The organism is Micromonospora sp. NPDC023966, assembly GCF_040639095.1.
Classification (GTDB): Bacteria; Actinomycetota; Actinomycetes; order Mycobacteriales; family Micromonosporaceae; genus Micromonospora.
The window spans coordinates 112,027-222,115 of the sequence record NZ_JBEZZJ010000002.1 but is presented as its reverse complement, the minus strand read 5'-3'; the positions used below and the strand labels follow the sequence as shown (position 1 = coordinate 222,115).

Sequence of the window (110,089 nt, the reverse complement as noted above, 5' to 3'; positions counted from 1 at the left end):
TGGGGGTTCGGGATCGCGACCGCCGTCGCCTACGCGGCCTGCTGGCTGCTGTCGCTGCGGACGGTCGTCGGCGGCAGCGATGCGGGGAGGCGGGTTCGCGACGACGGGCCGTCCGTGCCGGCGCGGCAGGCGGAACCGGTGTGACCGGTCCGGCCGCCGCGCGGGATTCCGCATAACTCGGGGCATAGCGGGTCGTTGATCCGAACGTTGACAGAACGGACACCTGCCGGGGTGGCCGACGCTGCGACGCCTCCGCTCGCGCTGAGGCCCCGTCCCACGAGGAACGAGTCAACCGACATGCGACCCCGACTGCTGATCATCGCCTACGTCTTCCCGCCCTCGGAATCGGTGGGTGCCCGACGGCCGGGCGAACTGGCCAGGTTCGCCGCCGACCGGAAGTGGGACGTGCGGGTGCTGACCGCGACGCCGGCGGACCCGGGCGCACCGGATCCCGGTATTCCGGAGAGCCAGATCCTCCGGGCCGCCCCGGTGCCCCGGTCGGCCCAGCTCGTCTCGTCCGTACGCCGCGCGGAGGCCCGGTCCCGGGTGGGCCGGCGCCAACTGCTGACAGCGCTCGGCGCGATCGGGCGGGAGGTCCTGATCCCGGACGCCTGTGTCAACTGGGTGGTGCCGGCCGTCCGGCAGTTCCTGCGGAACCGGGACGGTTGGCGCCCCGATGTGATCATGGTGACCGGTCCGCCGGCGTCGGCATACCTGGTCGCCGCGAGAATCGCGCGCCGGTTGGACGTGCCCTGGGTCGCGGACTACCGGGACCTGTGGACGGTCGGCAACGACTACTGGCCGTACGGCCGCACCCGCATCCGTCAGGTCATCGACCGCCGGATGGAGCACCGGCTGCTCCGCTCGGCCGCGAACTGCGTCACGATCTCCGAGCCGCTGGCCGAGATCATGCGAACCACGTTCGGGATCGACACCGAGGTCGTCATGAACGGCATCGACCGGCAACCGCCGGCGTCCGACGAGGCCGAGCCCCCCGCCTGGCAGCCGGCTGCATCTGGACCCGCGACGCTGACCCTGGCGCACACCGGCCGGCTCAACCCGGGCAAGCGGGATCCCGCACCGTTGCTGGACGCGGTCGCGCTGCTCGGGCCCGAGGCCCGGCGCGTCAACGTGGTCTTCGCCGGTGAGGACAACGGAGTGGCCCAGGCGGCGACCGAACGCGCCGGAGTCGCCGACTCGGTGACCAATCTGGGCGAGGTGTCGGCCGAGAAGTCGTGGCGGGTCCAAGCGGAGGCCGACGTTCTGGTGCTGGTCATGTGGAACGACCCGCGCGACGCCGGGACGGTGCCCGGAAAGTTCTTCGACTACCTGCGGGCCCGTCGTCCGATCCTCATGATCGGGCACCCCGACGGGATCGTCGCGGACATCCTGCGGTCCCGCCACGCCGGCGTCGTCCTCAGCGATCCGGGGCAGATCGCCGACCAGTTGCGAATGTGGCTGGCCGAGAAGGACCGGACCGGCCGGGTCCCGGAGCTGGCGCCGTCCACGCTGGACGGCCTCTACCGGGAGGACCAGTTGGCGCGGTACCTCGAGATCCTCTCCGCCGCGGCCGACACGCACCGGCCGCGGCGCTGACCCGGCCGCTCCCCGTCGCCCGCCCGGCGGCCTCGCCCGGTTTCGGGGACGCCGTCGGGCCGGGGCGCCGGGGGACGCCCGCGGCCCGCGGACGGCTGGTCAGGACGGCGACGGGTCGCCGCCCGGCGCGGTGGGGGAGGCCAGACCCCAGCGTGTCCGGGCCGCGTGCAACTGGGCGATCATCTCCGGCCAGGAGGGCGGCCGGTAGCCGGTGACCGCGGCGAGCGCCTCGGCCGACAGGGACCGGTCGCAGACGAATCCGTCGTAGGGCACGATCTCCCCGGTCCAGCCGTACTCGGCGGCGACGAGACGGAGCAGGTCGTACTTGGGGATCGGCGCCGCCGCGACGTGGTACAGCCCGGCGACGTCGGTACGCGGCAGGATCACCGTGCGCAGCAATCGGGCGAACTCGAGGGTCGTCACCCCGCTGTAGATGGCCTTGGTGTAGCCGCTCACCACACCGGACCGGGTGAGGAACCAGTCGACGAGGGACCGGTTCGAGGCCAGCTCGTGACCGATGATCGACGTCCGCAGCGTCAGCGCGCCGCCCTCCGTCGCCTCGCCCAGCAGCTTCGACCGCCCGTACAGGTCCGGCGGGTCGGGCAGGTCGGTCTCCACGTAGGCGCCGCGGTCGCCGGAGAAGACGCAGTCGGTGCTGACGTGGATCAACCGGGCGCCCACGGCGGCGCACTCGCGGGAGAGCAGGTGGGGAAAGAGCGCGTTCAGCGACACCGTCCCGACGGCGTCCTGCACCTCCGGGCGCTGCTTGACGATTCCCACGCAGTTGACCACCGCGTCCGGCCGGACGTCGTGCAGCAGCCGCCGGATCCCGTCGACGTCGCGCGCGTCCACACCGGTCCTGACCCGGACGGCGAGATCGGCCGGCAGCAGGCCCGTCACCTCCCGCGCCCGGGCGGTGCCGTGCACCTCGACGTCCGGATCCCGGTCGAGCTCCCGCAGCAGGGTGTGGCCCAGCATTCCGGTTACGCCGAGGACGAGAACCCGGGTCATCGTGTCTTCCTCTCCCGGCGGGTGGCCGCGCCACCTCGCCGTGCGGCATCCGTCAGCAGGTCGGCGAGCACCTGCGCGTTGATGGCTTCGCTCATGTGCCCGAGGTAGTGCCGCCGGCCCGCGTCGCCCATGGCGCGCAACAGGTGCGCCGGCGTCGCACGCGCCTGCCGGATGACCTCCGCCAGACCGACCGGGTCGCCCGGCGGTGCGGCGAACCCTGCCCCGGCCCCGGTCACGATGCGGGCGGCATCGCCGGGTGCGCAGACGAGGGCGGGCCGGCCGCTGGCGAGGATCGCCTGGACCTTGCCCGGGAGGGTGATGCGGAACAGCGGCTCGTCGGCCAGCGACACCAGCTGGAGGTCCGCCGCCGCCATGGTGGCCGAGATCAGGTGCGGCTCGATCGGGTCGACGGAGTGCACCGTCGCCAACCGTCGGGCCGTCGCCCGCTGGCGCAGGGCCTCGCGTTCCACACCGTCGCCGACGAGCACCAGGTGCACGTCCGGCAGGTCACGCAGGTGCTCCATCGCCTCGACGGCCACGTCGAGCCGCTGGGCGGCGCCGACGTTACCGGCGTACATGACGACGAAGTCGCGCGGGCCGAGGCCGAGACGCGCCCGGAACTCCCGGTCCGGCTCGGTCGGTTGCATCACCTTCTCATCGGCCCAGTTGTAGACCACCGACACCTTCTCGGCCGGCACGCCGCGCGCCAGCACCGTCTCGCGCAGGCCGGGGGAGGGGACCGTGACGTGGTCGGCCCAGCGATAGACGCGGTCGGTGAACCGGCCGAGGGCGTTCTGGGCGAGGCGGCGACCCGGGCCGTCGGCCAGGAACCCGGTGGCGAAGACCGAGTCGGGCCACAGGTCCATCACCATGAGCACGTACGGGGTGCCCCACCGCAGCCGGGCGGCCATCGCGGCGCTGGCGGCGGTGATGGGCGAGCCGTAGACCAGCGACACGTCGGCGGAGCGCAGGAGGCGTCGACCGAAGAGGGTGGACGAGGCGGCCCAGCTCAGGTAGTTGGCGGCGCGGCGGACCGCCGAGCGGTCGTGGCTCGGGTACAGCGGGGACCGCAGCACGTGCAGGCCGTCACGGTCCTCCACGGTTCGGCGATGGGCCCGGTAGCCGGGATGTACGGTGCCGGTCGGATAGTTGGGCACCCCGGTCAGCACGTCCACGGCGAAGCCGTATCCCCGCAGCGCCCGGGCGATGCCCAGCGGGATCCCGGTCGGCTCCGGGGGGAACCACTGACTGACCAGCGCCACCCGGTCGGCACGCTCGTCGGCGGTGCGGCCCGGCCCGGTCGCGCCGGTCACGCGCGGGTGGCGACGGTCGGCAGGGCGATCGCGTCGAGCTGTGCGCGGATCTCCGGCAGGGTCGACAGCAGCGCCATGACCTCGGCGACGTCCAACCGGCGGGCGTTGTGCGAGTGGTAGTCCACCCGGTGGTCGCGGTCGGTGTCGCCCTCGTCGAAGTAGAGGCCGTAGTTGAGGTCCCGGCTGTCCACCGGTACGCGCAGGAAGTCGGCGAAGTCCTCGGCCCGAGCCAGGTCCTCGCGGCTGGCCAGCGTCTCGTAGAGCTTCTCGCCGTGCCGGATCCCCAGCACGTCGAACTTCGCCGGGACCCCGAACAGGTTGCACAGCGCCGTGGCGAGGTCCCCGATCGTGCAGGCGTCCGCCTTGCGGATGAACACGTCACCCGGCTGGCCGTGGTGGAAGGCGTGCTCGACCAGCTCGACCGACTGTTCCAGCGACATGAGGAACCGGGTCATGGCCGGCTCGGTCACGGTGAGCGGGACCCCGTTGCGGATCTGCTCGATGAACAGCGGAATGACGGAGCCGCGGGAGTACATGACGTTGCCGTAGCGGACGCAGCAGACCCGCGTACGGGCGCCGGGGTTGTTGCGGGCGTGGGCCTGGGCCACCTTCTCCATGAGTGCCTTGGTCATCCCCATCGCGTTGACCGGGTAGACCGCCTTGTCGGTGCTGAGCAGCACCAGAGCCTCGACCGCGTTGCGCTCGCAGGCGTCCACCACGTTGGCGCTGCCCAGGACGTTGGTCCGGAGCGCCTCGAGCGGGAAGAACTCGCAGGACGGCACCTGCTTGAGCGCGGCGGCGTGGAACACGTATTCGACGCCGCGGGTCGCCTTGACGGCGCTGTCCTGGTCTCGGACGTCTCCGACGTAGTAGCGGACCCGGTCGTCGCGGAGCCGGTGCCGCATGGCGTCCTGCTTGGACTCGTCGCGGCTGAGGACACGCACCTCTTCGGCCCCGGCGTCCAACAGGCGGGTGACCATCGTCTGGCCGAACGAGCCGGTCCCGCCGGTGATCAGGAAGCGTCGACCCGAGAGCGAGGAAGCCACATCTCCTCCAGTCCTCCCCCGTCCCGGTGACGGGAGTTCACATCGCGATTGAATAAGACACTACTGCCCAATAACGATTAGAACCCCCATAAGGGCACATAAGGGAGGAAGGTGATGTGGGCCGGAGGGCTGAGGCCGTGAGACGGCCGCGACCGTCGCCCGTCCGAGTTCGTTGGTCCAACGATTGGCAGCTGCCGGCAGACGCTGGGCCGGCTCGGCGAGAGGCACGACATGACGCGGGTGATGACGGTGGTGGGAACCCGGCCGGAGATAATCCGGCTCTCCCGGGTGATCGCCAGGCTCGACGACGCGGTGGACCACACGCTGGTGCACACCGGGCAGAACTGGGACAGCTCGTTGTCCGACGTCTTCTTCAAGGAGCTGCGGATCCGCGAGCCCGACCGGTTCCTCCGGGTCGACACGTCGTCGCTGGGACGCGTACTGGGCGGCGTGCTCGTCGGCCTGGAGTCGGCGATCGCCGAGCTGCGACCGGACGCCCTGCTCGTGCTCGGCGACACCAACAGCTGCATCGGGGCGCTGATGGCCCGGCGGATGAAGGTGCCCGTCTACCACATGGAGGCGGGCAACCGGTGCTTCGACCTCAACGTGCCGGAGGAGACGAATCGGCTCCTGGTCGATCACGTCTCCGACTTCAACCTGGTCTACACCGAGCACGCCCGGCGCAACCTGCTGGCCGAGGGACTGCACCCGCGTCGGATCCTGCACACCGGCTCGCCCATGCGCGAGGTGCTGGAGCACTATCGGACGGGCATCGCCGCTTCGACGCTCCTGCGCCAGCTGGAGCTCACGGCGGACCGGTACTTCCTGGTCAGCGCCCATCGCGAGGAGAACGTCGACCGTCCGGACCGGCTCGCCCGGCTGCTGGACTGCCTGCGCGCGGTACGCGACCACTGGGGCTTCCCGGTGCTCGTCTCCACGCACCCCCGGACCCGCAAGAGGCTGGAGGCGCTGGCGCCGGACGCGAGCGTGCTGGACGGAATCGCCTTCCACGAACCGTTCGGCCTGCTCGACTACGTGCACCTGCAGACGAAGGCGTACTGCACGCTGTCCGACAGCGGGACGATCAGCGAGGAGGCCGCCATCCTCGGCTTCCCCGCGGTCACGCTGCGCGAGTCGATCGAGCGACCGGAGGCGCTCGACGCCGGCGGCATCATCATGACCGGGCTGGACCCGGAGGGCGTGGTCGAGGCGGTGCGGGTGACCGTGGACCAGGTTGCCGCGCAGGGCGTTCCCTGTCCGGTCGACTACCAGGTCCCGGACACCTCCCGCCGGGTGGTCGACTTCATCCTCTCCACCGTCCGCCGTCACCATGACTGGGCGGGCATCCGCCGCTGACCGCGGCACACAGCGGGGCGGCACCTGGTCGGTGCCGCCCCGTTGCGTCTGTCGTGCGCCGCCCGGCTCCGTCCCGGATCAGCGCTCGGTGCTCAGCGACGACAACCGGACGTCCAGCGGCCCGTCCGCCGCGGGCGCGAACGGCTGGGCGGCGAGCAGCGCGAGCTGCTCGACGACCTCCGCCGGCTCGGCGTACGGGTCGAGCCCGCTGACCTCCATCGGGTCCAGCGGGGGCACGGCGACGTGCGACACCAGGGGGTGGAACGGGCGGGTGTCCATCTCGCCCGTGCCGAGCAGGTCCTCGTGCAGCTTCTCACCGGGGCGCAGGCCGGTGTAGACGATCGGCACCGAACTGGACGCCTGCTCGGCCATCTGGCGGGCCAGGTCGAGGATCCGCACCGGCTCGCCCATGTCGAGTACGAGGGCCTCCCCGTCGCGCCCGATCCCGGCCGCCTGGAGCACCAGGTGGACCGCCTCCTGGACGGTCATGAGGTAGCGGGTCACGTCAGGGTGGGTGACGGTGAGCGTCTTCCCGGCCTCGATCTGCCGCTGGAACGCCGTCACCACCGACCCGCGGCTGCTCAGCACGTTGCCGAACCGGACGCTGAGGAAGGTCCCGGGAAACCGGGAGGCGGCGTGCGCGGTCAGCCGTTCGGTGATCCGCTTCGAGTAGCCCAGCACGCTGATCGGGTCGGCCGCCTTGTCCGTGGAGATGTTCACGAACTTCGCGACGTCCTGGCAGGCGTCCAGCACGGACAGCGTGCCCCAGACGTTGGTCTTGACCGCCTCGCCGGGATGCCGCTCGAGCAGTGTGAGGTGCTTGAGCGCGGCGGCGTGGAAGATGATCTCCGGACGCCGTTCCCGGATGATCCGCCGGATGCCCTCGTCGTCGCGCAGGTCGGCGAGAATCAGCTCCGGCCCGTCCAGCATGGCGCGTCCGGAGAGCGACATCTGGAGGCTGTGCAGGGCGGACTCGTCCCGATCCAGCATCATCAGCTCGCCCGGATCGGCCTTCATCACCTGGCGGCACAGCTCGGAGCCGATCGAACCGCCGGCGCCGGTGACCAGGATGCGTCGGCCGGTCAGGCTGGTGGCGCTCATCGGCAGGTCGCCGACGACCTGGCGCCGGCCGAGCAGGTCGCTGATCTGCACGTCCCGGACAGCGGTGACGGTGATCCGGTGGTCGACCAGGTCCCGCACCGGCGGCAGTACCTTGAACGCCGCGCCGGTCTGGAGGGTCGCCTCGCGGATCTCGCGGATCAGCATGGCGTCGGCGTTCGCCACCGAGAAGATGACGGTGCTGGCGCCGGTACGTTCGACGGCCGTGGCGATGTCGCGGCGGCCGCCGAGCACGCGTACGCCGCCGACCCGCAGGTCACGCTTGTCCGGATCGTCGTCGAGCGCGCCGACCGGCAGGTACCGGCCACGCGGATCGCTCAGCATGGCCCGCAGCAGTCCCTGGCCGGCGTCGCCCATCCCGAACAGCAGCACGGGTGTCGAGGACCGGACGTCCGGACGCATGGCGAGATCGCGCCGGTGCCGGTAGGTGACCCGTGCGCCGAGCATGAACAGCAGGGCCAGGGCCCCGCCCACCAGCGGGGTGCTCGCCGGCACGGGGCGTTCGGCCGAGGGCAGCAGGCCCAGCAGCACGATCGCGGCCGTCGTGATGGTGGTCCCGGCCACCCCCTGCACCTCCTGCAGGCTGCCCAAGGGGTGGCGTCCGGAGTAGAGACGGCGCAGCGATGCCACCGCCACGTACATGACGGCGGCTCCGGCCCCGATGATCGCCGACCGGCTGAGCTGACCCGGGGGAAGCTGGAACTCGTACCTGCTCCAGACGGCCGCGATGAACCCTCCGACCCAGGCGATCGTGTCGGTAGCGAGGAAACCCGCGGTGCGGAGGCGGGCTCTCGCCCGGCGCGCCCGCTGCTGCGTGCGTTCGGTGCTCGCTGTGTCCTGCGGCATGTAGTGGCTCCCCTGTCGCGTCCTGACCGCTTCCGCCGCATGGCAGAAGGAGCGTTGCGCCCGTTGTCCTTGTTACAGGTATTTTGTTCCGTTTGGGGGGTTTTGCTGAGGCAGCAGGTGGCGTTTCGTCCGTCCGAACGGCTTCAGCGCGCCGGTACGCCCTTCACCACGACCCGGTCGGGCACATCGCGGACGACGCACGCGCCGGCCCCTACCGTGCTGTCCCGCCCGACCCGCAGGCCCTGCAGCACCGCGGCGGTGGTGCCGATCAGCACGCCCTCCGCGCAGTGGCAGTCACCGGACACGGCGGCGAGCGGGTTGACCGACACGAAGTCGGCGAGTGAGCTGTCGTGACCGACGGTGGCGTTCTGGTTCAGGTGCACGTGCCGGCCGATGGCGACGTTCATGGTGACCCGCGCTCCGGCGAAGGCGACGAACCCGGGCCCGTACCGGTTGTCCGGGCCGATGGTGGCGTCCGGGTGGACGAGGCTCGCGGCCGGCACACCGTACGCGTCGACCCGCGCGGCGACGGACCGCCGGACCCGCGGGTCCCCGATCCCGATGACGTGGTGGGTCTCCGGCGGAGCGTCGCGCAGCCAGGCGACGCCACCGAGATACGGCACGTCGAGGCGTTGGACCCGCTTCAGGTTCTCCTCCGACGGTCGGTCGTCGACGAACCCGGCCAGCTGCCAGCGTGGCCCGCCGGCGGCGACCACCGCCCGCGCGATGGTCAAAGTCTCGCGACCGTGACCGCCGCAACCCACGATCACCAGTGGCGTCACGCGGACGACCCTCCGGTCCGGACGGTCAGGAAGTCGTCGATCGCGCCCAGCACCGTGGCGATCTGCCGCTCGGTGAGCGCGCTGCCGCTGGGCAGCGTCAGCCCCTCGGCGAACAGGTCGTCGGCGGCCCCGGTGAGCAGGCTCTCCGAGTCGGCGTACGCGGGCTGCCGGTGCATCGGATTCCACACCGGCCGCGTCTCGATGTCCTGCTCACGGAGGTGCGCGGCGAGATCGGCGGCTCGCCAACCGGCGCGGTCCGGGCGTACCCGGATGACGGTCAGCCAGCAGTTCGACGCCCCGTCCTCCGCGCCGACCAGCTCGACGCCGGGCACCGGAGCGAAGAGCTTCGCGTACCGGTCGCGCAACTGCCGCCGCCGGCCGATCATCCCGTCCAACCGCACCAGCTGGGCCCGGCCGAGCGCGGCCAGCAGGTTGCTGAGCCGGTAGTTGTAGCCGGTCTCCCGATGCTCGTAGTGCAGCGTGGGCTCGCGCGCCTGGGTGGCCAGGTGCCGGGCTCGCGCCAGCAGCGGCAGGTCGTCGGAGACGAGCATGCCGCCCCCGGAGGTGGTCATGATCTTGTTGCCGTTGAAGGAGAGCAAACCGGCCCGGCCGAATGATCCCGCCGCCCGGCCGTGGTGCGTGGCGCCGAGCGCCTCCGCGGCGTCCTCGACCACCGGCACGTCCGCCTCCGCGCACAGCGGAAGCAGCGCGGTGTAGTCGGCGCAGCTGCCGAACATGTCGACGGGGACCACGGCGCCGACCCGTTCGCCGCGCTCGCGCAGCCGGCGCAGCAACTCGGCGACCAGCGGGACGTCGACGTTGCCGGTGCGCGGATCGCAATCGACGAAGGCCGGCCGGGCGCCGGTGTACCGGACCGCGTTCGCGGTCGCGACGAACGTCAGCGTGGGAACCAGCACCACGTCCCCGGGCCCGACACCGACCCCGAGCAGGGCCAGGTGCAGTGCAGCCGTACCCGAACTGACCGCCACCGCACCGCGGGTGCCGACCCGGCTCGCGATCTCGCGCTCGAACGCATCCAGGTCCGGACCGGCGGGCGCGACCCAGCCGGAGCGGAGGGCCGCGATCAGGTACGACTCCTCGAGCGGCCCGACGTCGGGCGCCGAGAGGTGAACCGTACGCGTCATCGCCGGTCGCCCGGCCGTACCGTCATGACCGGCGTGCGCCCCGTCGCGGTGGCGCGCGGAGACGAGACCGGTGAACCGAGGAACTCCGGTGCGGTGGCCATCCCGGCGGCCGAGATGCCCTCGCGGCGCAGCACGGTACGGACAGTCGCGGCGAGGATGGCGAGGTCGAGCCGGAGGCAGCGGCTGTCGACGTACTCCACGTCGAGGTCGAACTTCTCCTCCCAGCCCAGGCTGTTGCGACCGCGTACCTGGGCGAGGCCGGTGACGCCGGGCCGGACCTCGTGCCGACGGGCCTGGGCGGGCGTGTAGCGGGCCAGGTACACCGGCAGCAGCGGACGCGGGCCGACGAGGCTCATGTCACCCCGCAGCACGTTCCAGAGCGTGGGCAGCTCGTCGAGGCTGGTGGCGCGCAGCCAGCGACCCAGCGGCGTGAGCCGGTCGTCGTCGGAGATCAGACCGCGGCGCGGGTCCGGTGAGCGCATCGTCCGGAACTTGACCAGCTCGAACGGCTCGCCGTGGCGGCCGGCGCGGCACTGGCGGAACAGGACCGGGCGGCCGAGCCCCACGGCGACCACCAGCGCGACCATCGCCAGCACCGGCGCGAGCAGCACGAGCAGGACGGCGGCCACGACGACGTCGAGGGCCCGCTTCGGCCGGTCCGACCGCTTCGGCCGGTCCGGTGGCCGAAGCGGGCTCTCGAGTGTCAGCACACCAGGAACCGGCACGTTCCCACCTCCCGCTCGATCCGCCAAACCGCCCAGACTGGTTATAACAGTCACAGACGCGACATGTGGCTCAGACGGGAACAGTCAGTGCCGATCCCGTCAGATCAAACCGTCGAGGCCGGTGTGAGGACACGGGTGGCACGTCGGTTCGGTCCGGGCTACGGAGCCGGCTGCAGGCCGTCGGCGGCCGGCAGCCAGAACCCGGCGTACACGCCGGCAGTGACCTGGTAGCTGAGCTTTCCGTTGACCCAGGCGCTGGCGCCGAAGGGGGCCGAGGAGGCTTGGGAGAACGTGAACGTCCTGCTCGCGGTCACGGCCCAGCCCGGTCCGTACTGGTATCCGGTGTAGGTGCCGGTGCCGAAGCGCAACGTCCGCTGCGGCGTGTAGACGTGCCGGACCACGGCGCCCAGCAGTATCCGCTCACCGGGCGCCTCGGACACGAGGAAGCCGGCCAGTGCCCCGTTGTAGATGCGGTAGTGGATGCCCCGGCCCGGGATGCGGATGCGCTGGTCGGCGTTGGCATTGGACTGCCGGGAGAGGGTCAGCGACTTCTGCTCGAGGATCGTGCCCGCCGAGTTGAACCGGTAGCCGACGTGCGTACCGCCGGAGAACACGACGGTGCCGGAGACCGCCGGCGTCGGGTAGTCCTCACGGAACAGATCGGCCAGGCCCGCGAAGACCGGCGCCCGGGTCATCTCGTACGTCTTCAGCAGCTGCCCGATGTGCACCGGGTGGTAGCCCGCATACGAGTTGGGGCACCCGATGGAGTACCGACTGATCCACTGCGGCGCGCGGAAGTCCACCGGTACGTGGTGGCGCAGGGTCGTGGCGGCCCCGTCGAAGATCGCGGCGGCGCGCGGGTCAGCGGTCAACCGCCAGTAGTCGTAGACGCCGTAGAGGCTGAAGATGTGGCCGTTGAGGACGCGCTCACCGGTCACCCCGGGCGTGACCGGGTACTCCTCGAGCCACAGGTAACCGGCGTCGTCCACCCAGGTGGCCCAGGGCAGCCCGGACCCGGGCGGGAGGAGCAGGCTGGCGAAGGTGCGGTCCGCGGCCTCGCGCCACTTCTGGTCGCCGGTGACCTCGTGGAGGCGCACGAACAGGCTCAGTAGCTGCCCCTGTGACATGGCGCTGTACCAGGGCGCGTGGACGACGGGCATCTGCGCGCAGCGGGGGAAGTCGAACTCGTACGGGTACCACCAGGCGTCCCGCGACACCACCTTCCGGTCGAGGTTCCGTTGCGCCTGGGCGACCGCCCGGTCGAGGAACAACGGGTCCCGGTTGGCCAGGTAGGTGCGCAGGTTGCTCAGCCCCCACTGGGCCTGCGCGACGGGATGGTCGTAGGTCTGGCCGTTGTACTGGAACAACCGGACGCCCTGCTCGTCGTGGAGGTTGGGGTCCACGCGCGGTGCCAGCGGGCTGTCGTTGTACGCCAGGTCCGCCGCCGGCATGGGCTGGGGTCGGAAACCGTCCCGGGCATATCCCGTCACGTCAGCCGCGGCCCGCGCCGTCGCCGTGGCGGCCTCGGCCCGCTTCCCCGTAGCGCCCCCGGCGGCCGTGATGACCAGCGCGAAGACCAGAAGTGCACGCATCGTCGGATCGGACTTCCGCACAAAGGCCCGCATACGGGAACCGTAGGAAGGCGACTCTCGGTGACGGTCGGTGCGTCGGGATTCCGACAGCCGGATACGGTCGGCCGCAGGGCGTCGCCGTCCGCACGCGGTCGCGGTCCGCGTGACGAACGCGCAGTAGAGTGCTCGCGGCCGCACCGGCGGAGGATGGGGGAGACCGTGCTGCATCTGCGGGTGATCGCGCCCACCGACCGTTCGTCGGCGGTCGTCGACCTGCTGACGGCCGATCCCGGTGTCACCCACCTCGTGGTGCTGGCCGGGGCCGCCCGCCAGCCGGCCGGTGACTACATCACCTGCGACGTGGTGCGGGAGAGCGCCGACGGCGTGCTGCGCGGGCTCCAGGAACTGGGCGTCGAGGCGCACGGGGCGATCGCCGCGGACGACGTGGAGCTGACCCTGTCCGCGGCGGCGGACAAGGCCGCGGAGGACGCCCCCGGGCACGGTGAGGACGCTGTGGTCTGGGACGAGATCGCCGCGAAGACCGGCGAGCAGACCGTGCTCACCGGCACCTTCCTGGCGCTGATCACCGTGGCCACCATGATCGCCGGCGTCGGCGTGCTGCTCGACCAGCCCATCCTGATCGTCGGCGCCATGGTGGTCGGCCCGGAGTTCGGCCCGCTCGCCGCGCTCTGCGTGGCGCTGCTGCGCCGGCAGCCGCGCGTCATCGGTCGCTCGGTGCAGGCCCTGCTCGTCGGCTTCCTCGCCGCCATGCTGGTCACCGTGCTGAGCACCTGGGCGCTCACCGCCGCCGGGCTGGTCAGCCGGGACATGCTGCTGGCCGACCGGCCGCTCACCGACTTCATCTGGCGCCCGGATGCGCTCTCCTGGGTGGTCGGCGTGCTCGCCGGGGTCGCCGGCATGCTCTCGCTGACCTCGAAGAAGTCCGGCTCCCTGGTCGGCGTGCTGATCTCGGTGACCACCGTGCCGGCGGCGGCGAACGTGGCGGTCGCGGCGGCCTACGGGGTCTGGCCCGAGGCGGCCGGTTCCGCCCTCCAACTGGTGATCAACCTGGCCGCCATCGTGCTGGCCGGCCTGCTCACCCTGGTCGTGCAGCTCTGCTGGTGGCGGCGCGTGGAGCGGCGCTCGACGCGGGGAGTGCCCCGGCAGCGGGCCGACCACCGGCTGGCGCGGGTCAGCGCCAGTCGTCGCCCGCCTCGAGACGCAGGCTGAGCAGCGTCGCCAGGGGCACCGACTCGCCGTCCCGGCCGCCGCGCCCGACCACCAGCGGCGGCGGGGCGGGCTCCGGGTCCGCCCCGAAGAGGCGTGACCGCAGGCTCGGCGGCACGGTGAGCAGGTAGAAGCGACCCTCCGTGTCCACGGCCCGGCTGTGCGCCCGGTCCACGTACCAGCCGGTGATCCGGGTGCGGTAGCGACCCCGCCCGTCGTAGCCGGCCGCAGTCAGCCGGTCGGTGCGCAGCCCGCGCCGCAGCGCCTCGGCGGCGAACCGAGCCACCAGGTCCCCGGCCTCCGCCTGCTCCGCGGCCCGCTGCCGGGCGTCGGCCGCCGCATGCGCCCGCACCGCCCGGCGCTGCCGCTCCCGCCACTCCAGGCCGTCGTCCCCACCCACGCCCGCGAGGGTACGCGCCCCGCCCGCGCCGCAGAGGGGGTGGACGTGCGGGCCTTGCCGAGTGGACGTTCGGAGCTGACGGCCGAGTCGCCAAGGTCAAGACGAGCGAGCGGTCGCGGAGCCGGCGCTGCCGCGCCACCGACCGCCGCTTTGCGGATCTTGGACAGTTGTCGTTCGGAGCGAACGGCAACTGTCCAAGATCTCGAGCGTCGGCCCGTGCCGCCGGCACGCTGGACGTGGCGTCCGCGAGGCAAGGGCCGTGGCGGGGGTGGGGTCGCCCCTTCGCCCCCGTGAGGCCTCAGGCCAGGCCGGCGCGGCGCAGCGCGTCCGCCATGGCGCTGTTGGCCGGCGCCGCAGCCCCGCCGCCGCGCCCCTGCCGCTGCTGCGGACCGCCGCGGGAGCCGCCCCGGTCGTCGCCGCGCCGACCGCCCTGTCCGCCACTGCCCTGACCGCGCTGATCCCCGCCGCGCTGACCGCTGCCGCCCTGGCCGCCGCGCTGATCGCCGCCGCCCTGGCCGCGCTGATCGCCGCCGCGCTGACCGCTGCCGCCCTCGCCGCCGCGACGGCCGCTGCCGCCCCGGTCACCACCCTGGCCGCCGCGGTCGCGGCGCCCGTCGCCGCCCGGCGCGCGTCCGCCGCCGGCCGGGGCCTCGTCGTCCAGCCGCAGGGTCAGCGAGATCCGCTTGCGGGGCACGTCGACGTCGAGCACCCGGACCCGCACCACGTCGCCCGACTTCACCACGTCGCGCGGGTCCTTGACGAAGGTGTGCGACATGGCGGAGACGTGGACCAGGCCGTCCTGGTGCACGCCGACGTCGACGAACGCGCCGAACGCGGCCACGTTGGTGACCACGCCCTCCAGCACCATCCCCGGGGTCAGGTCGCTGATCTTCTCCACCCCCTCCACGAAGGTGGCCGTCCGGAACTCCGGGCGCGGGTCGCGGCCGGGCTTCTCCAGCTCGGCGAGGATATCGGTGACGGTGGGCAGGCCGAAGGTGTCGTCGACGAACTCGGTCGCCCGGAGCCCGCGCAGGATGGCCGACTTCCCGATCAGCGCGCGCAGGTCCTGCCCGGTGTGGGCGAGGATCCGCCGCACCACCGGGTACGCCTCGGGGTGCACGCTGGAGGAGTCGAGCGGATCGTCGCCGCCGGGGATGCGCAGGAAGCCGGCGCACTGCTCGAACGCCTTCGGCCCGAGCCGCGGCACCTTCTTCAGCTCGCCCCGGGTGCGGAACGGCCCGTTGGCGTCGCGGTGCAGCACGATGTTCTCGGCCAGCCCGGCGCCGATGCCGGAGACCCGGGTGAGCAGCGGGGCGGAGGCGGTGTTGACGTCGACGCCGACGGCGTTGACGCAGTCCTCGACCACCGCGTCGAGGGAGCGGGAGAGCTTCACCTCGGACAGGTCGTGCTGATACTGCCCGACGCCGATCGAGCGCGGGTCGATCTTCACCAGCTCGGCCAGGGGGTCCTGGAGGCGGCGGGCGATGGAGACCGCGCCGCGCAGCGAGACGTCCAGCCCGGGCAGCTCCTGCGAGGCGTACGCGGAGGCGGAGTAGACCGACGCGCCGGCCTCGGAGACCACCACCTTGGTCAGCTTCAGCTCGGGGTGCCGCTTGATCAGGTCACCGGCGAGCTTGTCGGTCTCCCGGCTGGCGGTGCCGTTGCCGATGGCGACCAGCTCGACGCCGTGCGCCGCGGCGAGCGTCGCCAGCGTGTGCACGGAGGCGTCCCACTGCCGGCGCGGTTCGTGCGGATAGATCGTGTCGGTGGCGACCACCTTGCCGGTGGCGTCGACCACGGCCACCTTCACGCCGGTGCGCAGGCCCGGGTCGAGGCCCATGGTGGGGCGGGCGCCGGCCGGCGCGGCCAGCAGCAGGTCGCGCAGGTTGGTGGCGAAGACCCGGACGGCCTCCTCCTCGGCCGCCTGCCACAGCCGCAGCCGCAGGTCGGCGCCGAGGTGGATGAGGATCCGGGTACGCCAGGCCCAGCGCACCGTGTCGGTGAGCCACCGGTCGGCGGGCCGCCCCTGGTCGCTGACCCCGAACCGGCCGGCGATGGCGGCCTCGTAGCGGGTGGGGCCGGTGACCACGGCGTCGGAGTCGCTTTCGGCCTCCGGGTCCATGGTCAGGTCGAGCACGCCCTCCTTCTCGCCCCGGAACATGGCGAGGATCCGGTGCGAGGGGAGCCTGGTGTACGGCTCGGCGAAGTCGAAGTAGTCGGCAAACTTGGCGCCGGCGGCCTCCTGGCCCTCGCGTACCCGGGAGACCAGGCGGCCCCGCGACCACATCTGCTCGCGCAGCGTGCCGATGAGGTCGGCGTCCTCGGCGAAACGCTCGATCAGGATGGCCCGGCCGCCGTCGAGCGCGGCGGCGGCGTCGGCCACCCCCTTGTCGGCGTCGGCGAAGCCGGCGGCCGCCTCCCGGGGGTCCCGCGTCGGGTCGGCCAGCAGCGTGTCCGCGAGGGGCTCCAGCCCGGCCTCGCGGGCGATCTGCGCCCGGGTGCGCCGCTTGGGCTTGTACGGCAGGTAGATGTCCTCGAGCCGGGACTTCGAGTCGGCCGCCATGATCTGCGCTTCCAGGGCCTCGTCGAGCTTGCCCTGGCCGCGGATGGACTCCAGCACCGCGGCCCGCCGCTCGTCGAGCTCGCGCAGGTAGCGCAGCCGCTCCTCCAGGGTGCGCAGTTGCGCGTCGTCGAGCAGGCCGGTGGCCTCCTTGCGGTAGCGGGCGATGAACGGCACCGTGGCGCCGCCGTCGAGCAGCTCCACGGCCGCCCGCACCTGCCGTTCGGCGACGCCGAGTTCCTCGGCGATCCGCTGGTGCACAGACTGGGTCACGATCTGATCCGCCTTCTCCGGTGGGTTCGGCAGCCATTGTGCCGGTCGCGCCACGGCCGGGCGCGCGGCACCCGCCGGCCCCATTCGGCGCAGCCGCCTCGACTGGCACACGGGCATCACGACCTGCGGCACCCTGCGCTAGCGTGGCGATCATGGAACAAGCTGCGGATCCGCGGGCCCGGCGGCTCTTCGGCGGGAGCGCCCGGGCGCTCGGTGACCTGGCGGCCAGCCCCTTCCGGGCGGACCGGGACCGGATCGTCGGGTCGCCGTTCTTCGCCCGGTTGAACGGGGTGACCCAGGTGATCAGCCCGGGCGGGTCGGGGCTGCTGGTGCACAACCGGCTCACCCACAGCCTGAAGGTGGCCCAGGTGGCCCGGGCGGTCGCCGAGCGGCTGACCGCCGACCCGGCGCACCGCGACCTGCTGGAGAAGCTGGGCGGCTGTGACCCGGACGTGGTGGAGGCCGCGGCGCTCGCCCACGACCTCGGCCACCCGCCGTTCGGGCACCTGGGGGAGCGGGTGCTGGACCGGCTGGCCCGGCAGCGGCTCGGGCTGGCCGACGGTTTCGAGGGCAACGCGCAGTCGTACCGGATCGTCACCAGCACCGAGATCCGCGGCGCGGCGACCACCGGCCTGGACCTGACCGCGGCGGTCCGGGCGGCGATGCTGAAGTACCCGTGGACCCGGCTGGACCACCCGGATCCGCATCCGCGGCACCTGGACCCGGCGCCGCGCGGCGCGGCCGCCCCGCCGGACGACCCGGAGAGTGGGTCGGCGAAGTTCGGCGCGTACCGGACCGAGATGGACGACCTGCGGCAGGCCCGGGAGCCGTTCGCCGGCCGGATTCCGGACTGGCAGCAGACCCCGGAGGCGTCGATCATGGACACCGCCGACGACATCGCGTACGCCATCCACGACGTGGAGGACTTCTACCGGGTCGGGGTGCTCCAGCAGGGCGCGGTGGCCGCCGAGCTGATGGCCTGGCAGCGCGAGTGCGGGCACTTCCGGGCGATCACCGCCTCGGCGCTGGCCGCGGCGGGCCGGCGGCCGGGCGCGGCGATCGAGCGGCTGCGCCGCCAGTTGCACCGCAAGGACGCCTGGGTGGCCGACGACGAGGCGTTCGCCGCCGCCGTCGAGCACGTCCGCGAGGAGTTGGTGGAGGGGCTGCTGGCGCTGCCCTTCGACGGCTCGATCGAGGCCGAGCAGTACGTGGCCCGGTTCTCCGCCCGCTGGTCCACCCGGTTCGTGGATGCCATCACGGTGACCCCGGAGCCGGACGTGCGCTCGGGGTACGTGCAGCTGGCCAAGCCGCAGTGGCACGAGGTGCAGGTGCTCAAGTTCGTCCACCACCGGTTCGTGCTGGCCCGGCCGGACCTGGCCCTGCACCAGCGGGGCCAGGCGCGGTTGCTCGGCACCCTGGTGGAGGCGCTCTGGGAGTGGCTGCTCGACCCGGAGGAGGAGTCCCGGCTGCCCCGCCGGCTGCACGACCTGGTCGAGCTGGCCGAGGCGGAGCTGCACCCGCGTACCGCGGACCGGATCGGGCGGGCCCGGGGGCGGGCCATCGTCGACTTCGTCGCGCAGCTCACCGACGGGCAGGCGGTGGCGATGCTGGACGCGCTCTCCGGCCGCTCCGGCGCCCTCTGGACGGACGCCTTCGTGCTCTGACGGGCGGGGTCAGGCGACGGCCTGCCACCAGCCGTCCACCGCCGGCGGGTCGTCCACCACCACCCGCTCGCCGGGGCGTGGCACGGCCAGCCGGACGTCCCGGGCCTTCGCCTCGGCCCAGAGCCGGTCCACCGGCTCCGACCAGTCGTGCAGGGCCAGGTTGAAGGTGGCCCAGTGCACCGGGACGAACAGCCCGCCGCGCAGGTCGAGGTGGGCGGCGACCGCCTCCTCGGGAAACATGTGGATGCTCGGCCAGGCCCGGTCGTACGCGCCGATCTGCATGAGCGTGACGTCGAACGGGCCGTGGTCGGCGCCGATCCCCGTGTAGCCGTCGAAGTAACCGGAGTCGCCGGTGTAGAAGACCTTCCGCTGCGCGCCGGCCACCACCCAGGAGCTCCAGAGCGTGCCGTCGCGGCGCAGCCCGCGCCCGGAGAAGTGCTGGGCGGCGGTGGCGGTGACGGTCAGCCCGCCGACCCGGTGGCTCTCCGACCAGTCCAGCTCGACGATCCGGTCCTCCGGCACGCCCCACCGGTCCAGGTGGGCGCCGACGCCGAGCGGCACCAGGAACGGCGCGGACTGGTGTTCGAGCAGCGCGCGTACGGTCGCCATGTCCAGGTGGTCGTAGTGGTCGTGCGAGATCAGGATGGCGTCGAGCCGGGGCAGCTCCTCGAGGCGGACCGGCGGCTCGTGGATGCGGCGCGGGCCGACCAGCGCGGACGGGGAGCAGCGGTCGCTCCACACCGGGTCCAGCAGCACCCGGTGCCCCTCGATCTCGACGAGCGTGGAGGCATGGCCGTACCAGACGACGTTCAGCTCCCGGGCCGGGTCGGCCGGCGCCGGGTCGGCCGGGCGCAGCAGCGGCACGGCGCTGCCCGGCCGACGCTTCTGCTTGCCGAAGATCAGCTCCTTGACCAGGTTGCGGCCCGGGTCGGCGACCATGGTGCTGCGGCTGCCCGACGGGTTGCGGAACGTCCCGTCCCGGAAGCGCGGCGAGCGGGCGGCCCGCTCCGCGCGGGCGCCGGTGAGCCGGCCGCCGAGCTGGGCGGGCACGTCGCGCGCCGCCCAGGCCAGCCCGGCCACCGCGGCCAGCCCCGCCATCCGCCACAGCCGCCCGCCGACTGCCCGGTCCAGTTGCCGGTCGTCCGGTTCCCGCATGTCCCGTCCCTCCGCCGTGTCCCGCAGTACACGGTAGCCATCCACCCGCCGCCCCGCCCGGGCGACCACACCAGCCGGCGCCGCTCAGCGCAGCCGGCGCAGCAGCGCCGAGCCGGCCGCTGCGGTCACCCCGCCCACCGACCGGACCGCCCGCGGCACGTCCGTCCGGCTCACGGTTCGAGCACGACCTTGACGCAGCCGTCCTGCTTCTTCTGGAAGATCTCGTACGCCTGCGGCGCCTGCGCCAGCGGCAGCCGGTGGGTCCGCAGGTCCTCGACGCCGAGCGGGTCGTCGTCACCGGCGAGCAGCGGCATGATCTCGTCGACCCAGCGCTTCACGTGGCACTGCCCCATGCGCAGCTGGACGCCCCGGTCGAACATCTCCATCAGCGGCATCGGGTCCTGCTCGCCGCCGTACACGCCGGAGACCGACACGGTGCCGCCGCGGCGGACCGCCTTCAGCGCGGCGTGCAGCACCACGAGCCGGTCCACGCCGGCCTTGTCGGTCATGGTCTGCGCCAGCCTGTCGGGGAGCAGCCCGGCAGCGGTCTGGGCGAGCTTGCCCAGCGGCGCGCCGTGTGCCTCCATGCCGACCGCGTCGATCACCGCGTCCGGGCCGCGCCCGTCGACCAGGTCGATGAGCGCGCGGGGGACGTCGTCCAGCTGGCTGACGTCGAGCACCTCGACGCCGTGCCGGCGGGCCATCTCCAGCCGTTCCGGCACCAGGTCCAGGCCGATGACCCGGCCGGCGCCGAGGTGCCGGCCGATCCGGGCGCAGAACTGCCCGACCGGGCCGAGACCGAACACGGCCAGGGTGCCGCCGGGCGGGGTGTCCGCGTACTTCACCGCCTGCCAGGCGGTGGGCAGGATGTCGGAGAGGTAGAGCCAGCGCTCGTCCGGCCCGGTCTCCGGGATCTTGATGGGGCCGAACTGGGCCTGCGGCACCCGCAGGTACTCGGCCTGCCCGCCGGGGACGGAGCCGTAGAGCGAGGTGTAGCCGAACAGCGCGGCGCCCTTGCCCTGGCTGGTCACCTGGGTGGTCTCGCACTGGGCGTAGAGCTGGCGGTCGCACATCCAGCACGAGCCGCAGGAGATGTTGAACGGGACGACCACCCGGTCGCCGGGTTTGAGCCGGGTCACCCCGGGGCCGACCTCCTGGACGATGCCCATCGGTTCGTGCCCGAGGACGTCGCCGGGCTTCAGGTATGGCCCGAGCACCTCGTACAGGTGCAGGTCGGAGCCGCAGATCGCGGTCGAGGTGACCCGGATGATGGCGTCGGTCGGCTCCTCGATCCGGGGGTCCGGTACGTCCTCGACGCGGACGTCACGCTTGCCGTGCCAGGTCAGTGCCTTCATGCCTGAATGTCCCCTCCTGGGTGCCGTCCATCGGACTGCTACCCGCGGGGGAGGGCTTGAACCGGCGCCCGGCGCCTCGCGTACCCGGGGAAAAGGCCGACCGCCGCGCCCCGGTGCGGGGCGCGGCGGTCGGGTTGGCGCGTTGGCGAGGGCTCAGGAGCCCGGGGTGCCGGCGCGCTTGGCGGTCGCCTTGAGGTAGTCCCGGTTGAGCCGGCCGATGGTGTTCAGCGGGATGCCCTTCGGGCAGGCCGTCGCGCACTCGCCGACGTTGGTGCAGCCGCCGAAGCCGGCCTCGTCGTGCGCGTCCACCATGCCGATCACCCGGGTGTACCGCTCGGGCTGGCCCTGCGGCAGCAGCGAGAGCTGGGTGACCTTGGCGGCGGTGAACAGCATGCCGGAGCCGTTCGGGCAGGCCGCCACGCAGGCGCCGCAGCCGATGCAGGCGGCCGAGGAGAAGGCGGCGTCCGCGTCGGCCTTGGCCACCGGGGTGGAGTGCGCCTCCGGGGCGCTGCCGGTCGGCGCGGTGATGTACCCGCCGGCGGCGATGATCTTGTCGAAGGCGTTCCGGTTGACCACCAGGTCCTTGACGACCGGGAAGGCCCGGGCCCGCCACGGCTCGATGTCGATCGTGTCGCCGTCGGAGAACTGCCGCATGTGCAGCTGGCAGGCGGTGGTGCCGCGCTGCGGGCCGTGTGCCTCACCGTTGATCATGAGGCTGCACATGCCGCAGATGCCCTCGCGGCAGTCGTGGTCGAACGCGACCGGCTCCTCGCCCTCGAGGATCAGCCGCTCGTTGAGCACGTCGAGCATCTCCAGGAAGGACATGTCCGGGGACACGTCCTGCACCTGGTAGGTCACCATCTGACCCTTGTCCTCAGGGCCCTGCTGGCGCCAGATGCGCAGGGTCAGGTTCACTTGTAGCTCCGCTGCGTGGGGTGGACGTATTCGAAGGTCAGGTCTTCCTTGTGCAGCACGGGCTGACCGGTGCCGGCGTATTCCCAGGCCGCCACGTAGGAGAACCGCTCGTCGTCGCGCTGCGCCTCGCCGTCGGGGGTCTGGTGCTCGGCCCGGAAGTGGCCGCCGCAGGACTCCTCCCGGTGCAGGGCGTCGATGCACATGAGCTCGGCCAGCTCGAAGAAGTCGGCCACCCGGCCGGCCTTCTCCAGCGACTGGTTGAGCCCCTCGCCGTCGCCCGGCACGCGGACCCGCTGCCAGAACTCGTCGCGCAGCGTGCGGATCTCGTCGATCGCCTTGCGCAGGCCGGCCTCGGAGCGCTCCATGCCGCAGTGCTCCCACATGATCTGGCCCAGCTCCCGGTGGAACGAGTCCACGGTCCGGTCGCCGTTGATCGCCAGCAGCTTCTGGAGCCGCTCCTCGACCTCGGTCCGCGCCGCCACCGCCTCCGGGTGACTGGCGTCGACCTTCTCCAGCGCGCCGGAGGCCAGGTAGTTCGCGATGGTGTTCGGCAGCACGAAGTAGCCGTCGGCCAGACCCTGCATCAGCGCCGAGGCGCCGAGCCGGTTCGCGCCGTGGTCGGAGAAGTTCGCCTCGCCGATCACGAACAGGCCCGGGATGGTCGACTGGAGGTCGTAGTCGACCCAGAGGCCGCCCATCGTGTAGTGCACGGCGGGGTAGATCCGCATCGGGACCTCGTACGGGTCCTCGCCGGTGATCCGCTCGTACATCTCGAAGAGGTTGCCGTACTTCGCCTCGATGGCCTTGCGGCCGAGCCGGTTGATCGCGTCGGCGAAGTCGAGGTAGACGCCGAGCCCGCCCGGGCCGACGCCGCGACCCTCGTCGCAGACGTTCTTGGCGGCCCGGGAGGCGATGTCCCGGGGGACCAGGTTGCCGAAGGAGGGGTAGATCCGCTCCAGGTAGTAGTCCCGCTCGTCCTCGGGGATGTCCCGCGGGCTGCGCTGGTCGCCCTTGGCCTTGGGCACCCACACCCGGCCGTCGTTGCGCAGCGACTCGCTCATCAGGGTCAGCTTCGACTGGTGGTCGCCGGAGACCGGGATGCAGGTCGGGTGGATCTGGGTGTAGCAGGGGTTGGCGAAGTACGCGCCCTTGCGGTGCGCCCGCCAGGAGGCGGTGACGTTGCAGCCCTTGGCGTTGGTGGAGAGGTAGAAGACGTTGCCGTAGCCGCCGGAGGCGAGCACGACCGCGTCGGCCATCTCGGTGCTGATCTCGCCGGTGACCAGGTCGCGGACCACGATGCCGCGGGCCCGGCCGTCGACGATCACCAGCTCGAGCATCTCGTGCCGGGTGTTCATCTCCACGTTGCCCAGGCCGATCTGCCGCTCCAGCGCCTGGTACGCGCCGAGCAGCAGCTGCTGGCCCGTCTGGCCCCGGGCGTAGAAGGTGCGCTGCACCTGCGCGCCGCCGAACGAGCGGGTGTCGAGCAGGCCGCCGTACTCGCGGGCGAACGGGACGCCCTGGGCGACGCACTGGTCGATGATGTTGACCGAGACCTCGGCCAGCCGGTGCACGTTCGACTCCCGGGAGCGGAAGTCGCCGCCCTTCACGGTGTCGTAGAAGAGCCGGTACACCGAGTCGCCGTCGTTGCGGTAGTTCTTGGCCGCGTTGATGCCGCCCTGGGCGGCGATCGAGTGGGCCCGGCGCGGGCTGTCCTGGTAGCAGTAGGACTTCACGTGGTAGCCCTGCTCGGCCAGGGTCGCGGCGGCGGAGCCGCCGGCCAGGCCGGTGCCGACCACGATCACGGTCAGCTTCCGCCGGTTGGCCGGGTTGACCAGCTTCATCTGGAACCGGTGGCGCTCCCAGCGGGTCTCGATGGGGCCGTCCGGAGCCTTGGTGTCGGCGATCGGGTCGCCGTTGGTGTAGAGATCCATGTCAGGCCACCAATCCGGTGAGTACGGCGAACGGGACCACCAGGTAGCCGACGCAGAGACCGACGGCGAGGACCAGGGCCGCGGCGCGCGCCCGGCGCTCGCCCTTGGGGGTCTGCTGGCCGAGGCTGCGGAACGCGCTGAAGGCGCCGTGCCGCAGGTGGAAGCCGAGGGTGACGATCGCCAGGGTGTAGAAGAGCGTGACGTACCAGCGGTCCGGGGCGAAGTCCTGGACCACGTTGCCGTACGGGTTGGCGGCGTCACCCTGCGGGTTCAGGTGACCGGTGGTCAGGTCCAGGAGGTGGTAGATCACGAAGAGCAGGATGATCACACCACCCCAGCGCATCGTCCGGGCCGCGTAGTTGACGTGGATCTTCCTGCGGTGCGCGTACTGCACCGGGCGGGCGGCCCGGGAGCGCCTCGCCAGCACGGTGGCCGAGACGATGTGCGCCAGCACGGCCACGGTGAGCACCCCGCGCTGGATCCACAGGTACCAGGTCCTCGGCAGCAGCGGCGTCCCGATCTCGCGCAGCCAGTGCGCGTAGTGGTCGAACGACGTCTCGCCCGTGAAGATCTTCAGGTTGCCGAGCATGTGCGCGATCAGGAACAGCACGAGGATGATGCCCGTCACCGCCATGACGGCCTTGAGGCCGACGTTCGAGCGGATGGGCGACCGAGTTTTCGTGATTACCACACGCCCGACGCTAGGAGCAGTTTGATCAGTCGTCCAATGCATCGACCTCGCAGTCTTGATAGCCATAGGCTATACGGATGCAGCTACATCAGCTCCGGTACTTCGTGGCGGTCGCAGAAGTACGACATTTCACCCAAGCTGCCGATCTGGTGGGCATCACCCAACCCTCACTGAGTAAGCAAATTCACGCCCTGGAGACCGACCTCGGGGCCCCGCTCTTCGAACGGGTAAGGGGCAACATCGCCCTCACCGCGGCGGGCGAGGTGCTGCTGCCGCTGGCCAAGCGGATCCTCGCCGACGTGGAGACCGCCACCCGCGAGGTGCAGGAGCTGGTCGGGCTGCGCCGGGGCCGGGTCCGGCTCGGAGCCACGCCCAGCCTGGCCACCTCGCTGGCACCCCCGGTGCTGCGCCGGTTCCGCGACGCCCACCCCACCGTCGACCTGCGCGTCGAGGAGAACGGCTCGCAGGACCTCGTCCGTGACCTGCTCCGCGGCGACCTCGACCTGGCGCTGATCATCATGCCCTCGACCGGCACCGATCCCGGGCTGCGGGCCGACCCGATCCTGCGGGAGAGCCTGGTGGTGGCCTCGGTCGACCCGCTGCCGGCCGTCACCGAGCGGGGCGAGGTGCGCATCACCGACCTGCGCGACGTGCCCCTGGTGATGTTCCGGGAGGGCTACGACCTCCGCGACGCCACCCTCCAGGCGTGCCGCGCGGCCGGCTTCGAGCCGACCCTCTCGGTGGACGGCGGCGAGATGGACGCGGTGCTCAGCTTCGTCGAGGCCGGGCTCGGCGTGGCCCTGGTCCCCGGCATCGTGGTGGCCCGCCGGGCGGGCATCCGGGTCACCCGGCTCGTCCCGCCCGGCGTCCGCCGGACCATCGCGGTGGCCCGCCGCCGCGACGTGGTGCCCACCCACGCCGGCCGCGAGCTGCGTCGCATCCTGCTGGACTACGTCCACGACGCCACCGCCGCCGACCAGCTTCCCGCCGGCGTGGAACCGCTCTAGCGGCCCTCGGCCTCGTCCATGGCGCGGTAGATGCGCTGCTCGGAGACCGGGTACGGGGTGCCGAGCGCCTGGGCGAACACGTTCACCCGCAGCTCCTCGATCATCCAGCGGATCTGCCGGACCGCCGCGGACTGCCGCCGGCCCGGCGGCAGCGCGGCCAGCAGGTCCTGGTATTCCTTCTCGACCACGGCGATCCGGTCCTGCTGCTGCTTGTCCCGCTGCGGGTTGCCGGGCAGCCGGTCCAGCCGCCGCTCGATCGCGGTCAGATAGCGCAGCAGGTCGGGCAGGCGGGCGTAGCCGGCCTCGGTGATGAAGCCCTTGTGCACCAGGCCGCCGAGCTGGTTGCGGATGTCGGCCAGCGCGGCCACCACGGCCAGGTTCCGGGTGGCGCCGAGCCGCTGCTCCACCGCGTACGCGGCGGCCAGCACCTGCCGCACCCGGCCCATCACCTCGACCACGGTGTCGACCAGATCGGCGCGGACCCGGTCCCGCAGGGCGGCGAAGCCCTCGGCGTCCCAGGCCGGGCCGCCCGCGTCCGCCATCAGCTTGTCGATCGCCGCGCCCGCCGCGTCCTCGATCAGTGCCGGCACCCCGCCGTGCGGGTTGCGGGACAGCGCCAGCTTGGCTTCGTTGCTCAGCCGCCCCTGGAGGAACTTCGCCGGGGACGGCACGGTCAGCCGGAGCAGCCGCCGGGTGCCGGCCCAGTGCGCGGCCTCCTGCTCGGCGGGGGAGTCGAACACCTTCACCCCGACGCTCGTGCCCTCGTCGACCAGGGCCGGGTACGCGGTCACCGCGTATCCCGCGCGGACCTGCTCGATGGTGCGAGGCAGGGTGCCGATGCTCCACTCGGTGAGCCCGGTCCGGGCCACGTCCGGCGCGGCGGCGGCGACGACCTGGCGTACCTCCTGGCGCAGCTCGCGTTGCAGGGCCGGCAGGTCCTTGCCCTCGGCGACCGGTTTGTCGTCCTCGCCGAGCACCCGGAAGGTGACCCGCAGGTGCGGCGGCAGCTTGCCCAGGTCCCAGGCGTCCGGCGGCACGGTCACCCCGGTCATCCGGCGCAGCTGCCGAGTGAGCGCGTCGAGCAGCGGCTCCTCGCCGGGCGTGATCGCCGCGAGGGCCGCCCGGGCGTAGTCCGGCACCGGCACGAAGTTGCGCCGGATCGGCTTCGGCAGCGACCGGATCAGCGCGACGACCAGTTCCTCGCGCAGGCCGGGCACCTGCCAGTCGAAGCTCTCCGCCGGCACCTGGTTGAGCAGCGGCAGCGGGATGTCCACGGTCACCCCGTCGGTCGGCGTGCCCGGGTCGAAGGTGTAGGTCAGCGGGAGGGCGACCCCGTCGGCCCGCCACTCGTCCGGGTACTCGGACTCGTCCACCCCGCCGCGACCGGAGTTGATCAGCAGCTCGCGGGTGAAGGTGAGCAGCTCCGGCTGCTCGCGCCGGGTCTTCTTCCACCAGGTGTCGAAGTGCCGGCCGGAGACCACGTCGGCGGGGATCCGCTGGTCGTAGAAGTGGAAGATCGTCTCGTCGTCGACCAGGATGTCCCGCCGCCGGGCCCGGTTCTCCAGCTCCTCGACGTCGGCCAGCAGCCGCTGGTTGTCCCGCCAGAACTGGTGGTGGGTCTGCCAGTCGCCCTCTACGAGGGCGTGCCGGATGAACAGCTCGCGGCTCAGCGCCGGGTCGATCCGGCCGAAATTGACCTTGCGGGAGGTGACCAGCGGGACGCCGTACAGGGTGACCTTCTCGTAGGCCATCACGGCGGCCTGCTTCTTCTCCCAGTGCGGCTCGCTGTAGCTGCGCTTCACCAGGTGCTGGGCGAGCGGCTCGACCCACTCCGGCTCGACCCGGCCGGCCACCCGGCCCCAGAGCCGGGAGGTCTCGACCAGCTCGGCGGCCATTACCCAGCGGGGCGGCTTCCGGAACAGCGCCGAGCCCGGGAAGATCGCGAACTTCGCCCCGCGCGCCCCCAGGTACTCGTGCTTCTGCGCGTCCTTGAGGCCGAGGTGGGAGAGCAGGCCGGGCAGCAGGGACTGGTGCACCTTCGGGGTGTCGATCTCCTCGGGCAGGTCCGCGCCGCCGCCGCGCCGGCCGTCACCCTTGTCCGCGGTACGCAGCACCTGGCGCAGCTGGCTGACGATGTCCTGCCACTCGCGTACCCGCAGGTAGTTCAGGTACTCGGCCTTGCACATCCGCCGGAACGCGCTGGAGGACAGGTCCCGCTGCTGCTCCCGCAGGTAGCGCCACAGGTTGAGGTACGCGACGAAGTCCGACTCCTTGTCGGCGAACCGGGCGTGCGCCTGGTCGGCCTGGGCCTGCTTGTCGGCGGGCCGCTCGCGCGGGTCCTGGATCGAGAGCGCGGCCGCGATCACGACCACCTCGGTGGCGCAGCCGTTGCGCTCGCCCTCCAGGACCATCCGGGCCAGCCGCGGGTCGACCGGGAGCTGGGCCAGCCGCCGGCCGAGCGGGGTGAGCCGCTTCGCCGGGTCGGTCTCGGTCGGGTCCAGCGCGCCCAGCTCGTGCAGCAGGTTCACGCCGTCGGTGACGTTGCGCCGGTCCGGCGGGTCGATGAACGGGAAGGCGCCGATGTCGCCCAGCCCGATCGAGGTCATCTGGAGGATGACCGAGGCCAGGTTGGTGCGCAGGATCTCCGGGTCGGTGAACTCGGGCCGGGAGGCGAAGTCCTGCTCGTCGTAGAGGCGGATGCAGATGCCGTCCGAGGTCCGGCCGCAGCGCCCCTTGCGCTGGTTGGCCGAGGCCTGGGAGACCGGTTCGATCGGCAGCCGCTGCACCTTGAGCCGGCTGGAGTAGCGGGAGATCCGGGCCGTGCCCGGGTCCACCACGTACTTGATCCCGGGGACGGTCAGCGAGGTCTCCGCGACGTTGGTGGCGAGCACCACCCGACGCCCGGCGTGCGGGGCGAAGACCCGATGCTGCTCGGCCGTGGAGAGCCGGGCGTAGAGCGGGAGGATCTCGGTGCCGAGCAGGGAACGCTTCTTCTGCACCAGCTTGCCGAGCGCGTCGGCGGTGTCCCGGATCTCCCGCTCGCCGCTGAGGAAGACCAGGATGTCGCCCGGACCTTCGGCGGCCAGTTCCTCGACGGCGTCGCCGATGGCCTGGATCTGGTCCCGGACGTTCTCCTCGTCGGCCTCGTCCTCCTCCTCAGCCTCCGCGACCTCGACCAGCGGCCGGTAGCGCACCTCCACCGGGTAGGTCCGGCCGGACACCTCGACGACCGGCGCCGGGTTGCCCTCGGCGTCGGCGAAGTGCTTGGCGAACCGGTCGGTCTCGATGGTCGCCGAGGTGATGACCACCTTGAGGTCGGGGCGGCGGGGGAGGAGCTGCCGGAGGTAGCCGAGGATGAAGTCGATGTTGAGGCTGCGCTCGTGCGCCTCGTCGATGATCAGCGTGTCGTACTGGCGCAGCATCCGGTCGGTCTGCAACTCGGCCAGAAGGATGCCGTCGGTCATCAGCTTGACCAGGCTGTTGTCGCCGACCTGATCGGTGAAGCGCACCTTGTAGCCGACCACGTCGCCCAACTCGGTGCCGAGCTCCTCGGCGATCCGGTCCGCCACCGTCCGGGCGGCGAGCCGGCGGGGCTGGGTGTGGCCGATCAGGCCGGTGATGCCGCGGCCCAACTCCAGGCAGATCTTGGGCAGCTGGGTGGTCTTGCCGGAGCCGGTCTCGCCGGCCACGATCACCACCTGGTGGTCGCGGATGGCGGCGGCGATGTCGTCCTTGCGCTCGCTGACCGGCAGCTGCGCCGGGTAGGTGATCGTCGGCAGCGCATCGGGCCGAGCCACCAGCCGCGCCTCGGCGCGGGCCACCTCGGCCGCGATCTCGGCGAGCGCCGACTCCCGCCGCTGCGGGTCGCGCAGCTTCCGGACGCCGTCCAGCCGGCGCTGGAGCCGGCGCTGGTCACGGAACATCAGGGGTGCGAGGCGGCGGTGCAGGTCGCGAACGGTCTCGGGTACGGCGGGTGCGGCTGGATTCTGCATGTCGTCGCCAAGGATAGGCAGGCGCGCGCCGCACCGCCCCCGGGTTACCGGCGGCGGGCCGGTTCGCGCCGGCAGCGCTCCCCGGGCGCCGCGCGCCGCGGCGACCTGCGGTGGAAGCCCGTCCGCCCTGCGTGCCGTCCCGGGTCGCGCCATCCCGCCCGGCTAGAGTTTTCGCCGAGCGAGGCCGACGACGGGACGGGATGGATCATGCGCGACACCGACCGGGCACTGGTGCAGGCCGCGATGGCCGTCGCCAAGCTGCGTTGCCGCAGCGACAACCACACGGTCGCCGCCGCCGTGCGGACCACCGACGGCCGCGTCTTCAGCGGTGTGAACGTCTATCACTTCACCGGCGGCCCGTGTGCCGAGGTGGTGGCCATCGGCACCGCCGCCACCCAGGGCGGCGGGGATCTGGAGACCATCGTCGCGGTGGGGGACCGGGGGCGGGGCGTCATCCCGCCCTGCGGCCGGTGCCGGCAGGTGCTCCTCGACTACTTTCCGTCGATCCGGGTGATCGTCGGCCCGCCGGAGGCGCTGCGCGCGGTCCCGGTGGCCGACCTGCTGCCGGAGACGTACGTCTGGTCGGACCATCAGGTGGAGGTCCCGGTCGGGCCGCCGCGGACCGGGGTGTGGCCGATGCCGGTGGTGCCCGGCAGCCGCCAGGCCGCCGAGGACTGATCGCCCGCGCAGGAGCCCGCGCCGGTAGGTCTTGCGAGCCCTCTACAACGTTGTAATACTCGGGTCGTCCGCCGACGAGGAGGCCCGATGACATCCCACGCGCTCGACGACGAGACCCCGGTCGAGGCCCTCGGCGACCTTTACCGCGACGGCATCACCGCCTGCCGCGGCGCCTTCCCGGTGGACTGGGTCGAGCAGGTCGGCGAGGACGTCGACGCGGCGTTCCGGGAGGCCCGGTCCCGGCCCGACGGCGCGGTGGGGCGCGGCCCCGAACGGTGGTACGTCGAGATCCACCCCGAGCAGTTGCGCGGTTTCGTCGACCTGGTCACCCACCCGTGGGTGGTGTCGGTGTGCCGGGCCGTGCTCGGCCCCGACTACGAGATCGTCGAACTGGGCTTCGACATCCCGTTCCCCGGCGCGATGACGCAGCCGTGGCATCGGGACTTCCCGATGCCCGAGGAGACCCGGCTACGGCGCCGGCTCACCTCGCTGGCCTTCAACCTCACCACCGTGGACACGGTGGAGGAGATGGGTCCGTTCGAGATCGCCCCGGGCACCCAGTGGGACGACGGCCGCGACTTCGACCACGAGATGTTCCCGCCGAAGGACCGCTACCCCCGCTACGAGGCCCGCGCCGTGCGCAAGTATCCGCAGCGCGGCGACATCTCGGCCCGCTCCGCGCTCACCATCCACCGGGGCACGCCGAACGTCAGCGACCTGGCCCGGCCCGTGCTGGTGCTCGGCGTCGACGCCCCCGGCGCGGGCAACGCCGCCCACCACGACATGGCGGTCACCCGGGACTACTGGGCGCGCCTGCCGGACCTCGTCCGCGCCCACCTGCGCTGCCCGCTGGTCGACACCCTCGAACCCATCCGGCAGAAGCACACCATCGAGGGCCTGGTGATGGGCGCTGACTGAGGCGGCCCGGTCAGTCGCCCGCGGCGGCCTCGAGCATCGAGCGGGGCACCGGCACCTGCTCGAAGCGCACGTTGCCCTCCGGCACCATCCAGCTCAGCACCTGCGCGACCAGCCGCCCGGCGCGTACCGCGGGGTCGTTGGCGTAGAGCTCGCGGGCCATCTGCGGGTCCACCGAGAGCACGGCGATGCCGCGGATCCGCTCGTCGTCGCCGCCGAGGAACGGGCCGGCGGCGAGGACGGCGCCCTGATCCACCAGCCCGGCCTGGTGGGCCAGGTGCGCGTCCTGGAGCCGGTCGAGGGCGTCCTGGGGCAGGTCGGGCGCGTCGTCCGGGCGGACCAGGAGCACCACGGTGTGCTGGTCGAATCGCATGCCCCCAGGGTAGGGGCTAGCCGGTGGCCCGGGCCCGCAGCGCGCGGATCGACCAGTCGAGCACCGGCGTCAGGCTCTCCACCGGCGGCCAGCCGTTGACCACCGAGAGCAGGCGCAGGTACCGCTCCCGGCGCGGGTCGTTGGCGGACTCAAGCCGGTCCAGCAGCCGCCGGCGCAGGTCGGCGTCATCCGGGTGGCCGCAGAGTCGCGCGTACCGTCCGGTGGCCGCGGCGACGACCGGGTCGGCCCGGGGCGAGGTGGGGTCGACTCCGGCGGCCAGCGCCGGGCCGACCTCCTCCCGGACCACGGCGACGGCGTCCCGGCGGACGCCCGGCGCGCCGGCCCGGTCGGCCGCGTGCTGCTCCGCGAGCCGGCGCAGGCCGGCCCGGAAGTCCGGGTCCAGTGCCAGCTCGGCCAGCTCCACCCACGCCTCGACCTGCTCGTCGGCGGGGTCGTCGGGCAGCTCCGGCGTGAGCGAGCGGCGGATCCCGGCGAATCCGGCCTCGGTCAGGCCGGCGAAGGCGCCGTCGAGCAGCTCGTCGACCAGCCGCCGTCGCTCCGCCTCGGCGAGCCCGGCCAGCCGGTGCAGGAGTTCGGCCTCGGCGCCGTCGGACCCGCGCCGGGCGATCACGGTCAGCACCGCGCGGCGCAGCCGCAGCACCCGGATCTGGGTGGCCAGGGCGTCGGCGTGCGCCGCGGCCACCTCGGGCAGGCCGACCTCCCGCTCCACCACCCGGCGCACCGTGGACAGGTCGACGCCCAGCTCGCGCAGCGTCCGCACCAGCTCCAGGCGGGCCAGGGCGTCGGGGCCGTAGCGGCGGTGGCCCGTGGGGCCGCGGTCGGTCGGCGGCACGATGCCGCGGTCGGACCAGAAGCGGATGGTCTTCACCGGCAGCCCGGCCCGCCGGGCCAGGTCACCGATCGAGTAGCGCGTCGCACCGTCCATGCCGCCCACCCTGCCGCCTCCCCCTGGTGGAGGCGCAACCCCCGCATCGACGAAGCCGAGTTAGGCCTGCCTAACCAGCTCGGTTAAGGTAAGGCGTACCTAATCCGAGAGGCGAACACCCCCAGTGACCACCGTCGCCGTCCGGTCCGCCAGGACCGACGCCCCCATCCGCCGCGGCGTGCCCCGCCGCCTCGCGGTCACCCTGGCGGCGGCGCTCCTGCTAATCGTCGCGCTGCTGGCCAGCCTGGCGCTCGGCAGCCGCCACCTCCCCGTCGACCAGGTGTGGCACGCCCTCGTCGCCCCGGACGGCGGCGACGCCACCACCGTGGTCCGCGAGCTGCGGCTGCCGCGCACCGCGCTGGGGCTGGTCGTCGGGATCGCCCTGGCCCTGGCCGGGGTGCTCTTCCAGGCCGTCACCCGCAACCCGCTCGCCGAGCCGCGCATCCTCGGGGTCAGCGCCGGCGCGTCCTTCGGGGTGGTGCTGGCCATCGCCGTCTTCGGCGTGAGCACGCTCACCGGATACGTCTGGTTCGGCATCGCCGGGGCGCTCCTCGCCGGCCTGCTGGTCTTCGCCGTCGCCAACCGCACCCGCGAGGGCGCCAGCCCGGTCACCCTCGCGCTGGTCGGCGCGGCCCTCGACGCCGGTCTCGGCGCCGTCGTGTACGCGTTGCTGAGCATCGACGCCCGCACCTTCGAGGAGTACCGGTTCTGGGTGGTCGGCGGCCTCACCGGCCGGGACGTCGGCGTCGCCGGCCAGGTGCTCCCATTCGTCGTTGCCGGCACGCTCCTCGCGGCGCTGGCCGCCCGGGGCCTGGACGCGCTCGCCCTCGGCGACGACGTCGCCCGGGGCCTCGGCCACCGGATCGCCCTGGTCCGCCTCGCGGCCGGCGCCGGCGGGGTGCTGCTCACCGGCGCCGCCGTGGCCGCCGCCGGGCCGATCGCCTTCGTCGGGCTGGCCGTGCCGCACCTGGCCCGGGCCCTGGTCGGCGCCGACCACCGGTGGACCCTGCTGGTCGCCGCGCTGCTCGGGCCGGCCCTGGTGCTCGGCGCCGACGTGGTCGGCCGGCTGGTCGCCCCGCCCGGCGAGGTCCCGGCCGGCATCATCACGGCCCTGGTCGGCGCCCCGCTGCTCGCCTTCCTGGTCCGCCGCGCCAAGGTCGTGACGGCATGAGCACCTCGACCACCGCCCTGCCGGGGCGGGTGTTGGTGCGGGTCGGGCCGCTGGCCGTGCCGGTGCGGCGGCGGCCGGTGCTGGTCGCGGTCACGTTGTTCGTGCTGCTCGCCGGCGCCATGGTGCTCAGCCTCTCGCTCGGCACCCCGTACGTGGCCCCGGCCGACGTGCTGCGCGCGCTCTCCGGCGCCGGCACCCCGTACGACCTCGTGGTGCTCGACCTGCGACTGCCCCGCGCGGTGCTCGCGGCGCTGGCCGGAGCGGCCTTCGGCGTGGCCGGCACCCTGATCCAGAGCGTGGCCCGCAATCCCCTCGCCAGCCCCGACGTCATCGGCGTCACCCAGGGCGCCGGCCTGGCCGCCACGGTGGCCCTGACCAGCGGCGCCGCCGCGGTCCTGGTGGCCCCGGCGGCACTGCTCGGCGGCCTGGCGGCGGCCGTCCTGGTCTTCGCCCTCGGGGCGCGGCACGGCCTGGCCGCGCAGCGTTTCGTGCTGGCCGGCGTGGCGGTGGCGTTCGCGCTCCGGGCGCTGACCGAGGTGGTCATGCTCGCCGCCGACCCGATCGACGGGCTGCGCGCCCAGCTCTGGCTGATCGGCACCCTGGCCGGCAAGGGCTGGTCCGAGGCGGCCTGGATCGCCGGCACCCTCGCCGTGCTGCTGCCCGTGCTGCTCTGGGCCGGCTGGGCGCTGCGCAGCACCGCACTGGACGACGACACCGCCCGGGGGATCGGCCTGCGCCCGGTGGCCCGACGGGTCGGCCTGGCCGCCACCGGAGTGCTGGCCGCCGCCGCCGTCACCGCGCAGGTCGGCGCGGTGGACTTCGTGGCGCTGGTCGCCCCGCAGGTGGCCCGGCGGCTGGTCCGGTCGGAGCGGCCGCCGCTGCTCTGCGCTGCCCTGCTCGGGGCGTTGCTGCTGGTGCTGGCCGACCTGGCCGGGCGCCGGCTGTTCGCCCCCACCCAGCTCCCAGCCGGCGTGCTCACCGCGGCGATCGGCGGCCCGTACCTGATCTTCCTGCTGCTGCGGACCCGAGGGAGGCGGTCGTGACCGCCATGCTGTCCACCCGCGACCTGGTCGTCGGCTACGAGACCCGGACCGTCCTGGACGGGCTGGACCTCGACCTGCCCGCCGACGCGTTCACGGTGATCGTCGGGCCGAACGCCTGCGGCAAGTCCACTTTGCTGCGCACCATGGCCCGGCTGCTCACCCCGCGCCGCGGCGCGGTGCTGCTGGACGGCACGGCGATCCGCGACCTGCCCACCCGCGAGGTGGCCCGGCGGCTCGGCGTGCTGCCGCAGAGCCCACTGGTGCCCGAGGGGATCACCGTGGCCGACCTGGTCGGCCGGGGCCGCCAGCCCTACCAGCGCTGGTGGCAGCAGTGGTCCGCGGAGGACGGCCGGGCCGTCGAGGCGGCCATGGCCATGGCCGACGTGGCCGAGCTCGCCGACCGGCCGGTGGACACCCTCTCCGGCGGGCAGCGGCAGCGGGTCTGGATCGCCATGACCCTGGCCCAGGACACCGAGGCGCTGCTGCTGGACGAGCCGACCACCTTCCTCGACCTGGCCCACCAGGTGGAGGTGCTGGACCTGCTGCACCGGCTGCGCGCCGAGCGCGGCCGGACCGTGGTGGCCGTGCTGCACGACCTCAACCAGGCCGCCCGCTACGCCGACCACCTGGTCGCCATGCGCGCCGGCGCGGTGGTCGCCGCCGGCCCGCCGCGCGAGATCCTCACCGCCGACCTGGTGCGCGACGTCTTCGGGCTCGACTGCGTGGTCGTGCCCTGCCCGGTGACCGGCGCCCCGCTGGTCGTGCCCGCCCTCACCCAGACCTCGGCCGTTCCGGCCTCCACGCCGGCCCCGGCCGGCACCTCCGTCGGCGACGCCTGACCGCGCGCCGACCCCGTACCTGTCAAGGAAAGGACCTTTGATGCGTCGTCTCGCCGCCGCTCTCACCGCGGCCCTCGCCCTCGGCGTGGGCCTCACCGCCTGCGGGAAGAGCGATCCCGGCTCCGGCACCAGCGCCGGGGAGACCCGGGAGATCACCCACGCGATGGGCACCAGCAAGGTGCCCGCCGAGCCGAAGCGCGTGGTGGTGCTCGACACCGACAAGATCGACACCGCCCTGTCGCTGGGCGTGACCCCGGTCGGCGCGGCCACCGCCGGCGAGGCGAAGAGCTGGCCCACCTACTTCGGCGCGGACAAGCTCGCCGGCATCAAGGAGGTCGGGGTGCTCACCGAGCCCGACCTGGAGGCGATCAACGCGCTCAAGCCGGACCTGATCCTCGGCAGCAAGTTCCGCCAGGAGAAGTTCTACGACGAGCTGTCCGCCATCGCCCCGACCGTCTTCACCGACAAGGTGGGCATCACCTGGAAGGAGAACTTCCTCCTCGACGGCAAGGCCCTCGGCAAGGAGCAGCAGGCCAAGGACCTGCTGGCCACCTACGAGAAGCGGGCGAAGGACTTCGGCGCGAAGCTCGGCGACGCGTCGTCGCGGAAGGTCTCCATCGTGCGCTTCATCCCGGGCAACATCCGGGTCTACGGCCCGGACTCGTTCTCCGGCATCGTGGTCGGTGACACCGGCCTGGGCCGCCCGCAGCGGCAGCTGCTGGAGGGCAAGGAGGACAAGCGCTTCGACCTGGTCAGCCCCGAGCGGGTCAACGAGGTCGACGGCGACGTGGTCTTCGTGACCGCGTACGGCGAGAAGGCCGCCGCCGAGCAGGCGAAGGTCACCGCCGGCAGCCTCTGGCAGGGCCTGTCCGCGGTGAAGGCGGGCAAGGCGCATGTCGTCTCCGACGAGGTGTGGATGACCGGCATCGGCGTCGGCGCCGCCAACAAGATCCTGGATGACCTGGAGAAGTACCTGGCCGCCTGAGCCACCGCAGCGTCCGCGCCCGCCCGGCCCCGTGCCGGGCGGGCGCTGTCGTCGTCAGGCCGGGACCGGGTGGTCGGCCTCGAACCGTTCGCGGGTGAGGAAGGCGAGCTGGGCCCGGTTGTCCGGCATGTCGATCTCGGCGTCGAAGGTGAAGCCCTCGCGCTCCAGCCGGCGCAGCGCGCGCTCGTTGCGCACGTCCGGCTCGACGACGATGCGCCGCCGGGTGGGATCGGTGAAGAGGAATCGGGCCAGGGCGGGCCCGACCGCCGAGGTGAGGCCGGGCAGCTGCCGGCCCGGCGCGAGCAGCAGGTGCATGCCGACGTCGCCGGGGCGGACCGGGTAGCGCTCGCCGACCGGGTCGGCCTCGGGCTGGTAGGTCTGGAACAGGCCGACCGGCGTCCCGTCCAGGGTGATCAGGTAGGCGTGGTGCGTGGGCAGGCCGTCGAGGAACGCGTAGACCTCCCGCACGTCGGCCTCGGTGTGGTCGCCCATCCCCCAGAACCGGGCCCACGGCTGGGTCACCCAGCCGTGCAGCAGCGCCGCGTCCGCCGCCGGGTCGACCGGGACGAGCCGCAGCTCGCCGATGTCGGGCAGCTTCTCCTGGTACGTCATGACGGGTCTCCTTCTCCGATGAGGTCGGTGTCGGGCACCGGGATCAGCTCTCCGGCCGCCCAGCGCGGCAGTTGGTCGTCGAAGTGCGGGTCGCCCGGCCGGCCGGAGGCGCCGAACGGCACCACCCAGCGGCTGCGCGAGCGGTCGGTGAGGTCCCAGACGTAGCGGGCCACCGGGCCGCGCCGGCAGGCGTCGGAGACCCCGGGCGCGCTGGAGGTGGCGAGCACGCAGTCGGTGTCCGGGGGCCACCCGGTCGCGCATCGCGGCCACGGCGGCGTCGACGTCGGGCGCCACGCCGAGGTGCACGGGGTGCAGCCGGTGCCGGGCGCCCCACGCCGGGGCCGGACCGGCCGCGGCCACCTCGGCCAGCGCCGCCGCGGCGACCGCGTCGACGTCGACACCGAGCCGGTCCGCCCCGGCGATCAGGCCGTCGAGGGCGTGCCCGAGCCGGGCGAGGGGGTCGGTCCACGGCGCGAACAGCTCGTCGTCGCGGGCCGGGGCGCGTAGCGGGCGTAGTCGGGGATGGTCGTGCAGCCGACGGACCATGGCGCTCCGCCAGGCCGCCCAGGCGCCGGCGTCGGTGCTGTCGGCGGCCATCCGGCCGTCCCAGGCGCGTAGCCGCCGCCGCAGCGCCCGGGTGGCCGGGTCGAGCGTCGCCGGGTCGAGCCGGTCGAGCAGCGCCCGCAGCGGGCCGGCCGCCAGCCGGGTGTCGACGTGTACGGCGTCGGACGGGACGTCGGCGGCGAGCAGGTCCCGGATCCGCACGGCGCGGTGCGGGGGCGCGAAGTCGACGCCGAGGTCGGCCACGTCGTCGCGGCGGTCGTTGGCGCAGACCGCCAACCCGGCCACCTGGACCGGCTTGGCCTCCGTGCTGTCCTCGTTCGGGCTGGTCTGCTCGTTCGTGGCCGCCTCGACCGGCCTGGCCGCGGCAGACCGGCTGGGCTACCCGGCGGTCGCCCTCGCCTGCGTCGTGCTGGTCGGTCTCGCCGTCGTGGCCGGCGTGGTCCACCAGCGACGATTCCCCGCCGGGCCACGGCCGGCGGCCACCGACCGGACCGATCCCGGCGTGGCGGCACCCGACCTCTTGACCCTTGCAAGTTAGGTTAGGGTAACCTAACTTCCGATCGACTCCGGACCGCCCGTGCCGTCGCACCGTCGCCGTCGTGTCCGCTTCCGACCACTGAGGACTGCCCATGAGCCTGCCCGGAGCAACCGTTCCGGCCCCCTCGGCCGGCGCCGGCCCGGCCGCCCCCCGGGACCACCTGTTCACCGCCCGCTCGCTGGACCGCTACCGCAGCGTGCTGGCCGAGGGGGTCGAGCGGGTGGCCCGCCGGGTGGCCGCCGCCGACCGGCCGTTCACCGGGGTCGGCCCGGACGACCTCGCCCCGCGCGTCGCGGCGGTCGACCTCGACCGCCCGCTCGCCGACCCCGGCGCGGCCCTCGACGAACTGCACGACGTCTACCTGCGCGACGCCGTCTACTTCCACCACCCCCGCCACCTGGCCCACCTGAACTGCCCGGTGGTGATCCCCGCGCTGCTCGGCGAGGCGGTGCTGACCGCGGTCAACTCCTCGCTGGACACCTGGGACCAGAGCGCCGGCGGCACGCTCATCGAGCGCCGGCTGATCGACTGGGCGGCCGAGCGGATCGGGCTCGGACCCGCCGCCGACGGGGTGTTCACCAGCGGCGGCACGCACTCCAACCTCCAGGCGCTGCTGCTCGCCCGGGAGGAGGCCCGGGCGCGGGCCGGCCTGCGCCCGGGGCCCGAGGCGCTCTCCCGGCTGCGGGTGCTCACCTCCGCCGCCGGCCACTTCAGCGTGCAGAAGGCCGCCCGGCTGCTCGGCCTCGGCCCCGACGCGGTGCGCACGGTCGACACCGACGCCCAGCGGCGGATGCGCCCCGACGCGCTCGCCCGGGAGATCGCCCGCTGCCGGGCGGACGGGCTGCTCGTGATGGCCGTGGTCGCCACCGCCGGCACCACCGACTTCGGCAGCATCGACCCGCTGCCGCAGGTCGCCGACATCTGCGCGGCGGCCGGCGTGTGGCTGCACGTCGACGCCGCGTACGGCTGCGGGCTGCTGGTCTCGCCGACCCGCCGGCACCTGCTCGACGGCATCGAGCGGGCCGACTCGGTGACCGTCGACTACCACAAGTCCTTCTTCCAGCCGGTCAGTTCCAGCGCCGTGCTGGTCCGCGACCGCCGAACGCTGCGGCATGCCACCTGGCACGCCGACTACCTCAACCCGGTGCGGGCCGTCGAGCAGCGCATCCCCAACCAGGTCGACAAGAGCCTGCAGACCACCCGGCGCTTCGACGCGCTCAAGCTCTGGCTCACCCTGCGGATCATGGGGGCGGACGCGGTCGGCGCGCTCTTCGACGAGGTGGTCGACCGGGCCGACGAGGCCTGGCACCTGCTCGCCGCCGATCCCCGCTTCGAGGTGGTGACCCGGCCGACGCTGAGCACCCTGGTGTTCCGCTGGCGCCCCGCCGGCCTGGCCGCCGGGCTCGTCGACGACGCCAACCTGTACGCCCGCGAGGCGCTCGCCGCCTCCGGCGCCGCGCTCGTCGCGGGCACCCGGGTCGACGGCGAGCACTACCTGAAGTTCACCCTGCTCAACCCGGAGACCACCGGGGACGACGTCGCCGCGGTCCTCGACCTGATCGCCGAACACGCCGGCTGGTACGCCCGCACCCGCACCGCCGACGAGCTGTCCTGCCCGGTCGGCTGACCGGCCGCCCGCCCTGGAGAACCCCATGTCGACCCACGACTTCATCGCCGTCGGGCTGGGCCCGTACAACCTCGGCCTGGCCTGCCTGACCGCCCCGATCGACGACCTCGACGGCCTGTTCCTGGAGGCCCGCGACGACGTCGAGTGGCATCCCGGCATGCTGCTGGAGAGCGCCCACCTGCAGACCCCGTTCCTCGCCGACCTGGTCACGCTCGCCGACCCGACCTCGCCGTACTCCTTCCTCAGCTATCTCAAGGAGATCGGGCGGCTCTACCCGTTCTACATCCGGGAGAACTTCTTCCCGCTGCGCAGCGAGTTCGACGCCTACTGCCGGTGGGCCGCCGCGAAGCTGCCCACCGTCCGGTTCGGACACGAGGTCACCGCGATCGAGCACGACCCGACCGACGACCGGTACGTGGTGCACGCCCGGGTGGGCGGCCGGCAGGTCACCCACCGGGCCCGCCGGCTGGTGCTCGGCACCGGCAGCCCGCCGCACGTGCCGCCGGCCTGCGCGGGGCTGGGCGGCGACGTGATCCACAACTCCCGGTACCGGGAGCACCGGGCGGCGCTGCGGGGCAAGCGGAGCATCACCGTGCTCGGCAGCGGGCAGAGCGCCGCCGAGATCTACCACGACCTGCTGGCCGACATCGACACCCACGGCTACCAGCTGAACTGGGTCACCCGCTCGCCACGCTTCTTCCCGCTCGAATACACCAAGCTCACCCTGGAGATGACCTCCCCGGACTACGTGGACTACTTCCACGCCCTGCCCGAGCCGACCCGCTACCGCCTCGAAGCGGAGCAGAAGGGGCTGTTCAAGGGGATCGACGCCGAGCTGATCAACGCGATCTTCGACCTGCTCTACGTGAAGAGCGTCGGCGGCCCGGTGCCCACCCGGCTGCTCACCAACACCGAGCTGGCCGACGCCGTGTACGACCCGGCGCGCCGGACGTACGCGCTGGGGCTGCACCACGTCGAGCAGGGCCGGGACTTCACCCTGGAGACCGAGGGGCTGGTGCTGGCCACCGGCTACCGCTACCGGGTGCCCGCCTTCCTCGACCCGATCCGGGACCGCCTCCGCTTCGACGGCCACGGCCGCTTCGACGTGGCCCGCAACTACAGCGTCGACCACACCGGACGAGGCGTCTTCCTCCAGAACGCCGGCACCCACACGCACAGCGTCACCTCGCCCGACCTGGGCATGGGCGCCTACCGCAACTCCTGGATCATCCGCGAGCTGACCGGCCGCGAGCACTACCCGATCGAGAAGAGCATCACCTTCCAGGAGTTCGGCGCGCCCGCCGGGATGCCCTCGTGACCCCCCAGTCGCGGACGGAAGGTGACCCGGTGAGCGCGCCCGCCCACCGCCGGCACGACCCGCGCCTCGGCGAGTTCAGCCTTCGCCCGCTCGACCCGGACGCCGACGCCGCGCTGCTGCACGGCTGGATCACCCACCCCAAGGCGGTGTTCTGGATGATGCAGGACGCCGACGTCGACCGGGTGGCCGAGGAGTACCGGCGGATCGCCGGGCACCCGCACCACGACGCGTACCTCGGGTGCTGGCAGGGCCGCCCGGCGTTCCTCGCCGAGCGCTACGACCCGGCCCGGGTCGAGCTGGCCGGCCTCTACGACCCGGCCGAGGGCGACGTCGGGATGCACTTCCTCTGCGCGCCCGCCGAGAAGCCGGTCCACGGCTTCACCCTCGCCGTGATCACCACGGTGCTGGACTGGCTCTTCGCCGACCCGGCCACCCGCCGGGTGGTGGTCGAGCCCGACGTGCGCAACACCGCCGTGCACGCGCTGAACGCGGCCGTTGGCTTCACGGTCGTCGGCCCGATCACCAAGCCCGAGAAGACCGCCCTGCTCAGCGTCTGCACCCGCGAGCAGTTCCTGGCCGCCACCCGCTGAGAGGTAACCCCGTGACCACCCCCTCCGCCGCCGTCGACCACCTCACCCCCGAGCTCTGGGCCGCCGCCAACCGCCAACTGGTCCGCAAGGCGCTGGCCGAGTTCGCCCACGAACGGCTGATCACCCCCGAGCCGCAGGGCCCCGGCCACTACCGGGTACGCAGCGACGACGGCACCGCCGAGTACCGCTTCGCGGCCCGGCAGCTGACCTTGAACCACTGGTGGATCGACCCCGCCGGCCTGACCCGGCACGTCAACGGGCGGGAGGTGCCGCTGGACGCGGTCGACCTCTGCCTGGAGCTGCGCCGCGCGCTCGGCCTCACCGACGCCGTCCTGCCCGTCTACCTGGAGGAGATCACCTCCACCCTGGCCGCGCTCGCCTACAAGCTGGCCCGGCCCGAGCTGGGCGCGGCCGAACTGGTCAGGGCGGACTTCCAGCAGATCGAGACGGCGATGACCGAGGGCCACCCGTGCTTCGTGGCCAACAGCGGCCGGATCGGCTTCGGTGTGCACGACCACCACCGGTACGCCCCGGAGGCCGGCCAGCCGGTCCGGCTGCTCTGGCTCGCCGCACACAAAGACCACACCACCTTCACCTGCGCCGCCGACCTGGACTACGACACCCACCTGCGGGCCGAACTGGGCGAGGAGACCCTGGCCGGCTTCGCGCGTACCCTCACCGGGCTCGGCCTCGGCCCGGCCGACTACCTGCTGCTGCCGGTGCACCCCTGGCAGTGGTGGAACAAGCTGGCCGTCACCTTCGCCGGCGAGGTGGCCCGGCGGCACCTGGTGCCGCTGGGGGAGGGGCCGGACGAGCACCTGGCCCAGCAGTCGGTGCGCACCTTCTTCAACGTCACCGACCCGACCCGGCACTACGTGAAGACCGCGCTCTCGGTGCTCAACATGGGCTTCATGCGCGGGCTGTCCGCCGCGTACATGGAGCACACCCCGGCCATCAACGACTGGCTGGCCGACCTGATCGCGGCCGACCCGGTGTTCCGGCGGACCGGGCTGTCGATCATCCGGGAGCGGGCGGCGATCGGCTACCGGCACCGGCAGTTCGAGGCGGCGACCGACCGCTACTCGCCGTACCGGAAGATGCTCGCCGCGCTCTGGCGGGAGAGCCCGGTGCCCGGGCTGGAGCCGGGACGGCGGCTGGCCACCATGGCGTCGCTGCTGCACGTCGACCGGGCCGGGCGCTCGTTCGCCGGTGCGCTGATCGCCGGGTCCGGGCTGGCCCCGGCGGAGTGGCTGCGCCGCTACCTGGACGCCTACCTGGTGCCGCTGCTGCACGCGCTTTACGCCTACGACCTGGCGTTCATGCCGCACGGTGAGAACGTCATCCTGGTGCTCCGCGACGACGTGGTGGAGCGGGTGGTCTTCAAGGACATCGCCGAGGAGATCGTGGTGATGGACCCGGAGGCCGACCTGCCCGAGGCGGTCCGCCGGATCCGCGCCGCCGTGCCCGAGGACGAGAAGGTGCTCTGCGTCTTCACCGACGTGTTCGACTCGTTCCTGCGCCACCTCAACGCGATCCTGGTCATCGAGGGCGTCCTCGACGAGGAGACCTTCTGGCGGACCTTGGCCGACTGCGTCAGGGCCTACACGGAGTCGGTGCCGCACCTGGCGGATCGACACGACCTGTTCGCCCCGGAGTTCGCGCTCTCCTGCCTGAACCGGCTGCAACTGCGCAACAACCAGCAGATGATCGACCTGGCGGACCCGTCGGGGGCGCTCCAGTTCGTCGGGACGCTGGCCAACCCGCTCGCCCCGTACGCCCCGCAACCGTGAGCGCCCTCGCGGCGCCGGTCGCCCCGGCCGGGCCGGCGGTCCTACGGCACCGCTGGTGGATCCTGACGGTGCTCTGCCTGGCCCAGGTCACCGTGGTGCTGGACAACACCGTGCTCACCGTGGCGGTGCCGGTGCTCACCACCGAGCTCGGCGCCAGCACCAGCGACGTGCAGTGGATCATCAACGCGTACGCCCTGGTCCTGTCCGGCCTGCTGATCAGCGCCGGCAGCGCGGCCGACCGGTACGGCCGGCGGCGGATGCTGCTCGTCGGCTGGTCCTGTTCGGGGCCGGCTCGCTGGCGGCCGGGCTGGCGTGGCCGTGCTCGGCGCGGTGCTCAACGCGCGGTTCGCCGCCCTCCTGCCGGCCGCGCTGGCCGCCGCCGGCTCGGACGGCGAGCGCGGGCTGGTCCGGGACGCCTTCCGGGTGGCGCTGGAGACCGGGCAGACGGCGGGGGCGGCGGCCGTGCTGGCCGGCGGCCTGGTCACCGCGTACCTGCTGCACCGCGCCCGGCACCGGTGACGGCGCCGGGCGCGGCCCGGAGCTCAGGCGACCAGTTGCCAGAGCAGGAAGAGGTTGAGCGCCACCACCAGACCGGTGATCACCACGGCTGCGGCGGTGGTGGCCGGGCGGTTGACCAGGCCGCCCATCAGGTCCCGGCGACGGGTGAAGGCCACCACCGGGATGAGCGCGAACGGGATGCCGAAGCTCAGCACCACCTGCGACAGCACCAGGGCCCGGGTCGGGTCGACGCCGACGGCCAGCACCAGCAGCGCGGGCAGCAGGGTGACCAGCCGGCGCACCACCAGCGGGACCCGGCGGCGCAGGAAGCCCTGCATGATGACCTCGCCGGCGTAGGTGCCGACGCTGGTCGAGGCAAGGCCGGAGAAGAGCAGGGCGACGGCGAAGCCGAGCGCCGCCACCGCGCCGAGCGTGCCGGCCAGGCCGGCGTGGACGCCTTCGAGGGTGTCGGTGCCGGGGATGCCGCTGCCGTGGAAGGTGGACGCCGCGACGAGCAGCATGGCGAGGTTGACCGCGCCGGCGGTGCTGAGGGCGAGAAGCACGTCGGTCCGCAGGCCCTTGGCCACGATCCGCTGCTCGGTCTCGTCGGCCACCGGGATGCGGTTCGGGGTCAGCGCCGAGTGCACGTAGATGACGTGCGGCATCACCGTCGCGCCGAGGATGCCGGCGGCCAGCAGCATGCTGTCGGTGTTGTGCATCCGGGGCAGCAGTCCGCCCGCCGCGGCGGAGACGTCGGGCTGCGCGGTGAGCAGGTTGACCGCGAAGGCCAGGACGATCACCCCGAGCAGGACCGCGATGGCGATCTCGAAGGCCCGGAAGCCGCGCGAGCGCAGCGCCAGGACGGCGAACGCGGCCGCGCCGATGATGAGGCCGCCGGCCAGCAGCGGGACCCCGAAGAGCAGGTGGAGGGCGACCGCGCCGCCGATGACCTCGGCCAGGTCGGTGGCCATGGCCACCAGTTCGGCCTGGGCCCACATGACCCGGTTGACCGGCCGGGGCAGGTGCTCGCGGCACAGTTCGGGCAGGCTGCGCCCGGTCGCCAGGCCGAGCTTGGCGGTGAGCGTCTGCACCAGCATGGCGGCCAGGTTCGCCGCCACGACGACCCAGACCAGCAGGTAGCCGTAGCGAGCGCCGGCGGTGGAGTTGGTGGCGAAGTTCCCCGGGTCGACATAGGCCACGGCGGCCACGAAGGCCGGCCCGAGCAGGATGAGGCGGCCGCGTACCCGGCCCCGGGCCCGGGCGGTCCGCAGCGGTGACGCGATGGTGATGTCGTTCGTGACCACGGTGTGCTCCTTGGCGGGGCGGACGGATCAGGCGGGTTCGCGCTCGGGCGCGGGCCGGCGGGCCGGCTCCGGCGCCGGATTCCGGTCCAGCGCGTCGGCGACCGGGATCAGCACCGTGACGCCGGCGAGCGCCAGGACCGCCGGCAGCGCCGCCCCGGCGGTCGCCGCGGCGACCGTCAGCAGGGCGAAGACGGCGAGCCGGGTGCGGTTGGCGGTGGACATGGCACCTCCCGGAAGGACGGCGCCGGGCCGGCCGAGCGGGTCGGCCCGGCGCCGGCGGCGTCAGGTGAGCTTGCTCTTGACCTTGGTGGCGACCTTGCCGGCCATTCCCGGGTTGGTGCCGTAGAGGCGCGGGTCGCCGGGCGGCAGCACCGGCTCCGGGGCGTGCGCCCGCGGGCTGTGGTCGTAGCGGAACTCGCCCTTGCCGTCGGGGCTGGGACCGGAGGCCCACCGGCCCTCGGCGGCGTCCTGGCCCGGCGAGAAGTCCAGGTAGGTGTAGCTGAACTGCTCGGTGAACTCCTTCGAGTCCGGGAACGCGTCGGGCACCGGCATCTCCTCCAGCCCGTCCTCCTTGAGCTGCTCGATGGCCGCCATCCACATGTTCTGGTGCATGGTGTCCCGGGCCAGCAGGAAGCGGAGCATCTTCTTGACCCCGGGGTCGTCGGTCATGTTGAACAGGCGCGAGACCTGGAGCCGGCCCTGGGCCTCGGCGGTGACGTTGAGCTGGAAGTCGGCCATCAGGTTCCCGCTGGCGGTGATGAAGTTGCCGTTCCACGGCACGCCGTTGCTGTCGGTGGGCAGCGCGCCGCCGCCGCCGTGGATGAAGTGGGCCGGGTTCGACCCGCCGTAGATGGCGCCGACCATCGGGTTGTCCTCGGCGGCCTCGGAGAGCGACAGCGGGGCGTTCTCCAGCAGCCGGGTGATCATCGTGGCGATCATCTCGACGTGGCCCATCTCCTCGGTGCCGACGTCGAGCAGCAGGTCCTTGTACTTGCCGGGCAGCCGGCAGTTCCAGCCCTGGTACAGGTACTGGTTGGCCACGGTCATCTCGCCCCACTTGCCGCCCAGAATCTCCTGCAGCCGGCGGGCGAACGCGGCGTCCGGCCCGTCCGGCTTCGCCTCGAACTGCAGGTCCTTCATGTGCGTGAACATCGAATCTCCTCAGAGTCACGGGGTGCCGTCGCCACCGGGTTCCCGATCCGGCGGCCCGCCGGGGCCGTTCGGCGGCCCGGCGGGGCCGACCCACGGCGGGGCGGGCAGCCGGACCTCGACGGCCAGCCCACCGGCGCGCGGCCGGCGGACCCGCAGCGTCCCCCCGAGGGAGTCGACGAGCCGGCGGACGATCCACAGGCCGAGACCGGACCCGGCGGGCGACGGCGCCGGATGGGCGAGCGCGGTGAGCAGCGCGGCGTCGGGCGCGCCCCGGTCCACCACGGAGACGGTCAGCGCGCCGGGGCACGCGGTGGCGCGGATCAGCACCTCGCCGCCCGCCGGGCCGTGCCGCACCGCGTTGTCGACGAGGTTGGTGAGGATCTGCCGGAGCGGCCGTTCGGGCACCGCCAGCCGGGCGGCCGTCCCGCTCACCCGGGTCCGCAACCGGCGTCCGGGCGCGCCGCCCGCCACGGCGCGGACCACCCGGGCCAGGGGGACCAGCCGCTCCTCGCCGCCACCGAGGGCGGTACGCGGGTCGCCGAGGTCGTCCAGCAGGTCCCGCAGGTGTACGGCGTGCTCGTGGGCCAGCTCGGCGATCGACCGGCGCTCCGGCGGGGTCAGCGGCCGCCGGTCCTCGGTGAGCGCCCGGGTCAGCGCGGCCAGCGCCTGGACGGGGGTCCGCAGCTCGTGACAGAGCACCCGGACCATGAGCCGCTCGTCCCGCTCCGGCGGCTCGTGCCGGGGCGGCTTCGGCAGTCGTGGGGAGACAGGCTGGGACACTCTCATGAACCGAGCTTCCCGACATCGGCTCATATTTGCCCTGTATCTTCCCGAAAGAGGGGGAAACGGGATGACCAACGGGACGGTCCGGCTGGCCGTGGTGGACGACCATCCGCTCTTCGTCCGAGGGCTGGAACTGCTGCTGGCCAGCACCACCGACGGGCGGGCCCAGGTGGTCGGCTCCACCTGCGACGCCGCCGGGGCCGCCGCGCTGGTCAGCCGCTGCGTACCCGACCTGGCCCTGGTGGACCTGCACATGCCGCCACCGGGGGGCGCGCGGGCGATCGCGGCCATCCGGCGGACCTGCCCCCGGGTGCGCGTGCTCGCGATGTCCGGCTCGACGGACCCGGCACCGGCAGTGGAGGCGCTGCGCTGCGGGGCCGAGGGCTACCTGCCGAAGAGCAGCGAGCCCGAGGAACTGCTGCCGCCGCTGCTGGCCGTCCTGGACGGCTGGGCCGTGCTGCCCGGGGCCCTGCTGCGGCGGCTGCTCGGTCCCACCCGGACGCCCGGGGTCAACCTCGACGACGAGGAACGCCGGCTGCTCCGGGCGGTGGCCGCCGGACTCGGCACGGTGGAGATCGCCGAACGCATGAACACCTCGGAGCGCACGGTCAAGCGGATGACCGCCGCGCTGCTGCGCAAGCTGCGGGTGACCACCCGGGTGGAGGCCGCCGCCCTGGCCGGGCGCGCCGGCCTGCTGGACGACGAGGCGTCCCCGGTCGACCGCTGACACGAGCGAGCGGCCGCCCCGGGGAGGAGGCAGCCGCTCGTCGGGCGTGGTCGGGTCAGGCGGCGGTGGACCAGATGGCCCGGAACGCGGCCGCCTCGCCGGCCAGCCACTGCTCGACCTGCTCCGGCTTGACGTCGGCCGGCATCCGGTGGGCCTCGCCGCGCCGGACGTCGACCAGCACCGGCTCGGCGTGCGGCAGGACCGCGTCCATGTGCCGGGCCATCAGGTGCAGCGTGGCCAGGGTGGTCTCCTCGCTCGGCGGAGTCTCGTCGAAGTGCAGCCGGATCGCCTCGGCGCGACCGTCGGCGTAGCGCACGCCGAACTGCGGGTTGATCTTCACGGGCAGGTCGCCCAGCATGGCCAGCGCGTCGCGGGTCTGGGCCAGGTCGACGCCGGCCGGCTCGCCGAGCGAGTGCAGCCAGGTGGTCGCGCCGGGCACCAGCGCCTCGTAGAGCGGGCGCCACCGCGGCTTGACCAGGTCGGCGATCTGGGCCAGGTGGGTGCCGCCGGTGTGGAAGGCGACGTCGGCCTTGAGCGCCTTGACGAACTGGCCGTGCGGGTTGAAGCCGTGCCGGCTGGCCCGCTGCTTGCGCAGGCCCCCGACGAAGGTGGCCTTGGTGGGCCCGGTGCGGTCCACGTAGCGGGTGAACCCGAGGAGGGTGGCGTAGGGGGTGACAGGGGCGGCGGAGGTGGGCGCAGTCACGAGCATCCTCCCAGGTCAAAAGCTCGATTAGTACATACATTCTAATCGACGGGCCTGACATCGCCCAGGGTACGAAAAGGGCCGCCCGGACATCCCGGACGGCCCGTTTTCGCGGAGTTTCTACAGCGCCCCGACGTCGGTGATCCGGACGACCGCGGCGCCCGCCTCGTCGGAGGCGGCCAGGTCGATTTCGGCGCTGATGCCCCAGTCGTGGTCGCCCTCCGGGTCGTCCAGGATCTGGCGTACGGACCACTTCTCCCGGCCCTGCTCGATCATCAGCAGCGCCGGCCCGCGCGCGTCCGGTCCCACCCCGATCGAGTCGTACGCCTCAAAGTACGGGTCCAGCGCGTCCGCCCACGCGTCCGCGTGCCACCCGTGCTCGCCGTCCAGCTCCCCGAGCAGGTCCCAGCGGCGCAGGGCGGCCAGCTCGACCCGGCGGAACAGCGCGTTGCGCACCAGCACCCGGAACGCCCGGGCGTTGCGGGTGACCGCCGGCGGCCGGTCATCCAGCGACGCGGCCACCTCGGCGACGTCGGACGGGTTGCGCAGCCGCTCCCACTCGTCGATCAGGCTGGAGTCGACCTGGCGGACCAGCTCGCCCAGCCATTCGATGAGGTCGACCAGCTCCTCGGTCTTGGCGTCCTCGGGGACGGTCTGCCGCAGCGTCTTGTACGCGTCCGCGAGGTAGCGCAGCACCAGGCCCTCGGAGCGGGACAGGCCGTAGAACTGGACGTACTCGGGGAAGGTCATGGCCCGCTCGTACATGTCGCGGACCACGGACTTGGGGGAGAGCTGGTGGTCGGCCACCCAGGGGTGGCCCTGCCGGTACATCTCGTACGCCGAGTCCAGCAGCTCGGCGAGGGGCTTCGGCCAGGTCACCTCGTCGAGGAGCTCCAGTCGGGCCTCGTACTCGATGCCCTCGGCCTTCATGGCCGCGACCGCCTCGCCGCGGGCCTTGAACTGCTGCGCGGAGAGCACCTGGCGCGGGTCGTCGAGGATCGACTCGATCACGCTCAGCACGTCCAGGGCGTACGACGGGGACTCCCGGTCGAGCAGCTCGATGGTTGCCAGGGCGAGCGGGGAGAGCGGCTGGTTGAGCGCGAAGTCGAGCTGGAGGTCGACGGTGAGCCGCACCCGGCGGCCCTGCTCGTCCGGCTCGGGCAGCTCCTCGACCACGCCGCCGGCCCGCAGCGCCCGGTAGATGGCGATGGCCCGGCGGATGTGCCGGCGCTGGGCGGCCCGGTCCTCGTGGTTGTCGGTGAGCAGGTGACGCATCGAGGCGAACGCGTCGCCGGGGCGGCCGATGACGTTGAGCAGCATCGAGTGGCTGACCTGGAAGCTGGAGGTCAGCGGCTCCGGCTCGGCCTCGACGAGGCGCTGGAAGGTCGGCTCGCCCCAGCCGATCGAGCCCTCCGGCGGCTTCTTCTTGACCACCTTGCGGCGCTTCTTCGGGTCGTCGCCCGCCTTGGCGAGGGCCTTCTCGTTCTCGATGACGTGCTCGGGGGCCTGCACCACGACCCGGCCGAGGGTGTCGAAGCCGGCCCGTCCGGCCCGGCCGGCGATCTGGTGGAACTCGCGGGCCTTGAGCAGCCGGGTCCGGGTGCCGTCGTACTTCGACAGGCCGGTGAAGAGCACGGTGCGGATCGGCACGTTGATGCCGACGCCGAGGGTGTCGGTGCCGCAGATGACCTTGAGCAGGCCGGCCTGGGCCAGCGTCTCCACGAGCCGGCGGTACTTGGGCAGCATGCCGGCGTGGTGCACCCCGATGCCGTGCCGGACCAGCCGGGACAGCGTCTTGCCGAAGCCCGAGGTGAACCGGAAGTTGCCGATCGCCTGGGCGATCATGTCCTTCTCGGCCCGGGTGCAGACGTTCACGCTCATCAGCGCCTGGGCGCGCTCCAGCGCGGCCGCCTGGGTGAAGTGCACGACGTAGACGGGGGCCTGCTTGGTCGCCAGCAGCTCCTCCAGGGTCTCGTGCAGCGGCGTCATCGCGTACGAGAAGAGGAGCGGAACCGGCCGCTCGGCCGAGCGGACGACGGCGGTCGGCCGGCCGGTGCGCCGGGTCAGGTCGTCCACGAATCGGGTGGTGTCGCCGAGGGTCGCGGACATCAGGACGAACTGCGCCTGCGGCAGCTCGATGATCGGCACCTGCCAGGCCCAGCCCCGGTCCGGCTCGGCGTAGAAGTGGAACTCGTCCATGATCACCTGGCCGACGTCGGCCCGGGCGCCCTCGCGCAGCGCCAGGTTGGCCAGGATCTCCGCCGTGCAGCAGATGATCGGGGCGTCGGCGTTGACGCTGGCGTCGCCGGTGAGCATGCCGACGTTCTCCGCGCCGAAGACCTCGCAGAGGGCGAAGAACTTTTCTGAGACCAGCGCCTTGATCGGCGCGGTGTAGAAGGTGGTCCGGTCGTCGGCCAGCGCGGCGAAGTGCGCGGCGATCGCCACCAGGCTCTTGCCCGAGCCGGTCGGCGTATTCATGATCACGTTCGCGCCGGAGACGATCTCGATGACCGCCTCCTCCTGGTGGGGGTAGAGGTCGAGGCCGCGCTCGGACGCCCAGCCGGCGAACGCGTCGTAGAGGGTGTCGGGGTCGGCGCTCTTCGGCAGCGCGGCGGTGAGAGTCATGGCGGTTCCCATCGTGCCTGGATCATGGGCCGCCGCGCCAACCGGGTTCAGCGCCGGCTGTGGATCAGGTCGAAGATCTCCCGCCCGGCGGTCAGCGCCCGGCGCTCGAACTTGGTCACCGGCCGGTGCGCCGGGCGGGGCGCGAAACCGCCGTGCACGTCGACCAGCCCCGGGTCGGCGGTCAGCGTCTCCCGCATCGACTCGGCGTACTCGGCCCAGTCGGTGGCGCAGTGCAGCGTCCCGCCGGGGGCCAGCCGGGAGCGCAGCAGCGCCACGTGCGCCGGCTGGATGATCCGCCGCTTGTGGTGGCGGGCCTTCGGCCACGGGTCGGGGAAGAAGACGTGCACCGCGTCCAGGCAGCCCTCCGGCATGGCCCGGACCAGGTCCAGCGCGTCGCCCTTGGCCACCCGGACGTTGTCCAGGCCGTGCCGTTCGACCAGTTCGAGGAGGTTGGCGATTCCGGGCGTGTGCACCTCTACCGCCAGATAGTGTCGGTCCGGGTCGGCGGCCGCCATCGCCGCGGTGGCGTCGCCCATGCCGGAGCCGATCTCCAGCACCAGCGGCGCCCTCCGTCCGAACAGCGCCGTCGGATCGCACGGCCCGTCCAGGTCGTCGATCTCCAGGCCGTACGTGGGCCAGAGCCGGGCCAGCGCGTCGCGCTGCCGGTCGCTCATCCGCCCGCGACGTGGGTGGAAGGTGCGGATACGGGCGGCGTGGGCCGGCGGCGCGGCACTGAAGTCGGTGGAGGTCACGGCGACCCGAGCGTACGCGACCGGCGGAGCGGATCGGATGTGATGTGCGGCCGGGGGTGAGAGGATTCATCCTGTACGGCAGGACGGGTGGCCCGCCGCCCGACACCGCCGCGCGGGTGCCGGGAGGGGTCATGGGGTCAGTCACGGGACGTGCGGCGCTGCTGGTCGCGGCCGCCGCGTGCACCGCCCCGCTGGTCGGCGCGGTTCCCGCCCAGGCTGCCCCGCGCGCCGTCTCGCTGCCCGCCGTCTCACTGCCCACCGTCCCGCTGCGCGCCCTCCCGCTGCGCGCCGCCGAGCCCGCGCCCGGCCAGCCGGGGACGCAGCCGTCGCCCGCCGACGTGATCTTCGTGGAGGTCACCCCGAGCACGGTGGAGGCCGGCTTCCTGGTCGGCATCCGGGCGAGCTGCCGGGACAACTCGGTGCCGGCGACGGTCGTCTCCGACGCGTTCGGCCGGATCCAGGTGCAGCCGCAGCACGGCCTGCTCACCGCCTCGCCGATGGTCCGGGAACGCACCCGTCCCGGCAACTACCGGGTCAAGCTGGAGTGCCCTACCGGGCAGACCGCGTCCACCATGCTCCAGGTGGTCAAGCGGGTGGAGCCCAGCCGCGGGCCGGCGACCGGCTTCGGCGGCACCGCCGGCGGTGGCCTCGGCGGGCTGCTGGTGCCGGTCGGGCTCGGGATCACCGTGGTCGGCGCGGTGGTCGGCGTGGCCGCGTCCCGCCGGCAGCCCCGTACCCTCCGTGGCGCCGCCCGGCGCTGAGCCCCGCCATGGCCGCGAACCCCACACCCCAGTCCACCGCCCGGGCGGCCCGCGCTCGCAGTCGCAGCCCGTGGTCGGCGCCGCTGGCCGTGCTGCTGGTGCTGGTCGGGGTCTTCGCCACCGGCGCCGGGCTGGGCCGGACCGCCGGGCCGTTCGACTGGGCCGACGCGGCGACCGGGCCGAGCCGGCGCAGCGCCGAGCCGACCCGGGTGCGGGAGCCGGCCAGCCTCCCGGTCCGCCTGTCCGTGCCCGCCATCAAGGTCACCGCCCCGGTCACCTCGGTCGGCCAGGCGCGGGACGGCTCGATCGCGGTCCCGCCGCTGACCCAGCACCACCAGACCGGCTGGTACGACCGCGGGGCGGTGCCCGGCGAGCCGGGCCGGGCGATCATCGTCGGGCACGTCGACACCAAGAGCGGGCCGGCGGTCTTCTACCGGCTGCACGACCTGAAGCCGGGGGACCGGATCGAGGTGACCCGGGCGGACCGCAGCGTGGTCACCTTCAAGGTCGACGCCGTCGAGTACTTCGACAAGGCCAACCTTCCCGCCGACCGGGTCTACGGCGACTCCGGCCCGGCGGAGCTGCGGCTGATCACGTGCGGCGGCGAGTGGGTCGGCGGCCGCACCGGCTACCAGGACAACGTGATCGCCTTCGCCTCTCTCCTCGACACCCGCAACCCCTGACGCCGGACCTCGGGCGCGTTCCGTAAGGCGCGCCGTGGAGGCGCGGCTTGGCGGCGCGGGTTGGCGGCTGCCCAGGGGGGCCGGTCATGGTCCACGAGCCGCTACGAACTTGATGACGTGGATGACTCACTCGACCCGGGCCAGGGCGGCCACGACGGCCGCCGGAGTGATTCACCTACGACATCAAGTTTGTAGTCGCTGACCGGAAGGCGGCCGACCGCGAACGCGCGGTGGCGCGGGTGTTGAGCTGACATCGGCAACGACTCGATGGCGCGATTGGCCTCGATGTCGTCGGCGACGTGTCGGGAGCGCCGTCCGGTCGACGATGTTCCGGAGGTGGGAGGCGGTCAGCCCTTGCCGGGCACGTGCTGCACGACCTCGAACTCCAGCAGCGTGGCGCCGGTGGCGACCGGCTTGCGCGGCTCGCCGCCCTCGCCGCCGGCGTGCGCGGCCCGGGACGGCCCCTGCGCCCACGCCTGGTAGGCCTCCTCGGTCTCCCAGCGGGTGTAGACGAAGTAGCGGCTCTCCCCGGCGACCGGGCGGAGCAGCTCGAAGCCGAGAAAGCCGGGGGAGTTCTCCACCGCGCCGGCCCGGGCCGCGAACCGCTTCTCCAGCTCCTCGCCGGCGCCCGGCGGGACGTCGATCGCGTTGATCTTCACGACTGCCATGGCTCCACCCTAACGAGCCGGTGGGCGCGGGCCGGGAGCCCTGGGGTCAGAAGGTCTCGACGACGGGCACCAGGTCGGCGTCGACGACGATCGGGGCGTGGTCGGACGGGCCCTTGCCCTTGCGCGCCTCGCGGTCGACGTACGCGGAGGTGACCGCGCGGGCGAACGGCGCGGAGGCGTAGACCAGGTCGATCCGCATGCCCTTGTTCTGGTGGAACATGCCGGCCCGGTAGTCCCAGTAGGTGAAGGGGTGCGGACCCTTCATCGGGGTGGGCACCACGTCGTTGAGCCCGAGGTCGCGCAGCGCGGCCAGCGCCGCCCGCTCGGCCGGGGTGACGTGGGTGGAGGTGACGAAGAGCGCCGGGTCCCAGACGTCGGCGTCGGTCGGGGCGACGTTGAAGTCCCCGCAGACCGCGAGCGGCAGCCCGCCGGCCAGCTCCGGCTCCAGGGCGTCGCGCAGCGCGGCGAACCAGGCCAGCTTGTACGCGTAGTGCGGGTCGTCGGGGGAGCGGCCGTTCGGAACGTACACCGACCAGACCCGCAGACCGCCGCAGGTGGCCGAGATGGCCCGGGCCTCCGGCAGTGGGAAGCCCGGCTCGCCGGGGAAGCCGACCGCCACGTCGGCCAGCCCCACCCGGGACAGGATGGCGACCCCGTTCCACCGGCCGTCGCTGTGGCTGGCCGCCTCGTAGCCCAGCTCGCCTACCTCGGCGACCGGGAACGCCCCGTCGGGGCACTTGGTCTCCTGCAGGCAGACGACGTCGGGCTTCGTGGTGGCCAGCCAGTCGAGCAGCCGAGGGAGGCGGGCCTTCACCGAGTTGACGTTCCAGGTCGCCAGGCGCATGTCTCCAGCCTGCCGCATCGGCGGCCACCCCGCCGGGTCAGCCCAACGGGGTGTCGCCTTCCGCTCAGCGTTCCGGGGTGTCTCGCCGGCTTGTGGTCGGGTCTGCTCGGCTGCCGCTCAACGTTCCGGGGTGTCTCGCCGGCTTGTGGTCGGGTCTGCTCGGCTGCCGGTCAGCGTTCCGGGGTGTCTCCGGGGCGGGTCTGTTCGGCGAGGAAGCGTTCCAGCTCGGCGCCGAGCTCGTCGGCGGTGGGCAGCGGGCCGGTCTCCGGGGCGAGCAGGTTCTTCTCCCCGCGGCCCCGGGCGAAGGCGTCGTACTGCTCCTCCAGGGCGTGGACCAGGGTGGCCGCCTCCTCGGTCTGGGCGACCTGGCGGTCGATCTCCACCCGCACCACCTCGGCGGCGGCGCCCAGGCCGTCGCGGGGCAGCAGCAGCCCGGTACTGCGGGACACCGCGGCGAGCAGCGCCTCGGCGGCGGCCGGGTACTCGGTCTGGGCCACGTAGTGCGGCACGTGCGCGGCGAAGCCGAGGGCGTCGCGGCCCTGCTCGCCGAGGCGGTACTCCAGCAGGTGACCGACGCCGGCCGGAACCTGGACCTTCTGGAGCCACGGCTCGTACCCGGAGATCAGCTCGCGGCGGGTGGCGTGCGCGGTGACGCCGCTGGGGCGGGTGTGCGGGACGGCCATCGGGATCGAGTTGAGCCCGACGGTGAGCCGGACGTCGAGCCGGGCGGAGAGTGCGCTGACGGCGGCCACGAAGCGCTCCCACTGGACGTCCGGCTCGGGGCCGCTGAGCAGCAGGAACGGGGTCTCGTCGTCGTCGCGCAGCAGATGCAGCTCCAGCGCCGGGGCGTCGTAGTCGGCCCAGTGGTCCTCCACGAAGGTCATCACCGGCCGCCGGGAGCGGTAGTCGAAGAGCTGGTCGACGTCGAAGCGGGCGATCGGGCGCGCCTCCAGGGAGGTGAGCAGCTGCTCCCGGGCGAGCCGGGTGGCGCTGCCGGCGTCGACGAAGCCGGTCAGCGCCTGGATCAGCACCGGTTGGCCGAGGTCGGGCAGATCGTCGCTGAGTTCGTAGAGCTCGTGTGGGTCGAGCACCGGTTCGGACCTTCCTGTCGACGCGTACGGGTGGGCCGTGCGCGCACGGCGTCCCGTTCGGCCAACGTACCGGCCGTCGTGGTCCATTCCGTTACGGGCCGAACGATGATCACAATTCGGCGACGGCACCGGGCCAGCTCCCCCTGTCGGGCCGGGTCCTGATCCACCGAAAGTACGAGTTAGTCGATCACTGGGTGGCTCCGGGGAGCGTGCGAGGTTCCTGCCCGGGGCGGCGTGACCCGGGGCGGACCGGAGGTTTTCCCGGGTCGCGAGGTGCGTCACCCGCCGCCCCGCGCCGCCGACGGATGTCCGATTCCACCGGCCCAAAGTGTGGCGAGGGCCACCCGATGGGCCTGGGTGATCCCGGTTTGCCCTGCCTAGCCTCGTCGAATGCGTGACGACGGCACCCTCGACGACCAGCACGGCCTCGACAGCTCGCCTGACCGTTCGGACGATACCCCCTCGACCGTTCAGTCGACCGCTTCCATGGAGCCCTGCACCTCCCGCGGTTTCCTGCGTACCCGCTTCGAGGCCCTGATGAACCCCCTGGCCGCCCGGCCGGGCCGGACGAAGATGGCCGTGGCCACCGGGGCGGTCTGCTGCCTCGGCCTGGTGGGCGGCTTCACCCAGATCGGCGGCCGCCCGGCCGGCGACACCCCGAGCCCGGCCGCCTCGGCCGAGGTCGCCCAGCGGGCGGACGTGGACGCCGCCTCCCGGGGCCTGACCCGCGAGAGCACCGCCCCGGCCACCCCGAGCGCCAGCCCCTCCGCCAGCCCCTCGGCGAGCGTCAAGCCCAAGCCCAAGCCGAAGGCCAAGCCGAAGCCGCGACGGATCGTCCCGGTCGCCGGCCTGGACCAGACCCAGATGAACAACGCCAAGAAGATCGTGCAGGCCGGCCGGGAGATGGGCGTGCCGCGTCGCGGCCTGGTCATCGCGGTGGCCACCGCGATGCAGGAGAGCACCCTGCTCAACTACGCCAGCGGCGTGCTGCCCGAGTCGCAGGACTACCCGCACCAGGCCATCGGCTGGGACCACGACTCGGTCGGGCTGTTCCAGCAGCGGCCGAGCAGCGGCTGGGGCACCGTCGAGGAGCTGATGGACCCCGAGTACGCCACCAAGGCGTTCCTCTCCGTCCTGGTGCAGATCCCCGGCTGGCAGGACCTGCCGCTCAGCGTCGCCGCCCAGGCCGTCCAGGTTTCCGCGTTCCCCGACGCCTACGCCCAGCACGAGTGGCGCGCCACCGCGGTGGTCAACGAGATCCTGGGCTGACCCGTGGCCGGGTTGCCGGAGGGCCGCCCCGGGTACCAGGGACTTGCCGGTCCCGGGTACACATGAGAGGACCGCGGACGGGAGGACGTCATGTCACTGGTGCAACGGCTCACCGCGTTCCTACGGTCGCCCCGCGGTCGGCAGCTGGTCGACCGCGGTCGGCGCGAGCTGGCCAAGCCGGAGAACCAGGCGAAGCTCAAGCAGCTCGCCACCCGGTTGTCGTCCCGCCGGCGCTGACCGCTCCGCCCCCGCAGTACCGACCCCCGGGAGCCCCCTCGTGACCGATCCCGCTCCCGTCGACGGCGAGCCCACCGTCCCACCGAAGCCGGCCGCGCCGGTGGAGGCGCCCGAGGCGCCCCCCGCCACGCTCTGGGACCGGATGCGCGACGACCCGCAGTACGCCCCGGAGCACCTGGCCCTGGAGGCGGTGCGCCGGCTCGGGCCGGAGGCGGCGCAGTGGGCCGAGCGGGAGCGGGCGCAGCGGCCCGACGTCCCCGCCGACGAGCTGGCCGACCAGGCGGTGCGCAAGTTCGTCAACCACGCCCGGCTCTCCGGCGCGGTCTCCGGGGCGGCCGGCCTGCCCGGCGCGGTGATCGACGTGGGCGTGCTGGCCTGGACCCAGGCCCGGCTGGTGCTGCACGTGGCGGCCGCGTACGGCGTCGACCCGGTCCACCCCGACCGGGCCACCGACCTGCTGGTGCTGCAGCGGGTGCACAAGGTCGCCGAGAGCGCCCGGCTGGCCCTCGGGGTGGCCGCCGGTCGGGAGCGGGCCGGCGCGCTGTTCGGCATGGGTGGGCAGCGCCCGCTGGGCCGGGTCATGCTGCAGCTCGGCGTCCGGCTGGCCCGGATGGCCGGGGTGCGCGCCGCCAAGCGGATGTTCGCCAAGGTCATCCCCGGCGCCGCGATCATCCTCGGCACCTGGGCCAACTCGTCGGCCACCAGGGATCTCGCCGACCGGGCCCGCGCTCTCTACCGGGGCGGCCCGAGCCAACTGCCCGGCCCGCGCCGGCCCTGAGCGCGCCGCTCAGTCGGCCCAGCCCGCCGCGTTCCAGGTGACCTCGGCGAGCCGGTCCTGGCCGGCGGCGTTCGGGTGGAACCAGTCCAGCGCGTTCACCTCGTCCAGGCCGAACCGGGTCCGGTGCACCGCGCCGCCGTCCCAGCGGCAGCGGGACCCGTACGCCCGGCAGGCGGCGCGCAGTTGCGCGTCGTAGGCGTCGATCCGGTCCCGGAACCGAGCTCGGCGGACCGCCGCGGCCGGCGCGGTCGACGTGGCGTCGGCCAGCAGCGCCGGGCAGATCCCGCGCGACCAGGCCCGTACCGCCCGGGACTCGGTGTGCCCGATCTCCCAGAGCCGGTGCAGGTCGGGCAGGCTGACCACCAGCACCCGCGCCTTCGGCCGGCCCCTGCGCAGCACCGTCAGGGCCGCGTCGACCTGCCGGCGGAACGTGGCCACTGGCGTCATCTCGTCGATGTCGTCGCGGCAGGCGTCGTTCGCCCCGATCAGCACGGTGACCAGGTCGGCCCGGTCCCGTACCGCGGCCCGGGCCTGGTCGGCGAGGCCGGCCGCGCGGGCGCCCGGCGCCGCCCGGTTGAAGGCCCGCAGCCCCGGGTCGTCCTCGCGCAGCCGCCGGTAGAGGCTGCGCACCCGGATGCCGTCCCCGCTGGACCAGGAGTTGCGTTCGCAGCTCAGCAGCACCAGGCAGGAGCCGAAGCCGGTGGTGACCGAGTCGCCGAGCGCGGTCAGCACCTTCGGGGCGCCGGCCGGCGCCGAGCCCGAGGGGCGGGGCGACGCCGAGCCCGAGCCGTCGCAGGCGAGCGCGACCAGCGCCGCGAGGCAGGCCAGCGCGGCGATCCAACGTCGAGGCATACCGTCCCCGTCCGGTGGCGTGAAGCGGCGGGTCGACCCTATGCGCCTCGGCCGTCCGGGCGGGGACTCTGTCGCCTTTCCGGCATCGACAACCGTCGTTCACATGAGCGTGTTACGACCGGTTCGGGAACCCCGTCAGCGCCGCCACGGCGCGGGCTGGCCGGCTCGGCCTCGCCGGCCGCGAGCGTCTCGACCACGTGGTCCACCGGCGGCCGGGCGCGGGCGCCCGGGCGGAACCGGTTAGCCGGGGCCGTGCCGGGGTAGCCCGAGGGAATGACGCGATCACAGCCCCGCCGTGCCCGCGGCACGGTCGGCCACGCGTACAGCGCGCTGAACCTGCGGCTCGCCCTCGCCCTCTTCGGCCTGGTGATCATGACCGTCTTCGCGGTGCTCGCGTTCGCCGCAGACGTGACCTGGCTCGGCGTCGTCTGCGCGATCCTCGCCGTGGTGGCCGTGGTCGACCTGATCGTCATCCAGCGCCGCCGCGCCGCACGCCGCCGCGAGGAGCCGGGCGTGCGGCACTCGCTGTTCGAGTGACAGGAGTACGACATGCCCATCGCCACCACCAATCCCGCCACCGGGCAGGTGCTCAAGACGTACGACCCGATGTCGGACGAGCAGATCGACGCGGCCATCGAGCGGGCCGACCTCGCCTTCCGGCAGCTGCACGGGACCACGATCGCCGAGCGGGGCCGGTGGCTGATCGCCGCGGCCGACCTGCTGGAGGCCGAACGGGACGAGACCGCCCGGCTGATGACCACCGAGATGGGCAAGACGTACGCGGCCGCGAAGGCCGAGGTGACCAAGTGCGCCACGGCCTGCCGCTTCTACGCGGCCAACGCGGCGAAGATGCTCGCCGACGAGCCCGCCGACGCCGCCGCGGTCAAGGCGAAGCGGGCGTACGTCCGCCAGCAGCCGATCGGCCCGGTGCTCGCGGTGATGCCGTGGAACTTCCCGCTCTGGCAGGTCATGCGGTTCGCCGCGCCGGCCCTGATGGCCGGCAACACCGGGCTGCTCAAGCACGCCTCCAACGTCCCGCAGACCGCCCTCTACCTGGAGGAGCTGTTCCGGCGGGCCGGCTTCCCGGAGGGCGCGTTCACCGCCCTGCTGGTGGGCTCCGAGGCGGTGGACCGGATCCTCAGCGACCCCCGGGTCCGGGCCGCCACACTCACCGGCAGCGAGCGGGCCGGCCGGTCGATCGCCCAGATCGCCGGCCGGGAACTCAAGAAGACCGTGCTGGAGCTGGGCGGCAGCGACCCGTTCGTGGTGATGCCCTCGGCCGACCTGGACAAGGCGGCCGACGTGGCCACCACGGCCCGCTGCCAGAACAACGGCCAGTCCTGCATCGCCGCCAAGCGGTTCATCGTGCACACCGACGTCTTCGACGCCTTCGCCGAGAAGTTCGCCGCCCGGATGTCGGCGCTGCGGGTCGGCGACCCGATGGACGAGAACACCGACATTGGCCCGCTGGCCAGCGAGGGCGGCCGGGACGAGATCCACGCCCAGGTGCAGGACGCGGTCGACAACGGCGCCACCGTGCTGTGCGGCGGCGAGAAGCCCGCCGGCGACGGCTGGTACTACCCGCCGACCGTGGTCACCGACCTGCGGCCGGGGATGCGGATGTGGGCCGAGGAGGTGTTCGGCCCGGTCGCCGGCCTCTACCGGGTCGACTCCTACGAGGAGGCGATCGAGGTGGCCAACGGCACCAACTTCGGCCTCGGCTCCAACGCGTGGACCAACGACCCGGCCGAGCAGGAGCGCTTCGCCGTGGACCTGGACGCCGGCAACGTCTTCATCAACGGCATGACCACGTCCTATCCGGAGCTGCCCTTTGGCGGCGTGAAGAACTCCGGGTACGGGCGCGAGCTGTCCGCCGTGGGCATGCGGGAGTTCTGCAACACCAAGACCGTCTGGGTCGGCGAGGGGGAGGTCGGCGCCGGGGCCGGGGCGCACTCCGAGTAGTCGCGATTGGCCGGACACCGTCATGGGTAGGAGGTGCGCCCATGACGGTGTTCGGCTTCCACGCGTCCCACGAGCAGATCCACCCCTCCCGGCTGCTGGCGGCGGTGATCCACGCCGAGCGGGCCGGCTTCGACGCCGCCATGTCCTCGGACCACTTCTCGCCGTGGAGCGCCCGGCAGGGCCACTCCGGCTTCGCCTGGTCCTGGCTCGGCGCCGCCCTGCAGGCCACCAACCTGCCGTTCGGCGTGGTCAACGCGCCCGGCCAGCGCTACCACCCGGCCATCGTCGCGCAGGCCATCGGCACCCTGGCCGCCATGTACCCGGGCCGGTTCTGGGCCGCGCTCGGCACCGGCGAGGCGAGCAACGAGCACATCACCGGCGCCGGCTGGCCCCGCAAGGACGTCCGCGCCGCCCGGCTGCGCGAGTGCGTCGACGTGATCCGGTCGCTCCTCGCTGGCGAGGAGGTCAGCCACGACGGCCTGGTCACCGTGGACCGGGCGAAGCTGTGGACCCGGCCCGAGCAGCCGCCCGCGCTGATCGGCGCGGCGGTCAGCGTCGAGACCGCCCGCTGGTGTGCCGAGTGGGCCGACGGCCTGATCACCGTCAACGCGCCGGTGGCGCACCTGCGGCGGATGGTCGAGGCCTACCGGGACGCCGGCGGGCGCGGGCCGCTGCACCTCCAGGTGCACGTGAGCTGGGCGCCCGAGCAGGCCGAGGCCGAGGCGATCGCGTACGACCAGTGGCGCAGCAACGTCTTCGCCCCGCCGGTCTGCTGGGACCTGGAGCTCACCGACCATTTCGACGTGGTGAGCGAGGACGTGCCGATGGAGCGGGTCACCTCGGCGGTCAACGTCTCCGCCGACCTGGGCCGGCACGTCGGCTGGCTCGAGGAGTACGTGGCGCTGGGCTTCGACCAGATCGCCCTGCACCACGTCGGGCAGGAGCAGCGCGCCTTCATCGACACGTTCGGGGCCGAGGTGCTGCCGAAACTCCGTAGCCCCGCGTGATCACGGCGAGGTCGCGGGCCGCCTAGGCTCGTACCTCATGGAAGCTCTGATCGAGGTCGTGTTCTTTCTCGCGATCGCGACCTTCGGCGCGGCGCTGGCCCGGCGGCTCGGCCTGCTGGCGCCGATCCTGCTGGTCGTGCTCGGCCTCGGCCTGTCCTTCCTGCCCGGTTTCCCGCAGGTCCGCCTCGACCCGGAACTGGTGCTGGTCGGCATCCTGCCGCCGCTGCTCTACGTGGCGGCCCTGAAGACGTCGGTGCCGGCGTTCCGGCTCAACCTCCGGCCGATCCTGCTGCTCGCCGTCGGGCTGGTGCTCTTCACCGCGTTCGTGGTGGGCACCGTCGTCCACCTGCTCCTGCCCGACGTGCCGTACGCCATCTGCCTGGCGCTCGGCGCGGTGGTGGCGCCGCCGGACGCGATCGCCGCCACCGCGGTGGCCCGGCGGGTCGGTCTGCCCCGGCGGATCGTGACGATCCTGGAGGGGGAGAGCCTGGTCAACGACGCCACGGCGCTGGTGCTGCTGCGGGTGGCGGTGGCCGCGGCCACCGCGGCCGGCGGTCACGTCGGGGTCGGCGAGGTGGCGCGCGAGGTGGTGGTCTCGGCCGGCGGCGGCGTCCTCGTCGGGCTGCTCGGCGTGGTGGTCTTCGGCTACCTGCACAAGCGGATCTCCGATCCGGTGCTCGACAACGCGTTGTCGCTGATCGTGCCGTTCACGGTGGTCTTCGCCGCCGAGGAGATCCACGCCTCCGGGGTGGTCGCCGTGGTGGTGACCGGGCTGGGCATCGGACACAAGCAGGCGCTGCTGATGTCCGCCGCCTCCCGGCTCCAGGTGAGCGCGTTCTGGCGGCTGATTCAGTTCCTGCTCGAAGGGTTGGTCTTCCTGCTGGTCGGCCTGCAACTGCCCGAGGTGGTCCGGGACCTGGACGAGCCGGTCGGCCGGCTGGTCGGGATCACCGCCGCGGTGCTGGCCGCCGTCGTGCTGACCCGGTTCGTCTGGCTCGTCCCGGCCACCTACCTGGCCCGGTTGGTGCCCCGGCATCGCCGCCGGGAGACGGCGCCCCCGGTGCAGGTCCCTTTCGTCATCGGCTGGGCCGGGATGCGCGGCGTGGTCACCCTGGCCGCCGCGCTCGCGCTGCCGCTCACCCTGGCCGACGACCGGCCGTACCCGCGGCAGCTGTTCATCTGGCTGGCGTTCGCGGTGATCGTGGTGACCCTGGTGGCGCAGGGCGCCACCCTGCCGGCCGTGGCGCGGGCGGCGAAACTGCCGCCGGACGACCCGGTGCAGGACGCGCTCTCCGCCGCCGCCGTGCAGCAGCAGGCCAGCCGGGCCGCGCGGGAGCGGCTGGAGGAACTCGCCGGCGGGGCGCCGGACGCCGTCGTGGAACGGCTGCGCGGCCTGGTGCAGAGCCGCACCAACGTGGCCTGGGAACGGCTCGGGGGCACCGCACGGGAAACCCCTTCCCAGGCGTACGGTCGGTTGCGGCAGGAGATGATCGACGCGGAGCGGGAGGTGTTCCGGGCCGCCCGCGACTCCGGGCGGATCCCGGAGGAGGTGCTGGTCCGCGCCTACCGTGACCTGGACCTGGAGGAGTCGTTGCTGCGACAGGAGGCCAACGAGTGAGCTGCCAGCACCTGACCGAGGCGGGCGACGCCGAACCTGCGACCACGACCGAGTGCCCGGACTGCGTGGCCATCGGCAACGACGACTGGGTGCACCTGCGGGCCTGCCTGACCTGCGGGCACGTGGGCTGCTGCGACTCCTCGCCCTACCAGCACGCCACGAAGCACTTCGAGTCGACCGGGCACCCGGTGATGCGCTCGGTCCAGCCCGGCGAGGCCTGGCGCTGGTGCTTCGTCGACGAGGAGATCGGCTGACCCGTCAGGCCAGCCGGCGTTCCAGCACCTGGCCGGGCCACGGGGCGCGACCCGGGCGCTCGACGGTGAACCGGTCGGTGGCAATGAAGCCGCAGCCCTCGTAGAACCGGACCAGCGCCCGGTCGTCCCCGCCGTAGCAGTCCACCCGGAGCAGCCCCAGGCCGCGGTCCCGGGCCAGCTCCCCCGCGTACGCGAGCAGCCGCGCCCCGATCCCGTGGCCGGCGTACGCCCGGTCGGTGAGCAGCAGGTTCACGTACAGCTCGGGTTCGGTGGCCGGTGGCACGTACTCGGTGGCCGACCCCACCACCAGGGCGCCCACCGCCCGGTCGCCGAGCATCGCCAGGTGCAGCCCGCCGCCGGTGGCCCACGCGTCGGCCTGGGCGATCCGGCGCGGATCGGTCGACGCGGGCTCGGTGCCCCACTGGCCGGTCCGGCCCCGTGCGGCCAGCCAGGCGATGGCGGTGTCGAACAGCCGCAGCACGGTGGCGGCGTCCGCCGGGCCGCCTGGGCGGATGGCGATCGTCTGCTGGTCGGTCATGCCGCCATGCTGCCATCCGCCACCGGCACCTGATCACCCCCGCCGTCCCGCTCAGCCGGCACGGCCGGCCGGGGTGCGGGCCGAAGCGGCCTCGTCCGGCGCCGTTCGGGCGGCCAGCGCCCACCGCGTCAGCGCCGGGGTGGCCAGGCCGACGGCCGCGAAGAGCGCCCCGACCGCCAGCCAGCCCGGCCTGCCGCCGTCAAGCACCAGCAGCGTCAGCAGAGCCGGGCCGAGCGCGCGGGACAGGCCGGCCAGCATGCCGTCCACCCCCTGGTACGCCCCGAGCGCGTCCGGCGGGGCCAGGTCGTACGCCAGACCGGCCCCGGCGGTGCCGTGCCAGAGATCGCCGAACGTGTAGACCACGGTCGCGAGCAGCAGCAGGGTGACCGACGCGGCGGGCGGCAGGCCGGCGGTGGCCGCGTACAGCAGCATCGCGGCGGCCAGCACCAGCCCGGCGCGGCGCATCGACCGGGCAGCGTGGGTGGCGTCATCGGCCCCGCGGCCGAGCCGTACCGCGAGCAGCACGGTGAGCACGGTGTTCGTCAGGAGCACCGCCGACACCACCGGCGGTGGTGCTCCGGCCCGGGTCACCGTCCACAGCGGCACCACGAGCGCGAGCATCGTCCAGTGCAGCGCGAGCACAGCCGAGGCGCCGCTGACGGCGAGGAACCGCACATCCCGCAGCGCGGCGCCGGGCCGGAGCGCGCCGTTCCGGCGCCGACTGCCGGGCCCGCGTCCAGCACCGGCCGCCGGCGGGTAGGCCGGCAGCCGCAGGAGCAGTGTCGCCGACAGCAGGTAGGTGAGCGCGTTGCCGGCCACCAGCACCTGGTACGCCAGGTGGCTGTCCGCCGCGAGCGCGAGCCCGGCCAGCCCGGCTCCCACCGCGATGCCCAGGTTCGCCACCGCGCGCAGGGTGGCGAACGCGTGGACACGGCCCTGCGGTCCGGCGACCACGGCGACCAGCGCTGCGCGGACCGCCAGGTTGCCGGAGGCGAGCAGCATCTCGAGGATCGCCACCGCGAGGAACACCGGGAAGCTGTCGACCAGCAGGTACGCCGCCGCGGCGGCGCCCTGACCCAGCTGCACGAGCGCGCGGAGCGTTCGCGGATCCCGCCGGTCGGCGAGCGCGCCGAGTGGCACGCTGGCGGTGAGCCCGACGAGGCCGGCGAGGCTGAGCCCGGCGCCGACCGAGGCGGGGGAGAGCCCGACGTCCCGGGTGAGGTAGAGCGCGCCGCCGGTGAGCCACATCCCCGAGCCGACGGTGTTGGCGAGCGTGGCCAGGGACAGCGTGCGCAGTCGCCCGGGCGGGATCGGTGAGATGCGTGACCAGAGGTTCATCGCGTCACAGGCGGCACGGCCTGGGACACCTCGGTGATCAGTTCGGCGACCCGGTCGCCCCAGTGCGAGATCCAGAGCCCGCCGCCCCAGTGCGCGCCGCCGCTCACCACTGGCACCCGGGCGCCGTCGAGGTGGACCACCGAGTCCGCGTACCCGTGCCAGGACCAGGACGAGGAGGCGCCGAGCGGCTCGAGCACCGCCTCGTGCAGCACGTCGCCGAGCGGCCGGCGGAACAGCAGGGTCAGCGCCAGGCAGAGCAGGTTCACCCGGACGTCGTTGTACGCCCAGCCGCTGCCGGGCGCCCCCTCCCGTTCGAAGCCCTCGCGGCGGCTCTGCGCGTCCACCCCGGTCGGCTTGCCCCACAGCTCCCCGGTCCAGCCGCTGGTCTGCTGCAGCAGGTGCGCCCAGGTGATCCCCTCGACACCGAGACCGGCGAGGAACGGGTGGTCGACGGTCTCCAGCACCGGCATGGCCGGGTCGAGCAGGCCTCGGTCGAAGGCCACCCCGGCGACGGTGGCGACGACCGCCTTCGTGCCGCTGAACAGCATCTTCGGCGTGGCCGGGTCGCCCCACGTGGCGAGCACCTCACCCTGGTGCCGGATGACGCCGCTCGCCCCGGCGCCCGACAGCAGCGGCCCGGTCACCTCCCGGTGCGACTCGTCGGCCACCTGCGCGGCCAGGTAGCGCTCCATGTCGGCGATGCCCTCGGTCACCCGGGCTGCCTGCCGGGCGACGGCGGCGCGCACCGCCGCGAGATCGACGCTGACGTCCCCGTTGAGGGTCATGGCCTCGACCCTAGGCAGTGCGCCTCCGGGCACGTGGCCCCGAACCGGGCGACCCCTGTCACACGGGTGCTCGATCGACATCGGCTCGCCGAGGTGGCGGTGTCCGGACGCCCCGGACCCCGCCAGCTCGCCGACCTGGCGGGCGGCACGTCGGGTCGACCGGTGCGGGCGGGAAATCCGCTCGCGGGGCACGGGTCGCTCTGCCAGGGTCGGGCCGTGGAGCGCAGCAGGGTGGCCCGGGCCGACGAGGTGACCGAGGTGCAGCGGATCGAGGTGGCCTCCGGCGCCCCGTTCCGGGAGATCGGCATGGCGGACGTGGCCGACATGCCGCCGTTGCCGCGGGAGGTCCTGGCCGCCGCCCAGCGGGCCGGACGGCTCCGGGTCGCGGTCGACGCCGCGGACCGGCCCGTGGCCTTCGCCGTGGTCGAGCTGGTCGACGGCTGCGCGCACGTGCAGCAGCTCAGCGTCGATCCCGCGTACGCCCGGCGGGGGATCGGCCGTGGCCTGCTCGACGAGGTGGCCGGGTGGGCCGCCGGGCGGGGTCTGCCGGCGCTGACCCTGACCACGTTCCGCAGCGTGCCGTGGAACGGCCCGTACTACGCCCGCTGCGGGTTCCGGGAGCTGACCGCGGCCGAGGTGACCCCGGGGCTGGCCGGACTGCTGGCCGCCGAGGTCGCACTGGGGCTGGACCCGGCCGACCGGGTCGCCATGCGCCGGCCGGTGGCCTGACGCCGGCTCGCGCCGCGGGCGTCTGACCGGGTTCCGTTGTCAGTGCGCGCCGCCGAGGTTGAGCACCACCACCCCGGCGATCACCAGACCCGCGCCGACCACCTTGGCGAGACTCAGCGGCTCGCCGAGGAAGGCCGCGCCGATCGCCATGATCGCCGCGGTGCCGAGCCCGGACCAGATCGCGTACGCCACACCGACCGGGATGTCCTTGACCGTCAGGGAGAGCAGCCCGAACGACGACAGGTACGCGACCGCGACGCCGAGCGTGGGCCAGAGCCGGGTGAAACCGTCGGTCGCCTTGAGCAGGCTGGTGCCGATCACCTCGGCGGCGATCGCGCCGAGCAGGAGAAGGTAGGCCATGCCCCCATGATCACGCCTGCCCGGCGGTGGTGGCCTCCCGTCGCCCGGGAGGCCACCAGGCCGGTCAGGAGACGGTGCAGGCGGCGCCGTTGAGAGTGATCAGGTTGGGGTTGGGGTTCGGGCCGCCGGCCGTGGCGCCGTTCAGACCGAAGGTGACCGAGCCGTCGGGCGCGATCCGGGCGTTCCACGACTCGTTCCGCGCGGTGACCGTGGCCCCCGACTGGCTGACCTTCGCCGACCACCAGCTACGCACCCGCTGGTCCCCGGTGAACGCCCACCGCACGCTCCACCCGTTGACCGCCGCCGTGCCGGTGTTCCGGACGGTGACCTGGGTGGTGAAGCCGTCCGGCCAGCTGCCGTGGGTGGTGTACGTGACCGCGCAGGTCGGCGCCGGCACGGCCGCCGCGTCACCCTGGTCGGCGAGGAACGACGCCAGCCAGGCCAGCGCCGAGTTCCAGTTGATCGCCACCTCGTTGGTCGCGTACGAGTTGATGTCGTCGACGTAGCAGAACATCGGCTTGCAGCCGGCGAGCAGGTTGGCCGCGTACGGGTCCTGGAGGGCGGCGTTCGGGCCACCGGCCAGCGAACCGGCGGGCGGGTTCGGCAGGTCCGGGTCCAGCTGGTGGGCGAAGATGCGGCTGTGCTGGTTGCGCGCGTGCTGCTCGCCCCAGCCGGTCACGTAGGACATGTTCAGCGCGTTGCGGCCGAGCAGGTAGTCCGCGCTCTGCACCGCCCCGTCCCGGTACTTCGCGTCCCGGCTCAGGTCGAACGCGGTGGCCAGCACGATCGCGTTGTTGACCAGGTTGCTGTTGCTGCCCCAGACGTAGGCGTCGGCCGCGCCGGGCAGCGGCAGCCCGTACGCCTGGTCCCGGGCGGTGGCCAGGTAGCGGTCGGCCGCGGCGGTCACCGAGGCGCGGATCCGGGTCCGTTCGGCGGCCGGCAGGCCGTTCGGCACGGTCGCCAGGTCGAGCCGGCCCAGCGCGGCCACGCTCTGCCAGCCGAACGCACCGCCGGCGGCGAAGACGTCGGCGGTGTGCAGCGGCGAGGCGGTGAGGTCGGTCAGGTACGCCGACTCGCCGGTGGTCAGCCACAGCTCGACGGCCGCCCAGTAGAACTCGTCGGTCACGTTCGTGTCGTCGTACGCGCCGCCGCCGGTGCCGTCGGCCGCCGAGGCGTACACCGCCGGGTGGGCCTTGGCCGCCGCGTACGCGGTCTTCGCCGCGGCGCCGCAGCGGGCCGCGAAGGTGGCGTCGTAGGGCGCGAAGAGGCGGGCGCACTGGGCGGCGACGGCGGCCAGGTTGAGCGTGGCGGCCGTGGACGGCGGGTGCAGTTCGCGCGGCTGCGGGTCGTCCTGCGGGGCGAGCGGCAGCCCGGTCCAGTTCCGGTCGTGGACCTTGTGGTGGACCATCCCGGCGAGCGGAAGGCCCGCCGGCACCTGCATGCGCAGCAGGAACTCCAGCTCCCAGCGGGCCTCGTCGAGGATGTCCGGGACCTTATTGCCGCGCTCGGGCACCCGCAGGGTGGCGTCGCCCAGCGCCGCGCCGCCGGCGGCGGTCTCCGCGGTCCTGGTCCGCTCGAAGGCGTTGAGCAGCTGGTAGGTGGCGATGCCGCCGTTGACCACGTACTTGCCGTGGTCGCCCGCGTCGTACCAGCCGCCGCGCACGTCGAGGCGGTGGTCGCAGACGCCGGGCTGGCAGGGCACGTCGGTGTCGCCCTGGTTGGGCGCGACGCCGAGGTGGCCGGCCGGGCGGGCGTAGGCGGCCCCGATCAGGTCGCCGTCGATCGGGGTGCCGCTGCGCTGGGCGTAGAAGAACTGGAGGGAGTCGGCGCGCAGCCGGTCGTAGAGGGTGCCGGAGATGTCGAACGGGTGGCTGGTCTCGCCGTCGACGACCAGGGTGTAGCCGGTGCCCGGGGTGCGGTACGCGGAGAAGTCCACGGTCTGCACCTGCTGCCCCGACGCCGGGTCGACGCCGCGCGGAGTGGTGGTCCCGTCGGCCACCACGGTCCCGGCGGCCGATCTGAGCTGCCAGGGCAGCGCCTCGGCGGCGTCGGTGACCACGGTGGCGTTCTTCGGCCCGCCGGGCAGGTAGCCGACCTGATTGACCCGCACCCGCGGCCCGGTGTCCGGCTCGTACGGCGGGGCCGCCTCGCCGCCCCGCAGCGAGACGTTGTCCAGGCAGAACGTCTGCGCGTCGGGGCTGCCGCCGACCTGGAAGATCAGTTGGGCGCCGGCGTTGTCGGCGGGGGCGGTGAACGTCGTGACGACGTGCCGGGCCGCGTCGGTCGCGGTCGCGTCGACGTTGGCGTACGTCGTGTAGGGGGCGCTGCCGAGCTGGAGCACCGCCCGGACGGCGGCGCCGGGCGTGGCGGAGACGTCGAAGGAGAGTTCGTACTCGGCGCCCGCGGTCAGCGGCACCGCGTCCTGCCCGATGCCGGCGTCCCAGGGGTTGGCCAGGCCGCCGGCGACGGTGGTGCAGAGCCGCCCGTCGGTGACCCCGAGGTCGCCGGTGCCGTAGGAGAACCAGGGGGACGTGCCGGCGCTGAAGTCGCCGTTGCGCAGTTGTTCGGGGGCGTCCGGCGGCACCTCGGCGCGGGCCGGGCCGGCGGTGCCGCCGGTGAGCGCCAGGGTGGTGGCCGCGGCGAGGGCGATGAGCCGACGTCGGTATGGGGTCACGGAGGTTCCTTCCGTGCGCAGGGGACGGGTCGAGAGCTGGGAGCGCTCCCAATATCAGGCCGATGGTTCCAGCGCGGTCGCCGGCTGTCAATCGATCCGGTCCGATGGCCGCGCGCCGCGCCGACAGTGAGATTCGCCGCGCCGCGTAGCATGGTCCTGATCTCCTAGAGACAACCGAGCCCTCCAACTGGCAGGCTGCCTCCCATGACCCTGAAGCTTCGTTCCGTCGGGGCGAGCGACCGTGGGCTGATCCGCAGTGGCAACCAGGACGCCCAGCACGCCGGCAGCTGGCTGGTCGCCGTCGCCGACGGCATGGGCGGCATGGCCGCCGGTGACCTGGCCAGCCGTATCGCGATGGACGCGTTCGCGCCGCTGGACGTCGAGACCCCCGAGGACGCGTTGGTCGCCGCCCTCCAGGGCGGCATCGAGCTGGCCACCGCGGGGATCCGGCAGGCGGTCGAAGAGGACCCGGAACGCCAGGGCATGGGCACCACCCTCACCGCGCTGCTCTTCGCCCGCACCGGCAGCTGCCTGGCGCTGGCCCACGTCGGCGACTCCCGGGCCTACCTGTTCCGGGAGGGCGTGCTGAAGCAGGTCACCCGGGACGACACCTTCGTGCAGATGCTGGTCGACCAGGGCGTGATCACCGCCGAGCAGGCGAGCAGCCACCCCCGCCGGGCCGTGGTGACCCAGGCGTTGCAGGGCGACGAGGTCTCCCCGACCTACGCGACGATGGTGCCGTGGGCCGGCGACCGCTGGTTGCTGTGCAGCGACGGCCTCTCCAACGTGGTCCGCCCCGACACCCTCGCCGAGGTGCTCGGCGGCTACCCGGACCGGGAGGCGTGTGCGGCCAAGCTGATCGACCTGGCGCTGCGGGCCGGCGGCCCCGACAATGTCACCGTGGTGATCGCCGACGTGGTCGACGAGTAACCGGGTCAGCGTCGGCGCGGGCTGGCGCGCCGGGTCGGCTCGGCGCTGGTCGGGTCCTCCGGCCACGGGTGGCGGGGATAGCGCCCGCGCAGCTCCGCCCGCACCTGCGGGTAGCCGGTCCGCCAGAACGAGGCCAGGTCGGCGGTGACCGCCACCGGCCGGCCCGCGGGGGAGAGCAGGTGCAGCAGCACCGGCACCCGGCCGTCGGCGATCCGTGGCGCGTCCCGCCAGCCGAACGTCTCCTGGAGCTTCACCGCCAGCACCGGGGCGGCCGGGTCGGCATAGTCCAGCCGGATCCGCGATCCGCTGGGCACCGGGAGCCGCTCCGGCGCCACCTCGTCCAGCCGGGCCGCCTGCCGCCAGTCCAGCAGCCGGCGCAGCGCCGCTGCCACGTCCACTCGCGCCAGGTCGGCCCGGCGGCGCGCGCGGGCCAGTTCCGGGCCCAGCCACGTGGGTGCGGCGGCGAGCAGCGCGGCGTCGGACACGTCCGGCCATTCGTCGCCGAGGGCCTGCCGGCAGAAGGCCAGCCGCCGGCGCAGCGCCGTGGCCTCCGGCGTCCAGGTGAGCAGCGCCAGGCCGTCCTGGCGCAGCCCGGCGAGTACCGCCTCGGCGAGCCGCGTCGGGTCCGGCGCGGCGAGGGGCCGGTCGACCAGCTCGATCGCGCCGAGCCGGACCACCTCCCGGGCCACCACGTCGCCGCCGGACCAGCCGACCTCCCGCGCGGCGCGCAGCAGCGGCCCGCCGGCCTCCCGTGCGGTCGCCTCGTCGACGGGGGTGGCCAGCCGGACCCGGGCGGCCGGCGCGCCGGGGGAGCGGTCGGCCACCGCGATCGCCAGCCATTCGGACCCCACCAGCCCCGACCCGCCCACCAGCTCCGCCGCGGTCCCTCCAGCCATCAGGTACGCCGACCCACCCGCCCGCCGCACCCGCGCCAACCGCTCCGGATACGCCAACCCCACCAGCAACCCCGCCGCAAGATCATCAGGAAGCCCCGCTGCCCGGCGATCTTGCACTTTGTGCCCGCGTCCTGGGGCTTTCGTCCCTTCTGTCCGGGCGCCAACTGCAAGATCGCGGGAACGGGGCGGGGTGGCGAGGGTGGTGCGGAGGCGGCGGGTCTCGGCGCGCCAGCGGGCGGTTGCCGGCGGGTCGGCGGCGGTGCGCAGGCGGCGCCAGAGGGCGGTCAGGTCGTCGCCGGCGCCGGCCAGCGTCTCGTCGGCAAGGAGTGCCACCACCTCGGCGGCCCGGTCGGCGCCGACCCGCTCCGCGCCGTCGAGGAGGGCCCGGGCCAGCCGGGGATGCGCCCCGGCCGCCGCGATGGCCCGCCCGCGGGCGGTGATCCGGCCGTCCGCGTCGACCGCGCCGAGCGTGGTCAGCGTCTCGCGGGCGACGGCCAGCGCGGCTGGCGGCGGGGGGTCGGGCAGGGCCAGCCCGGCGCCGTCCGGGGTGCCCCAGGCAGCCAGCTCCAGCGCGAACCCGGTCAGGTCGGCGGTGGCGATCTCCGGCTCGGGCTGCGGGGCCAGCCGGGCGTGGGTCGCCTCCGACCAGCACCGGTAGACCGCGCCCGGCGCCTCCCGCCCAGCCCGGCCGGCCCGCTGGGTGGCCGCCGCCCGGGACACCGGCACGGTGACCAGCGCGCCCAGCCCTCGGGCCAGGTCGGTGCGGGCCACCCGGCTCAGCCCGGCGTCCACCACGACGCGGACCCCGGGCACGGTCAGGCTGCTCTCCGCCACGGCGGTGGCCAGCACGACGCGGCGCCGATCGACCGGTCGCAGCGCGGCGTCCTGCGCGGCGCCGGGCAGCCGGCCGTGCAGCGGCAGCACGGCGACCGCGTCCCGCAGGTCGGCCAGGCGGCCGGCCACGGCGGTGATCTCGCCGGCGCCGGGCAGGAAGACCAGCAGGTCCCCGTCCCGCTCGCGCAGCGCCCGGCGCACCGTCGCCGCCACATGGTCCAGCAGCGCCGGGTCCACCCGGCCCGCCCCGGGCGCGGCGACCGGGCGGGGCGGCGGCGCCCAGACCCGGTCCACCGGGTGCAGGGCGGCCTCGGCCCGGATCACCGGCGCGGGAGCGGCCCCGCCGAGCAGCCCGGCGAACCGGTCCGCCTGCGGGGTGGCCGACATGGCCAGCAGCCACAGGTCCGGCCGGAGCGTGCCGCGGGCGTCCACGGTGAACGCCAGCGCCAGGTCGGCGTCGAGCTGCCGCTCGTGGACCTCGTCGAGCAGCACCGCGCCGACCCCGGGCAGCTCCGGGTCGTGGTGCAGCCGGCGGACCAGCAGCCCGGTGGTGACCACCTCCACCCGGGTACGCGGACCGACCCGGCGCTCGCCGCGCACGGCGTACCCGATCCGCTCGCCGACCCGCTCGCCGAGCAGGGCGGCCATCCGGTGCGCGGCGGCCCGGGCGGCCACCCGGCGGGGCTGGGCGATCACCACCCGGCCGGGCACCTCGGCGGCCACCGCGAGCGGCGCCAGGGTGGTCTTGCCGGTGCCCGGGGGCGCCACGAGGACCGCCGCGCCGGCCGCGCCCAGCGCCTCGACCAGCGCCGGCAGCACCGGCCGGACCGGCAGGTCCAGGGAGACGTCGGCAAGCACGGACCCACTCTCGCACCCTCAACGGGGCGGCCGGCGCGGGGTCCTGTTCCACTTGTCACATTTGACCGTGACCGGTCCCTCGCGTGGAGTGACGGTCATGGCGATGATGGCGTACGACGAATCCTCCGCCGCCGCCTTCGCGGCGACCCGGCACCTGCCGGCCGACGGCCTGGCCGGCTGGCGCGCCGCGGTGTCCCGGCACCTGCCTGTCGGACCGGGCGACCGCGTGCTCGACCTGGGCGCGGGCACCGGCGCCTGGGCGGCCGCCTTCCGGGCCTGGTACCGGGTGGACGTGGTGGCGGTCGAGCCGGCGGGGGCGATGCGAACCCGCTCGGTGTACCCGGAAATGGTGGCCGGCCGGGCGGAGTCGCTGCCCCTCGCGGCGGCCGGCCTGGCCGGTGCGTGGCTCTCCACGGTGGTGCACCACCTCACCGACGTGCCGGCGGTCGCCGCCGAGCTGCGCCGGGTGCTGCGGCCCGGCGCGCCGGTGCTGATCCGGTCGGTCTTCGCCGGCCGGGGTGGCGGGGTCACCCTGTTCCGCTGGTTCCCGGAGGCGCTGCGGGTGGTGGAGGGCTATCCCTCGGTCGCCGAGGTCTGCGCGGCCTTCGAGGCCGCCGGGTTCGCTCCGGTGGCGCTGGGGCCGGTGCCGCAGGTCAGCGCCCCTTCGCTGCGGGCGGCGGCCGACGGGCTGCGGCGCGCCGCGCACACCCCGCTGGTGCTGCTCGACGACGCGGACTACGAGCGTGGTGTGCGCCGGCTGCGCGCGGCGGCGCGGCGCACCCCACACGCCCCGGTGGTCGACGCGCTGGACCTGCTCGTGCTGCGCTGAACACGGAACGGCCCGGCCGGCGCACCGCCGGCCGGGCCTGAGTGGACGTCAACGGTGGCCGGGCCCGCCGACCCGGCCACCGCCGCCACCCCCTAGTACGTTCCGTCGAGCTGCCCGCGCAGCTTGGTCAGGGCCCGGGCCAGCAGCCGGGACACGTGCATCTGCGAGACGCCGATCTGCTCGGCGATCTGCGACTGGGTCAGGTTGCCGTAGAAGCGCAGCGTGAGGATCTTCTGCTCGCGCTCGTCGAGCGTGGCCAGCGCCGGCCCGAGGGCGACGCGAAGCTCGGCCAGCTCGAACTCGCCGTCCTCGCCGCCGAGCATGTCGCCCAGCTCGGTGGCCCGGTCGCCGTCGCCGGTCGGGGTGGACAGCGACACCGCGTTGTAGGCGCGGGCGCCCTCCAGGCCCTCCAGGACCTCCTCCTCGGTGAGGCTGAGGTGGCTGGCGATGTCGGCGACCGTCGGCGAGCGGCCGAGGGTCTGCAGCAGCGAGCTGTTGGCGTCGGAGATGGCCAGCCGCAGCTCCTGGAGGCGACGCGGCACCCGGATGTCCCAGGTGCGGTCGCGGAAGTGGCGCTTCAGCTCGCCGATGATGGTCGGGATGGCGTAGCCGGCGAAGTCGACGCCGCGGGACGGGTCGAACTTGTCGATCGCCTTGATCAGGCCGACGGCGGCGGTCTGCGCCAGGTCGTCGGTGGGCTCGCCCCGCCCGCTGTAGCGGTGGGCGAGGTGGTTGGCGAGCGGCAGCCAGGCCTCGATCGCCCGGTCGCGCAGCGCGGGGCGCGACGGGTGGTTGGCGGGCAGCGCCGCCATCGCGTTGAGCAGGTTGGCGGCGCTGTCGGTGAGCGCCCGCGGGTCGAGCTTCTCGGAGGTGGACGGCGCTGTCGTCGCCGGCTCGCTGATCGTGTGCGCGGTCATGGGTGGTCCTCCCTGCACCTCGTCCGCGATACAAAAAGACGTGACGCTTCGGTTTAGCTTCAGTTAGGCCGTTCGGAAGCCACCTTAACCTGATCGGTCTGAGGAAATCTAGCCGAAAGTACGATGTACTTAAGCCGTGTCACAGCATGAAGGGCCTTAATCGGGGCAGATACCCCTCGGATGGCCGACCCGCGCTGTGGTGCGAGGCGGTCGGGCTCGGCTGCCCGGACGGACGAACCTGCGGACCGACCGGTCAACGTGAAACCCGACAGTTGTCGCACACTGTCGCCTTTCCGTCCTTGTCCCGCCGACGGGACCGCCCGTAGCGTCCAGGTGTACACGTCTACGGAGGCACCGTGCTGGATCCCGCCGCTCCGCAACTCGTCGTCAACGCCCGGACCCTGCTGTTCAGCTGGCTTCCGGCGGACCCCGACGCGGTCGCGGCGCTCGTCCCGGCCGGCCTCCGCCCGCGCCCCGACCACCAGGTCTTCCTCTGCCAGTACGTGGTGGACGACGAGTGCCAGACCTCCGGGTTCGGCGCGTACTCGCTCACCTTCCTCGGTGTCTCACTCGCGGACATGGAGCCGCCCGACGGAGAGACACCCGGCGGCTGGTGGACCCACTACCTCGCCTCCAGCCCGCGGGTCCGGCAGTACGCGTCCGCCCGGGGCGCCCCCGTCGGGACGGGGGAGACGCTGGTGGAGGTCCGGGGCGGGCGGCTCACCGCCGAGACGTGGGCCGACGGCCGGCCGCTCATCCAGGTCGCCGCCCAGGTCGGGCACACCGGCACCGCGGCCTACAACGGCCACCACCGCTACGTCACCGCCCGCGACGGCGAGCTGATCGTCGCGGACTACCCGTACGTGGCCGAGCCGGTGTCGCCGTTCGAGGTCGAGTCGGTGGAGTTCCTCGCCCCGGAGCACCCGGTCTACGCGCTCCGCCCGGCCAACCCGCTACAGATCTGCTGGGGCTACTACTCGCCCCGGGTGTCGTTCGCGTACCCGGCCCGGCCGGACGCGCTGGACGCGCCGCTGCCGACCGAGGATGAGCTCGCGACGGCTCACCAGGTGCCGGCGCGCCGGGCCCGCAGCGGCCTGCCGTCCGGGTCGTAGACCAGCCGGTAGGCGGGCAGCGCCCAGAGCCGGGTCCGCCAGGACAGCCGCTCCGGCCGGTGCGGTCGCAGCCGCCCCGGCGGGCGGGGCCCGGTGCGCCCGGACTCGTGCCACCGCTCCAGCGCCTCCGCCGCCGAGGTGATCGCCGCGACCGCGTCCGCCGGGTCGAGCAGGTCGTCGTCCGCCCCGCCGTCCGGGTCCCGGTCCAGGTGCTCCCGCCACAGCCGCAGCCGCAGGTCCCGTGCGAACACCCGGGCTCCGTCGCCCAGCCCCGCCGGGTCGGTCGGGGTCCGCTCGTCCCGGGTGTCGTCCAGCACCGCGCAGGACAGCTCGCTGTCGTGGGTCCACGAGCGGCGGTTGAAGTTGTCGCTGCCCACGCTGGCCCAGACATCGTCCACCACGCAGACCTTCGCGTGCACGTAGACCGGGGTGCCCTCGTGGTTCTCCACGTCGAAGACGTGCACCCGGTCCGGTGCGGCCCGGTGGCAGAGCTCGAGGGCCTGCGCGCGCCCGACCATGTTCGGCGGCAGCGCCAACCGGCCGTCCACGTCCGGGTGCCGGGGCACGACGGCCACCAGGTGCAGCTCGGGCTGCGCGCGCAGGGCACGGGCGAAGAGGTCGGCCACCTCGGTCGACCAGAGGTACTGGTCCTCCAGGTAGATCAGCCGGCGGGCCCGGCGGACCGCCTTGGTGTAGCCGCGGGCCACGGTCCGCTCGCCGTGCGGGGCGAACGAGTAGCGCGGGCGTACCGCCGGGTAGGTGCGCAGCACCTGGACGTGGTGCGGCCCGCAGGCCGGCGGGTCGGCGGGCTGGTCGGGCAGCGGGTCCGGGCTCAGGTCGGAGCCGCGCAGCCGGTCCCGCAGGTAGGCCATCGGGTTCTCCGAGTCCAGCGGCATCGGGTCGGTCCACCGCTCCCGGAAGGTGGTGTCCAGCGCGCCGACCACCGGGCCGCGGAGCGCGAGCTGGACGTCGTGCCAGGGCGGGTGCGGGCCGTACCGGGGGGACATGGCGACCGCCTGCGGGTCGCCGCCGTGCGCCGCGTCGTCGCGCCGGCTGTGGCAGAGGTCGATCCCGCCGGCGAACGCGATGTCCCGCTCCGGGGCGCCGGGGTGGCGCAGTACCACCAGCTTCTGGTGGTGCGAGCCGCCGCGGCGGACCCGCTGGTCGAGCAGCACCTCCCCGCCGGCGGCGCAGATCGCCTCGCTGAGGTCGCGGTTCTCCTCCTCGCTGTAGGAGAGGGCGTCGAGGTGGGAGCGCCAGATCAGGCCCTTGACGATCACCCCGCGCTGGGCGGCCTGGGCGAACAGCTGCGCCACCGTCGGCCCGTCCGGCCGCATCCGCTGGTCGGGGTCGCCGCGCCAGTCGGTGAAGAAGAGGTGGTCGCCGGCCCGGAGCTGCTCCACCTCGCTGACCAGCCGGTCAAAGTACGCGCCGCCGTGAATCAACGGCTCGGCGAGGTTTCCGCTCGTCCAGACGGGTAACTCTGACCGTGGGTTGGCGCGTTCCTGTGCGGAGAGGAACCAGTCCCGCATCGACACGTTCCAGCCTCCCGAGGTCGACAACGTCCTCACGGTAGGACCCCCGGCACGACCCCGCACGCCGACCGCCCCAGGTCGGCGGGGTGCTCGCGCGGGGGTGCACCGACCCCTGGATCGCGAAACCGAGGAGGCCACAGCATGCCCGCCGAGACGACGAACACCGTGACCGAATACCGCGAGCAGGCGGTGGAGGGGGAGCGGGGGGCGCTGGTGGCGGTCCTGTTGATGGTGATCCTCGGGGTGGCCGGCATCTTCGCCGTCTCCTGAGTTCACCGACTCCGCAGGACCGGCGACGGGCGCCCCGGGGAACCGGGACGCCCGTCGGTTCGAGCGGTCAGGGACGGTCGCCCTCGCCGCCGCTGTGCGGCAGCCGCTCGGCCGGGATGACCCCGAGCCGGCCGGCCTGGTAGTCCTCGACCGCCTGGACCAGCTCGGCCCGGGTGTTCATCACGAACGGGCCGTAGTGCGCCACCGGCTCGCGGATCGGCTGGCCGCCCATGATGTAGAGCTCCAGCGCCGGGGTGTTGGCGTCCTGCCGCGCGTCCGCGGTGACCCGCAGCGCGTCGCCCGGACCGTGCACCGCGAGCTGGCCGAGGTGGATCGGCCGCCGGTCGGTGCCCACCGTGCCGCGGCCGGCCAGCACGTAGACCAGCGCGTTGAAGTCCGGCCGCCAGGGCAGGTTGAGCTCGGCGCCGGGCTGGAGCGTCACGTGCGCGATGGTGATCGGCGTGTGGGTCGAGCCCGGGCCCCGGTGGCCGGCGATCTCGCCGGCGATCACCCGGACCAGCGCGCCACCGTCAGGCGTGGTCAGCAGTGCCGACTCCCGGCCGCGGATGTCCTGGTAGCGCGGCGGGTTCATCTTCGCCACCCGGGGCAGGTTGACCCAGAGCTGGAGGCCGTGGAAGAGGCCGCCGCTCATCACCAGGTGCTCCGGCGGCGCCTCGATGTGCAGCAGGCCGCGGCCCGCCGTCATCCACTGGGTGTCGCCGTCGGTGATGGTGCCGCCGCCGCCCTGCGAGTCCTGGTGGTCCATGATCCCGTCGATCATGTAGGTCACCGTCTCGAAGCCCCGGTGCGGGTGCCACGGGGTGCCCTTCGGCTCACCCGGCGCGTAGTCGACCTCGCCCATCTGGTCGAGGTGGATGAACGGGTCCAGCTCGGTCAGCGGGACCCCGGCGAAGGCGCGGCGGACCGGGAAGCCCTCGCCCTCGTAGCCGCTCGGCGCGGTGGTCACCCGGCGGACCGGGCGGTAGGTGGTGGACTCGGCGAGCTCCGGCAGGCGGGGCAGGACGAGGACGTCGTCGACGGTGATCGCGGGCATCGCGGGGCTCCTTAGTTGTCGGCCGGGGTGGACGACGCGTCGCGGTCGGCGCCCAGGCGCCGGCCGAGCCGTTCGAAGACCCGGGTGAGGCAGGCGACCTCGGCGTCGTCGAGGTCGTCGATCAGGTGGGTGCGCACGGAGCGCAGGTGGTGCGGCGCGGCCTCGCGCAGCGTCAGCAGCCCGGCGGCGGTGAGCACCGCCTCGCTGCCCCGCCGGTCCTCGGGGCAGGACTCCCGGGCCACCAGGCCGCGCTTCTGCATCGAGGAGATCTGGTACGTCAGCCGGCTCGGCGAGAACACCAGCCGGCCCGCCAGCTCGCCCATCCGCAGCCGCTGCCCCGGCGCCTCGGAGAGCAGCACCAGCACGTGGTAGTCGGCGAAGCTCAGCTGGCTGTCGACGCGCAGATCGTCCTCGAGCCGGGTGAACAACCGCTGGCTCGCCTCGATGTACGCCCGCCAGCAGGCCGACCGCTCGGCGTCCAGGCTCTCCGTCATGGCTATGAGAGTAGCACTACTTAAAATTTAAACAAGGGCCTCCGCGCGATGGTGACCCGTGCGACACCGATGCTTGCGAGCGGCAACTTTCGAATCTGAACTGCGGCCCGGTGGGCTCGGGCCGGTTAGGGTCGGGGGGTGGACGATCTCGACGTGCAGGACTGGCGGGAGCGGGTGGCCCGGCTCTACCTCTCCGACCTCGACCTGGCCGGCTTCCGGGCCGCCCGGGACGAGCTGTTCCGCAGCCACCCCAGCAGCCCGCTGCCGCCCGCCGACCGGCCCGGCTTCACCGGGCTGCGCTGGTTCCCGCCCGACCCGGCCGCCGTGGTGGAGGCGCCGCTGCGCCCCGCCTCGGGCACCGAGACCATCGACACCGGCGGTCCCGACGGGGTGGTGCGATACCGGCGGGTGGCCATCGCCGAGACGCCGTGGGGGCCGCTCACCCTGTGGTGGATCGAGGCGTACGGGGGCGGGCTGTTCGTCCCGCTGCGCGACGCCACCTGCGGCAGCGAGGCGTACGGCGGTGGGCGCTACCTGACCGACACGGTGAAGGGGACCTTCGGGCGGGGGCTGACCGTGCTGCCCGGCAATCGGGTCCGGCTAGACGCCAACTACCTCTACAACCCGAGTTGCGCCTACGACGACCGGTGGGCCTGCCCGCTGGCCCCGCCGGAGAACCGGGTCGACGTCCCGATCCGCGCCGGCGAGCGCTCCTACCACTGAACGGCTGACGCCCCGGCGCGACGGTGCGCCGGGGCGTCGGGGATCGACCGGTCAGCGGGCGGTGGCGCCGGTCGGGGTCAGGTGCATCCGGCCGAGCAGCTGCCGGGCCTGGTCGGCCACGTCCGCGTCCACGGTGACCGCGTACTGGCTGGCCCGCAGCGAACTGGCCGAGGTGAAGTCGCGCTGCCCCCCGGTCATGGCGTGGGCCACGGCGCCGAACACGGCGCCCCAGATCGCGCCGATCACCAGGCCCACCAGGATCACCGCGAGCCAGTTCCCCGCGGTGAAGATGCCGAAGAGCAACCCGATGAACAGGCCGAACCAGGCGCCGGTGCCCGCACCCAGCAGGGCGGCCCGGCCCGTGGTGAGCCGGCCCATCACGGTCTCGACCAGGGTGAGGTTGGTCCCCACGATCGCGGTCCGCTCCACCGGGAACCGGTTGTCCGCCAGATAGTCCACCACCCGCTGTGCGGACGGATAGTCCGGATACGACCCGATCGTGACGGTCGGTGGGCCGGCCTGCGGCCCGTGTCCGTCCCCGCTCGGCGGCAACGGACGGCCGCTCGGACCGGACGGGAGGTTGTCGCTGCCCGGCATCCCCGGCCGCCAGGCCGCGGTCGGACTCGAGGGATTGGTCATGAGCATCCTCCTTCGTCAACCCGCCGCGTTCCCACCGCCGTCGGGCGGTAACGCGTCGGCCGGGACGGATGGGGGCGCGCATGGTGGCCGCCGGGCCGGGTAGCCACCGCCGTGCCGACCGGATGGATCAGCGAGCACGGCTTCCTCGCCGACGGGCACAGCGCGGCCCTGGTGGACCGGGCCGGCTCGGTCAACTGGTGGTGTCCGCCCCGCTTCGACGCGCCGTCGGTGTTCGGGCGGCTGCTCGACGACGACGCCGGGCACTGGAGCATCCGGCCCGCGAGCGAGTTCACCAGCACCCGGTCCTATCTGGACGACGCGCTCGTGCTGCGTACCGTCTTCCGCACCGCGACCGGGACGGCGGCCGTCACCGACGCGCTGGCGCTGGAGCCCGGCGCGCGCGGGCACGAGATCGGGCTGCGATCGCCGCGGGTGCTCGCCCGGGTGGTCGAGGGGCTCGCCGGTGAGGTGCCCATGCGGGTCGACTACGCGCCCCGCTTCGAGTACGGCCGGGTCCGCGCCTACCTCACCGACGCCGACGGGGTGATCGGGGCGACGGCCGGCGCGTGCCGGCTGGAGCTGCGCGCCAACGTGCCGATGACCTGCCGGGCGGGCGGCGCGTCCGGGCGGTTCACCGCCCGCGCCGGCAGCACCCACCACTTCACCCTGGGGTACGCCCCGGCCTACCGCGACGGCGCGCCGGCGCTGCCCGACGCCGACCAGGCGGTGGCGGACACCGTGGCCAGCTGGCGGTCCTGGGCCGGCCTGCACCACTACGACGGCGAATACCGTGACCTGGTCCGCCGCAGCGCGATGGTGGTGCAGGGGATGACCTACGGGCCCAGCGGGGCGGTGGTCGCGGCGGCCACCACCTCGCTCCCCGAGGAGGTGTGCGGCGCCCGCAACTACGACTACCGCTTCGTCTGGCTCCGCGACTTCAGCCTCACCCTCCAGGCGCTCTGGCTGGCCGCCTGCCCGGACGAGGCGGATCGGCAGTTCACCTGGGTGGCCCGGGCGATGGGCCGGATCGACGACGAGCCGGTGCCGATCATGTACGGCGTCGAGGGCGAGCGGGACCTCACCGAACACCGCCTCGACCACCTCGCCGGGTACGCCGGCAGCCGGCCGGTCCTGGTCGGCAACGACGCCTGGCAGCAGCGGCAGATGGACGTGCTGGGCGAGGTCCTCGACGCGGCGTGGCTGATGCGCCACTACCTCGACCCGATGTCGGCCGACGTGCGCTACCTGCTGCACGCCCTGGCTGATCAGGCGGCGCAGGAGTGGCGCCGGCCCGACGCCGGGATGTGGGAGGCGCGCGACGCCGAGCGGCACTACCTGTCGTCCAAGGTGCAGTGCTGGACCGCGCTGGACCGGGCCGTCCGGTTCGGAGCGCGGATCGGCGAACCCGCCGACGTGGCGCACTGGGCGACCGCCCGGGACGAGGTGCGCGCGGCGGTGCTCGGCCGGGGCTGGAGCGACCGCGTCGGGGCGTACACCGGCGCGTTCGACTCCGACGAGCTGGACGCCTCGGTGCTGATCATGCCGTTGGTCGGCTTCCTGCCCGCCGATCACCCGCGGATGCGCGCCACCATCGACGTGGTCGAGCGCCGACTGTCCCGCGACGGCCTGCTGCGGCGCTGGAACGACGACCCGGCGGGCTTCGTGATCTGCTCGTTCTGGCTGGCCGCCTGCCTGGCCGAGGCCGGCGAGCTGGGCCGGGCCCGGCGGCTGTTCGCCCAGGTCGCCGCGCACGTCAACGATCTCGGGCTCTACGCCGAGCAGATCGACGAGGCCACCGGCGAGCAGCTGGGCAACTTCCCGCAGGCCTTCTCGCACATCGGCCTGATCAACGCCGCGGGCCGGATCACCGCGGCCGCCGAGCGGCTCCGCGGCCGGACCGACCGATCGGCCGTGCCGGCCGGCGCGGTCACCGCGGAGCGGGCGCGGCCGTCGTCCCGGCCGGCGACAACGCCGAGTACGTGACCGGATCGACCGACCTCATGGACGGTGGCCTGCTGGGGAACCCGGGCCGGGGCGCCTGACGGGGCGCGCCCGCGCGACAGCGGGCGCGGTGGCGGGCAGGATCGGGGGATGGAGCTGGTCATCATGGCCGACACGCACGTGCCGAAGCGGGCGCGGGACCTGCCGGCGCCGCTCTGGGCGGCGGTCGAGGCCGCCGATGTGGTGCTGCACGCCGGCGACTGGGTGGACGTGTCCCTGCTGGACGCCCTGGAGGCCCGCTCCCGCCGGCTGGTCGGGGTGTACGGCAACAACGACGGGCCGCCGCTGCGCGCCCGGCTGCCGGAGGTGGCCCGGGTCGAGCTGGCCGGGCTGCGGGTGGCCGTGGTGCACGAGACCGGGCCGAAGACCCGCCGGGAGGAGCGCTGCGCCGCCGCCTTCGGTGACTGCGACCTGCTGGTCTTCGGGCACTCCCACATCCCGTGGGACAGCGTGGCCCCGGGTGGGCTGCGGCTGCTCAACCCCGGCTCACCCACCGACCGGCGGGCCCAGCCGCACGCGACCTACCTGACGGCGCGGGTGGCGGCGGGGCGGCTCGATCGGGTCGAGCTGCACCGCCTGCCCCCGCGCTGACTCACCGGCCGCGGCCGGTCTCGGCCTGGAGCTCGTCGATCCGGCGGGACGCCTCGGCCTTCGTCAGCCCCTCCGGCACCTCCTCGCCGGCCTCCCGGGCCAGGGTGTGCAGGTACGACTCCTGCGCCGCGGTCGGCGGCTCGTCGCCGGTGACCCAGTCGTCCGGGTCCTTGACGGCGGCGTCCGGGTTGACGGGGTCCTTGCTGCCGTTGCTGCGGTCGGCCATGATGATCACCTCTCCTCGAACAGGTGTACCACTACCCCGGTCCCGGGGTCTTCATGCCGGCCGCCGCCTACGATCAGCCGGTGACTGCGGACCGGGCGGGTGTGGTGGTGGTCGGCGCGGGCATCGCGGGGGTGGCCTGCGCCGCCGAGCTGGCCCGGGCCGGCATCCCCGTGGAGGTCCGGGAACGGGCCCGGGTGACCGGCGGGCGGATGGCCAGCACGCGCTTCGCGGGCCGTCCCGCGGATCTGGGCGCCGCCTACTTCACCGTCGACGACCCCGACTTCGCCGCGGTGGTCGAGGGCTGGCGCGCCGCCGGCCTGGCCCGCGAGTGGACCGACACGCTGGTGGCGTACGGGCCGCGGGGGCGCGAGGAGGTGGCCGGCCCGATGCGGTGGGCCGCCCCGCGCGGGCTCCGCTCGCTGGTGGAACACCTGGCCCGGGACCTGCCGGTGGCCCACAACCGCCTGGTCATGACGGTCGAGCCGGGCCCGCGGGTGGACGGGCGGGCGGCCGAGGCGGTGGTGCTGGCCATGCCGGGCCCGCAGGCCGCCCTGCTGCTCGACCCCGCGCTGGCGGCGGCCACCCGGGCGGTGGCGGCCCAGCGCTGGTCCTCGGCGCTGGCCGGGGTGCTGCGCTTCCCCGCGCGCCGCTGGCCGGACTTCCGGGGCGCGTTCGTCAACGGGCACCCGGTGCTGAGCCTGGTCTGCGACGACGGCGACCGGCGTGGCGACGGCGCCCCGGTGCTGGTCGCGCACACCACCCCCGAGTTCGCCGCCGGGCATCTGCTCCAGCCCACCGCCGCCGCCCCGGCCGTCGAGCAGGCCGTCCGCGACCTGTTCGGCCTGCCCGAGCCGGCCGAGCTGACCCACGTGCACCGCTGGACGTACGCGAAGCCGACCGCTGGCGGCGAGGGTGCCTACCACCTGGACGACGACGGCATCGGGCTGGCCGGCGACGCCTTCGGGCGGCCGCGGGTGCAGGGCGCCTGGCGCTCCGGCCGGGACCTGGGCCGGGCCCTGGCCACCCGGCTGCTCGCGGACCGTGGCTGACCGGTCCCACTGCGCGCAGGCGGCCCGTCACCCACGGGTATCGTTCGTCGGGGAGGTGTACGCGCAGTGAACGGCGCCGGCGGTCGGCCGGGAGACGGCGGGACCGGTCTCGACCGGTCGCCGTTCCCGGACGGTGGGCTGCGCCACGACGCCCTGCTCTACACCCACGACCAGGACTACCTCGCCGCCGTCGGAGAGTTCGTCGAGGCCGGGCGGGCCGCCGGCGAGCCGGTGCTGGTCGCCGTGCCCACCCACCGGCTGCCCCTGGTCCGGCCGCTGCTCGACCCGCTCGACGGTGTCGACCTGGCCGACATGGCGGTGATCGGGCGCAACCCGGCGACCATCATCGCGGCCACGCTGCGCGACCTCGTCCACCGGTTCCCCGGCCGCCGGGTCCGGGTGGTCGGCGAGGCGCTCTGGCCCGGCCGGCGGCCGGCCGCGTACCGGCACTGCGTCGAGCACGAGGTGCTGATCAATCTCGGTCTCGCCGACCAGCCGCTCACCGCGCGCTGCCTGTTCGACCGGTCCCGGCTGCCGGCCGGGGCGCTGGCCGACGTCGCCCGGACCCATCCCCGGCTGGTCAGCGGGGGAGTGGCCCGGCCCAGTGCCGGCTACCGGCCGCCCCGGGCGCTGCTGAGCCGGCTGGCCCGTCCGCTGCCCCCGCCGCCCGGCGGCGCGCTCACCGAGCCGGTCCGGCCGGACCGGCTCGCGGCGCTGCGCGCGACGGTCGCCGCCGTCGCCGAGGCGGCCGGGCTCGCCGCGGAGCGGGTCGACGACCTGCGCATCGCCGTTACCGAGCTGGCCTCCAACGCGCTCACCCACGGCGCCGGACCGGCCGTCGCGCGGTGCTGGGCCGCCGCGGGCGAGCTGGTCTGCGAGGTGACCGGCCCGGGTGAGCTGGCCGATCCGCTGGCCGGCCGGATCCCGCCGCCGCCGGCCAGCGTGCGCGGCCGGGGGCTGCTCCTGGTGCACCGGCTCTGCGACCTGGTGGACGTGCACGTCGCCGACGGGGTGACCACCGTGCGGCTGCGCCTGGAGCTGCCGGCCGCCCGGGTGCCGGCGCCCCGGTCAGCCGCCGACGCCGCCCAGGGCGGGTTCGTCCGTCCGGCCCCGCTCTGAGGGATCCCCGGTCCGTTCGCCCGCCCGGTCCAGCAGCTGCATGACCGGGGTGGCGGCGATCCCGTGCGCCACCACCGAGACCACCACCACCAGGCCGACCGTGGCCCAGACCAGCTCGGCCTGCGGGAACTCCGTCCTGCTGGTGGCGTACGCCAGGTAGTAGAACGAGCCCACGCCGCGGATGCCGAACAGCGAGATCACCCAGTGTTCGGCCGGGCGTCCCGGCGCCCCGCGCAGCGACAGCCAGCCGGCCAGCGGCCGGATCACCAGGACCAGGGCCAGCCCGACCAGCGCCGCCGGCCAGGTCAGCGGGGCGAGCAGGCCGCCGATCACCGCGCCGCCGAAGAGCAGCAGCAACAGCACGGTGAGCAGCCGCTCGACCTGCTCGGCGAAGTCGTGCAGCACGGAGTGGAACTCGTGGGTGCGCTCGGCGGCCCGGATCGCCCGGGCGGCCACGAAGACGGCCAGGAAGCCATACCCGCCGACCACCTCGACCAGCCCGTACGCCAGGAAGGTCGCGGCGAGGGCGAGGAAGCCCTCGGCGTGCCGGGCCAGCCGCAGCTGGCTCGGGGCCCGGAAGAAGAGCTTGCCGAGCAGCCAGCCGATGAGCAGCCCGCCGCCCACCCCGACGGCGAGCTTGTAGAGCACGTCGACGGCGAGCCAGCGGGCCAGCCAGTCCGCCGGCGCGAGGCTGGTGGTGGCGATCGCGATGGCCGCGTACACGAAGGGGAAGGCCAGTCCGTCGTTCAGCCCGGCCTCGGAGGTGAGCGCGAAGCGCACCTCGTCCTCCGAGTCCTCCACGTCGGTCGGCTCGCCCACCTGCACGTCGGAGGCGAGCACCGGGTCGGTCGGGGCGAGCGCGGCGCCCAGCAGCAGGGCCGCGGCCGGCACCAGCCCGGCCCACCACCAACCGAGCAGCGCCACCGCGACGATGCACAGCGGCATGGCGACGGCCAGCAACCGCCAGGTCGACGCCCAGCGCGCCCAGCTCAACGGCCGGTCGATCTTCAGGCCGGCGCCCATCAGCGCGACGATCACGCCGACCTCGGTGAGGTGGGTGGTCAGCTCCGGCCAGCGCAGCGGGTCCGGGGTCGGCAGCCCGGTGGGCAGCAGGAAGACCAGCACGCCCAGGCCGAGGAAGGCGATCGGCATCGACAGCGGCCGGCGTTCCAGCACCCGGGGCAGGATCCCCGCCAGCAGCGCGCCGACGCCCAGCAGGGCGAACGCGACATCGACCGGTTCCACGGCACCACCCTTCCGCCGCGCACCGTGCGGGCAGGTGGTCACCAGTGCCCCGTAGCGGGGTGGGCTATGCCTCCGTGTCCGTCTTCTCCCCGGTGGGACCGGTCACCGTGTCACCGGCCCGGCCCGGGGCGCGAACCGACCTCGCCGGATCGGTGAGGGCGGCGATGGCGCTGTCGGCCAGGCCGTCCAGCAGGCCGGCCGGGTCGTCGTAGACGGCCACCGCGCCCGAGCCCGCCAGCTCGCCGCGGCTGGTGCCGCCGCAGGTCAGACCGATGCACGGGACGTCCAGCTTGCCGGCGGCTGCGACGTCCCAGACCGAGTCGCCGACGAACACCACCCGCTCGGCGGCCAGGCCCGACTGGGCCAGCGCGGCCTCCAGGATGTCCGGCGCCGGCTTGCTCTCCTTCGCGTCGGCCGAGGAGGTGACCGTGTCGATCACGTCGTCCGCGTCGAGGGCGGCCCGGAGGGCGGCCACCTCGTGCTCGGCCGCCGAGGTGGCCAGCACCACCCGCAGCCCGCGGGCAGCGCAGGCGCGCAGCAGGTCCACCGCCCGGGGCAGCGGCGCCAGCCGCTCCCAGTACTCGGCGTACAGGGCGTCGTGCGTGTCGCGCAGCTTGCCGTCCGCGTCCCGGTCCCGCTCGGCCCCGAGCAGGTGGTCGAGGAGCTTGTCCGAACCCATCCCGATGGCCCGGTGGATCCGCGCCATCGGCACCCGGTGGTCACCCTGGCGGAGCGCCTCCCACCAGCTCACCGTGTGCAGGTACGTGGTGTCGACCAGGGTGCCGTCCACGTCGAAGAGGACGCCGCAGCGGTTGTCGTCAGGCATGGCTCCCCTTCTACCCGCCCGGGCCGCCGCCGACGCGCGACTCACCCGGCGGGGATGAGGATTTCGAACCAGACCGTCGAGCCGCGCACCGTGGGGTCGGTGCCCCAGGCGTCGCTCAGCTCCTCGATCAGCCCGAGCCCGCGCCCGCGGCTGCTCAGCGTGTCGGTCTGCGCCCGGGTCACCTGCCCGCGGGTGCCGGAGTCGGCGACCGAGACCAGCAGCCGCTCGGCGCTCAGGTCGATCTCGACCCGGGCGGCGGTGCCGGCGTGCAACAGGGCGTTGGTGGTCAGCTCGCTGGTGCAGAGCACCGCCGCGCCGACCACCGCCTCGGGTACCTGCCAGTCGGTGAGCTGGGCGGTCATCCAGTGCCGGACCCGGCTCGGCGCGGTCGGCTCCGCCGGCACCTCCATGCTGGCCGACCGGCTCGGCTTCACCGCGTGCTCCACCGCCAGCACGGCCACGTCGTCCTCGGTGGCGCCCGGCACGGCGGCGGTCGCCACCGCGCAGAGCGCCCGCGGGTCGCCGCTGCTCGCGGCGGTCACCGCCGTGCCGAGCCCGGCCAGCCCGGCGGTGAGGTCCTGCCAGCGCCGCTCGACCACCCCGTCACTGAACAGCAGCAGGGTGTCGCCGGGGCGGAACGGCACGGTGACCGTCCGCGGACGGCCGCCCAGGCCCAGCGGCGGCGCGGGCGGCACCTCGACGTACTCGGCGACCGGCTCGCCCTCGGGCGGGCAGCGCCGGATCAGCGGCGCGGGGTGGCCGGCGCTGGCCAGCGTGATCCGCTCCCGGTCGGCCTCGACCACCCCGAACACCACGGTGACGAAGAGCTCGTGGGTGCCGCCCTCGACGCCCAGGCTGGCGACCAGCCGGTCCAGCCCGCCGAGCACCGCGTCCGGCCGGGGGTCGGAGAGGGCCAGCGCGCGCAGCGCGGCGCGTACCTGGCCCATCCGGGCGGCGGCCTGCACGTCGTGCCCCGCCACGTCGCCGAGCACCACGCCGAGCGCGCCGGTGGGCAGCACGAACGCGTCGTAGAAGTCGCCGCCGGCCGCGTTGCCGTCGACGCCGGGGTCGTAGCGGGCGGCGATCCGCAGCCGGGGCAGGTCGGGCAGCTGTTCCGGGAGCATGCTGCGTTGCAGCAGCTGGGCGGTGCCGTGCTGGGTCTCGAAGCGGCGGGCCCGCTCGGCGGCCTGGCCGACCAGCTCCGCCGAGGCGGCGAGCAGCGCCCGCTCCGCGGGCGACCAGGGGTGCGCGGCCTGGTAGCCGACGGTGAGCGCGCCGCGGATCACCGTCGAGCGCAGCGGCAGCGAGGCGATCGCCCGGATCTTCTCGTCGTGCCGGTCCGCCGCGGTGTCCCGCAGCGGCTGGCCGTCGGAGACGAAGGACGACACGCCGCTGCGCGCGGTGACCACGATCGGGACGGCCGAGTCGGCGGGCTGCCGCCGCCACAGCGGCGGCAGCCGCTCGTCGGCCTCGTCCAGCAGCTCACCCCGGACCCGGCGGACCATCCGCCAGGCGGAGCCCTCGTCGACCAGGAACGAGACCCGGTCGGCGTCGAAGGAGTGCAGGCAGTAGCGCAGCGTGACCCGGGCGACGTCGTCCAGGGTGAGGGTGCCGGAGAGCGCGGCCGCGAAGTCGCTCAGGCTCTGCAACTGCCGGGTGACCTGGGTGGTCTGGGCGGCCACGGTGAGCACGCCGATGATCCGGCCGGTGGAGTCGCGGACCGGGGAGTAGCCGCGGGTGAACACCGCCGGCTCGGCGGGACCGGTGCCGTGCCGGTCGACCGGCAGCACCGCCTCCCGCTCCAGGTAGGGCTCGCCCCGCCGGTAGACCCGGCTGACCACCTCGCCGGCGATCGGGTCGTGCCAGAGGTCGGCGAACACCTCGGCCGCCGGCCGGCCGAGCGCCGCCGGGTGCCGCTCGCCGATCAGCTCCGCGTACCCGTCGTTGTAGAGCAGGACCAGGTCCTCGCCGTAGAGCAGCGCCATCGGCACCGGCGAGGCCAGCACCAGGTCGACCACGGCGCGTACCGCCGGGTCCCAGCCCTCTGGTGGGCCGAGCGGTGTGTCCGCCCACGGGTGGGCCAGGACGATGGCCGCGCCCGACCCGGTGGCGCCCGACCCGGTGGCGCCCGACCCGGCGGGCGCTCCCGGGGTGGGGGCAGATGGCGTGGGGACCCGCCCGACGGTGCCTGGCATGACCGCAGCCTAACCGGAGCCTGGCTGTCAGGTTTCCATCAGCCGCGCGCGTCGACCGCCGGCCGGTCCCGGAGCGGGTGCCAGGGCAGGTCACGGCCGGTTCGGCCGGGCATGTCGGGAAATTGGCGGGGTCGGCCCGGCGTGCTGCCGAAACCACCGGGTATGCGGGCGGCGCAGTTCACGCGACAGGAGGGACAACATGCCGAAAACCCTCGCGGTCGGGCAGGCCGACATCGGTGACGCCCTGACCGATTTCTGGAGGTCGGTGCTGCTCTTCATCCCGAGGGCCATCGCGTTCATCGCGATCCTCGTGGTGGGCTGGCTCATCGCCCGAGCCGTCCTCAAAATCGTGGACGCGGCACTGGAACGGGTGGGATTCGACCGGGCCGTCGAACGCGGCGGCATCAAACGCGCGCTCGAACGCACCAGGTACGACGCCAGCGACATCCTGGCCAAGTTGGCCTACTACGCGGTCCTGCTGTTCACCCTGCAGTTCGCCTTCGGGGTGTGGGGACCCAACGCGATCAGTGACCTGATCCGCGGCATCGTCTCGTGGCTGCCGCGGGCCTTCGTGGCGATCGTCATCGTGGTCATCGCCGCGGCCATCGCCAACGCGGTCCGGGACCTCGTCTCGGGCGCGCTCGGCGGGCTCTCGTACGGCCGGGTGCTGGCCGACCTGGCGGCGGTCTTCATCCTGGCGCTCGGCGTGATCGCCGCGCTGAACCAGGTGGGCATCGCCACCACGGTCACCACGCCGGTGCTCATCGCGTTCCTCGGCACGATCGCCGGCATCCTGGTGGTCGGCGTCGGGGGTGGTCTCATCAAGCCGATGCAGGCCCGCTGGGACGGGTGGCTCAACCGGGCCGCCGAGGAGTCCCGGGCGTTCAAGGAGCAGCGCCAGGCGCAGGGCGCCGGTCGCAGCGACTACGAGCGGCAGATGGCCGACCGGGGCGGCCAGCCCACACCGGTCATGCCGCAGTCGTCGATGTCCGGCGCGCAGGGCACGTACCAGTCCGGCAACGTGGGCGACGAGACCCAGCAGTTCCGCCGGCCGAACGGCTGAGGAGAACAGGGCGAGGAGGGTGTCCGCGGGCGATCGCGGGCGCCCTCCGCCGTGTCTCAGGCCAGGTCGCGGGGGTCCAGCGCGCGGGTCAGCAGGCAGACCGCGAGCAGGCGGGTGAGCAGCCAGTCCGGCTCCGACCAGTCGATCGGCTCGACCGGCGGCTGCCAGCCGTTCTCCCGCGCCGCGTCGCGCACCCCCTCGGCGTAGCCGGCGAGCGCCGCCACGGTCAGCGGGCGGCGGTCGCCGTCCAGGCTGTCGCGGACGGCCGCGGCGTGCTGGTCGACCGCGGCCAGCAGGCCGGGGTTGGCGGCAGCCGCGGCCAGGCCGGCGGTGCCGACGGCAGCGGTGAGCGTGGTGAGGCTGGACCTCGCGGCCACCGCCGCGGAACGGGTCGCCACCCGGTTGTTCGGCACGCGCATGGTGACCGAGGCTAGTCCCGCCGCGAGCGGGCCGACCTCGGCCGACCGGCCGATGCCCGGGTCGTCCGGGCGACGGCCGGCCTCGCCCGCCGGGATTGAGCGGCGCGTCCGGGGGCAGAAGGGAAACCGCGCAGACCGCGCAGCCGACCCCGCGGAGGAACGGAATGGGACAGCAGGCCGACGGACCGGACCAGGCGCACCGCCGGCCGGCGGGCGTGAGTGACGCCACGGTCGAGGCCCTGGGCAAGCTCAGCGAGGCGCTGGAGTGCGTCGAGCGGGTCCGCGGGCACCTCTACTCGCTGCACCAGCTGATCGGGCACGCCGACCTGATGCTCGATGACGCCGTGGCGCTGTTCCGCTCCGCCGGGCACCCGCAGCTCGCCGAGCGGATCGAGAAGGACCTGCTCGGCCGCAACGTCATCGCGGGACGCTGGACCTTCCAGATCGTCGAGGACTTCGACGACGGCTACTACGCGCTCTTCCGGGAGCTGGACCGGGAGGCCCGCGACGAGCTGGTCGGTGGCCGGCGACACCTCTACGAGGCGGAGATGAAGGAGCGCCGCCGCAGCCCGGGGCGGCCGGGGCACGAGGCGCGCCCCGCCGAGGGCTGATCAGTCGGAGGAGCGGGCCTGCGCCGGGCGGCGGCGCGCGCCGTCGTCGGCGATGATCACGGTCGCCACCATGAGCGCCACCACGAGGCTGAACAGCCAGGAGCTATCGTCGACCAGTTTGGCGGCGACGGGCGCCTGGATCGCGGCGAGCAGGAAGCCGAGCCACGCCAGGCGGCGCTGACGCTGGGAGAGGAAACCGGAGCCCTGTTGCATCCCGAAAGTCTTACGCGGGGTGGGGGCATCGCCGTCAGCCGTTCGGCCGATTCTGGATGGGCTGTCCGTTTTACCGGCCGTCCGTATCTTCCTTTTTGTCCTTTCGGCTGAGCATCAGGTCACCGCCGCCGCACCCGGTCCGCCGGCACGGGTGCGGGCTGGGCAGGATGGGCTCTCGTGGCCCGCGCCCCCGCCCCGCCCCGCCCGGCCCTGCTGCTCCTGGCCTACCTCGCCTTCGTCAGCCTGGGGCTGCCCGACGGCCTGATCGGGGTCGGCTGGCCGTCGATCCGGCTGGACCTGGACGTGCCGACCGAGGCGGTCGGGGTGGTCCTCACCGCGGGCACGGTGGCCTACCTGACCTCCAGCGTGCTCGCCGGGTTCACCCTGGCCCGGCTCGGCGTCGGCTGGCTGCTCGCCGGCAGCACCCTGCTGGCCGGCGTCGCCCTGACCGGGTACGCGTCCACCCCCGCGCTCGCCGTCATGGTCGGCTTCGCGCTGGTGCTCGGGCTCGGATCCGGGGCGATCGACGCCGGGCTCAACGCGTACGCGGCCGCCGCCTTCGGCCCCCGGCACATGAACTGGATGCACGCGTTCTTCGGGCTCGGCGTGGCGATCGGGCCCCTGATCATGACCGGGGTGCTCGGTGCCGGGCTGAGCTGGCGGTGGGGGTACGCGCTGGTGGCCGTCGCACAGCTCGCCCTGGCCACCGCGTTCGCGCTCACCGTGCGGCTGTGGCGGGGCGGCCCGCCGGCCGGCGCGACCCTGCCGCCCGACCCGATCGCCCCACAGGTGGTGCCCGGCGAGCCCGCCGGCGCGGCTGCGCGGCGGGCCTCGATCGGCGCGACGCTGCGGCTGCCGGCCGTCTGGCTCGGCGGGGCCGCCTTCGCCGTCTACGTGGCGATCGAGGTGTCCACCGGGCTCTGGGCGTTCCTGCTGCTCACCGAGGGGCGCGGGCTATCCGCCGCGCTCGCCGGGCTCTGCGTCTCCGGCTATTGGGGCAGCCTCTTCGTGGGGCGGGTGGTGCAGGGGGTGGTGGCGGAGCGTCTCGGCACCGCCCGCGTGCTGCGGGGGAGTCTGCTCGGCATGGCCGGGGGAGCGGTGCTGATCGCGCTGCCCGCCCCGGGCTGGGTCACCGTCGCCGGCCTGCTGGTGGTGGGCTTCGCGGCCGCGCCGGTCTTCCCGCTGCTCACCCTGACCACCGCGGAACGGGTGGGCCGCGACCACGCGGACCGGACCATCGGCCTCCAGATCGGCGCGGCCGGCCTCGGCGCCGCCCTCGTGCCGGCCGCGGTGGGGGTGCTGCTGGCCCGGGTCTCGGTGGCCACGCTCGGCCCGACGCTGGTGGCGCTCGCGTTGGCGCTCATCGCCCTGCACGCCGCCGGCGCCCGCCGGGGTCGCCCGGATTCCTGAGCGACCACCGACCGCGCGTCCTCCGGGCTCCCGGAGGACGGCTCACATGGTGTCCGGGCTGGTCCGGCCGGTGGTCGACGGCCGGTACGCCCGGTCGGCGTCGGTCATCTCCCGCCGCTCGGCCTCCGGGCCGGCGCCCCGGTCCACCGCCTCCGGCCCGTGGCCGAACGCGGCCTCCTCGCCGGCGTCGTTGCCGGTGACATCGTCCGCCTGCCCGTCGAGGGTCGACCGGGCGATGGCCCGGTCCAGCTCGCGCAGGGGAGTGCGTTCCTCGTCGCGCCACACGTGGCTGTCATTGTCGGTCATTCCCCTGCGGTACCCGGGCCGGATGATCGCAAACGGCCCCCGGACGCGGCGATGGCCGCCGGAACACCGGCGGCCATCAGGGTTCGCGTACCCGGGGGTCGGCGACTCAGGGAGTCGGCCGGTCGACCTTGCCGCGCCAGGCGCCGGTCTCCTGACCGCGCCGCTCGATGAACGTCTTGAACCGCGCCAGGTCTCCCTTGGCCCGGCGGTCCACCACGCCCAACTTGTCGCCGGCCTTCTCGACCATGCCCTGCGGCTCGAACTCCAGCTGCAGGGTGACCCGGGTGTTCCCCTCGTCCAGGCGGTGGAAGGTCACCACACCGGCCTGCTCGGTGCCCCCGGTGGAGCGCCAGGCCACCCGCTCGTCGGGCAGCTGCTCGGTGATCTCGGCGTCGAACTCGCGCTTCACGCCGGCGATCTCCACCGTCCAGTGGGTCATCGTGTCGGAGAGCTGTCGGACCTCCTGGACACCCTCCATGAAGTGCGGAAACTCCTCGAACTGCGTCCACTGGTCATAGGCGGTGCGGACCGGGACGGCCACGTCCACGTGTTCCATAACGCCGCTCATGTCAGTCTTCCTCCTGTCCGCCGGTGTCTGCTCCCGGACCGTGGGCCGGTCCGCTCACCAGCGCGTCGTCTCGTTCTTGTGCCCGAGCGCGGCCCACACCTCGGAAACCGTCTGGTAACGGGTGCCCTCGGGCAGGCTCTGCAGCGCCGCCACGATGTCGTCCGGCGCCTCGTTCTCCCGGGCGTTGGCCACCAGCGTCTCCCGGTCGCCCGGCAGGGCGGACATCGTGATGAACCGGCCGAGGCGGCTGCGGCCCTCCACGTCCTCCGAGCTCATCCCCTTCGGGGCGCCGGTGCGCAGCTCGCCCGCCGGGGCCGTGGTGGCCTCGGGCTGGTCCTCCCCGGCCGGTTCCGGCACGCGGTGCTCCTCCACCCGGGAGCCTCCGGTGCCCGGCCCCTGGATCAGGCCATTCACCTCGCTGCTCATCTGCTCGTCGAGCCTGGGTGAGTGCTTGCTGCTGGCACGTTCCATGCCCACAGACATGCCCGAGAGGGCCGCCGGTAAACCGACGGCGGCTGGCCGAGCCGGTCATCGCCCCCCGAATCGGGCGAAGCCGGTCAGGAATCGGCCGGGGCGCGGGGCGCCAGCACCGGCTCGCCCGGATCCTCGACGCCGGCCTGCATCACCCGGCCCCGCTGGAGTTCCGCGTTGACCTGCACGCCGAGCATGAGCGCGCAGTTCGACAGGTAGAGCCAGACCAGGAAGGCGATGACCGCGCCCAGGCTGCCGTAGGTCACGTCGTACGAGCCGAAGTTGGCCACGTAGAGGCCGAAGCCGAAGGAGGCCACCACCCAGGCCAGCAGGGCCAGCGCGCCGCCCGGGGTGAGCCAGCGGAACCGGGGCTGCCGGACGTTCGGTGCGATCCAGAACAGCAGCGACAGCAGCATCATCGCCACCAGCGCGAGCACCGGCCACTTCGTCACCGTCCACACCGTGCGGGTCAGCCCGCCGGCGTGCAGCCGGTCGCCCACGAAGTCGGTGACCGGGCCGCTGACGATCAGCCCCAGCGCCACCACGGCGAGCAGCACGAGCGACACCGCGGCGAGCCCGATCTGCAGCGGCCGCAGCCGGTAGAACGGCCGCCCCTCCTCGACCCCGTAGATCGCGTTGGAGGCCCGGGTGAACGCGCCGATGAAGCCGGACGCCGACCAGAGGGCGCCGAGCAGACCGAAGCTGAGCAGCACCTTCGCCGAGCCCCGCTGCTCGACCACGTTGCGCACCACGGTGACGAAGGCGTCGTTGCCCACCACCGAGCCGGCCCCGATCTCGCGGGCCAGGTCGATCACGGTGTCCACCGTGCGCGGCCCGTCGGAGACCAGCCCGACCAGGGCGACCACCACGATGGTGGAGGGGAAGAGCGCCAGCACGCCGTAGTAGGTCAGCGCCGCGGCCCAGTCGGCGCAGTTGTCCTTGACGAAGTTGCGCCCGCTGCGGAACAGCACCCCGCGCCAGGTCGCCCAGCTCAACTGGCGTACCCGGCGGGGGATCCGGGCCCGCTGCCGGCCACCGGCTGCCGCGTCCGTCGTCGCCGTCATGACCGCCTCCTCCGCGTGCCGGGCGCACCACCGGCACGTGGCCCGGCGGTACCCCGGCCGGCAAATCGACAAACCGGGTGCCGGTTTGTGCTTCGGACCGGCGGGAACGAGTAGGGAATCCATGCAGACGGAGGAGGACGAGATGCCCGGGCGCGAGGTACTGCCCAGCACGCTGCGGCGCTCCCCGGCGAAGGCGCAGCGAACCTGGGAGAAGACGCACGACTCGGCGGTCGAGACGTACGGCGAGGGGGAGCGGGCGCACCGCACCGCCTTCGCCGCGGTGAAGCACGAGTACGAGAAGGTCGGCGACCACTGGGAGCCGAAGGGGCGTAAGGGCCCGAGCGACCGGCAGGCGGCCGGCGGCGGCCCGGCCCGGCGGGCACCCACGGCCGGCGGGGTGGACGCCAACGCCAAGAAGGAGCACCTCATGGAGGTGGCCAAGAAGCTCGACGTGCCGGGCCGGTCCCGGATGACCAAGCCGGAGCTGGTCAAGGCGATCGAGAAGGCGAACAACAACGCCACCCGCGAGGCCCGCGGCGGCCGCTGACCGGCCGGCGACGACACCGGAGCCCGGGACGGCGCAGGTCCCGGGCTCCCGTCGGCTCGCTCACCAGTGGCCGCCGCCCGGAGCCTCGATGTGCACCGCCTTCGTCGTGCTGAACTCATCGAGCAGCTCCGGGCCGTACCCGAAACCCTGGCCGCTGCCGCGGCGCGGCTGCGCGGCACCACCCGGCGCGCCCCCGAACACCGCGTTGACCTTGACGGTGCCCACCGGCAGCTCCCGCCAGGCCCGGTGGGCGTGGCTCATCGAGCCGGTCAGCACCGTGGCCGCCAGCCCGTACGGGGAGTCGGCCGCGCAGCGCAGCCCCTCGCTGAACGAGTCGACCACGACCACCGGGGCGACCGGCCCGAAGGTCTCCTCGCGGACCAGCGTCATCTCGTGCCGGCAGTCGCTGACCACCGTCGCCGGGTAGAACGCGCCCGGTCCGTCCGGCACGGCGCCGCCGGTGCGCAACCGCGCCCCCTCGGCCACCGCCGCGGTGACCTGCCCGTGCACGTGGTCCCGGTGCCGCCGGTCGACCAACGGCCCGAGCTGGGTCCCCGGGTCCCGCCCCGGGCCCACGGCGAGCTCCTCGGCCCGCTCGACCAACGCGTCGACGAAGTCCTCGGCCACGTCCCGGTGCACGTAGATCCGCTCCACCGCGACGCAGATCTGCCCGGCGTTGGCGAAGCAGCCCAGCGCCGCCTGCTCGGCCGCCCAGACCGGATCCACGTCCGCGTCCACGACCAGGGGGTCGCTGCCGCCGTTCTCCAGCAGCACCTTCGCGCCGGTCCGGGCCCCGGCGGCCGCGATCGCCCGGCCGGTGGCGGTGGAGCCGACGTGGGCGACCACGTCCACCTCCTGGCCGGCCAGCGCCGCGCCCACCTCCGCGCCACCGGTGAGCAGCGACAGCACCCCGGCCGGCAGCGCCGAGTCCAGGGCCCGGGCGAGCAGCCAGCCGGTCGCCGGGGTGCGCTCGCTCGGCTTGTAGAGCACCACGTTGCCGGTGACCAGGGCCGCGCCGAGCAGGCCGCAGGAGACCGCCACCGGGTCGTTCCAGGGGGTGATCGCGGCGACCACGCCGCGCGGTTCGGGGGCCATGAAGTCCAGGGCAGACGGGGCGCCGTGCAGGGTCCGCCCGCCCCGCACCGGGCCGAGTTCGGCGTACTGTCGCAGGGTGCCGATGCCCGCCGCCACGCCACCGCGCGCGTCGTCCAGCGGCTTGCCCATCTCCGCCGTGGTGGCCTGCGCCAACTCGTCGGCGGCGGCCTCGACCGCGTCCGCCGCGCGGTGCAGCGCCGCCGCCCGTTCCGCCGGAGCGGTCCCCGCCCACTCCGCCGCCGCGCCCCGGGCGGCCTCGACCGCCTTGGCCACCTCGTCCGCCGTCGCCACCGGCACGGTGGTCACCGGGGAGCCGTCGGCCGGATCGTGTACGACCAGCTCGCCCCCCGCACCACCGGCACCCCAGACTCCACCTATGAGCTGCGCAACCGTGTACATGCGGCAGTGGATGCCCCGCCCCCGGCCCGGCAAACGCGTTTCGCCCGGTAACCGGACGGGTAGGCGGATCGGATGATTTCCACCGCGGACGCCGTCGTCATCGGGGCCGGGCACAACGGGCTGGTGGCCGCGAACCTGCTGGCGGACGCGGGCTGGGACGTGCTGGTGCTGGAGGCCACCCAGGTCCCCGGCGGGGCGGTCCGCTCCGCGGAGGTGACCGCCCCCGGCTACCTGAGCGACCTCTACAGCTCCTTCTACCCCCTCGGCTACGCCTCCCCGGTGCTGCGCGACCTGGGCCTGGAGCGGCACGGGCTGTCCTGGACCCACGCCCCGGACGTGCTGGCCCACCTGCTTCCGGACGGCCGCGCGGCCGTGGTCAACCGGGACCTGGACGTCACCGCGGCCTCGCTGGAGGCGTTCGCCCCCGGCGACGGCGACCGCTGGCGGCACGCGTACGCGGACTGGTGCCAGGTGGCCGAGCCGATGCTGGACACCATCACCAGTCCGTTCCCGCCGGTGCGGGGCGGGCTGACCCTGCTGCGCCGGCTCAAGGTCTCCGGCGCGCTGCGGCTGGCCCGCCGGCTCGTGGTACCGGTACGCAAGCTCGGCGACGAACTCTTCGCCGGCGAGGGCGGTCCGGCGCTGCTGGCCGGCTGCGCACTGCACACCGACCTGTCCCCCGAGGAGGCCGGCTCCGGGGTGTACGGCTGGCTGCTCGCCATGCTCGGCCAGCAGGTCGGCTGGCCGGTGCCGATCGGCGGCGCGCAGAAGATCACCGACGCGCTGGTGGCCCGGCTGGTCGAGCGCGGCGGCCGGATCGAGTATGGCGCCCGAGTCGACCGGGTGCTGACCGCCCGGGGCCGGGCCATGGGGGTTCGCACCGCCGGCGGCGCCGACTGGCGGGCCCGGCGGGCGGTGCTCGCCGACGTCCCCGCCCCGGCGCTCTACCTGGACCTGGTCGGCCCGGCGGCGCTGCCGCCCCGGCTGGTCGAGGACCTCGCGCACTTCCAGTGGGACGGCTCCACGGTCAAGGTGGACTGGGCGCTGTCGGCGCCGGTGCCGTGGAAGAACCGGGCGGTGGCCGGCGCCGGCACCGTGCACCTCGGCGCCGATCTGAACGGGCTCACCGCGTACGCGGGGGAGCTGGCCCGCGGCGAGCTGCCCCGGCACCCGTTCCTGCTGCTGGGACAGATGTCGGTGGCCGACCCGAGCCACTCCCCGCCGGGCACCGAGTCGCTGTGGTCGTACACCCACCTGCCGTTCCGCCGGCACTGGCGGGCCGAGGAGATCACCGGGCACGTGACACGGATGGAGGAGGTGCTGGAGGAGGCCGCCCCGGGTTTCCGCTCGCTCATCGTCGGGCGGCACGTGGCCGGCCCGGCCGACCTGGAGGCCGCCGAGCCGAGCCTGGTCGGCGGCGCGGTGGGCGGCGGCACCGCGGCCGCGTACCAGCAGCTCTTCCTGCGGCCGATCCCCGGCCTGGGCCGCGCGGACACCCCGGTGGACCGGCTCTTCCTGGCCAGCGCCTCGGCGCACCCCGGCGGCGGGGTGCACGGCGCGCCCGGCGCGAACGCGGCCCGGGCCGCCCTGGCCCGCGACCGGGCGCTCACCGGCGACCTGTACGCGGGCGTGATCGGCGCGGCCCACCGCACGGTCTACCGCTGACCCGATCGCCGGGCCGTTCGCGCGCGGCTGCCGGCCGCCCGGGGTGGCGCACCCCGTTCGCGCCCGGCCCGACCGAAAGCCGGCGCCGCGTTGTGGTGGCCTGATGACAAAGCCTCACGCTGCGTCATCATGACGCAGCGTGAGGCCAAGTCGGTGCGGAGGCGGCGGTGGGGTCAGCTGTCCAGGTTGCGGTGCCGGGTGCGCAGCTTGAACGGCATCAGCGCGCTCTCGATCTTGGTGGCGGTCGTCATCTTCGAGGCGCCCTCGCGGCGCTCCTCGAAGCGGATCGGCACCTCCAGGATGGTGTGCCCCAGCTTGGTGGCCAGGTAGTGCATCTCCACCTGGAAGCTGTAGCCGTTGGACTGCACCCGCTGCAGGCCGATGTCGCGCAGCGCGTCGGCCCGCCAGATCTTGAAGCCGGCGGTCAGGTCGCGGATGCGTACCCGCAGCAGGGTGTGCACGTAGAGGTTGGCCCAGCCGCTGAGCGCGCGGCGGTAGAGCGGCCAGTTCTCGTCCAGTTCGCCGCCCGGCACGTAGCGCGAGCCGATGACCACGCCGGCCTGGGTGGAGAGCAGGGCGCCGAGCATGCCGGGCAGCGCCTCCGGCGGGTGGGACATGTCGGCGTCCATCTGCGCGACGTACTCCGCGCCGTCGTCGAGCGCCCGCCCGATGCCGTCCACGTACGCCCGGCCGAGACCCTCCTTGCCCGGGCGGTGCACCACCGTCACCCGGTCCGGGTGCTCGATGGCCAGCTTGTCGGCGACCTCCCCGGTGCCGTCCGGGGAGTTGTCGTCCGCGACGAGCACCTTCAGCCCCGGCAGCGGCAGCGCGAGGAGGCGCTCGACCAGCACCGGGAGGTTGCCCGCCTCGTTGTAGGTCGGAACGACGACGGTCAGGCGTGCGTCGCGCCACGGAGAGGGCAACTGCACGGGTTCGATCATCACGGACATCCTCGGTCGGCCGACAGGTTCACCTGAGAGGGTAGCCAGTCCTCTCCGCGCGGTCCGCACAGACGCCCGCCCGGCGGATTCCGGGACGTCCGCCGCTGCGGACGGTCAGCGTAGCCGCCGGGCCAACCCGCCGGCCGCCATCGCCAGCCCGCCGAGCGCCAGCACGGACACCGCGGGCTTGTGCGTGCTCACCCAGAGTGCGGCCGAGTGCCGGCGGGCCTGGTCGGCGAACACCCCCTCGGCGCCCCGGTCCCGCTCGTCGTCGCCCGGCCGGTCCAGGTTGTCGCGCCAGGCCGCCCGGTCGATCGGGGCGTCGGTCTGCTGGCTGTCGTAACCGTCCCGGGCCAGCTTCCGGTCCAGCAGGCCGGGGAAGAGGACGTTGCCGAGCCGGGCCCTCCAGGTCGGGCCCCCGACGTTCAGCTCGCGCGGCCCGTGGTCGGCGGCCCAGAGCACCGCCCGCGCGGCCACCTCCGGCGCGAAGATCGGCGGCACCGGCTGCGGATGCCGGGGCAGCCGGGTGCGTACCCAGGAGAACTGGGGGGTGTTGACGGCCGGAAGTTGCACCATCGTCAGCTTCACCCCGGGGCAGTCGTGCAGCAGCTCGGCCCGGAGCGAGTCGTTGAAGCCCTGCACCGCGTGCTTGCTCGCGCAGTACGCCGACTGCAACGGGATGCCCCGGTAGGCCAGCGCCGAGCCGACCTGCACGATCGCCCCGCGGCCGTGGGCGCGCATGTGGCGCAGCGCGGCCAGGGTGCCGTGCACGGTGCCCAGGTAGTTGACCTCGGTGACCCGGCGGAACTCGGCGGCGGTGATCTCCCAGGCCGGCGCGAAGACCGAGACCATCGCGTCGTTGATCCAGACGTCCAGCCCGCCGTAGTGGTGCACCGCGTCGTCGGCGGCCCGCTGCACCGCGCCCGCGTCGGCGACGTCCACCTCGTAGGTGCGCACGTCGGCGGCGCCGAGCCGGCGGCAGTCCCGCTCGGCGGCGGCCAGCCCGGCCGCGCCCCGGGCCAGCAGGGCAAGTTGGGCGCCGCGCGCCGCGTACGCCCGGGCCACCGCGCGACCCACGCCCGCGCTCGCCCCGGTGATGGCCACCCGCTGCGTCACTGGTCCACCTTCTGCCGGGTGGCGATGTCGGAGAGTCGGCGCAACGTCTCCTTGTTCCGCTGGTGCAGCAGCAGGTCGTTGAGCTTGTTCCGGACCCAGCGCAGCGGCCCTGCGGCGAACTCCTCGCCGATGGTGACCCGGGTCCGGCCGCCGTCCAGCGGCTCCAGCCGGAACACCACGATCGCCTCGCCGGCCGGCCACAGCCCGGCGCGCACCACGAACTTGTGCGGGGCGTCGCACTCCAGCACCGTCGAGGTGTCCTGGAGCGAGAGCGGCCACGGGCCCGCCTTGTGGTGCAGCTGGCTGCCCACCCGGGGCCAGGAGTCGTCCACGCCCCGGACGTGCACCGTGCCGACGACCCAGTCGCTGTACGTCCACCCGTCGGCGAGCACGGCGAACACCTGCTGCGGGGACGCGTCGATCACTTTCTCCACAACCGCCACCGCAACCCCATACCCCCGCCCGGACCACCGCTAACAGCGGCCGGGTTAGCTTCTCTCCGGCGGCGGGTAACGCCGGACCGGGCCGGCGCGAGCGGGGTTGCGGACCGGCCGTACGGCACCGGCGGAGGCGGCTCCGCCGAAGTTGATGTTTACTCCTCGGGGGGTCGGGAACCCGCCGCCCGTGCGACGGGACCACGAGCGGGATCAGTGCAGGTCAGCCCGGGTTGACCCGGGTGCTGACCGGTTCCCGTCCGGCCTGTACGACGCGGTGCTGCTGGACCGGGACGGCACGCTCATCGAGGACGTGCCCTACAACGGCGACCCGGGGAAGGTCCGCCCGGTGCCCGGCGCCCGGGAGGCGCTTGACCGGCTGCGCGCGGCCGGGCTGCGCCTGGCCGTGGTGAGCAACCAGTCCGGCCTGGCCCGGGGCTGCTTCACCGCCGAGGACCTGCGCCGGGTCAACGCCCGGGTGGAGGAGCTACTCGGGCCCTTCGACAGCTGGCAGGTCTGCCCGCACGGGGAGCCGGACCGCTGCGCCTGCCGCAAGCCGGCCCCCGGCCTGGTGCACGCCGCCGCGCGGGCGCTCGGCACCACACCGACCCGTTGCGTCCTGGTCGGCGACATCGGCGCCGACATGGCCGCCGCCGCGGCGGCCGGCGCCGCCGGGATCATGGTGCCCACCCCGGCCACCCGGGAAGCCGAGGTGGCCGCCGCGCCGACCGTCGCCGCCGACCTGCCGGACGCGGTCGCCACCATCCTCGGCCGGATGCGGCTGGTGGCCGCGCCGGAGCCGGCGCCCCGGCGGGGCACCGTGCTGGTGGCGCGCAGCGACGCGGCCGGCGACGTGCTGGTCACCGGCCCCGGCATCCGCGCGGTGGCGGCCGGGGCGGAACGGGTGGTGCTGCTCTGCGGGCCACGCGGCCGGGCGGCGGCGGAGCTGCTGCCCGGCGTCGACGAGATCATCGAGTCGCCGCTGCCCTGGATCGACGCACCCGCCCCGCCGGTCGACCCGGCGGCCATGCGCGCCCTGGTCGACCGGCTCGCCGCCGTACGCGCGGACGAGGCGGTCGTCTTCACCTCCTTCCACCAGTCGGCGCTGCCGCTGGCGCTGCTGCTGCGGATGGCCGGGGTGCCGCGGATCAGCGCGATCAGCGACGACTACCCGGGCGCCCTGCTCGACGTGCGACACCGGGTCCCCGTCGGGGTGCCCGAGCCGGAGCGGGCGCTGTCGCTGGCCGCGTCGGCCGGCTTCGCGCTGCCTGCCGGCGACGAGCCGGGGCTGCGGCTGCGCGCCGACCGGCTGCCCCCCGCCCCGGCCGCCGCCGGCGAGCCGGGCTACGTCGTGCTGCACCCCGGTTCCTCGGCGGAGACCCGGGCCTGCCCGTTCGAGCTGGCCACCCGGATCGTCCGGGTGCTCAGCGCCGCGGGCTACCGGGTGGTGGTCACCGGTGGGCCCGACGAGCGGGAGCTGACCGCTGAGGTCGCCGCCGCGGGCGGCCTCGACCTGGGCGGGCGTACCGGCCTCGGCGAGCTGGCCGCGGTGGTGGCCCGGGCCGGCGCGCTGGTGGTCGGCAACACCGGCCCGGCGCACCTGGCGGCGGCGCTCGGCGTGCCGGTGGTCAGCCTCTTCGCCCCGACCGTCCCGTTCGGACAGTGGGGGCCCTACCGGGTGCCGACGGTGCGGCTCGGCGACGCCGGGGCGGCCTGCCGGGACACCCGGGCCATGCGCTGCCCGGTCCCCGGCCACCCCTGCCTGTCCGCGGTCGAGCCGGGCCGGGTGCTGGAGGCGCTGCGGCTGCTCGGGGTGCCCGCCGGCGCGCCGGAGCCGCTGGTCGCCGTCCCCGGCGGGGTGGTCGGATGAACGTCCTGGTGTGGCACGTGCACGGGTCCTGGACCACGTCCTTCGTGCACGGCAAGCACCGCTACCTGGTGCCGGTCACCCCGGACCGGGGCCCGTACGGGCTGGGCCGGGCGCGGACCTACCCGTGGCCGGACAGCGCCGTCGAGGTGACCCCGCCGGAGCTGCGCCGGGCCGACGTGGACGTGGTGCTGCTCCAGCGGCCCGAGGAGTTCGACCTGGCCTGCGACTGGCTGGGCCGGCGGGTCGGCCGGGACGTGCCGGCCGTCTACGTCGAGCACAACACCCCGAAGGGCGACGTGCCGAACAACCGGCATCCGATGGCCGACCGGGACGACCTGCTGCTCACCCACGTGACCCACTTCAACGAGCTGTTCTGGGACAACGGCGGCACCCGCACCGCCGTGGTCGAGCACGGGGTCGTCGCCCCCGCCGTCGAGTGGACCGGCGAGCTGGACCGCCTCGCCGTGGTCATCAACGAACCGGTGCGTCGCTGGCGGGTCACCGGCACCGACCTGCTGGCCCGCTTCGCCGAACTCGCGCCGCTGGACGTCTACGGCATGAAGGTGGCGGGGCTCGCCGACCACCTGGGCCTGCCGCCGGACCGGCTGACCAGCCACGACGACGTGCCGCAGCACGCCATGCAGGCCGAGCTGGCGAAGCGGCGGGCGTACCTGCACCTGTGCCGGTGGACCTCGCTCGGGCTGAGCCTCGTCGAGGCCATGACCATGGGGATGCCGGTGGTCGCGCTGGCCACCACCGAGGCCGTGGAGGCGGTGCCGCCGTCCGCCGGCGCCCTCTCCACCCGGGTGGACGTGCTGGTCGAGGCGGCCCGGGGCCTGCTCGACGACCCGGTGGCGGCCCGCCTGGCGGGCGCCGCGGCCCGGACCGCCGCCCGGAACCGCTACGGCCTGGAGCGTTTCCTCGCCGACTGGGACCGGCTGCTGGAGGAGGAAGTATGCGCATCGCGATGATCTCGGAGCACGCCAGCCCGCTCGCCGTCCTCGGCGGCGAGGACGCCGGCGGCCAGAACACGCATGTCGCGGAGCTCTCCGCCGCGCTCGCGGCCGCCGGTCACGACGTCCGCGTGCACACCCGGCTGGACGCGGTGGACCTGCCGGTGCGGGTCCGCGCCCCGGACGGATACGACGTGGTGCACGTGCCCGCCGGGCCGGCCGAGCCGGTGGCCAAGGACGACCTGCTGCCGTACATGCCGGCGTTCGGGGAGTGGCTGGCCGATCGGTGGCGCACCGGCGACTGGCAGCCCGAGGTGGTGCACGCGCACTTCTGGATGAGCGGCCTGGCCGGGCTGGCCGCCGCGCGGCGCACCGGGGTGCCGGTGCTGCAGACGTACCACGCGCTCGGCACGGTCAAGCGCCGCCACCAGGGCGCGCAGGACACGAGCCCACCGGGCCGGGTCGCGCACGAGCGCCGGCTGGGCCGCTCCGTGGACCGGGTGGTCGCCCAGTGCCAGGACGAGGTCGCCGAGCTGGTCCGGATGGGGGTGCCCCGGTCCCGGATGACCGTCGTGCCGTCCGGGGTGAACCTGTCCACCTTCGCCCCGCTCGGCCCGGTCGCCGAACGGGACGGCGACCGCCCCCGGATCCTCACCGTCGGGCGGCTGGTCGAGCGCAAGGGCTTCCAGGACGTCATCCGGGCCACCGCGCTGGTGCCGGACGCCGAGTGCGTGGTGGTCGGTGGCCCGCCGGCCGGGCTGCTGGAGACCGACCCGTACGCGCTGCGGCTGCGGGCGCTCGCCGAGTCCTGCGGGATCGCCGACCGGGTGAAGGTGATCGGGGCGGTGCCCCGGGAGGAGATGGGGCGCTGGTACCGGTCGGCCGACGTGCTGGTCGCCGCCCCCTGGTACGAGCCGTTCGGGCTCACCCCGCTGGAGGCGATGGCGTGCGGCGTACCGGTGATCGGCACCGCCGTGGGCGGGCTGATCGACACGGTGGTGCCCGGCCGGACCGGCGACCTGGTGCCCGCCCGCGACCCGGCGGCGCTCGGCGCGGCGATCCGCGGGCTGCTCGGTGACCGGATCCGCCGGTTCGCCTACGCCACCGCGGCCCTGGAACGGGCCCGCACCCGCTACTCCTGGTCCACCACGGCCGACCGGCTCGCGGAGTTGTACGCCGAGGTGGCCACCGTCCGTCGGCCCACCCGGGTGGTCGCCTGATGGCGCCCACGCCGGCCGTCGGGGGGACGGTGCTGGAGGACCACCTGACCCGGCTGGCCGCCGCGCTGCTGCCGCTGCGCGACGCGGAGCAGCTGCTGGCCCGCTGGGGCGGGGAGCTGGCGCGCCGGCTGGCCAGCGGCGGGCGGCTGCTGGTGGCCGGCAACGGCGGCAGCGCCGCCGAAGCCCAGCACCTCACCGCCGAACTCGTCGGCAAACTCCGCGACGACCGCGAACCCCTCTCCGCCATCGCCCTGCACGCCGAAACCTCCGCCCTCACCGCCATCGGCAACGACTACGGCTACGACGAGGTCTTCGCCCGCCAGGTCCGCGCCCACGGCCGACCCGACGACATCCTCCTGCTCATGTCCACCAGCGGCACCAGCACCAACCTCCTCACCGCCGCCCGGGCCGGCCACGACACCGGCCTGCGCTGCTGGGCCTTCACCGGCCCCGCCCCCAACCCGCTCGCCGGGTCCTGCCACGAGACCCTCGCCATCGACTCGCCGGACAGCCAGGTGGTGCAGGAGCTGCACCTGGTCGCCACCCACGTGCTCTGCGAGTACGTCGACCGGGCGCTGCCCGCGGCGCTCGCCGCTCGCGCGGCGGACCGGAGGCCGGCCGACACGGTGCGGACCGGGGTCGAGGTGGTGCTCGGTGACGGCCCGGACGGGAAGGTGCAGGCCCGATGAGGAGGTCGAGCATGACGGGACCCGTGGTGGTGCTCGGTGACACGCTGCTGGACCGGGACGTCGAGGGGGTGGTGAACCGGCTCTGCCCGGACTCCCCGGTGCCGGTGCTCGAGGAGACCACGCACGCCGACCGTCCCGGCGGCGCCGGCCTCGCCGCCGTCTTCGCCGCCGCGCAGGGAGCCGAGGTCGCGCTGGTCACCGCGCTCGCCGACGACGCCGGCGGGGCCCGGCTCGGCACGCTGCTCACCGCCGCGGGCGTGCAGCTCTACGCGCTGCCGCTGGCCGGGGCGACCCCGGAGAAGATCCGGCTGCGGGCGCGCGGCCGGGTGCTGCTGCGCCACGACCGCGGCGGCCCGGCCGGCGATCCGGGCGCGCCCAGCGAGGCGGTGCTGCGCCTGCTCGCCACCGCCTCGGCCGTGCTGGTCAGCGACTACGGCCGGGGCGTCGCCCGCCACCCGGCGCTGCGCGCCGCGCTGGCCGCGACCCGGGCGCCGGTGGTCTGGGACCCGCACCCGCGCGGCCCGGCCGCGGTGCCCGGCGTCAGCCTGGCCACCCCGAACGAGTCCGAGGCGCGCGAGCTGGCCAAGGCCCCGCCCGGCGCGTCCCGGCTGGTCACCGCGTCCCGGGGCGCTCAGGCGCTGCGCCGGCGCTGGCAGGCCGGTGCGGTGGCGGTGACCCTGGGCGGGGACGGTGCGCTGCTCTGCCACGCCGGATCCACCCCGCTGGTGGTGCCCGCCCCGGCCGCCGAGGGGGACACGTGCGGTGCGGGGGACCGGTTCGCCGCCGCGGCCACCCTGGCCCTGGCGCGAGGCGCGCTGGTCTCCGAGGCGGTGCAGGAGGCGGTCGCCGAGGCGTCCGCCTACGTGGCCGGCGGGGGAGTGGCCACCGCGCTGCCCGCTCCGGTCCGGACCGCCGCCCCGGCGGTGGTCGTCGGCGGCGGGGACCGGATCGGGGCCGCCGCGGCCGGGGAGGTGGTGGCCCGGGTACGCGCGGCCGGCGGCACGGTCGTGGCGACCGGCGGCTGTTTCGACCTGTTGCACGCCGGGCACGTGGCCACCCTCCAGGCGGCCCGGCAGCTCGGCGACTGCCTGGTGGTCTGCCTCAACTCCGACGCCAGCGTGGCCGGGCTGAAGGGCCCGGAGCGGCCGGTGGTGCCGCAGGGCGACCGCGGCCGGCTGCTCGCCGCGCTGGGCTGCGTCGACGCGGTGCTGATCTTCGACGAGCCCACCCCGCACGCGGCGCTGTCCTGGCTGCGGCCGGACATCTGGGTCAAGGGCGGCGACTACGCCAGCGGCGGCGGCGCGGAGACGCTGCCCGAGGCGGAGATCCTGGCCCGGTGGGGCGGGCACACGGTGGTCGTGCCGTACCTGGACGGCCGGTCGACCACCGACATGATCGCGGCGGCCCGGTCCGGGCGCGGCACGGCGGGCTGGCCCGGCGTGGCGGTCCCGGCGACCGAGCCGGACCGGGAGACGGTCGTGCGGTCCACGGCGAAGGGAGCACCATGAGCCAGCGCAGCAGTCCGCCCGGGGCCGGCCCCACCGTCCTGGTCACCGGCGGGTCGAGCGGGCTCGGCGCGGCGGTGGTCGCCGCGGTGGCCCGGGGCGGCGGCCGTCCGCTGGTGCTGGACCGGCAGCGGCCCGCCGACGGGGTGCCCTGGGTCGAGTGCGACCTGGCCGACACCCGGGCCGCGGAGGCCGCCACCCGGCAGCTCGCGGAACGCTCCGGCGGGCTGGACGCCGTGGTCACCGCGGCCGGTATGGACGTGCCGGGAAAGCTGGTCGACGTGCCGGCGGAGACCTGGGAACGGATCGTCACCGTGGACCTGCTCGCCACCGCCGCGGTGATCCGGGCCGCGCTGCCCTACCTGGAGGCGTCCCGGGGCAGCATCGTCACCGTCGCCTCCACGCTCGGGGTGAAGGCGGTCAGCGACGCCACCGCCTACTGCGCGGCGAAGTTCGGGGTGGTCGGCTTCACCCGGGCGCTCGCCGCCGAACTGGCGGGCGCGGTCGGGGTCACCCTGCTCATCCC

Annotated in this window: 106 protein-coding genes and 3 pseudogenes (2 of these 109 running past the window's edge); 52 read left to right on the top strand and 57 right to left on the bottom strand. The window is 74.2% G+C overall.

Annotated elements, in window-relative coordinates:
* Together AB0F68_RS05195 and AB0F68_RS05190 are read left to right on the top strand one after the other, a co-directional pair.
* A protein-coding gene (locus AB0F68_RS05195; RefSeq protein WP_357333090.1) for an oligosaccharide flippase family protein crosses the window boundary here: on the top strand, window positions 1–144 show its 3' portion. It extends 1,209 nt beyond the left edge of the window; the window shows 144 of its 1,353 coding nt (coding positions 1,210–1,353); the start codon falls outside the window, past its left edge; the stop codon is at window positions 142–144.
* Window positions 145–297: 153 nt separating this feature from the next.
* The gene (locus AB0F68_RS05190; protein WP_357333089.1) at window positions 298–1,596 is read left to right on the top strand and encodes a glycosyltransferase; all 1,299 of its coding nucleotides are present in this window, start codon (window positions 298–300) and stop codon (window positions 1,594–1,596) included.
* A 99-nt stretch (window positions 1,597–1,695) separates the two neighbouring features.
* On the opposite strand, the gene AB0F68_RS05185 is transcribed toward AB0F68_RS05190, so the two are convergent.
* The 3 genes from AB0F68_RS05185 to AB0F68_RS05175 are packed head-to-tail and all read right to left on the bottom strand — an operon-like array spanning window position 1,696 to window position 4,966.
* Complete coding sequence (locus tag AB0F68_RS05185; RefSeq protein ID WP_357333088.1) at window positions 1,696–2,607, bottom strand: SDR family oxidoreductase; 912 nt, start codon at window positions 2,605–2,607, stop codon at window positions 1,696–1,698.
* A complete protein-coding gene (locus AB0F68_RS05180) occupies window positions 2,604–3,920 on the bottom strand; it encodes a glycosyltransferase family 4 protein (protein WP_357333087.1) in 1,317 nt (438 codons plus the stop codon). Before AB0F68_RS05180 ends, AB0F68_RS05185 begins: the two co-directional genes overlap by 4 nt.
* Complete coding sequence (locus AB0F68_RS05175; RefSeq protein WP_357333086.1) at window positions 3,917–4,966, bottom strand: polysaccharide biosynthesis protein; 1,050 nt, start codon at window positions 4,964–4,966, stop codon at window positions 3,917–3,919. Before AB0F68_RS05175 ends, AB0F68_RS05180 begins: the two co-directional genes overlap by 4 nt.
* 243 nt (window positions 4,967–5,209) lie before the next feature.
* Here AB0F68_RS05175 and wecB point away from each other — a divergent pair, with 243 nt between their 5' ends.
* Complete coding sequence (wecB, locus tag AB0F68_RS05170) at window positions 5,210–6,322, top strand: UDP-N-acetylglucosamine 2-epimerase (non-hydrolyzing) (protein WP_357333085.1); 1,113 nt, start codon at window positions 5,210–5,212, stop codon at window positions 6,320–6,322.
* Window positions 6,323–6,400: 78 nt separating this feature from the next.
* On the opposite strand, the gene AB0F68_RS05165 is transcribed toward wecB, so the two are convergent.
* The 5 genes from AB0F68_RS05165 to AB0F68_RS05145 all read right to left on the bottom strand — a co-directional run bounded on the left by AB0F68_RS05165 (window position 6,401) and on the right by AB0F68_RS05145 (window position 12,531).
* Window positions 6,401–8,287: a nucleoside-diphosphate sugar epimerase/dehydratase gene (locus AB0F68_RS05165; RefSeq protein WP_357333084.1), complete on the bottom strand. Its 1,887-nt coding sequence runs from the start codon at window positions 8,285–8,287 to the stop codon at window positions 6,401–6,403.
* A 143-nt stretch (window positions 8,288–8,430) separates the two neighbouring features.
* Complete coding sequence (locus AB0F68_RS05160) at window positions 8,431–9,069, bottom strand: NeuD/PglB/VioB family sugar acetyltransferase (RefSeq protein ID WP_357333083.1); 639 nt, start codon at window positions 9,067–9,069, stop codon at window positions 8,431–8,433.
* Window positions 9,066–10,214 carry an aminotransferase class I/II-fold pyridoxal phosphate-dependent enzyme gene (locus AB0F68_RS05155; protein ID WP_357333082.1) on the bottom strand — a complete coding sequence of 383 codons (1,149 nt, stop codon included), beginning with the start codon at window positions 10,212–10,214 and terminating at the stop codon, window positions 9,066–9,068. Before AB0F68_RS05155 ends, AB0F68_RS05160 begins: the two co-directional genes overlap by 4 nt.
* Entirely contained in the window at window positions 10,211–10,939 is a 729-nt protein-coding gene (locus tag AB0F68_RS05150; protein ID WP_357333081.1) for a sugar transferase, read from the bottom strand. The genes AB0F68_RS05155 and AB0F68_RS05150 overlap by 4 nt, the downstream gene beginning before the upstream one ends.
* Window positions 10,940–11,097: 158 nt before the next feature.
* Window positions 11,098–12,531: a D-glucuronyl C5-epimerase family protein gene (locus AB0F68_RS05145; protein ID WP_357333080.1), complete on the bottom strand. Its 1,434-nt coding sequence runs from the start codon at window positions 12,529–12,531 to the stop codon at window positions 11,098–11,100.
* 198 nt (window positions 12,532–12,729) lie between these two features.
* Between AB0F68_RS05145 and AB0F68_RS05140 the strand changes: the two genes are divergently transcribed.
* Window positions 12,730–13,740: a DUF389 domain-containing protein gene (locus tag AB0F68_RS05140; RefSeq protein WP_357333334.1), complete on the top strand. Its 1,011-nt coding sequence runs from the start codon at window positions 12,730–12,732 to the stop codon at window positions 13,738–13,740.
* On the opposite strand, the gene AB0F68_RS05135 is transcribed toward AB0F68_RS05140, so the two are convergent.
* The gene (locus AB0F68_RS05135) at window positions 13,703–14,137 is read right to left on the bottom strand and encodes a hypothetical protein (RefSeq protein WP_357333079.1); all 435 of its coding nucleotides are present in this window, start codon (window positions 14,135–14,137) and stop codon (window positions 13,703–13,705) included. The genes AB0F68_RS05140 and AB0F68_RS05135 overlap by 38 nt on opposite strands.
* Before the next feature lie 298 nt (window positions 14,138–14,435).
* A complete protein-coding gene (locus AB0F68_RS05130) occupies window positions 14,436–16,970 on the bottom strand; it encodes a Tex family protein (protein WP_357333078.1) in 2,535 nt (844 codons plus the stop codon).
* A 152-nt stretch (window positions 16,971–17,122) separates the two neighbouring features.
* On the opposite strand from AB0F68_RS05130, the gene dgt reads away from it, so the two are divergent.
* Window positions 17,123–18,634, top strand: a complete 1,512-nt coding sequence (dgt, locus tag AB0F68_RS05125) for a dGTP triphosphohydrolase (protein ID WP_357333077.1) — start codon at window positions 17,123–17,125, stop codon at window positions 18,632–18,634.
* Between the two features lie 9 nt (window positions 18,635–18,643).
* On the opposite strand, the gene AB0F68_RS05120 is transcribed toward dgt, so the two are convergent.
* The 5 genes from AB0F68_RS05120 to AB0F68_RS05100 all read right to left on the bottom strand — a co-directional run bounded on the left by AB0F68_RS05120 (window position 18,644) and on the right by AB0F68_RS05100 (window position 24,723).
* Window positions 18,644–19,789: an MBL fold metallo-hydrolase gene (locus AB0F68_RS05120; protein ID WP_357333076.1), complete on the bottom strand. Its 1,146-nt coding sequence runs from the start codon at window positions 19,787–19,789 to the stop codon at window positions 18,644–18,646.
* A 170-nt stretch (window positions 19,790–19,959) separates the two neighbouring features.
* The gene (locus AB0F68_RS05115) at window positions 19,960–21,144 is read right to left on the bottom strand and encodes a zinc-dependent alcohol dehydrogenase (protein ID WP_357333075.1); all 1,185 of its coding nucleotides are present in this window, start codon (window positions 21,142–21,144) and stop codon (window positions 19,960–19,962) included.
* Between the two features lie 153 nt (window positions 21,145–21,297).
* Window positions 21,298–22,059, bottom strand: coding sequence for a succinate dehydrogenase/fumarate reductase iron-sulfur subunit (locus tag AB0F68_RS05110; protein ID WP_357333074.1), 762 nt, complete (start codon window positions 22,057–22,059; stop codon window positions 21,298–21,300).
* Window positions 22,056–23,990: a fumarate reductase/succinate dehydrogenase flavoprotein subunit gene (locus AB0F68_RS05105; RefSeq protein WP_357333073.1), complete on the bottom strand. Its 1,935-nt coding sequence runs from the start codon at window positions 23,988–23,990 to the stop codon at window positions 22,056–22,058. The genes AB0F68_RS05110 and AB0F68_RS05105 overlap by 4 nt, the downstream gene beginning before the upstream one ends.
* 1 nt (window position 23,991) lies before the next feature.
* On the bottom strand, window positions 23,992–24,723 hold the full coding sequence (locus tag AB0F68_RS05100) for a succinate dehydrogenase cytochrome b subunit (RefSeq protein WP_357333072.1): 732 nt from the start codon (window positions 24,721–24,723) through the stop codon (window positions 23,992–23,994).
* 29 nt (window positions 24,724–24,752) lie between these two features.
* On the opposite strand from AB0F68_RS05100, the gene AB0F68_RS05095 reads away from it, so the two are divergent.
* Window positions 24,753–25,688 (top strand): LysR family transcriptional regulator, encoded by a 936-nt coding sequence (locus AB0F68_RS05095; protein WP_357333333.1) that lies wholly within the window; start codon window positions 24,753–24,755, stop codon window positions 25,686–25,688.
* On the opposite strand, the gene hrpA is transcribed toward AB0F68_RS05095, so the two are convergent.
* Window positions 25,685–29,680 (bottom strand): ATP-dependent RNA helicase HrpA, encoded by a 3,996-nt coding sequence (gene hrpA / locus AB0F68_RS05090; RefSeq protein ID WP_357333071.1) that lies wholly within the window; start codon window positions 29,678–29,680, stop codon window positions 25,685–25,687. The genes AB0F68_RS05095 and hrpA overlap by 4 nt on opposite strands.
* A 207-nt stretch (window positions 29,681–29,887) precedes the next feature.
* Here hrpA and AB0F68_RS05085 point away from each other — a divergent pair, with 207 nt between their 5' ends.
* Both AB0F68_RS05085 and AB0F68_RS05080 read left to right on the top strand, forming a co-directional pair.
* Entirely contained in the window at window positions 29,888–30,358 is a 471-nt protein-coding gene (locus AB0F68_RS05085) for a cytidine deaminase (protein ID WP_357333070.1), read from the top strand.
* 87 nt (window positions 30,359–30,445) lie between these two features.
* Window positions 30,446–31,276 carry a phytanoyl-CoA dioxygenase family protein gene (locus tag AB0F68_RS05080; RefSeq protein WP_357333069.1) on the top strand — a complete coding sequence of 277 codons (831 nt, stop codon included), beginning with the start codon at window positions 30,446–30,448 and terminating at the stop codon, window positions 31,274–31,276.
* 10 nt (window positions 31,277–31,286) lie between these two features.
* Here the strand turns inward: AB0F68_RS05080 and AB0F68_RS05075 are convergent, their stop codons facing one another.
* Both AB0F68_RS05075 and AB0F68_RS05070 read right to left on the bottom strand, forming a co-directional pair.
* Window positions 31,287–31,646, bottom strand: coding sequence for a YciI family protein (locus AB0F68_RS05075; protein ID WP_357333068.1), 360 nt, complete (start codon window positions 31,644–31,646; stop codon window positions 31,287–31,289).
* Window positions 31,647–31,662: 16 nt separating this feature from the next.
* Entirely contained in the window at window positions 31,663–32,592 is a 930-nt protein-coding gene (locus AB0F68_RS05070) for a MerR family transcriptional regulator (protein ID WP_357333067.1), read from the bottom strand.
* A gap of 124 nt (window positions 32,593–32,716) precedes the next feature.
* Here AB0F68_RS05070 and AB0F68_RS05065 point away from each other — a divergent pair, with 124 nt between their 5' ends.
* Genes AB0F68_RS05065 through AB0F68_RS05050 form a run of 4 tightly spaced genes read left to right on the top strand, consistent with a single transcriptional unit; the run spans window position 32,717 to window position 36,630 of the window.
* Window positions 32,717–33,763 (top strand): iron ABC transporter permease, encoded by a 1,047-nt coding sequence (locus AB0F68_RS05065; RefSeq protein WP_357333066.1) that lies wholly within the window; start codon window positions 32,717–32,719, stop codon window positions 33,761–33,763.
* Complete coding sequence (locus AB0F68_RS05060; RefSeq protein WP_357333065.1) at window positions 33,760–34,806, top strand: iron ABC transporter permease; 1,047 nt, start codon at window positions 33,760–33,762, stop codon at window positions 34,804–34,806. The genes AB0F68_RS05065 and AB0F68_RS05060 overlap by 4 nt, the downstream gene beginning before the upstream one ends.
* Window positions 34,807–34,811: 5 nt before the next feature.
* A complete protein-coding gene (locus tag AB0F68_RS05055) occupies window positions 34,812–35,645 on the top strand; it encodes an ABC transporter ATP-binding protein (RefSeq protein ID WP_357333332.1) in 834 nt (277 codons plus the stop codon).
* 40 nt (window positions 35,646–35,685) lie between these two features.
* Window positions 35,686–36,630, top strand: a complete 945-nt coding sequence (locus tag AB0F68_RS05050) for an iron-siderophore ABC transporter substrate-binding protein (protein ID WP_357333064.1) — start codon at window positions 35,686–35,688, stop codon at window positions 36,628–36,630.
* Window positions 36,631–36,684: 54 nt separating this feature from the next.
* Here AB0F68_RS05050 and AB0F68_RS05045 read toward each other — a convergent pair whose 3' ends face one another.
* The 3 genes and pseudogenes from AB0F68_RS05045 to AB0F68_RS05035 form a co-directional block, all read right to left on the bottom strand.
* Window positions 36,685–37,242, bottom strand: a complete 558-nt coding sequence (locus tag AB0F68_RS05045) for a GNAT family N-acetyltransferase (protein WP_357333331.1) — start codon at window positions 37,240–37,242, stop codon at window positions 36,685–36,687.
* Window positions 37,239–37,469, bottom strand: a complete 231-nt coding sequence (locus AB0F68_RS05040; RefSeq protein WP_357333330.1) for a penicillin acylase family protein — start codon at window positions 37,467–37,469, stop codon at window positions 37,239–37,241. The genes AB0F68_RS05045 and AB0F68_RS05040 overlap by 4 nt, the downstream gene beginning before the upstream one ends.
* A 130-nt stretch (window positions 37,470–37,599) precedes the next feature.
* A pseudogene (locus tag AB0F68_RS05035) lies at window positions 37,600–38,091 on the bottom strand (penicillin acylase family protein); the annotation flags it as partial.
* 10 nt (window positions 38,092–38,101) lie between these two features.
* On the opposite strand from AB0F68_RS05035, the gene AB0F68_RS05030 reads away from it, so the two are divergent.
* The 7 genes and pseudogenes from AB0F68_RS05030 to AB0F68_RS05000 all read left to right on the top strand — a co-directional run bounded on the left by AB0F68_RS05030 (window position 38,102) and on the right by AB0F68_RS05000 (window position 44,188).
* Window positions 38,102–38,344, top strand: a complete 243-nt coding sequence (locus AB0F68_RS05030) for a hypothetical protein (RefSeq protein ID WP_357333063.1) — start codon at window positions 38,102–38,104, stop codon at window positions 38,342–38,344.
* A 91-nt stretch (window positions 38,345–38,435) separates the two neighbouring features.
* Entirely contained in the window at window positions 38,436–39,971 is a 1,536-nt protein-coding gene (locus AB0F68_RS05025; RefSeq protein ID WP_357333062.1) for an aspartate aminotransferase family protein, read from the top strand.
* A gap of 25 nt (window positions 39,972–39,996) precedes the next feature.
* A complete protein-coding gene (locus AB0F68_RS05020; protein WP_357333061.1) occupies window positions 39,997–41,289 on the top strand; it encodes a lysine N(6)-hydroxylase/L-ornithine N(5)-oxygenase family protein in 1,293 nt (430 codons plus the stop codon).
* 29 nt (window positions 41,290–41,318) lie between these two features.
* Window positions 41,319–41,879 carry a GNAT family N-acetyltransferase gene (locus AB0F68_RS05015; RefSeq protein ID WP_357333060.1) on the top strand — a complete coding sequence of 187 codons (561 nt, stop codon included), beginning with the start codon at window positions 41,319–41,321 and terminating at the stop codon, window positions 41,877–41,879.
* An 11-nt stretch (window positions 41,880–41,890) separates the two neighbouring features.
* The gene (locus AB0F68_RS05010) at window positions 41,891–43,669 is read left to right on the top strand and encodes an IucA/IucC family siderophore biosynthesis protein (protein WP_357333059.1); all 1,779 of its coding nucleotides are present in this window, start codon (window positions 41,891–41,893) and stop codon (window positions 43,667–43,669) included.
* Window positions 43,666–43,893: pseudogene (locus AB0F68_RS05005) on the top strand (MFS transporter); the annotation flags it as partial. The gene AB0F68_RS05010 and the pseudogene AB0F68_RS05005, both read left to right, overlap by 4 nt.
* 88 nt (window positions 43,894–43,981) lie before the next feature.
* The gene (locus AB0F68_RS05000; RefSeq protein WP_357333058.1) at window positions 43,982–44,188 is read left to right on the top strand and encodes a hypothetical protein; all 207 of its coding nucleotides are present in this window, start codon (window positions 43,982–43,984) and stop codon (window positions 44,186–44,188) included.
* Window positions 44,189–44,211: 23 nt separating this feature from the next.
* Here the strand turns inward: AB0F68_RS05000 and AB0F68_RS04995 are convergent, their stop codons facing one another.
* From AB0F68_RS04995 to AB0F68_RS04980, 4 genes are read right to left on the bottom strand one after another with little or no spacing between them, the layout of a single operon-like run.
* The gene (locus AB0F68_RS04995) at window positions 44,212–45,471 is read right to left on the bottom strand and encodes an Nramp family divalent metal transporter (protein ID WP_357333057.1); all 1,260 of its coding nucleotides are present in this window, start codon (window positions 45,469–45,471) and stop codon (window positions 44,212–44,214) included.
* A 27-nt stretch (window positions 45,472–45,498) separates the two neighbouring features.
* Complete coding sequence (locus AB0F68_RS04990; RefSeq protein WP_357333056.1) at window positions 45,499–45,693, bottom strand: hypothetical protein; 195 nt, start codon at window positions 45,691–45,693, stop codon at window positions 45,499–45,501.
* A 60-nt stretch (window positions 45,694–45,753) separates the two neighbouring features.
* Complete coding sequence (locus AB0F68_RS04985; protein ID WP_357333055.1) at window positions 45,754–46,623, bottom strand: manganese catalase family protein; 870 nt, start codon at window positions 46,621–46,623, stop codon at window positions 45,754–45,756.
* A gap of 15 nt (window positions 46,624–46,638) precedes the next feature.
* Window positions 46,639–47,409 carry a sensor histidine kinase gene (locus tag AB0F68_RS04980; RefSeq protein ID WP_357333054.1) on the bottom strand — a complete coding sequence of 257 codons (771 nt, stop codon included), beginning with the start codon at window positions 47,407–47,409 and terminating at the stop codon, window positions 46,639–46,641.
* A gap of 64 nt (window positions 47,410–47,473) precedes the next feature.
* Between AB0F68_RS04980 and AB0F68_RS04975 the strand changes: the two genes are divergently transcribed.
* Complete coding sequence (locus AB0F68_RS04975) at window positions 47,474–48,133, top strand: response regulator transcription factor (protein ID WP_357333053.1); 660 nt, start codon at window positions 47,474–47,476, stop codon at window positions 48,131–48,133.
* 55 nt (window positions 48,134–48,188) lie between these two features.
* On the opposite strand, the gene AB0F68_RS04970 is transcribed toward AB0F68_RS04975, so the two are convergent.
* The 3 genes from AB0F68_RS04970 to trmB all read right to left on the bottom strand — a co-directional run bounded on the left by AB0F68_RS04970 (window position 48,189) and on the right by trmB (window position 52,213).
* Window positions 48,189–48,836 carry a hypothetical protein gene (locus tag AB0F68_RS04970; RefSeq protein WP_357333052.1) on the bottom strand — a complete coding sequence of 216 codons (648 nt, stop codon included), beginning with the start codon at window positions 48,834–48,836 and terminating at the stop codon, window positions 48,189–48,191.
* A gap of 120 nt (window positions 48,837–48,956) precedes the next feature.
* Window positions 48,957–51,461 carry a DUF3516 domain-containing protein gene (locus AB0F68_RS04965; protein ID WP_357333051.1) on the bottom strand — a complete coding sequence of 835 codons (2,505 nt, stop codon included), beginning with the start codon at window positions 51,459–51,461 and terminating at the stop codon, window positions 48,957–48,959.
* 47 nt (window positions 51,462–51,508) lie between these two features.
* Window positions 51,509–52,213 carry a tRNA (guanosine(46)-N7)-methyltransferase TrmB gene (gene trmB, locus AB0F68_RS04960; RefSeq protein ID WP_357333050.1) on the bottom strand — a complete coding sequence of 235 codons (705 nt, stop codon included), beginning with the start codon at window positions 52,211–52,213 and terminating at the stop codon, window positions 51,509–51,511.
* 131 nt (window positions 52,214–52,344) lie between these two features.
* On the opposite strand from trmB, the gene AB0F68_RS04955 reads away from it, so the two are divergent.
* Window positions 52,345–52,974 (top strand): hypothetical protein, encoded by a 630-nt coding sequence (locus AB0F68_RS04955; RefSeq protein WP_357333049.1) that lies wholly within the window; start codon window positions 52,345–52,347, stop codon window positions 52,972–52,974.
* A gap of 8 nt (window positions 52,975–52,982) precedes the next feature.
* The gene (locus AB0F68_RS04950; RefSeq protein WP_357333048.1) at window positions 52,983–53,657 is read left to right on the top strand and encodes a class F sortase; all 675 of its coding nucleotides are present in this window, start codon (window positions 52,983–52,985) and stop codon (window positions 53,655–53,657) included.
* Between the two features lie 347 nt (window positions 53,658–54,004).
* Here the strand turns inward: AB0F68_RS04950 and AB0F68_RS04945 are convergent, their stop codons facing one another.
* From AB0F68_RS04945 to AB0F68_RS04935, 3 genes are all read right to left on the bottom strand, one after another.
* Window positions 54,005–54,325 carry an antibiotic biosynthesis monooxygenase gene (locus tag AB0F68_RS04945; protein ID WP_107076513.1) on the bottom strand — a complete coding sequence of 107 codons (321 nt, stop codon included), beginning with the start codon at window positions 54,323–54,325 and terminating at the stop codon, window positions 54,005–54,007.
* Between the two features lie 46 nt (window positions 54,326–54,371).
* Window positions 54,372–55,169 carry an exodeoxyribonuclease III gene (locus tag AB0F68_RS04940; protein WP_357333047.1) on the bottom strand — a complete coding sequence of 266 codons (798 nt, stop codon included), beginning with the start codon at window positions 55,167–55,169 and terminating at the stop codon, window positions 54,372–54,374.
* 170 nt (window positions 55,170–55,339) lie between these two features.
* Complete coding sequence (locus AB0F68_RS04935; RefSeq protein ID WP_357333046.1) at window positions 55,340–56,260, bottom strand: PAC2 family protein; 921 nt, start codon at window positions 56,258–56,260, stop codon at window positions 55,340–55,342.
* Between the two features lie 390 nt (window positions 56,261–56,650).
* Here AB0F68_RS04935 and AB0F68_RS04930 point away from each other — a divergent pair, with 390 nt between their 5' ends.
* From AB0F68_RS04930 to AB0F68_RS04920, 3 genes are all read left to right on the top strand, one after another.
* Entirely contained in the window at window positions 56,651–57,529 is an 879-nt protein-coding gene (locus AB0F68_RS04930) for a peptidase M23 (protein WP_357333045.1), read from the top strand.
* A gap of 90 nt (window positions 57,530–57,619) precedes the next feature.
* Entirely contained in the window at window positions 57,620–57,766 is a 147-nt protein-coding gene (locus tag AB0F68_RS04925; protein WP_357333044.1) for a hypothetical protein, read from the top strand.
* Window positions 57,767–57,806: 40 nt separating this feature from the next.
* Window positions 57,807–58,544 carry an EcsC family protein gene (locus tag AB0F68_RS04920; RefSeq protein ID WP_357333043.1) on the top strand — a complete coding sequence of 246 codons (738 nt, stop codon included), beginning with the start codon at window positions 57,807–57,809 and terminating at the stop codon, window positions 58,542–58,544.
* A gap of 9 nt (window positions 58,545–58,553) precedes the next feature.
* Here the strand turns inward: AB0F68_RS04920 and AB0F68_RS04915 are convergent, their stop codons facing one another.
* Window positions 58,554–59,396 (bottom strand): GDSL-type esterase/lipase family protein, encoded by an 843-nt coding sequence (locus AB0F68_RS04915; protein WP_357333042.1) that lies wholly within the window; start codon window positions 59,394–59,396, stop codon window positions 58,554–58,556.
* A 273-nt stretch (window positions 59,397–59,669) separates the two neighbouring features.
* On the opposite strand from AB0F68_RS04915, the gene AB0F68_RS04910 reads away from it, so the two are divergent.
* From AB0F68_RS04910 to AB0F68_RS04890, 5 genes are read left to right on the top strand one after another with little or no spacing between them, the layout of a single operon-like run.
* A complete protein-coding gene (locus AB0F68_RS04910; protein ID WP_357333041.1) occupies window positions 59,670–59,933 on the top strand; it encodes a DUF6343 family protein in 264 nt (87 codons plus the stop codon).
* A gap of 12 nt (window positions 59,934–59,945) precedes the next feature.
* Entirely contained in the window at window positions 59,946–61,358 is a 1,413-nt protein-coding gene (locus AB0F68_RS04905; RefSeq protein ID WP_357333040.1) for an NADP-dependent succinic semialdehyde dehydrogenase, read from the top strand.
* A 41-nt stretch (window positions 61,359–61,399) separates the two neighbouring features.
* Entirely contained in the window at window positions 61,400–62,365 is a 966-nt protein-coding gene (locus AB0F68_RS04900) for a TIGR03885 family FMN-dependent LLM class oxidoreductase (protein ID WP_357333039.1), read from the top strand.
* A gap of 37 nt (window positions 62,366–62,402) precedes the next feature.
* On the top strand, window positions 62,403–63,983 hold the full coding sequence (locus tag AB0F68_RS04895; protein WP_357333038.1) for a Na+/H+ antiporter: 1,581 nt from the start codon (window positions 62,403–62,405) through the stop codon (window positions 63,981–63,983).
* Window positions 63,980–64,237, top strand: a complete 258-nt coding sequence (locus AB0F68_RS04890; RefSeq protein WP_357333037.1) for a UBP-type zinc finger domain-containing protein — start codon at window positions 63,980–63,982, stop codon at window positions 64,235–64,237. The genes AB0F68_RS04895 and AB0F68_RS04890 overlap by 4 nt, the downstream gene beginning before the upstream one ends.
* Window positions 64,238–64,241: 4 nt before the next feature.
* On the opposite strand, the gene AB0F68_RS04885 is transcribed toward AB0F68_RS04890, so the two are convergent.
* The 3 genes from AB0F68_RS04885 to AB0F68_RS04875 are packed head-to-tail and all read right to left on the bottom strand — an operon-like array spanning window position 64,242 to window position 66,898.
* Complete coding sequence (locus AB0F68_RS04885) at window positions 64,242–64,775, bottom strand: GNAT family N-acetyltransferase (protein ID WP_357333036.1); 534 nt, start codon at window positions 64,773–64,775, stop codon at window positions 64,242–64,244.
* A 51-nt stretch (window positions 64,776–64,826) separates the two neighbouring features.
* On the bottom strand, window positions 64,827–66,113 hold the full coding sequence (locus tag AB0F68_RS04880; protein ID WP_357333035.1) for an MFS transporter: 1,287 nt from the start codon (window positions 66,111–66,113) through the stop codon (window positions 64,827–64,829).
* Window positions 66,110–66,898 carry a serine hydrolase gene (locus AB0F68_RS04875; RefSeq protein ID WP_357333034.1) on the bottom strand — a complete coding sequence of 263 codons (789 nt, stop codon included), beginning with the start codon at window positions 66,896–66,898 and terminating at the stop codon, window positions 66,110–66,112. Before AB0F68_RS04875 ends, AB0F68_RS04880 begins: the two co-directional genes overlap by 4 nt.
* Before the next feature lie 66 nt (window positions 66,899–66,964).
* Here AB0F68_RS04875 and AB0F68_RS04870 point away from each other — a divergent pair, with 66 nt between their 5' ends.
* Window positions 66,965–67,627, top strand: a complete 663-nt coding sequence (locus AB0F68_RS04870) for a GNAT family N-acetyltransferase (protein WP_357333033.1) — start codon at window positions 66,965–66,967, stop codon at window positions 67,625–67,627.
* A 39-nt stretch (window positions 67,628–67,666) separates the two neighbouring features.
* Here the strand turns inward: AB0F68_RS04870 and AB0F68_RS04865 are convergent, their stop codons facing one another.
* Both AB0F68_RS04865 and AB0F68_RS04860 read right to left on the bottom strand, forming a co-directional pair.
* Window positions 67,667–67,987, bottom strand: a complete 321-nt coding sequence (locus AB0F68_RS04865; RefSeq protein WP_357333032.1) for a multidrug efflux SMR transporter — start codon at window positions 67,985–67,987, stop codon at window positions 67,667–67,669.
* A 64-nt stretch (window positions 67,988–68,051) separates the two neighbouring features.
* A complete protein-coding gene (locus AB0F68_RS04860; protein WP_357333031.1) occupies window positions 68,052–70,661 on the bottom strand; it encodes a glycoside hydrolase family 9 protein in 2,610 nt (869 codons plus the stop codon).
* Between the two features lie 204 nt (window positions 70,662–70,865).
* On the opposite strand from AB0F68_RS04860, the gene AB0F68_RS04855 reads away from it, so the two are divergent.
* The gene (locus AB0F68_RS04855; protein WP_357333030.1) at window positions 70,866–71,591 is read left to right on the top strand and encodes a protein phosphatase 2C domain-containing protein; all 726 of its coding nucleotides are present in this window, start codon (window positions 70,866–70,868) and stop codon (window positions 71,589–71,591) included.
* A gap of 5 nt (window positions 71,592–71,596) precedes the next feature.
* Here AB0F68_RS04855 and hrpB read toward each other — a convergent pair whose 3' ends face one another.
* Window positions 71,597–74,179: an ATP-dependent helicase HrpB gene (hrpB, locus tag AB0F68_RS04850; RefSeq protein ID WP_357333029.1), complete on the bottom strand. Its 2,583-nt coding sequence runs from the start codon at window positions 74,177–74,179 to the stop codon at window positions 71,597–71,599.
* A 97-nt stretch (window positions 74,180–74,276) separates the two neighbouring features.
* Here hrpB and AB0F68_RS04845 point away from each other — a divergent pair, with 97 nt between their 5' ends.
* Window positions 74,277–75,008, top strand: a complete 732-nt coding sequence (locus AB0F68_RS04845) for a methyltransferase domain-containing protein (protein WP_357333028.1) — start codon at window positions 74,277–74,279, stop codon at window positions 75,006–75,008.
* Window positions 75,009–75,100: 92 nt separating this feature from the next.
* Here the strand turns inward: AB0F68_RS04845 and AB0F68_RS04840 are convergent, their stop codons facing one another.
* Window positions 75,101–75,925, bottom strand: coding sequence for a SigB/SigF/SigG family RNA polymerase sigma factor (locus AB0F68_RS04840; protein WP_357333027.1), 825 nt, complete (start codon window positions 75,923–75,925; stop codon window positions 75,101–75,103).
* A 356-nt stretch (window positions 75,926–76,281) separates the two neighbouring features.
* On the opposite strand from AB0F68_RS04840, the gene AB0F68_RS04835 reads away from it, so the two are divergent.
* A complete protein-coding gene (locus tag AB0F68_RS04835; protein ID WP_357333026.1) occupies window positions 76,282–77,037 on the top strand; it encodes a hypothetical protein in 756 nt (251 codons plus the stop codon).
* Here the strand turns inward: AB0F68_RS04835 and AB0F68_RS04830 are convergent.
* Entirely contained in the window at window positions 76,986–78,575 is a 1,590-nt protein-coding gene (locus AB0F68_RS04830) for a phospholipase D-like domain-containing protein (protein WP_357333329.1), read from the bottom strand. The genes AB0F68_RS04835 and AB0F68_RS04830 overlap by 52 nt on opposite strands.
* Window positions 78,576–78,713: 138 nt before the next feature.
* Here AB0F68_RS04830 and AB0F68_RS04825 point away from each other — a divergent pair, with 138 nt between their 5' ends.
* Window positions 78,714–78,842, top strand: coding sequence for a hypothetical protein (locus AB0F68_RS04825; RefSeq protein WP_255509960.1), 129 nt, complete (start codon window positions 78,714–78,716; stop codon window positions 78,840–78,842).
* Window positions 78,843–78,909: 67 nt separating this feature from the next.
* Here AB0F68_RS04825 and AB0F68_RS04820 read toward each other — a convergent pair whose 3' ends face one another.
* Both AB0F68_RS04820 and AB0F68_RS04815 read right to left on the bottom strand, forming a co-directional pair.
* Window positions 78,910–79,896, bottom strand: coding sequence for a pirin family protein (locus tag AB0F68_RS04820; protein WP_357333025.1), 987 nt, complete (start codon window positions 79,894–79,896; stop codon window positions 78,910–78,912).
* An 11-nt stretch (window positions 79,897–79,907) separates the two neighbouring features.
* A complete protein-coding gene (locus tag AB0F68_RS04815; RefSeq protein WP_357333024.1) occupies window positions 79,908–80,390 on the bottom strand; it encodes a MarR family transcriptional regulator in 483 nt (160 codons plus the stop codon).
* Between the two features lie 138 nt (window positions 80,391–80,528).
* Here AB0F68_RS04815 and AB0F68_RS04810 point away from each other — a divergent pair, with 138 nt between their 5' ends.
* The gene (locus tag AB0F68_RS04810) at window positions 80,529–81,113 is read left to right on the top strand and encodes a DUF1684 domain-containing protein (protein WP_357333023.1); all 585 of its coding nucleotides are present in this window, start codon (window positions 80,529–80,531) and stop codon (window positions 81,111–81,113) included.
* A gap of 51 nt (window positions 81,114–81,164) precedes the next feature.
* Here AB0F68_RS04810 and AB0F68_RS04805 read toward each other — a convergent pair whose 3' ends face one another.
* A complete protein-coding gene (locus AB0F68_RS04805) occupies window positions 81,165–81,752 on the bottom strand; it encodes a general stress protein (protein ID WP_357333022.1) in 588 nt (195 codons plus the stop codon).
* Window positions 81,753–81,863: 111 nt separating this feature from the next.
* On the opposite strand from AB0F68_RS04805, the gene AB0F68_RS04800 reads away from it, so the two are divergent.
* The 3 genes and pseudogenes from AB0F68_RS04800 (at window position 81,864) to AB0F68_RS04790 (ending at window position 84,344) form a co-directional block, all read left to right on the top strand.
* Window positions 81,864–83,735: a glycoside hydrolase family 15 protein gene (locus AB0F68_RS04800; RefSeq protein ID WP_357333021.1), complete on the top strand. Its 1,872-nt coding sequence runs from the start codon at window positions 81,864–81,866 to the stop codon at window positions 83,733–83,735.
* Window positions 83,699–83,794 (top strand): annotated as a pseudogene (locus AB0F68_RS04795) (short-chain dehydrogenase); the annotation flags it as partial. The gene AB0F68_RS04800 and the pseudogene AB0F68_RS04795, both read left to right, overlap by 37 nt.
* A gap of 49 nt (window positions 83,795–83,843) precedes the next feature.
* A complete protein-coding gene (locus AB0F68_RS04790) occupies window positions 83,844–84,344 on the top strand; it encodes a metallophosphoesterase (protein WP_357333020.1) in 501 nt (166 codons plus the stop codon).
* 1 nt (window position 84,345) lies between these two features.
* On the opposite strand, the gene AB0F68_RS04785 is transcribed toward AB0F68_RS04790, so the two are convergent.
* Complete coding sequence (locus tag AB0F68_RS04785; RefSeq protein WP_148426973.1) at window positions 84,346–84,570, bottom strand: DUF3072 domain-containing protein; 225 nt, start codon at window positions 84,568–84,570, stop codon at window positions 84,346–84,348.
* Between the two features lie 53 nt (window positions 84,571–84,623).
* Here AB0F68_RS04785 and AB0F68_RS04780 point away from each other — a divergent pair, with 53 nt between their 5' ends.
* Entirely contained in the window at window positions 84,624–85,619 is a 996-nt protein-coding gene (locus AB0F68_RS04780) for an FAD-dependent oxidoreductase (protein ID WP_357333328.1), read from the top strand.
* Window positions 85,620–85,685: 66 nt separating this feature from the next.
* On the top strand, window positions 85,686–86,738 hold the full coding sequence (locus tag AB0F68_RS04775) for a sensor histidine kinase (RefSeq protein ID WP_357333019.1): 1,053 nt from the start codon (window positions 85,686–85,688) through the stop codon (window positions 86,736–86,738).
* Here AB0F68_RS04775 and AB0F68_RS04770 read toward each other — a convergent pair.
* From AB0F68_RS04770 to AB0F68_RS04760, 3 genes are all read right to left on the bottom strand, one after another.
* Window positions 86,688–87,983, bottom strand: coding sequence for a cation:proton antiporter (locus tag AB0F68_RS04770; RefSeq protein ID WP_357333018.1), 1,296 nt, complete (start codon window positions 87,981–87,983; stop codon window positions 86,688–86,690). The two genes, AB0F68_RS04775 and AB0F68_RS04770, sit on opposite strands and share 51 nt — an antisense overlap.
* A gap of 64 nt (window positions 87,984–88,047) precedes the next feature.
* Entirely contained in the window at window positions 88,048–88,809 is a 762-nt protein-coding gene (locus AB0F68_RS04765; protein WP_357333017.1) for an HAD family hydrolase, read from the bottom strand.
* A 41-nt stretch (window positions 88,810–88,850) separates the two neighbouring features.
* On the bottom strand, window positions 88,851–91,004 hold the full coding sequence (locus AB0F68_RS04760) for a SpoIIE family protein phosphatase (RefSeq protein WP_357333016.1): 2,154 nt from the start codon (window positions 91,002–91,004) through the stop codon (window positions 88,851–88,853).
* A 199-nt stretch (window positions 91,005–91,203) separates the two neighbouring features.
* Here AB0F68_RS04760 and AB0F68_RS04755 point away from each other — a divergent pair, with 199 nt between their 5' ends.
* Window positions 91,204–92,067 (top strand): hypothetical protein, encoded by an 864-nt coding sequence (locus tag AB0F68_RS04755; protein ID WP_357333015.1) that lies wholly within the window; start codon window positions 91,204–91,206, stop codon window positions 92,065–92,067.
* Between the two features lie 56 nt (window positions 92,068–92,123).
* Here the strand turns inward: AB0F68_RS04755 and AB0F68_RS04750 are convergent, their stop codons facing one another.
* Window positions 92,124–92,486 (bottom strand): DUF6401 family natural product biosynthesis protein, encoded by a 363-nt coding sequence (locus AB0F68_RS04750; RefSeq protein ID WP_357333014.1) that lies wholly within the window; start codon window positions 92,484–92,486, stop codon window positions 92,124–92,126.
* A 164-nt stretch (window positions 92,487–92,650) separates the two neighbouring features.
* Here AB0F68_RS04750 and AB0F68_RS04745 point away from each other — a divergent pair, with 164 nt between their 5' ends.
* Complete coding sequence (locus AB0F68_RS04745) at window positions 92,651–93,097, top strand: hypothetical protein (protein WP_357333013.1); 447 nt, start codon at window positions 92,651–92,653, stop codon at window positions 93,095–93,097.
* On the opposite strand, the gene AB0F68_RS04740 is transcribed toward AB0F68_RS04745, so the two are convergent.
* Complete coding sequence (locus AB0F68_RS04740; protein WP_357333012.1) at window positions 93,098–93,310, bottom strand: hypothetical protein; 213 nt, start codon at window positions 93,308–93,310, stop codon at window positions 93,098–93,100.
* 177 nt (window positions 93,311–93,487) lie between these two features.
* On the opposite strand from AB0F68_RS04740, the gene AB0F68_RS04735 reads away from it, so the two are divergent.
* A complete protein-coding gene (locus AB0F68_RS04735) occupies window positions 93,488–94,720 on the top strand; it encodes an MFS transporter (protein WP_357333011.1) in 1,233 nt (410 codons plus the stop codon).
* Between the two features lie 42 nt (window positions 94,721–94,762).
* Here AB0F68_RS04735 and AB0F68_RS04730 read toward each other — a convergent pair whose 3' ends face one another.
* The 4 genes from AB0F68_RS04730 to AB0F68_RS04715 form a co-directional block, all read right to left on the bottom strand.
* Window positions 94,763–95,026 (bottom strand): hypothetical protein, encoded by a 264-nt coding sequence (locus tag AB0F68_RS04730; RefSeq protein WP_357333010.1) that lies wholly within the window; start codon window positions 95,024–95,026, stop codon window positions 94,763–94,765.
* A 106-nt stretch (window positions 95,027–95,132) separates the two neighbouring features.
* Window positions 95,133–95,594, bottom strand: a complete 462-nt coding sequence (locus tag AB0F68_RS04725) for an SRPBCC family protein (protein ID WP_357333009.1) — start codon at window positions 95,592–95,594, stop codon at window positions 95,133–95,135.
* A 54-nt stretch (window positions 95,595–95,648) separates the two neighbouring features.
* The gene (locus AB0F68_RS04720; protein WP_357333008.1) at window positions 95,649–96,065 is read right to left on the bottom strand and encodes a DUF2795 domain-containing protein; all 417 of its coding nucleotides are present in this window, start codon (window positions 96,063–96,065) and stop codon (window positions 95,649–95,651) included.
* A gap of 86 nt (window positions 96,066–96,151) precedes the next feature.
* On the bottom strand, window positions 96,152–97,129 hold the full coding sequence (locus AB0F68_RS04715) for a YihY/virulence factor BrkB family protein (protein WP_357333007.1): 978 nt from the start codon (window positions 97,127–97,129) through the stop codon (window positions 96,152–96,154).
* A gap of 142 nt (window positions 97,130–97,271) precedes the next feature.
* Between AB0F68_RS04715 and AB0F68_RS04710 the strand changes: the two genes are divergently transcribed.
* Window positions 97,272–97,676 carry a ChaB family protein gene (locus tag AB0F68_RS04710; RefSeq protein ID WP_357333327.1) on the top strand — a complete coding sequence of 135 codons (405 nt, stop codon included), beginning with the start codon at window positions 97,272–97,274 and terminating at the stop codon, window positions 97,674–97,676.
* Window positions 97,677–97,736: 60 nt separating this feature from the next.
* Here AB0F68_RS04710 and AB0F68_RS04705 read toward each other — a convergent pair whose 3' ends face one another.
* Window positions 97,737–99,170 carry an aldehyde dehydrogenase family protein gene (locus tag AB0F68_RS04705; RefSeq protein WP_357333006.1) on the bottom strand — a complete coding sequence of 478 codons (1,434 nt, stop codon included), beginning with the start codon at window positions 99,168–99,170 and terminating at the stop codon, window positions 97,737–97,739.
* Between the two features lie 72 nt (window positions 99,171–99,242).
* On the opposite strand from AB0F68_RS04705, the gene AB0F68_RS04700 reads away from it, so the two are divergent.
* Entirely contained in the window at window positions 99,243–100,835 is a 1,593-nt protein-coding gene (locus AB0F68_RS04700) for an NAD(P)/FAD-dependent oxidoreductase (RefSeq protein WP_357333005.1), read from the top strand.
* Window positions 100,836–101,008: 173 nt separating this feature from the next.
* Here the strand turns inward: AB0F68_RS04700 and AB0F68_RS04695 are convergent, their stop codons facing one another.
* The 3 genes from AB0F68_RS04695 to AB0F68_RS04685 all read right to left on the bottom strand — a co-directional run bounded on the left by AB0F68_RS04695 (window position 101,009) and on the right by AB0F68_RS04685 (window position 103,326).
* Entirely contained in the window at window positions 101,009–101,776 is a 768-nt protein-coding gene (locus AB0F68_RS04695) for a polyprenol monophosphomannose synthase (protein ID WP_357333004.1), read from the bottom strand.
* 114 nt (window positions 101,777–101,890) lie between these two features.
* Window positions 101,891–102,892, bottom strand: coding sequence for an SDR family oxidoreductase (locus tag AB0F68_RS04690; protein ID WP_357333003.1), 1,002 nt, complete (start codon window positions 102,890–102,892; stop codon window positions 101,891–101,893).
* The gene (locus tag AB0F68_RS04685) at window positions 102,889–103,326 is read right to left on the bottom strand and encodes an SRPBCC family protein (protein WP_357333002.1); all 438 of its coding nucleotides are present in this window, start codon (window positions 103,324–103,326) and stop codon (window positions 102,889–102,891) included. The genes AB0F68_RS04690 and AB0F68_RS04685 overlap by 4 nt, the downstream gene beginning before the upstream one ends.
* Before the next feature lie 265 nt (window positions 103,327–103,591).
* On the opposite strand from AB0F68_RS04685, the gene AB0F68_RS04680 reads away from it, so the two are divergent.
* The 6 genes in view from AB0F68_RS04680 to AB0F68_RS04655 are tightly spaced (at most 11 nt apart) and all read left to right on the top strand, a layout consistent with a single transcriptional unit that may run on beyond the window.
* Window positions 103,592–105,196: an HAD-IIIA family hydrolase gene (locus AB0F68_RS04680; protein ID WP_357333326.1), complete on the top strand. Its 1,605-nt coding sequence runs from the start codon at window positions 103,592–103,594 to the stop codon at window positions 105,194–105,196.
* The gene (locus AB0F68_RS04675; protein ID WP_357333001.1) at window positions 105,193–106,167 is read left to right on the top strand and encodes a glycosyltransferase; all 975 of its coding nucleotides are present in this window, start codon (window positions 105,193–105,195) and stop codon (window positions 106,165–106,167) included. Before AB0F68_RS04680 ends, AB0F68_RS04675 begins: the two co-directional genes overlap by 4 nt.
* Window positions 106,152–107,369 (top strand): glycosyltransferase, encoded by a 1,218-nt coding sequence (locus AB0F68_RS04670; protein ID WP_357333000.1) that lies wholly within the window; start codon window positions 106,152–106,154, stop codon window positions 107,367–107,369. Before AB0F68_RS04675 ends, AB0F68_RS04670 begins: the two co-directional genes overlap by 16 nt.
* Window positions 107,369–108,058, top strand: a complete 690-nt coding sequence (locus tag AB0F68_RS04665; RefSeq protein ID WP_357332999.1) for an SIS domain-containing protein — start codon at window positions 107,369–107,371, stop codon at window positions 108,056–108,058. Before AB0F68_RS04670 ends, AB0F68_RS04665 begins: the two co-directional genes overlap by 1 nt.
* 11 nt (window positions 108,059–108,069) lie before the next feature.
* The gene (locus AB0F68_RS04660; protein ID WP_357332998.1) at window positions 108,070–109,566 is read left to right on the top strand and encodes a PfkB family carbohydrate kinase; all 1,497 of its coding nucleotides are present in this window, start codon (window positions 108,070–108,072) and stop codon (window positions 109,564–109,566) included.
* Window positions 109,563–110,089 carry the 5' portion of an SDR family oxidoreductase gene (locus AB0F68_RS04655; protein ID WP_357332997.1) on the top strand. The gene runs 181 nt beyond the window's last position, so the window shows 527 of its 708 coding nt (coding positions 1–527); its start codon is at window positions 109,563–109,565; the stop codon falls past the right edge of the window. The genes AB0F68_RS04660 and AB0F68_RS04655 overlap by 4 nt, the downstream gene beginning before the upstream one ends.

What these genes read in the sequence shown, in the direction of transcription:
- AB0F68_RS05075 (WP_357333068.1), bottom strand. Translation starts at nt 31,646, where the DNA reads ATGCGATTCGACCAGCACACCGTGGTGCTCCTGGTCCGCCCGGACGAC.
- AB0F68_RS04910 (WP_357333041.1), top strand. Translation starts at nt 59,670, where the DNA reads ATGACGCGATCACAGCCCCGCCGTGCCCGCGGCACGGTCGGCCACGCG.
- AB0F68_RS04700 (WP_357333005.1), top strand. Translation starts at nt 99,243, where the DNA reads ATGATTTCCACCGCGGACGCCGTCGTCATCGGGGCCGGGCACAACGGG.
- AB0F68_RS04900 (WP_357333039.1), top strand. Translation starts at nt 61,400, where the DNA reads ATGACGGTGTTCGGCTTCCACGCGTCCCACGAGCAGATCCACCCCTCC.
- AB0F68_RS04675 (WP_357333001.1), top strand. Translation starts at nt 105,193, where the DNA reads ATGAACGTCCTGGTGTGGCACGTGCACGGGTCCTGGACCACGTCCTTC.
- AB0F68_RS05050 (WP_357333064.1), top strand. Translation starts at nt 35,686, where the DNA reads ATGCGTCGTCTCGCCGCCGCTCTCACCGCGGCCCTCGCCCTCGGCGTG.
- AB0F68_RS04855 (WP_357333030.1), top strand. Translation starts at nt 70,866, where the DNA reads ATGACCCTGAAGCTTCGTTCCGTCGGGGCGAGCGACCGTGGGCTGATC.
- AB0F68_RS04865 (WP_357333032.1), bottom strand. Translation starts at nt 67,987, where the DNA reads ATGGCCTACCTTCTCCTGCTCGGCGCGATCGCCGCCGAGGTGATCGGC.
- AB0F68_RS04725 (WP_357333009.1), bottom strand. Translation starts at nt 95,594, where the DNA reads ATGAGCGGCGTTATGGAACACGTGGACGTGGCCGTCCCGGTCCGCACC.
- AB0F68_RS04815 (WP_357333024.1), bottom strand. Translation starts at nt 80,390, where the DNA reads ATGACGGAGAGCCTGGACGCCGAGCGGTCGGCCTGCTGGCGGGCGTAC.
- AB0F68_RS05185 (WP_357333088.1), bottom strand. Translation starts at nt 2,607, where the DNA reads ATGACCCGGGTTCTCGTCCTCGGCGTAACCGGAATGCTGGGCCACACC.
- AB0F68_RS04670 (WP_357333000.1), top strand. Translation starts at nt 106,152, where the DNA reads ATGCGCATCGCGATGATCTCGGAGCACGCCAGCCCGCTCGCCGTCCTC.
- AB0F68_RS05115 (WP_357333075.1), bottom strand. Translation starts at nt 21,144, where the DNA reads ATGAAGGCACTGACCTGGCACGGCAAGCGTGACGTCCGCGTCGAGGAC.
- AB0F68_RS04915 (WP_357333042.1), bottom strand. Translation starts at nt 59,396, where the DNA reads ATGCCTCGACGTTGGATCGCCGCGCTGGCCTGCCTCGCGGCGCTGGTC.
- AB0F68_RS04930 (WP_357333045.1), top strand. Translation starts at nt 56,651, where the DNA reads ATGCGTGACGACGGCACCCTCGACGACCAGCACGGCCTCGACAGCTCG.
- AB0F68_RS04660 (WP_357332998.1), top strand. Translation starts at nt 108,070, where the DNA reads ATGACGGGACCCGTGGTGGTGCTCGGTGACACGCTGCTGGACCGGGAC.
- AB0F68_RS05055 (WP_357333332.1), top strand. Translation starts at nt 34,812, where the DNA reads ATGCTGTCCACCCGCGACCTGGTCGTCGGCTACGAGACCCGGACCGTC.
- AB0F68_RS04945 (WP_107076513.1), bottom strand. Translation starts at nt 54,325, where the DNA reads ATGGCAGTCGTGAAGATCAACGCGATCGACGTCCCGCCGGGCGCCGGC.
- AB0F68_RS04985 (WP_357333055.1), bottom strand. Translation starts at nt 46,623, where the DNA reads ATGTTCACGCACATGAAGGACCTGCAGTTCGAGGCGAAGCCGGACGGG.
- AB0F68_RS05070 (WP_357333067.1), bottom strand. Translation starts at nt 32,592, where the DNA reads ATGGACGGTGCGACGCGCTACTCGATCGGTGACCTGGCCCGGCGGGCC.
- AB0F68_RS05085 (WP_357333070.1), top strand. Translation starts at nt 29,888, where the DNA reads ATGCGCGACACCGACCGGGCACTGGTGCAGGCCGCGATGGCCGTCGCC.
- AB0F68_RS04765 (WP_357333017.1), bottom strand. Translation starts at nt 88,809, where the DNA reads ATGCCTGACGACAACCGCTGCGGCGTCCTCTTCGACGTGGACGGCACC.
- wecB (WP_357333085.1), top strand. Translation starts at nt 5,210, where the DNA reads ATGACGGTGGTGGGAACCCGGCCGGAGATAATCCGGCTCTCCCGGGTG.
- hrpA (WP_357333071.1), bottom strand. Translation starts at nt 29,680, where the DNA reads ATGCAGAATCCAGCCGCACCCGCCGTACCCGAGACCGTTCGCGACCTG.
- AB0F68_RS05145 (WP_357333080.1), bottom strand. Translation starts at nt 12,531, where the DNA reads ATGCGTGCACTTCTGGTCTTCGCGCTGGTCATCACGGCCGCCGGGGGC.
- AB0F68_RS04875 (WP_357333034.1), bottom strand. Translation starts at nt 66,898, where the DNA reads ATGACCCTCAACGGGGACGTCAGCGTCGATCTCGCGGCGGTGCGCGCC.
- AB0F68_RS04905 (WP_357333040.1), top strand. Translation starts at nt 59,946, where the DNA reads ATGCCCATCGCCACCACCAATCCCGCCACCGGGCAGGTGCTCAAGACG.
- AB0F68_RS04805 (WP_357333022.1), bottom strand. Translation starts at nt 81,752, where the DNA reads ATGACCAATCCCTCGAGTCCGACCGCGGCCTGGCGGCCGGGGATGCCG.
- AB0F68_RS04975 (WP_357333053.1), top strand. Translation starts at nt 47,474, where the DNA reads ATGACCAACGGGACGGTCCGGCTGGCCGTGGTGGACGACCATCCGCTC.
- AB0F68_RS04955 (WP_357333049.1), top strand. Translation starts at nt 52,345, where the DNA reads ATGGGGTCAGTCACGGGACGTGCGGCGCTGCTGGTCGCGGCCGCCGCG.
- AB0F68_RS05020 (WP_357333061.1), top strand. Translation starts at nt 39,997, where the DNA reads ATGTCGACCCACGACTTCATCGCCGTCGGGCTGGGCCCGTACAACCTC.
- AB0F68_RS04825 (WP_255509960.1), top strand. Translation starts at nt 78,714, where the DNA reads ATGCCCGCCGAGACGACGAACACCGTGACCGAATACCGCGAGCAGGCG.
- AB0F68_RS04760 (WP_357333016.1), bottom strand. Translation starts at nt 91,004, where the DNA reads ATGCCAGGCACCGTCGGGCGGGTCCCCACGCCATCTGCCCCCACCCCG.
- AB0F68_RS05165 (WP_357333084.1), bottom strand. Translation starts at nt 8,287, where the DNA reads ATGCCGCAGGACACAGCGAGCACCGAACGCACGCAGCAGCGGGCGCGC.
- AB0F68_RS04965 (WP_357333051.1), bottom strand. Translation starts at nt 51,461, where the DNA reads ATGACTCTCACCGCCGCGCTGCCGAAGAGCGCCGACCCCGACACCCTC.
- AB0F68_RS04820 (WP_357333025.1), bottom strand. Translation starts at nt 79,896, where the DNA reads ATGCCCGCGATCACCGTCGACGACGTCCTCGTCCTGCCCCGCCTGCCG.
- AB0F68_RS04895 (WP_357333038.1), top strand. Translation starts at nt 62,403, where the DNA reads ATGGAAGCTCTGATCGAGGTCGTGTTCTTTCTCGCGATCGCGACCTTC.
- AB0F68_RS05155 (WP_357333082.1), bottom strand. Translation starts at nt 10,214, where the DNA reads ATGACGCGTACGGTTCACCTCTCGGCGCCCGACGTCGGGCCGCTCGAG.
- AB0F68_RS04785 (WP_148426973.1), bottom strand. Translation starts at nt 84,570, where the DNA reads ATGGCCGACCGCAGCAACGGCAGCAAGGACCCCGTCAACCCGGACGCC.
- AB0F68_RS05060 (WP_357333065.1), top strand. Translation starts at nt 33,760, where the DNA reads ATGAGCACCTCGACCACCGCCCTGCCGGGGCGGGTGTTGGTGCGGGTC.
- AB0F68_RS04880 (WP_357333035.1), bottom strand. Translation starts at nt 66,113, where the DNA reads ATGAACCTCTGGTCACGCATCTCACCGATCCCGCCCGGGCGACTGCGC.
- AB0F68_RS04950 (WP_357333048.1), top strand. Translation starts at nt 52,983, where the DNA reads ATGGCCGCGAACCCCACACCCCAGTCCACCGCCCGGGCGGCCCGCGCT.
- AB0F68_RS05100 (WP_357333072.1), bottom strand. Translation starts at nt 24,723, where the DNA reads ATGCATTGGACGACTGATCAAACTGCTCCTAGCGTCGGGCGTGTGGTA.
- AB0F68_RS04840 (WP_357333027.1), bottom strand. Translation starts at nt 75,925, where the DNA reads ATGACCGCGCACACGATCAGCGAGCCGGCGACGACAGCGCCGTCCACC.
- AB0F68_RS04790 (WP_357333020.1), top strand. Translation starts at nt 83,844, where the DNA reads ATGGAGCTGGTCATCATGGCCGACACGCACGTGCCGAAGCGGGCGCGG.
- AB0F68_RS05190 (WP_357333089.1), top strand. Translation starts at nt 298, where the DNA reads ATGCGACCCCGACTGCTGATCATCGCCTACGTCTTCCCGCCCTCGGAA.
- AB0F68_RS04845 (WP_357333028.1), top strand. Translation starts at nt 74,277, where the DNA reads ATGGCGATGATGGCGTACGACGAATCCTCCGCCGCCGCCTTCGCGGCG.
- AB0F68_RS04745 (WP_357333013.1), top strand. Translation starts at nt 92,651, where the DNA reads ATGGGACAGCAGGCCGACGGACCGGACCAGGCGCACCGCCGGCCGGCG.
- AB0F68_RS04990 (WP_357333056.1), bottom strand. Translation starts at nt 45,693, where the DNA reads ATGTCCACCGCCAACCGCACCCGGCTCGCCGTCTTCGCCCTGCTGACG.
- AB0F68_RS05105 (WP_357333073.1), bottom strand. Translation starts at nt 23,990, where the DNA reads ATGGATCTCTACACCAACGGCGACCCGATCGCCGACACCAAGGCTCCG.
- AB0F68_RS04925 (WP_357333044.1), top strand. Translation starts at nt 57,620, where the DNA reads ATGTCACTGGTGCAACGGCTCACCGCGTTCCTACGGTCGCCCCGCGGT.
- AB0F68_RS04980 (WP_357333054.1), bottom strand. Translation starts at nt 47,409, where the DNA reads ATGAGAGTGTCCCAGCCTGTCTCCCCACGACTGCCGAAGCCGCCCCGG.
- AB0F68_RS04885 (WP_357333036.1), bottom strand. Translation starts at nt 64,775, where the DNA reads ATGACCGACCAGCAGACGATCGCCATCCGCCCAGGCGGCCCGGCGGAC.
- AB0F68_RS05080 (WP_357333069.1), top strand. Translation starts at nt 30,446, where the DNA reads ATGACATCCCACGCGCTCGACGACGAGACCCCGGTCGAGGCCCTCGGC.
- AB0F68_RS04940 (WP_357333047.1), bottom strand. Translation starts at nt 55,169, where the DNA reads ATGCGCCTGGCGACCTGGAACGTCAACTCGGTGAAGGCCCGCCTCCCT.
- AB0F68_RS04705 (WP_357333006.1), bottom strand. Translation starts at nt 99,170, where the DNA reads ATGTACACGGTTGCGCAGCTCATAGGTGGAGTCTGGGGTGCCGGTGGT.
- AB0F68_RS04710 (WP_357333327.1), top strand. Translation starts at nt 97,272, where the DNA reads ATGCCCGGGCGCGAGGTACTGCCCAGCACGCTGCGGCGCTCCCCGGCG.
- AB0F68_RS04730 (WP_357333010.1), bottom strand. Translation starts at nt 95,026, where the DNA reads ATGACCGACAATGACAGCCACGTGTGGCGCGACGAGGAACGCACTCCC.
- AB0F68_RS05120 (WP_357333076.1), bottom strand. Translation starts at nt 19,789, where the DNA reads ATGCGGGAACCGGACGACCGGCAACTGGACCGGGCAGTCGGCGGGCGG.
- AB0F68_RS04665 (WP_357332999.1), top strand. Translation starts at nt 107,369, where the DNA reads ATGGCGCCCACGCCGGCCGTCGGGGGGACGGTGCTGGAGGACCACCTG.
- dgt (WP_357333077.1), top strand. Translation starts at nt 17,123, where the DNA reads ATGGAACAAGCTGCGGATCCGCGGGCCCGGCGGCTCTTCGGCGGGAGC.
- AB0F68_RS04740 (WP_357333012.1), bottom strand. Translation starts at nt 93,310, where the DNA reads ATGCAACAGGGCTCCGGTTTCCTCTCCCAGCGTCAGCGCCGCCTGGCG.
- AB0F68_RS04720 (WP_357333008.1), bottom strand. Translation starts at nt 96,065, where the DNA reads ATGGAACGTGCCAGCAGCAAGCACTCACCCAGGCTCGACGAGCAGATG.
- AB0F68_RS04695 (WP_357333004.1), bottom strand. Translation starts at nt 101,776, where the DNA reads ATGATCGAACCCGTGCAGTTGCCCTCTCCGTGGCGCGACGCACGCCTG.
- AB0F68_RS05025 (WP_357333062.1), top strand. Translation starts at nt 38,436, where the DNA reads ATGAGCCTGCCCGGAGCAACCGTTCCGGCCCCCTCGGCCGGCGCCGGC.
- AB0F68_RS04780 (WP_357333328.1), top strand. Translation starts at nt 84,624, where the DNA reads ATGCCGGCCGCCGCCTACGATCAGCCGGTGACTGCGGACCGGGCGGGT.
- AB0F68_RS05045 (WP_357333331.1), bottom strand. Translation starts at nt 37,242, where the DNA reads ATGACGTACCAGGAGAAGCTGCCCGACATCGGCGAGCTGCGGCTCGTC.
- AB0F68_RS04715 (WP_357333007.1), bottom strand. Translation starts at nt 97,129, where the DNA reads ATGACGGCGACGACGGACGCGGCAGCCGGTGGCCGGCAGCGGGCCCGG.
- AB0F68_RS04750 (WP_357333014.1), bottom strand. Translation starts at nt 92,486, where the DNA reads ATGCGCGTGCCGAACAACCGGGTGGCGACCCGTTCCGCGGCGGTGGCC.
- AB0F68_RS04755 (WP_357333015.1), top strand. Translation starts at nt 91,204, where the DNA reads ATGCCGAAAACCCTCGCGGTCGGGCAGGCCGACATCGGTGACGCCCTG.